The sequence below is a fragment of the Streptomyces longisporoflavus genome (assembly GCF_014649775.1).
Classification (GTDB): domain Bacteria; phylum Actinomycetota; class Actinomycetes; order Streptomycetales; family Streptomycetaceae; genus Streptomyces; species Streptomyces longisporoflavus.
In genome coordinates this window covers 166,418-277,057 of sequence record NZ_BMTR01000013.1, presented here as the reverse complement: position 1 = coordinate 277,057, position 110,640 = coordinate 166,418, and the positions used below count along the sequence as shown (strand labels likewise).

Sequence of the window (110,640 nt, the reverse complement as noted above, 5' to 3'; positions counted from 1 at the left end):
CAGCTCCAGGAAGTAGCGGTCCTTGCCGAAGATGTCCTGGTACTCACCGGCCGCCTTGCGGGCCTCGTCGAACTGGCCCAGCCGCAGACGGGTCTGGAGCTCCCCGGAAGGGCAGCCCGTGGAGGCGATGATCCCTTCCGACCACTTGGCCAGGGTCTCCTTGTCCATGCGCGGCCACTTCTGCAGCCAGCCTTCCGCGTACGCGTCCGAGGAGAGCCGGAAGAGGTTGTGCAGACCGGTGCTGTTCGCCGCCCAGAGGGTTTTGTGCGTGTAGCCGCCCGAGCCGGACACGTCGTCGCGCTTCTGGTGCGGCTGGCCCCATTTCACCTTCCGCTTGTCGCGGCGGGACTCCGGGGCGACGTACGCCTCGATGCCGATGACCGGCGTCACGCCCGCGTCCTGAGCCTGGTGGAAGAAGTCGTAGGCCCCGTGCAGATTGCCGTGGTCCGTCATCGCGATGTGCGACATGCCCAGCTCGGCGCAGGCCTTGAACAGGTCGCCGAGCCGCGCGGCACCGTCGAGAAGCGAGTACTGGGTGTGGACGTGCAGGTGGGTGAACGGCTTCGGCACTTCCGCTCCCGTCGTCAGTCGGCGGCCGGAGTGGGCCCGGCTTCCTCTTCGAGGCGCCGGGCGATGACGCGCAGACCGGCCGCCACGTCGGAGGCAGACGGCGCGTAGTCGGGGTCGATGAGCCACTGCTGGGTCAGGCCCGCGACCAGGGCCATGTGGACCGAGCCGACCGCGCGGGCCGTCTCCGGGTCGTCGTCGGCGTCGATGCCGTGCAGGCGGGCGGCCATCTCGGGGCGGGCGCGCTCGTACGCGGCGGCGATCTGCTCGCGGATCTCGGGGGCGCGCTCGGCCTGGGTGAAGGCCTCGGTGGACGCGACCAGCATGGGCCGGTCCGTGGCCGACGAGCCGATGATGCGGGCCCACATCCGCTCCAGGGGCTCCGGGCCATCGGGCCGCGCGGACTGCTCGGACTGCTCGGACTGCTCGGGCGCGTCACCCTCCGCACCCACCGGCGTGCCCATGACCGCCGTGCCCCACTCCATGAGCGTCTCCAGGAGGGCGGCGTTGAGCAGCGCCTCCTTGGACCCGTAGTGGTAGTTGATCGTCCCCACGGGCGCGTTGTTCGCGGCGGCGGCGATGTCCCGCGAGGTCGTGCGGGCGTACCCGCGCTCCTGGAGGCATCGCTTGGCGCCGGTCATCAGCTGTTCTCGGTGTCCCATGCCCTCACCGTACAACAGTCTTGAACGTTCGTTCAGAACGACCATTCAGAACAGCCGTTCAAGAGAACTCGATGGACAGCCCCGACCCCCCTCGCGGATAGTGCCGCCCATGGCATCTCTAGTGCGCCACCTCACCTTCGACTGTTCCGACGCCTACCGTCAGGGCACCTTCTGGGCCGCGATACTCGGGGGGAAGATCGCCGACGACGACTTTCCCGGTGATCCGGAGGCCCTGGTCAGCGCTGACGGCATCACCATGCTCTTCGTGACCGTGCCGGAGACGAAGACCGTCAAGAACCGCGTGCACGTCGACCTGCAACCGCAGGACCGGACCCGTGACGAAGAAGTCGAGCGGGTCGTCGCGCTCGGCGCCGAGATCGTGGGCGATCACCGCAAGCCCGACGGGCGCGGCTGGGTCACGCTCACCGATCCTGAGGGCAATGAGTTCTGCGTCGAGTGCAGTACCGCCGAGCGCGAGAAGATCAGCAACTAGCGCCGTCTGTTGCGCAGTTCGCCCTTCAGGACCTTGCCGCTCGCGTTCCTCGGCAGCTCCGTCACGAACTCGATCTCCCTGGGGACCTTGTAGTTCGCCATCTCCCGGCGTGACCACGCGATCAGGTCGTGGGAGGTGAGGACCGCCCCCGGCCGGCGCACCACGTACGCCTTGCCCACCTCGCCGAGCCGCGGGTCGGGAACGCCGATCACCGCCACGTCCGCCACCTGCGGATGCACGCCGATGAGCTGCTCTATCTCCGCGGGGTAGGCGTTGAAGCCGCCGACGATGAACATGTCCTTGATCCGGTCAGTGATGCGCAGGTTGCCCGCCTCGTCGAGGACCCCGACATCTCCCGTACGCAGCCAACCGTCCGGCGTCAGCGCCTTCTTCGTCTCCGCGGGGTCCTCGAAGTAGCCCCGCATGACGTTGTGTCCGCGGACCAGGATCTCTCCCGGGTGGCCCGGCGAGAGGGCCTCGCCGCCGGGGCTCACCACGCGTACCTCCGTGTCCGGGATGGCCCGGCCCGAGGTGGACGCGATGGTCCGCGCCGCGTCCGACTGGTGGCACATCGTCACGATGCCGCTGGCCTCCGAGAGGCCGTACGCCGTGAGGACCGTGGCGATGTGCAGTTCGGCGCGCAGGCGCTCGACCAGTTGCAGGGGGACCACCGCCGCGCCGGTCACGACCAGGCGCAGGGCCGACAGGTCGTGCTGGTCGCGGGCGGGGTGGTCGAGGAGGGACTGGTGGAGGGTGGGCGGGCCGGGGAGGACCGAGATGCGTTCCGCCGCCACGTTCGCCAGGACCGTGTCCACGTTGAAGACCGGCTGCGGGATCATCGTCGCGCCGCGCATCAGGCAGGCGATGATCCCCGCCTTGTAGCCGAAGGTGTGGAAGAAGGGGTTCACGATGAGGTAGCGGTCGCCTTCGCGCAGGCCCGCGAGGTCGCTCCAGATGCCGTAGCAGCGCAGGGTCTGGGCGTGGGTGATGACCGCGCCCTTGGGGCGGCCCGTGGTGCCGGAGGTGTAGATGATGTCCGAGGGGGACGCTCCGTCGACGCCGTCCGCGCGCGCCCGTACGTCACTGCCGCTCACCCCGTCGCCGCCGGCCAGGAAATCCTTCCAGGTGCGGAAGTCCTCCGGGGCGTCGTCGGAGAGGACCACGACCTGTTCCAGGTGCGGGAGGCCGGGCAGCGGACCGCCCCCTTCTCCGTCCGCCGCCGCGCGGCGCAGCGAGGCGACGTACGACGTGCCGAGGAACGTGCCCGTCACGAAGAGCAGCTTCGCGCGACTGCGTCGCAGGACGTAGGACGCCTCCGTGCCCTTGAAGCGGGTGTTGAGGGGGACGAGGACCGCGCCCGCCGATACCGCGCCGAGCGCGGAGACGATCCAGTCGAGGGTGTTGGGGGCCCAGACGGCCACTCTGTCCCCGGCGTCGACCCCGTTGGCGATACACGCGGCAGCGGCCCGCTCCACGCGCCGGCCGAGCTCGGCGTACGAGACGCGGGTGCGGCCCTCGACGACCGCTTCCCGGTCTCCGTACCGCTCGGCGGCCGCCCGGACCAGTCCCGGGATGCTGCCCCACTCCAGGTCGCCGCGCATCTCAAGCCCCTCCGCCGCAGTAGCTGACTATCCGTCAGATTAGCTGTAACCTGACGCGCTGTCAGCAGTCGGGACGACGTATGGCGAAGCCCCGGGGCCTCGCCACTCGCGGAGGTGCCGTTGCCCATGGCTTCACTCAAAGACGCTACAGCGATAGTCGGAATCGGGCAGACCGCGTTCGCCAAGCAACTGCCCGAGGAAGAGAAGACGTTGGCCTGCCGGGCGATCACCGCCGCGCTCGACGACGCGGGCATCGCTCCGTCGGAGGTCGACGCGTTCGCCTCGTACACGATGGAGGAGACGGACGAGGTCGAGGTCGCCAAGGCGATCGGCGCGGGCGACGTGACCTTCTTCAGCAAGGTCGGCTACGGCGGCGGCGGTTCGTGCGCCACCCTCGCGCATCTCGCGGCGGCCATCACCACCGGACAGGCGAGCGTGGGCGTCGCCTGGCGGTCCAGGAAGCGGGGCAGCGGGCCGCGCCCCTGGAAGAACACCGCGGTCCAACTCCCCACCCCCGCCCAGTGGACGCGCCCCTTCGGACTGCTGCGCCCGGCGGACGAGATCGGCATGCTGGCGCGCCGCTACATGCACGAGTACGGGGCGACCCGCGACCACCTCTTCAACGTCGCCCTCGCGTGCAGGAACCGGGCGAACCAGAACCCGGCCGCGATGATGTACGACCGCCCGCTGACCCGCGAGATGTACATGTCGTCCCGCTGGATCAGCGAGCCGCTCTGCCTCTTCGACAACTGCCTGGAGACGGACGGCGCGCTGGCCTGCGTAATCGTCTCCGCCGAGCGGGCGCGGGACTGCCGCCAGAAGCCCGTTTACGTCCACTCCGTCGCCCAGGGCCTGCCCGCGCAGCACCACGGAATGGTCAACTACTGGAACGACGACCCGCTGACCGGCCCGGCCTGGACAGCGGCCCGGCACCTGTGGAAGCAGGCGGACTTCGCCCCCCAGGACGTGGACGTGGCGCAGATCTACGACGCGTTCACCCCGCTCATCCCGCTCTCCCTGGAGGGCTACGGCTTCTGCGGCCGGGGCGAGGGCGGCGCGTTCACGGAGGGCGGCGCGCTGGAGAGCGGCGGCCGGCTGCCGATCAACACCGGGGGCGGCGGCCTGAGCGAGGCGTACGTCCACGGCTTCAACCTCATCAACGAGGGCGTGAAGCAGCTGCGGGGCACGAGTACGGCGCAGGTGCCGAATGCGGCTACTTGCCTGGTCACGGCGGGCGAGGGCGTCCCGACATCGGCGGTACTCCTGCGCGCCCCTTAAGGGGCGCGGGGAACCGCGCGATCAGCCACATCAGACCCGCACCCGGAAGAGGCCGCAACATGGCAGACGCGACGACGACCGAGCCCCTGCTGTCCCCCACCATCGATACGGACGGCGCCCCCTTCTGGGAGTACGCCGCCCGAGGCGAACTCCGCATACAAGCCTGCACCGCCTGCGACGAGCTGAGGTTCCCGCCGAGGCCCTGCTGCCCCCACTGCCAGTCCTTCGGAGCCAAGTGGCAACGCATGAGCGGCCGCGGCCGCATCTGGTCCTACGTAAGACCACACCCGCCCCTGCTCCCCGCGTACGCGGCACACGCCCCCTACAACGCGATCATCGTCGAGCTGGCCGACGCCCCCCGCATCCGCCTGGTCGGCAACCTCGTCGCGGCCCCGGACGCCCCGCTGGACTCCGTCGCCCCGGAGCGCCTGCGGATCGGCGCGAAGGTGCAGGTGGCGTTCACCGACGTGGGCGGGATCGCGATGCCGCGCTGGCTCCTGGAGCGGCCGTGAGCCTGCGTACGGCGTTCGACAAAGAGACGGGCGTCGCGGTCGTCACGCTCGACCGGCCCGCCCGGCACAACGCCATCGACCTGGAGACGGCAGGGCAACTCCGCACGACCTGGCGGGAGTTCCGCTCCGACGACTCCGTACGGGCGATCGTGCTCACCGGCGCCGGGGACAAGGCGTTCTGTACGGGCATCGACCGCGACGCCGACGTACCGCAGCCGGGCTCGCCCTACTCGATGGACGATCCGCTCCTCTCCGTGGGCCCCAAGGCGAACGACCTGTGGAAGCCGGTCATCGCCGCCGTCAACGGCATGGCGTGCGGCGGCGCTTTCTACCTCCTGGGCGAGTCGGAGTTCGTCGTCGCCGCCGAGCACGCCACGTTCTTCGACCCGCACACCACGTACGGCATGGTCAGCGCGTACGAGGCGATCCTCATGGCGCAGCGCATGCCGCTCGGCGAGGTCGCCAGGATGTCGCTGATGGGTACGGCCGAGCGGGTCTCGGCGCGGCGGGCGTACGAGACGGGGCTGGTCTCCGAACTCACCTCGTCCGAGGGCCTGTTGGTGGCGGCCACCCACGCGGCCGAGGTCATCGCCTCGTACCCCGCCGAGCCGGTCCAGGGCACCGTACGTGCGCTCTGGGCGGCGAAGGAGGCCGCCCGCACCCAGGCCCTGGCCCAGGCGCCGCACCTCATAGCCCTCGGCAACCTGTCCCCGGAGCGGCAGGCGGGGCTGTTCACGGGGCGAGGCAGCGGGTTCCGTACCAGGTGAGCAGCAGGTGAGCACCAGGTGAGCGAGGGCACTCCCCGCGCCTCGCACGCGGCCCGGAGTCCCGTCCCCCGCCTGGCAGGGTTCATGCACACGGCGTAACGTCACGAGTGGACGGCCGCCGTCCGGAGCCCCTTCCAGAACTGGTGCGACGGCCGTCACGACGCGGGGCAGAAGGGTGGCCGGGTCCGCTAGGACCGCGCGGTGCCCGTCCCCCGCTCCGCGTCCAGCGCGTACACACACCGGTCTTTGCTGCACGCGTACACGACGCCGTCCCGCACCACCGGCGCCCCGGTGATCTCGCCGCCCGTGGCCAGCTTCCAGCGCAGGCGGCCGTCGTCCGCCTTCAGGGTGTACAGCAGGTGGTCCGTCGAACCGAAGTGAATGCGCCGGTCGGCGACGACGGGCGCGCCGACGACCTCGCCACCGGCCTGGAACCGCCACTTGGGCGTCCCCGTCACCGCGTCCAGCGTGTAGAGCCCCTTGCCGCTGCCCACGTGCACATGGCCGTCGGCGACCAGGACCGGCTCGATGGACGCCCGGGACTCCGTGGCGATGCGCCAGCGGTCGCGGCCGTCCGTGGCATCGAGGGCGTACACGGTCCCGAGGTAGTCCGCGAGGTACACGCCGCCGCCGGTGACGGCGGGCCCCGGCGCGAACGCGGGCGGGCACAGGAAGGCGGCGGGCGCCTCGAAGTGCCAGCGGACATGGCCCCCGGCCACGTCGATGGCGAGGACGCGCGTCCCGGCGGACACGTACACGTACCCGTCCTGCGCGGGCGCGAGCCGCACCGGTACGCCGCCGCACGACGCCGCGTCGCCGATGGGGTACGACCAGCGCTCGTCGCCCGTACGGGCCTCCAGGGCACGCAGGCGCGCGTCCTTCCAGACGTAGACCGTGCCGTCGTGGACGACGGGTCCCGCCTCCGGGGTCTCGAAGTCGGTCTGCGCCCCGGTGATCTCCCAGAGCTTCTGCCCGTTCGCGGCCTCCCATGCCTGTACGCCGCCGCCGCGCGTGCCGGTGACGACCGTGCCGCGGTCGGCTTGGAGGGAGTACACCCAGGCGTCGGTGTTCAGGCGCCACAGGTCGGTGCCGTCGGCGCCGTCGAGGGCGTAGAGGGTGGGACCGTCCGAGGCGTGGATGCGCCCGTCGGCGACCGCCATGGACCAGGCGACGTCCCGCGTCTTGAAGCTGCGCCGGCCCGTGCCGACGTCCAGGGCGTGGACCTCGAAGGACGTGACGTAGACCAGCTTGCCCGCGACGGCGGGGGTGCCCCACACGTCGTTGGACATACGGAACCGCCAGGGCCGCCAGGCGGCGCCCGCGTCCGGCGCCGGGGCAGGGGCGGGCACCACGGGGTCGGCGCCGTTCACCGCGGCCTTGGACCGCGACCACGAAGCGGCGAGCCCGGCATCGGCGGGCGGCGCGCTCCCGGCGGCGGCGCGCGCGTCGGCCACCCGCGGCCCCGGCCCGATCGGCACCTTCGCCCCGGCGAGATGCACGGGGCCGGCGTCCGGCACGCCCCCGAAGGGCGGCGGCTGCGTCGGCGGCACCGGCGGCGCGTGCCGCGGAGGCGGCGGAGCCGCGACGGCGGGGGCACCGCCACGGCCGCCGCTGCGCCCGGAGGACGCGAGCGCGGCCCGCGCGGGCGGACGGCCGCCCCGGCGCGCCTCGATCAGCGCGACGGCACGCTCCGGCAGCCACGCGGACGCGGTGCCGCTGTCGCCGTCCTCGCTCTCCGAGGCGAAGAGGTGCGGGGCGAGCTGGGCCTGGAGGTCGGCGGGGCTGGGCCGCAGCGGCGCCTCCATCTGCATGCACGTCTCGATGAGCGGGCGCAGCTCGTCCGGCAGTCCGGCCAGGTCAGGGCCTTCGCGGAGCAGCATGAAGACGGTCTCGACGGGGTTGGCCCCGTGGAAGGGCGCGTGCCCCGTGGCGGCGAAGACGAGCATCGAGCCGAGCGAGAAGACATCGCTCGCGCCGGTCACGCTGCGTGAGTCCTTCGCCTGCTCGGGCGACATGTACGCGGGCGTGCCCACGGCGACGTTCGTCATGGTCAGCCGGGTGTTCGAGACGCCGGACGCGATGCCGAAGTCGATCACGCGCGGCCCGTCCTCCACCACGAGGACGTTCGAGGGCTTGAGGTCACGGTGGACGAGGCCCGCGCCGTGGATGGACTCCAAGGCCTCGGCGACGCCGGCCGCGAGCCAGCGCACCGCCTGGGTGGGCAGCGGCCCGTGTTCATTCACTATTTCTTCGAGCGAGGGGGCGGGTACGTACGCGGTGGCCAGCCACGGCACCGCCGCGCGCGGGTCGGCGTCCACGACGGCGGCCGTATAGAAACCGGACACGGCCCGTGCCGCCTCGACCTCGCGCGTGAAGCGGACGCGGAACAGCTGGTCCTCGGCGAGCTCGGTCCTGACCGTCTTGATCGCCACGCGCCGCCCTGACGCGGAGCGCGCGAGGTAGACAAGGCCCATGCCACCGGCTCCGAGCCGGCCGAGCACCTCGAACGGGCCGATCCGCCTCGGATCGTGCTGCGTCAGCTGATCCACCACTTGCCCTGCCACCTCCCCGTACCCGGGCGCCGTATGAGCGGCCCCGTGCAGCGTCTCACCACCGAGCCGCTCCGGCGGCACGCACCCTGATTCTTCCTGTCCGGGGCGGCGGTTGCGAACCCGGGGCGGGATCGGGGTGTTGTGGGACAAAGAAGGCGCCGAGAAGGAGGAGATATGGGAGCGAAACCTGATTCGAACACGTGACCTATTTCATCAGGACACCGGACCGGCGCGCGAGGCGGAGCGGAATACTGCCCTCAACTCCGCCCCCAACCCCATTTGCACTCGGCCGAATCGCGCTCCGATCACCCCTCGGTAAGCTGACGGCATGACAGGACAGGTACGTACCGTCGACGGCCGCGTGGCCGGTCGGCGCGGTCAGGCGACGCGTCAGAAGCTGCTCGACTGCCTCAGCGAGATGCTCAGCTCCTCGCCCTACCGGGACGTCAAAGTCATCGACGTCGCCCGGAAGGCGGGGACTTCACCCGCGACCTTCTATCAGTACTTCCCCGACGTGGAAGGCGCCGTCCTCGAGATCGCCGAGCAAATGGCCACGGAGGGCGCCGGGTTGACCCAGCTCCTCGACGGCCGCTCCTGGGTCGGCAAGGCGGGATGGCAGACCTCGCAGGAGCTGGTCGAGGGCTTCCTCGAATTCTGGCGCAAGAACGACGCGATCCTCCGGGTCGTCGATCTGGGCGCGGCGGAGGGCGACAAGCGCTTCTACAAGCTCCGTATGAAGATCCTGAACTCGGTCAACAACTCCCTTACCGACACGGTCAAGGAGCTCCAGGCCAAGGGCAAGGTCGACAAGGACGTGAACCCCGCGGCGATGGCGGGCTCCCTGGTGGCGATGCTCGCCGCGGTCGCCTCGCACCAGCGCGGTTTCCAGACGTGGGGCGTCAAGCAGGCCGAACTGAAGCCGAACCTCGCGCTGTTGGTGCATCTGGGGGTAACAGGTAAGAAGCCGACGAAGTAGGGCATTTCCCGATACGTCACTTCTGACGCTTCCTCAAGTCCTGTCACCACAACGGCGGACCACGGCGTTCCAGTGGTCCGCCGCTGTGTTCCCCGGCCGCCGAGCCGGCCGCCGCGCCGCGCGTGCCTATTCCTTACGCCGCTCCAGGCGGAACACACGGATCTCCCGCTCCACCCGTGACTGGTACGTCGCGTAGGGCGGCCAGAACTTCAGCGCCGCGTCCCATGCCGCAGCCCGCTCGTCCCCTTCCAGCAGCCGCGCCCTGACCGGTATGTCCGTGCCCCGCCAGCTGACGTCGGCGTCCGGACGGGCGATGAGGTTGCCGGTCCAGGCGGGATGCCCCGGCCGCCCGAAGTTGGAGCCGACGAGTATCCAACTCCCCGACTCCTCCGGCATGCAGGCCAGCGGCGTGCGCCGCGGCAGACCGCTCTTGGCGCCGCGGACCGTCAGGACCAGCCCCGGCAGCATCTTCGCGCTGAGCAGCACCTTGCCGCGCGTGAGGCGGTGCACCGTGCGGTCCATCGCGGGCACGACATGCGGGGCGATCTTCGCGAAGGCCCTGGTGGACGACACCTTCTGCACGAGCCGGACGCCGGGGGCCGCCGACCGGCCGCCGGGCGCCATCAGAGGGCCGCCGTCGGTTGCGCGGGGCCGGCGGGCGGGGCTGTCGCGGCGGGGGCTTTCCCGGCCGGGGCTTCCGCTGCGGGGGCTTCCGCTGCCGGGGGTTCCACTGCGGGGGCTTCCGCTGCCGGGGGTTCCACTGCGGGGGCTTCCGCTGCGGTGAACAGCTCGGCCTGTTCCGCCGCGCGCGCCCGCAGCCGGTGCACGGGCCCGAAGAGCAGCTCGTCGCTCGACGCCCGTTTGAAGTACAGATGCGCCTCGTGCTCCCACGTGAAGCCGATGCCGCCGTGCAGCTGTACGGCCTCCGACGCGGCGGTGCGCAGCGCGTCCAGCGCCTGCGCGAGCGCGAGCCCGCCCGCCTGCCCGGACCCCGCCCCGCCCGGCACGGAGCCCGCCTCCGCCGGTCCGGGGCCCGCCCCCGCTGCCCACGCCGCGTAGTACGCCGCCGACCGCGCCGCCTGCACCCGCACATACACGTCCGCGAGCCGGTGCTTCACGGCCTGGAAGGACCCGATCGCCCGCCCGAACTGCTCGCGCTGCTTCACGTACTCCACCGTGCGCTCAAGGGCCCGGTCCGCCGCGCCCACGGCCTCGGCCGCGAGCACCGTGGCCGCGGTGTCGCCGACCGCGGCGAGCGCGCCCGGCACATCGGCGTCGTCGGTGGCCCCGAGCAGTTCGGCGGCCACGTCACGCAGCTCGACGCGGGCCTGCGCCCTGGTCTCGTCGAGGGAGGTCTGCCGGGTGCGTACGAGCCCCGCCGCCCCCTCACGCACCAGATAGAGCAGCGTACGAGAACGGGCGAAGCCCCCCGTGTGCGCGGCCACGACGAGCAGCCCGGCGCTGTGCCCGTCGAGCACCTGCTCGGCCTGTCCGTAGAGCCGCCAGACCCCGTCGGAGAGCTTGGCCTGCACGCCGCCCGCACGGCCGCCGCCCGACCAGTCGCCGAGGTTGTCGCCGACGAGGCCGAGCGCGGTGGCGAGGCCGGTGCCGGGCACGGCGAGCGCGGCGGTGAGGCCGCCGGTCGCGATGCGCGGCAGCAGCTCTGACCGCTGCTCGTCGGTGCCCAGGCGCTGGAGGAGCGGGGCGGCGAGCACGGCGGTGGCGAAGAGGGGCGAGGGGGCGAGGGCCCGGCCGAGCTCCTCGCTGCCGAGGGCGAGCTCCGCCGGGCCGCAGCCCACGCCCCCGTACGACTCGGCGATGGCGAGGCCCGGCAGGCCGAGCTGTTCGGCGAGGGCGGACCAGAGGGCGGCGTCGTATCCGGCGGGGGTGCGGACCGCGGCCTTCACCTCGTCGGGGCCGCTGCGTTTGGTGACGAGCTCACGAAGGGTGCGGCGGATTTCTTCCTGCTCCGCGGTGAAGGCGGCGTCCATCGGCGGGCTCCTCCCCGGGGCGGCGGCCATGTCCGCCGACCCAGATCTGACGGGCCGTCATGCTAAGACCGCGCCGGGCAGATGCCCAGGGTCACGACGTCACGTAACGCCTCCCTGCCCGCTGCACATCTGATGTACCGTCAGATTTATGCCAACTCAGCCAACTCCCTTCTCGCACAGCGCCCCTGGGGCGCCTGCCGGCTCGGATACTGCGCCTTTCGGCACGGGCGCGGCGCCTGCCGGGACGGGCGCGGAGCCTGCCGGGACGGGTGCGGAGCCTGCCAGGACGGGCGCGGCGCCGGGCGCGGCGGCGGGCCGGCCGCGCAAGGTGGCCGTCGTCGGCATCTCCCTCTCCGACTGCGGCCGCGTCGACGAGGCCACCCCCTACGCCCTGCACGCCCAGGCGGCCCGCCGCGCCCTGGCCGACTCGGGCCTGGGCCGCGAGGTCATCGACGGCATCGCGTCGGCGGGCCTCGGCACGCTCGCCCCGGTCGAGGTCGCCGAGTATCTGGGCCTGCGACCGCGCTGGGTCGACTCCACCTCCGTCGGCGGTGCCACCTGGGAGGTCATGGCGGCCCACGCGGCGGACGCGATCGCCGCGGGCCGCGCGAACGCCGTACTCCTCGTCTACGGCTCGACGGCGCGGGCGGACATCAAGGCGGGACGCCGCACGTCGAACCTCTCCTTCGGCGCGCGCGGCCCCCTCCAGTTCGAGGTCCCCTACGGCCACTCCCTGATCTCCAAGTACGCGATGGCCGCGCGCCGCCACATGCACGAGTACGGCACGACGCTCGAACAGCTCGCCTCCGTGGCGGTCCAGGCACGGGCGAACGCGGCGACCAACCCCGACGCGATGTACCGCACCCCGATCACCGTGGACGAGGTCCTCGGCGGCCCGATGATCGCGGACCCGTTCACCAAGCTGCACTGCTGCATACGCTCCGACGGCGGCTGCGCGGTGCTCCTGGCGGCCGAGGAGTACGTGGCCGACTGCGCGTCGACCCCGGTCTGGGTGCTCGGTACCGGCGAGCACGTCTCGCACACGACTATGTCGGAGTGGGAGGACTTCACGGTCTCCCCGGCGGCGGTGAGCGGGCGCCTGGCGTTCGAGCGTGCGGGAGTGGGCCCCGGTGACGTCGACGTGGCGCAGATCTACGACGCCTTCACCTACATGACCCTGGTGACCCTTGAGGACCTGGGTTTCTGCGCGAAGGGCGAGGGCGGCGCGTTCGTGGAGAAGGGCCGCCTGCTGCGGGACGGCGAACTCCCGACGAACACGGACGGCGGCGGCTTGTCCGCCCAGCACCCGGGCATGCGCGGCCTGTTCCTCCTGGTGGAGGCGGTACGTCAACTACGGGGCGAGGCAGGCGATGGCCGCCAGGTGCGGAAGTCGGGGGGCAGGCTTCCGGAGGTGGCGGTGGCGTCGGGGACGGGCGGCTGGTTCTGCTCGTCGGGGACGGTGGTGCTGGGGCGGGGGTGAGGGGGTTAGGGGGTGAGGCGCGGGGGTGGGGAGCTTGCGGAGGCGCCCTCGCCCCGCGGGTGCGATCACTCCCGTAGATTCGCCGGATGGACGACTCCGACTCCAGGCCCGATGACGCCGCCCACGGCCGCGCACTCCTGCGCTCACTGCGCGTCTGGGACACCGAACTGCCGCCGTTCGACCCCGCGACCGCTCCCGCCGACCCGCTTGCACTGTTCTGGCAGTGGTTCGTGGACGTGGCCGAGGCGGGGCAGGTGGAGCCGCACACCATGAGCCTCGCGACGGCGGACGACGCGGGCCGCCCCGACGTACGGACGCTGATGCTGCACGACGCGGACGCGTCGGGCTGGCACTTCGGTTCGCACTCGGGCAGCGCGAAGGGCAGGCAGCTCGCTGCCCGCCCGGATGCGGCGCTCGGCTTCTACTGGCCCGCCCAGGGCCGCCAGGTCCGGGTGCGCGGCCGGGTCACGGCGGCGAGCGCCGCCGAGAGCCGCGCCGATCTCGCACGCCGGTCGCCCGGCGCGCTGGCGTCGGCCCTGGTCGGCAGACAGAGCGAGGTACTGCCGGCGTACGGGGATCTGGTGGCCGCGAGTCAGGCCGCCTGGGAACACGCCCAGGCCGAACCGGACGCCCCGGCCCCGAGCTGGACGCTGTACGTACTCGAACCGGCGGAGGTCGAGTTCTTCCAGGGCGACACCCGGCGCCGGCACGTACGGCTGCGCTACCGGAAGGGAGCGGACGGCAGCTGGGACAGGGAGCTGCTGTGGCCGTGAGGGGCGGCGGGCGTAGATGGGTGCAGGTACAGGTCAGGGCGTGAAGCTGAAGCTGTACTGCGCGAAGTCCCGCACCGGGCGGAAGCCGATCCGCTGGTAGAGCCCTGTGCTCGTGGGATTGGCGGTGTCGGCGAAGAGCAGCACCTCGTCCGCCCCTTCGGCCAGCGCGGCACGGCAGACCTCGACGGTCGCGGCTCCGGCGTAGCCACGGCCGCGATGGGCCGCGGGGGTGTAGACGGGGGCCACCCGGACCTGGCCCGCGACCAGGCGCGTGCGGCCCGACATGGCCACGGGGGTGCCGTCCGGGGTCTCCCAGAGGGTGATGCCTCCGTAGGCGATGCGGGTGTCGGCCCAGGTGCCGGAGCCCATCGACCGGGGTTCCCCCATGGCCTCGCCGAACTCCTGGTGCCAGCGCATCAGCAGCTCACGGTCCGCCTCGACGGCCACGCGTGCGGTGCCCTGCGGGGCGGGCCCGGGCGGGGTGAGGGTGCCAAGTCGGTACAGCCTGTCGTGGAAGGCGACTTCGGCACTCACCCCCGCGTGCCGCTCCCAGGCCCGCGCGAACGCCTCGGCGGTGTCCCGTTCGGCACCGACGCCGGGCAGCTTCTCGCCCGCGTCGGAGAGCAGCGCGGCGAGGTCGTCGGCGGCAGCCTTGTCGGCGAGCGGGCTCAGCGCGAGCCGGTGCGCCGGGGTCCACACGAAGACGCCCTCGACGACGCCGTCGCCTCCGGCGCGGATTCCGAAGTGGGGTTCGTCGCCGCCGTACACGTGGAGCCCGTGCGTGCGCAGGGTCTCGCAGGCGCTGAGCAGTACGGTGTGCGTGACGGGGTCGGAGTGCAGGAACTCTCCGGCGCGGCCGAGGAACTGCTCCAGATCGGGCGTCAACTGCCAGGTGGCGTAGGTGGCGTACGGGTCTGAGGAGGGCATGCTTCATCCTCCCCCGCACCACGCCGCCGCGTCACGGACACCCCCGTCCTTGCGCGACGGCGACCCCAGTTCCTCGCACCACGGCGACCCCCGTCTCACCGAACTCCCCGCGCCCGGCGAAAGACGGGCACGGTCGCCCCCGCCCCCTCACTGCCCCCCTCCCCCGCCTCGCGGAACGCGACCTCCAGTGCCATCCCGATCCGCAACTCGGCCTCCTCGCAGCCGATGACCTCCGTCATCATGCGCGGGCCTTCGGCGAGGTCGACGACCGCGGCGACGTACGGGACGCGGGAGCCGAACGGCGGCAGGTCGTTCCGGTGCACCACGGACCAGGTGTAGAGCATGGCGTGGCCACTCGCCCGCTCCCAGACGCCGTCCTCGCTCCAGCAGTACGGGCAGAACTCGCGCGGATAGTGATGCGCCTTGCCGCACCCGCCGCAGCGGCGGACCAGGAGGTGTCCCTGCGAGGCCGCGTCCCAGTAGGGGCGGGTGAAGGCGTCGGGCTCTGGCAGATCGAACCGAGGCCCCCCGGCGTTCACAGCGCTCCCTGCGCTCCCCGTGCTTCCTGTGCTTCCTGTGCTTCCTGTGCTCCCCATGCTGCGGCCAGCTCCTCCCTGACGATGCCCCGATGCCCCGATGCCCCAGGCCACTTCTGACGGGCCGTCAGTTCAGCGCACACCCGCCGCCTGCGCAAGGGGCGTACGCAAGAGGCGGTACGCGGAGTCGGCAGGCCTGCGTGCCGCGCGGTCCGCGGACATGCGCCCGCCGCGTACACCCGTGATCAATTCGCAACCGGTTTGGGGCTTGACCGTCCCCCATCAAGTGACCACGTGATTACTCTCAGGTCCATGGCCGACACCACTCCCCCACAAGCGCCACAACAAGACCGCCCCGTGTACGTCGTCGGGGGCGGGCCCGGCGGCCTCTCCGTGGCGGCCGCCCTGCGCGCACAAGGCGTGCGCGCGGTCGTGCTCGAGAAGTCCGACCGGGTGGGCGCCTCCTGGCGCAGGCACTACGACCGCCTCCGCCTGCATACGACGCGCCGCCTCTCCGCACTGCCGGGCCTCGCGATACCCCGCTCCTTCGGACGGTGGGTGTCACGTGACAACGTGGCCCGCTACCTGGAGAAGTACGCCGAGTTCCACGAGCTGGAGATCGTCACCGGCGTCGAGGTCTCCCGCGTCCAGCGCGCCGCCGACGGCCCCGGCTGGCTGCTGCACGCCACCGGCGGCCGGGAGTTGACCGGCAGCGCTGTGGTGATCGCCACCGGGTACAACCACACGCCCCACCTGCCGGACTGGCCGGGCCGCGACACGTACACGGGCGAACTCCTGCACGCGAGCGCCTACCGCGAGCCGCGCCCCTACGAAGGCAAGGACGTCCTGGTCGTGGGCGTCGGCAACACCGGCGCCGAGATCGCCGTCGACCTGATCGAGGGCGGCGCCGCGCGCGTACGCCTCGCGGTGCGCACCGCCCCGCACATCGTCCGTCGCTCCACGGCGGGGTGGCCCGCGCAGCGCACGGGCATCCTCTGCCGCAGGCTGCCCGTCTCCCTCGTCGACCGGCTCGCGGGCCCGATCGCGAAGGTGAGCGTCCCCGATCTGTCCGCGCACGGGCTGCCGCGCCCCGACACCGGCCTGTACTCGCGCGTCAACGAGGGCGCCATCCCGGTGCAGGACGTCGGCCTGATCGACGCGGTGCGCAAGGGCCGGGTGGAACCGGTCGCGGCCGTCGAGTCCTTCGAGGACGGCAAGGTCGTCCTCGCCGACGGCACGCGGATCTGCCCCGACGCGGTCATCGCCGCCACGGGATACCGCCGCGCCCTGGAGCCGCTCCTCGGCGATCTCGGCGTACTGGACGCGAAGGGCACGCCGCTCGTACGAGGCGCCCGCACCCCGAAGTCGGCCCCCGGCCTCTACTTCACCGGCTTCACGAACCCCATCAGCGGAATGCTCCGAGAGATGGCCCGGGACGCCGAGAAGATCGCAAAGGCAATAGCGAAAACCCTGCCCCCCACCCCCTGACCAACCCGCACCCACCCCCCATGGCCGGTAATCCCCCTTCCAACACCCCCGCCCCCCGGAAGGGGGAGTAGCACCCCGGGCCCCCCGGGTACTGCTAACCCGGACCGGAAGGCCCACGCACCGCCAAAGGGAAGCCCCCAACTTCTCCCGCCCTGTTCCTGACACAGCGTCAGTTCAGTAATCTGACTATGCGTCAGTTGCATTCCCTTCCACACAGGTCACACAGGAGCGGGCGGACCGATGCTTGGATCGACTTACGGCACCTTCACCACCGACCCCCGCCGCGCCCACGTCGTGGCCTGCGGCGAAGCCCCGGCACCCGCCGTCCACGGACAGGCCGCCACGGCGGACGACCTGGACGTGAGCGGCCGTCCCCTGCATGCGGACATACCGGATCTGGACCGGTTCTTCTGCCCCGAGTCGGTCGCCGTCATCGGCGCGTCCGACGCCGAAGGCCGGCCGAACACCGGCATCACCCGCCAGCTCATGGACTGGGCAGAGCGCGGCGGCACCCGGCTGTACCCGGTGCACCCCACCCGCCGGTCCGTCTTCGACTCCCCCTGTTTCCCCTCCGTCGCGGACCTGCCGGAACAGGTCGATCTGGCCGTACTCCTCGTCAGTGACCCCCTTCCCGTGATCGAGGAACTCGCCGACTCCAAGGTGAAGTTCGCCGTTGCCTTCGCCTCCGGCTTCGCCGAGACCGGCGCCGAGGGCGCTGCCGCGCAGGCCCGCCTGGCCGCCGCCGTGGAGCGCTCCGGGCTGCGACTGCTCGGGCCCAACACCAACCTCAACGCCTTCGAGATGTTCCGCGACGACCTCGAAGGACCGGCGATCGCCCTGATCACCCAGTCCGGCCACCAGGGGCGCCCCGTCTTCACGATGCAGGAGCTCGGCGTGCGCCTCTCGCACTGGGCGCCCACCGGCAACGAGGCCGACCTGGAGACCGCCGACTTCATCTCCTACTTCGCCGAGCGCCCCGAGGTCGGAGCCATCGCCTGCTACGTCGAGGGGCTCAAGGACGGCCGCTCCTTCCTGCTCGCCGCCGACCGCGCGGCCCAGCGCGGTGTGCCCGTCGTCGCGGTCAAGGTCGGCCGCACCGAGACCGGCGCCCGCATGGCCGCCTCACATACCGGCAAGCTCACCGGAGCCGACACGGTCGTCGACGCGGCGATGCGGCAGTACGGCGTGATCCGCGTGGACGGGCTCGACGAACTCCAGGACACCTCGGCCCTGTTGGCGCGGGCGCGGGCGCCGCAGGCCGAGGGCGTCGTGGTGTATTCGATCTCGGGCGGCACGGGCGCGCACTTCTCGGACCTGGCGACCGAGGCGGGCCTGCGGCTCCCCGCACTCTCCGAGGCCAAGCAGGCGGAGCTGCACCAGTGGATACCGGACTATCTGAACGTCGCCAATCCCGTCGACAACGGCGGGCACCCGGTGGGCGACTGGCGCGGCCGGAAGATCATCGACGCGATCCTGGACGATCCGGAGGTGGGGGTGCTGATCTGTCCCATCACCGGGCCCTTCCCGCCGATGAGCGACAAGCTGGCGCAGGACCTGGTGGACGCGGCGGAGCAGACGGACAAGCTGGTGTGCGTGGTGTGGGGTTCGCCCGTCGGCACCGAGGAGGCCTACCGCACGACGCTGCTCGGCTCCTCGCGCGTCGCCACCTTCCGCACCTTCGCCAACTGCATCACGGCGGTGCGCGCCTATCTGGACCACCACCGGTTCACCACCCGCTACCGCTCCCCCTTCGCCGAAGCCCCCCGCACGCCCTCGCCCTCCTTCCGCAAGGCCCAAGCCCTGATGCGGCCCGGTCAGCAGCTGAGCGAGCACGCGGCGAAGCAGTTGCTGCGCGCGTACGGGATTCGCGTACCTCGTGAGCAGTTGGTGACCAGTGCGGCGGCTGCCGTGCGGGCGGCCGGGCTCGTCGGCTACCCGGTGGTGATGAAGGCCTCCGGGGCGCGGCTCGCCCACAAGACCGAGCTCGGCCTGGTGAAGGTCGGCCTCACCTCGGCCAGTCAGGTGCGCGACGCCTATCGGGAGCTGACCGACATCGCGCGCTACGAGGGGGTCGCCCTTGACGGCGTACTCGTCTGCCAGATGGTGGAGCGGGGCGTCGAGATGGTGGTGGGCGTGACGCAGGACGAGTTGTTCGGGCCGACGGTGACGGTCGGGCTCGGCGGTGTCCTTGTCGAGGTTCTGCGGGACGTGGCCGTGCGCGTGCCGCCCTTCGGGGAGTCGCAGGCGCTTGCGATGCTCTCCGAGCTGCGCGGGAGGCCGCTGCTCGACGGGGTCCGCGGTGCGCCCCCGGCCGATGTCGACGCGCTCGTCGAGGTCGTGCTGCGGGTGCAGCGGATGGCCCTTGAGCTCGGCGACGATCTGGCGGAGCTGGACATCAACCCGCTCATGGTGCTGCCCAGGGGGCAGGGGGCGGTCGCCCTTGACGCTCTCGCCGTCTGCCGCTGAGCGGTCGGGACCCGGCCCGCCGCCTGCCGGCGGAGGCTTCCCGCCCGCCCGCACGGTCATCCAGCAGCGCGACATGAACGAACGGAGCCGTTCCCCCATGACAAGCACCTCCCCCGAAGCCGGAACTGCACCAACCGATCCCCACGACTCATTGGTACTCCACACCACTGACAACGCGGTCTCGTGGATCACCCTCAACCGGCCCGAAGCGATGAACGCCGTCACCCGGGACCAGCGCGAACGCGTCATCTCGCTGCTCGCCGACGCCTCCGCCGACCCCGCCGTCCGCGCCGTCGTGATCACCGCGACCGGCAAGGGATTCTGCGCGGGCGCCGACCTTCGCGGAACCCCCGCGTCCGCCACCGCCGCCACCAGCGCCACCGCCCCCACCGAGCGCGTGCCGGGCGACGTGGCCCGCACGATCAGGCTGGGCGCCCAGCGCCTCATCGCCGCCGTCCTCGACTGCGAGAAGCCGGTGATCGCCGCGGTGAACGGGACCGCGGCCGGGATCGGCGCTCATCTCGCGTTCGCCTGCGATCTCGTCATCGCCGCCGAACAGGCCAAGTTCATCGAGGTGTTCGTGCGCCGCGGACTGGTACCCGACGGCGGCGGCGCCTATCTGCTGCCGCGTCTCGTCGGGCCCCAGCGCGCGAAGGAGCTGATGTTCTTCGGGGACTCGGTACCGGCCTCGGACGCCGAACGCCTCGGCCTCGTCAACCGCGTCGTCCCCGCCGCCGACCTGGAGAAGACGGCCCGCGCCTGGGCGGAACGCCTCGCCACGGGACCGACCCGCGCCATCGCCATGACAAAGCAGCTGGTCAACGCGTCCCTCGAATCGGACCGCGCCACCGCCTTTGCGGCGGAGGCGGCGGCCCAGGAGATCAACATGACGACGGCGGACGCGAACGAGGGCGTCGCAAGCTTCGTGGAGAGACGTTCACCGTCATACAAGGGCCGCTGACCGCCGTACGCAAGCAGCCGCCCGCCGTATGCGGGCCGCTGCCCGCCGTACGCGGGCCACCGCCGCACGCCCCGCATGCCCCGCCCACCCCACGCACCCTAAGAACGCCGCCGTCGATGCGGGCCTCCGCGCCCTTCCAATCTGACGGCCCGTCAGCTTCAATGGTCAGTGTGATGGGACATGCAGGGATGGCGGCCACCGCCGTCCGATATCTCAGGTCGGTCGGAGCACCGACCGCCACCGGGCCGGTCGAAGTCCTCCCGCGTCCGCGTCCGCAGCTGCGGGCGGTCGGTGACGACGAGCGGGCGCCGCTCGACGCGCGTGAATTCCGGCGTGTCCTCGGGAACTTCGCGACCGGCGTGACCGTTGTCACGGCACCGGCAGCCGAAGGCGAGCCGGGCTCGGCCCCGGCCGGATTCGCCTGTCAGTCCTTCTCCTCGCTCTCCCTCGACCCGCCCCTCGTCTCGTTCATGGTCGCGCGTACGTCGACGACATGGCCCCGCATCGCCCGCGCGGGCGTCTTCTGCGTCAACGTCCTGGGCGCCGACCAGGGCGCACTGTGCCGCGCCTTCGCGGTGAGCGGTGCCGACAAGTTCGCCGGCGTCGTCCACGACCCCGCGCCCGTCACCGGCTCGCCCCGCCTGGCCGGCGTACCGGCCTGGATCGACTGCACGATCCAGGCGGTGCACACCGGGGGCGACCACCTGATCGTGGTCGGCCGCGTCGACGCCCTCGGTGCCACCGACGACGACGCCCCGCTCCTGTTCCACCGGGGAAAGTTCGGCACGTTCGCTACGTGAGTGCGGCTGGCCGCGCGGCCGTCACCTCGTCGCCGCGGACCCTCCGGATGACCAGGGCCATCAGCGCCGCCGCCGCGCACAGTGCCCCCGAGGCGATCCACATCACGTCGTACGACCCGAAGGCGTCCCGCACCACGCCGCCGATGACGGCCACGAGCGCGGCACCCACCTGGTGCGAGGCGAGCACCCAGCCGAAGACGATGGCACTGTCGTCGCCGTACTGCTCGCGGCACAGGGCCAGGGTGGGCGGCACGGTCGCCACCCAGTCGAGGCCGTAGAAGACGATGAAGAAGATCATCGGCGGGTGGACGGTCGCGTCGAGCAGCAGCGGCAGGAAGAGCAGCGAGATGCCCCGCAGCGCGTAGTACACGGCGAGCAGCCGACGTGCGTCGAAGCGGTCCGTGAACCAGCCGGACGCGATCGTGCCCACGACGTCGAAGACGCCGATGACGGCGAGGAGCGAGGCGGCGGCCGTGATGGGCATGCCGTGGTCGTGCGCGGCGGGCACGAAGTGTGTCTGGATGAGCCCGTTCGTCGAGGCGCCGCAGATGGCGAAGGTCCCGGCGAGCAGCCAGAACGGGCCGGTACGGGCCGCCTTGAACAGCACGGTCACCGCACGCCGCGCGGCCCCCGTGGCGGGCGGCGGCTTCTCCACGAACTCCTCGGAGCCGTACGGCTTCAGGCCCACGTCCGCCGGGTGGTCGCGCAGCAGCAGCCATACGAAGGGGACGACGGCGAGCGCGGCAAGGGCGACCGTCACCGCGGCCGGCCGCCAGTCGTGCGTCTTCACGATCCAGGAGAGCAGCGGCAGGAAGATCAGCTGCCCGGAGGCGGACGCGGCCGTCAGGATGCCGGTGACGAGTCCGCGCCGCGTGGTGAACCACCGGTTGGTGACGGTGGCGGCGAACGCGAGCGCCATGGACCCCGAGCCGAGCCCGACGAGCAGCCCCCAGCACAGCAGCAGCTGCCAGGCGTGCTGCATCCATACGGTGGCGCCGGCGCCGACCGCGATCACGACGAGCGCGACCGCCACCACCCTGCGGATACCGAAACGGTCCATGAGCGCGGCGGCGAACGGCGCGGTGAGGCCGTACAGCGCGAGGTTGATGGAGACGGCGAGGCCGATCGTGCCGCGCGACCAGTGGAACTCGTCGTGCAGCGGGCCGATGAGGAGCCCCGGCAGGGACCGGAACGCCGCGGCGCCGATGATCGTCACGAAGGTCACGGCGGCGACGAACCACGCACGATGGATACGACGCCGCCGCGCCGCCTCCACGACCGGCGCCGGCACCGACTCACCCGTCGGCGTCGGCTCCCCCGGCGTCGGCTCGACCGGCTGATTCACGTCTGTCTGGGTCACGGCAACAGCATCCGGATTCCCGCTTGCCCGGACGAGTGGCCGAGAGGACAGCATTGGCTAGGATCGGGCCATGCCCTCAGCCGCTTCAGCCGCCTCAGCTACCGGCAGCGCCCCGCACCGCGTGGTGGTCCTGGCCATGGACGGCGTCATCCCTTTCGAGCTCGGCATCCCGCAGCGGATCTTCGGCCGCGCGCGGACCGCCGACGGCGAGCGGCTGTACGAGACCGTGACGGCCTCGGTCCGCCCGCCGGGCCCGGTGCGTTCGGACGCCGACTTCTCGATCCTCGTGGAGAACGGCCCGGAGTCTCTGGCGACCGCCGACACGGTCGTGATCCCGGCCTCGTACGAACTCGGTCCGGTCTACGAGGAAGGCCGCCTGACCGACGAACTGGCGGCGGCCCTGGCCCACATCGAGCCGGGCACGCGCCTCATCTCCATCTGCACGGGCGGTTACGTCCTCGCCGCCGCGGGCTATCTCGACGGCCGCGCGGCGACGACGCACTGGGCGTCGGCCGAGCACTTCCAGCGCCTTTTCCCGCAGGTCAAGGTGGACGCGGAGGTGCTGTTCATCGACGACGGGGACGTACTGACGTCGGCCGGGGTGGCGGCGGGGATCGACCTTTGCGTACACGTCGTACGCAGCGACCACGGATCGGCGGTCGCCAACGACGTCGCCCGCCGTACGGTGGTGCCTCCGCACCGGGACGGGGGGCAGGCCCAGTACATCCAACGCCCCGTCCCTGAACCGCAATTGGCCACCACGGCCTCGGCTCGGGCGTGGGCGCTCGCCCGCCTCCACGAGCCGATCCAGCTCCGTGACATGGCGGAACAGGAGTCCATGTCCGTGCGCACCTTCACGCGCCGGTTCCGCGAGGAGGTGGGCATCAGTCCCGGGCAGTGGCTCGCGCAGCAGCGGGTGGAGCGGGCCCGGCATCTCCTGGAGTCCAGCGACCTCTCCGTCGACCAGGTCGCCCGGGGGTCGGGCTTCGGCACCCCGCAGTCCATGCGGCAGCACCTGCAGACGGCCCTGGGCGTCACCCCCACGGCGTACCGCCGCACGTTCGCACGCCGGACCCTTTGACCACTCCCCCTGCGAGGCCCCTGAGAATGTGAGTCCCCCGCTCAGAACGTAAGTACCCCCCGCGCCACCCGCCCCGCCTCCGCGTCGCCCACCGCCTTGGCGAAGTCCTCCACCGGGTACGTCTCCGTCACCAGCTCGTCGAGGAGGAGGCGGCCTTCCCGGTACAGCTCCGCGTACAGCGCGAAGTCGCGTTGCGGTCGTGCGGACCCGTAACGGCAGCCGAGTATGGACTTGTCCAGGAACAGCGACGAGACCAGGAACGACGCCTCGGCCGTGGCCGGCGGCACCCCCAGGAGGATCGCCTGGCCGTGGCGGTCGAGGAGGTCTACCGCCCGGCGGATCAGCTCGACCCGCCCCACGCACTCGAAGACATGGTCCGCCCCCGTCGGCAGCACCTCCCGCACCCCCTCCGCCTCCACCGATGAGAAGAAGTGCGTCGCGCCGAACTGCCGCGCGACCCCCTCCTTCCCGGGGTTGGCGTCGACCGCAACGATCCGCGTGGCCCCGGCGATCCTCGCCCCTTGCAGCACGTTCAGCCCGATGCCCCCCGTACCGATCACCACCACGCTGTCCCCGCGGTCCACCTTCGCGCGATTCAGGGCAGCACCGACCCCCGTCACCACCCCGCATCCGATCAGAGCCGCCGACGTCAGCGGAATGTCCTGCGGGATCTTCACGGCCTGCACGGCCTTGACCACCGTGCGTTCCGCGAAGGCGGAGTTCGCGGCGAACTGGTAGACCGGCTCGCCGCCCCGCGAGAACGGCTGGTCCGGCATCCCGATGGCCCGCCGGCACATCGTCGGCCGCCCCCGGTTGCACTCCCCGCACGTACCGCAGCTGGCGATGGTCGAAAGGGCGACGTGATCACCCGCGCCCACATGCGTCACGCCCGCACCGACCGTCTCCACCACCCCCGCCCCCTCATGCCCGAGCACCACCGGCGAGGGAAACGGAATGGTCCCGTCGATCACCGACAGGTCGCTGTGGCACAGGCCCGCGGCCGCGATGGCCACCAACACCTCCCCCGGCCCCGGATCCCGTACCTCCAGGTCATCGACGACCTCGGCCCCGCCACCCCCGATACCCCCGGCCCTGCTCCTGTCGAAAACGACACCCCTCATCGCGCCTCCCTCGGCAGGCCGAGCACGCGCTCGGCGATGATGTTCCGCTGAATCTCGTCCGAGCCGCCGTAGATGGTGTCGGCCCGCGTGAAGAGGAAAAGCCGCTGAAGTGCGTCCAGTTCGTACGGGGAGCCCTCGCTCCAGTCCGCGGGCCCGACCGCCGCCGCGGCCCCCCGCACCCCCATGGCCAGCTCCCCCAGCCGCTGATGCCAGCGGCCCCACAGCAACTTGGCCACGCTCGGCGCCCCCGCGTCCGCGCCGCCCCCCGAACTGCCCAACGTACGCAGCGCGTTCCACCGCATGACCCGCAACTCCGCCCACTGCCGTACGAGCCGGTCCCGCAGCACGGGGTCGTCGGCGGCCCCGCTGTCGACGGCCTCCCGGACCACGCCCTCAAGCTCCTGCGCGAACCCGATCTGCTGCACGAGCGTGGAGACCCCGCGCTCGAATCCGAGCAGCCCCATGGCGACACGCCACCCGTTGCCGACGCCCCCCACGACGTGCGACGCCCGCGCGATCGCGCCGTCGAAGAAGACCTCGTTGAACTCGCTCGTCCCCGTCAACTGCCTTATGGGCCGCACCTCGATACGCCCCGGCTGATCCATCGGCACCAGCAGAAAGGAAATCCCCCGGTGACCGCGGGACCCCGCCTCCGTACGCGCGAGCACGAAGCACCAGTCGGCCTCGTGCGCGAGCGAGGTCCAGATCTTCTGCCCGGTGACGCGGTAGGCGTCGCCGTCCCGTACCGCCGCCGTCCGCAGCCCCGCGAGATCCGACCCGGCGCCGGGCTCGCTGTACCCCTGGCACCACAGCGCGTCGCCGCGCGCGATCGGCGGCAGAAACTCGTCCTGCTGCTCCCGCGTGCCGTGCGCGAGGAGCGTCGGGGCCAGCAGGTTCTCACCGATGTGCCCGTACCGTCCGGGCGCCCGGGCCCGCGCGTACTCCTCCGCCCAGACGACCTGCTGGGTCAGCGTCGCCCGCCGATTCCCGTACGGCCCCACTCCCGGCCCCGCGTCAGAACCCGCACCCAGCCCCGCACCGGGGCCGGCCCTCACACCCCCCGGTCCCTCCCCCGACCCCCACCCCAAGCCGATCCATCCGCCCCGCCCCAACTCCCGCTCCCAGGCACGGCGTTGCGCCGCCCCCTCGTGCTCGCTGCCGGGCCCGCCCCGCCCCACGGCCTCCGCGAACGCCGCCCCCCTCAGATGCTCGCCGAGCCACGCCCGCGCCTCCGCGCGGAACTCCTCGTCCCCGGGGCCGAAGCCGAATTCCACCGCCGCCCCCGGCCTACGCGTTCGGCCGGTCTTTGGCGGCAGCCGCCTTCGCCATCGACTCCAGCTGCGCCAGCATCGGCATCGGGTCGACCCCCACCGTCCCCGGCAGGAAGTCGGCGATCTTCTCCGGGGTCCAGCCGCCCTCGACGTACCCGGCCCGCAGCTCACGCGGCTGCGCCCACACGGCGATCTTCGGCCCGGCGACCGTGTAGACCTGCCCGGTGATCTTCTCCGCCCTGGCCCGCTCGCTCAGCAGATAGACGACGAGCGCGGCCACGTCCTCCGGCTCCCCGATCTCCTTCAGCTCCATGGGCACGTTGGCGGACATCCGGGTCCGCGCGACCGGCGCGACCGCGTTGGCGGTCACCCCGTACTTGTGCAGGCCGAGGGCCGCGCTGCGCACGAGGGAGATGATCCCGCCCTTGGCCGCGCTGTAGTTGGCCTGCGCCACCGAACCCTGGTGGTTGCCGCTGGTGAAGCCGATCAGCGTGCCCGTCCCCTGCTTGCGCATGACCGCCGACGCGGCCCGGAAGACGGTGAACGTGCCCTTCAGATGCGTGGCGACCACCGGGTCCCACTCTTCCTCGGACATGTTGAAGAGCATCCGCTCGCGCAGGATCCCGGCGACGCAGACCACACCGTCGATCCGTCCGAACTCGGCGAGCGCGATGTCCACGATCCGCTGCCCGCCCGCCATGGTCGAGATGTCGTCGGCGACGGCGACGGCCTCCCCGCCCGCGGCCTGGATCTCCTTGACCACGGCGTCGGCTATCTCGCTGGTCGGTTCGGCGCCCTCCATGGAGACGCCGTAGTCGTTCACGACGACCTTCGCGCCCTCGGCCGCCGCGGCGAGCGCGACCGCCCTGCCGATGCCCCGCCCGGCGCCGGTGACGGCCACCACCTTGCCTGCCAAGAAGTTCCCCACGTCCGGCCCCTTCCCGCGGTTTCTGACGGACCGTTAGATTTTATGGCCCGGCAGACACCAGAAGACAAGCCCCGCGGAGGACCCATGTCAGACTCGGTATCCACAGGCAGCGCCGGATCAGCCCTTCCGCCCGAGTTCCACGACATCGCCAAGCGCGTCAACAACTGGGGCCGTTGGGGCGCGGAGGACGAGATCGGCACCCTCAACCTCATCACCGACGAGATCGTGCGCGAGGCCGCCGCCACCATCCGCACCGGCCGCCGCGTCCCGCTCGCGCTGCCCCTCAAGGAGGACGGCGTCCAGACGGGGCTGATACCGGGCCGGATCAATCCGCTGCACACGATGGTGCAGATCAATCAGGAGCTTTTCGGCCCCGGCACGGTCGCCACCAGCGACGACGCGGTCACGATGGGTCTACAGGCGGCCACCCACTGGGACGCCCTCACCCACGCGTCACACTCGGGGAAGATCTACAACGGCCGCCCCGCCGACACCATCACCGCCCACACCGGCGCCCGGTTCAGCGGCATCGACAAGGTCGCGCACCTCGTCTCGCGCGGCGTCCTGCTCGACGTCGCCCGCGCCAAGGGCGTCGACCGACTGCCCGGCGATCACGCGGTCACCCCCGAAGACCTGGAACAGGCCGAGGAGTTCGCGGGGGCCACCGTCCGCGCAGGCGACATCGTCCTCGTACGGACCGGGCAGATCCAGACCTACCTCGCCTGCGACAAACACGCGTACGCATACCCGTCACCCGGCCTCTCGATCCGCACCCCGGAGTGGTTCCACGCGCGGGATGTCGCGGCGGTCGCCAACGACACGCTGACCTTCGAGATCTTCCCGCCCGAGACGGAGAACCTCTGGCTGCCCGTGCACGCGCTCCACCTGGTCGAGATGGGCATGTTGCAGGGCCAGAACTGGAATCTGGAAAAGTTGTCCACAGCCTGTGCAGAAGTTTCCCGCTACAGCTTCCTGCTCTCCGCGACGCCGGAGCCGTTCATCGGCGGCACGGGAACACCTGTGGCCCCGGTCGCGGTGCTGTGAATTCGGCAGCGAATTTCCCTCGGGAGCCTTCGGATGGCGGCGCCACGGCACACGAGCCCGCCCGAGCACGTTGCCGCGCGCCGCCATCCGGCTCCGGCGCGCGAGTCCTGCCTCCCGAGGCCACGAAGGGACCGGCGCCGTCGGCGACCCACATCTCGTCAAGGTCGGGCCACAGGCCACTGTCCCTCGACGTCCCCTCGCGGCGAATCGCTGCACATAAGCGTGATCAATCGGACACGGTACGTCAACACCCGTCTGGCGATTAAGGAATTATGCCGCTTTTGTACCGACCGCGCACGGCCGCGCATCGGGGCACGCAGCGGCGCATGCGGGCGCCCGGCACCGACATCCGGGAGCCGCGTGGCCCGCGCAACCTGAGCGACCCGCGCAACCTGCGTGACCTGCGCGACCTGCGCGCCCCGCGGAGGTCAGACGGCCTCGTACGCCACGTCCTCGTACGTCGTCCCGTCGAACGCGACCGCCTCGACGCCGGACTCGCACCGGTCCACCTCGCACCAGATGCTCTTGCCCGCGCCTTCGGTCTGCCAGCCCCAGCGGTCGGCGAGGCCGTCGACGAGTTCCAGGCCACGGCCGTTGGTCGCGTCGCCGTCCGCGTGCCGCGGCCTCGGCGGCCGTGCGCTGGCGTCCGCGACCTCGACCCGGACCGTCCCTGGCCCCGCCTGCGCGGTCCCGGCGGCGCCCGCGTCCCCCGCCGCTTCCCCGGCGTCGGGGGCGGCCGGCGCGTCGGGAAGCCGCATGCGCAGTACGGCCGGGCAGCCCGTATGCACCACCGCGTTGGTGACCAGCTCCGAGATCAGCAGGATCAGCGTCTCGGCCAGTGGCTCATCGACCTGTATCCCGGAACCCGCGAGCCGAGAACGCGCCCACCTCCTGGCCCGTCCCACCTCTGCGGGGTCGGGCCTGACTTCCAGCTGAACATGAAGCACCTGCACCGCTCACACCATCCGAACCGGCGGACACATCGCCTCGCGACTCCAAGGGGTCACGGAACGTGATCCCCTTGAGAGACAGCATGGTTGACGTTCAGTCACCCCAACAAGCGCTTCAGGCATATTCCAGCGCGAAGGAGTACGCGTGCGGCATACTGTGCGACGCGCGCTGTGGGGGGTCGAACAGGCGGGCATATGGCCCCTTCCTGCACTGCGAGCGGTACGCATCGCCGGACCCGGCGCCGCCTCAGTGGCAACACCGGCATGGCTCGACCTCAGAACCACTCGCATCTCACACAAGGTACCGGAGCGGAAGCCCGACTCCATGCCGTGACGAGTCACGCATAGGACACAACCCGATATCGACGCTCAGTAGCCTCCTCCCGCTCCGGGAATCCCACAAGTCGATCACTCTCCGTATGGCAGCCGCCACCCGGTCGCCCCATGGGCCCCGCAGGCCTCACGGAGGCGCAGGCCTCACAGAGCCGCCGCGAGCTCCTCCTCCGCCTCCGCCGCCGACTGCCCGAGGCCGGCCCGCACCCAGGCCCGCTTCAGATGCAGATGCACGTCGGCTTCCCAGGTGAACCCCATCCCGCCGTGCACCTGCAGGCAATCCCGCGCGCCCCGCACCGCCGCCTCGTCGGCGAGCAGCTTGGCGCCCGCGATCTCCGGTGCGTCACCGGTGACGGCCGCGGCGTACACGGCCGCGCGGGCGATCTCGGTACGGACGAGCATCTGCGCGCAGAGATGCTTGACGGCCTGGAAAGCCCCGATGGCTTGCCCGAATTGGGTACGTTCTCGGGCATACCGGACGGCCATCTCGCAGGTCTTCCCGGCGCTTCCCAACTGCTCGGCGGCGATCAGGAGGTCCGCTTCGGGCTGCCGCGGGGTCGCCGCCCCTCCGCCGCCGGGCACCCGGTGCAGCGGCGTCAGCGGATCGACGGAGCGCAGGGGGACGGCGCCGGAGACGTCCCCCCGGGCCACGTCCGCTTCGTCGAGCCAGGGCACGAGCCCGCCGGAGTCGGCGGTCGTCAGCACCGACGTCACCACGACCGCCCCCCGCGCCGCCCCCTCGACATCGCGCGCCGCGAGGAACGTCGCCACCAGCGGCCCCGGAAGCAGCGCACGGCCCGCCTCCTCGAAGATCAACACGGCCTCCGGAAGCCCGAGTCCGACCCCGCCCTCCTCCTCCGGCACCCGCAGCGCGAAGAACCCGGCGTCCCCGAGCTCCCGCCACAGGGCCCGGTCCAGCGAGGGAGCCCCGGAGTCCACGGCGGCCCGCAGGGCAGTCCCGTCGAACCGCCCCGCGAGGAGGTCCCGGAAGCCGTCCCGCAAGGCCCGCTGGTCCTCGCTCAGTTGGAAGTCCACCCGGCCCCTCACCGCCCCTTCGGCAGGCCGAGTATCCGCTCGGCCACGATGTTCTGCTGGATCTGCGAGGTCCCGGCGGCGATCGTGTACGAGAGGGAGGAGAGCCGGTCCAGGGTCCACTCGTGGCCCAGGTCGAGCGCGCCGGGCCCGAGGACCTCGCCCGCGGCCTCGTACAGTTCCTGGCGGGCGTGCGAGTACCGCAGCTTGAAGACGGAGCCGCCCACCCCCGGCACCCCGGTCCCCGCCCGCTGCGACTCGCTCACGTTCCACTGCGTGAGCCGCCACAGCGCCCCGAACTCCGCGCTCAGCCTGCCGAGCCTGCGACGGAGGACCGCGTCGTCCCAGCGGCCGTTCTTGCGGGCCTCGCGGGCGAGATCGGCGAGGACGCGGCGGCAGGCGACGACCTCGCCCACGAAGGCCGTCCCGCGCTCGTACGACAGCGTCACCATCGTCACGCGCCAGCCGTCGTTCTCCGCGCCGACCCGGTTGGCGACCGGCACCCGCACCTCGTCGAGGAACACCTCGGCGAACTCGGTCGAGCCCGCGAGCGTGCGCAGGGGGCGGACCGTGATGCCGGGGGCGTCCATCGGCATGGCGAGCCAGGAGATGCCGCGGTGCTTGGGCACGTCCTCGCTGACCGGTGCCGTCCGCACGAGGAGCTCGCACCAGTCGGCGACCTCCGCGTGCGAGGTCCAGATCTTGGAACCGCTCACCACGTAGTCGTCGCCGTCCCGCCACGCGCGCGTGCGCAGCGACGCGAGGTCCGAGCCCGCGTCCGGCTCGCTGAACCCCTGGCACCAGACCTCGTCGCCGCGCAGCACGGGCGGCAGCCACCGGGCCCGCTGCTCCGGGGTCCCTTCGGAGGCGATGGTGGGCCCGGCGTGCAGCAGGCCGACGAAGTTCGCCCCTACGTAGGGCGCGCCCGCCTTCTCCGTCTCCTCCAGGAAGATGAGGTGCTGGGTGGGCGTGGCACCCCGGCCGCCCGCGTCGAGGGGCCAGTGCAGTCCCGCGTAGCCGGCGTCGTACAGCCTGCGCTGCCATCCCGTGTCGTACGCGCGCCGCCCCGGCCAGTTTGTCGGGTCGGGGCGCGGCGGCAGCCCGGGGAGCGTCCGGGCCAGCCACTCGCGAAGGCCGGCCCGGAAGGACTCCTCCTCCTCGGTGCAGGTGAGGTCCACGTCAGGTCCGCTCGTCCGTCATGGTGTTCCCTCCGGTCATCCCTGCGGCCCCACCGGCCTATCTGATGGCCCGTCAGAACGCAGGCTAGCTCCGCACCCCTGGACCGACAAGGCGGTGAGCCTTACGCTCTCGGCACGATCTGACCGCCCGTCAGTTACGTTGGTCCGTACGCCGGACTCCGGTCGCGAGGGGATCACATGAGGACCCATGAGAGCGCGGGGAACGAGACCGCGCACGCACTCGGCGCCTCCCGCACCCTCTGGGAGCTCATCGAACGCCGCGCCGCCCTCACGCCCGACGCCCCCGTCCTGATCCAGGCCGCCGCCGATGCGTCGGACGACCGGACGCTGACCTTCGGCGAACTGCGCGACCGCTGCGAACGCGTGGCCGCGGGCCTCTACGAGATGGGCGTGCGCCCCGGCACCGTCGTGGCCTGGCAACTGCCCACCCGTATCGAGACCGCCCTGCTCTCCTTCGCGCTCGCCCGCGTCGGCGCGGTCCAGTCGCCGGTCATCCCCTTCTACCGCGACCGCGAAGTCGGCTTCGCCCTGCGGGAGTCGAAGGCCGAGTTCTTCGCCGTGCCGGGGGTGTGGCGCGGCTTCGACCACACGGAGATGGCGCACCGGCTCGGCGCACGGGGCGTCTTCCAGGCGTACGCGTACGAGGACCTGCCGGACGGCGACCCATCCGTGCTGCCCGCACCGCCCTCCGACGGCACATCGGTGCGCTGGATCTACTGGACCTCGGGCACGACGTCCGACCCCAAGGGCGTGCTGCACACCGACCGTTCACTGATAGCGGGCGGTTCCTGCCTCGCGCACGCCCTGCACCTGTCGGCTGACGACGTGGGCTCGATGGCGTTCCCCTTCGCGCACATCGCGGGCCCCGACTACACGGTGATGCTGCTCCTGTACGGCTTCCCCGCGGTGATGTTCGAGCTCTTCGCGCTGCCGGACGCCCTCGACGGCTACCGGCGGCACGGCGTGACGGTGGCGGGCGGTTCCACCGCGTTCTACTCGATGTTCCTCGCCGAGCAGCGCAAGCTCGCGCCGGGCGAGAAGCTCATCCCGACCCTGCGCCTCCTCGCGGGCGGCGGGGCGCCGAAACCGCCGGAGATCTATCACGCGGTCGTACGGGAGATGGGCTGTCAGCTCACCCACGGGTACGGCATGACCGAGGTGCCGATGATCACCATGGGGGCGCCGGACGACACCGCCGGGAACCTGGCGACGACGGAAGGGCTGCCGCCGGACGGGATGCAGATCCGGATCACGGACGCCGACGGCAAGGAGGTGCCCGCCGGGGTCGACGGGGACGTGCGGCTGCGCGGGGAAGCGGTGTGCCGGGGCTACCTCGACCCCGAGCAGAACACGGGGGTCTTCGACGCGGACGGCTTCCTGATCACGGGCGACCTGGGGCACGTACGGCCGACGGGCCATCTGGTCCTGACCGGGCGGGCCAAGGACATCATCATCCGCAAGGGCGAGAACATCTCCGCGAAGGAGATCGAGGACCTGCTCCACCGGCATCCGGCAGTGGGGGACGCGGCCGTCATCGGGCTCCCGGACCCCGAACGGGGCGAGCGGGTCTGCGCGGTGATCGAACGGCGACCTGGGGACGAGGACACCGGCGAGGACACCGGCGGCCTGACGCTGGAGTCCGTGACCGCGTATCTGCGCGGGGAAGGGCTCTCCCCGTACAAGCTGCCGGAGCAACTGGAGGTGGTGGAGGCCCTTCCCCGCAACGAGACGCTGCGCAAGGTGCTCAAGTACAAGCTGCGGGAGCGGTTCGCGCGCGGCTGACGGCCGGCCGGATCACTCGGGAACGGTGAAGTACGCCGCGAAAGCCGCGACGATGTCCTCCTCCGTCACCCGTCCGTCCCCGTCGGTGTCGAGCGAGCCGCCCGCGGCGCTCGCGACGTCCGCGGGGACGCCGAGGGCCTTCAGCGCGCGCTCGACCTCCTCGGGGCTGACCGATCCGTCCCCGTCGCCGTCCGCGAGGGCGATCGTGGCGTCCAGGAACGGGCGCGCGATCTCGGCGAACCGGGCCGGGTTGTCGCGCAGGCGCTTCACGGCGCCGCCCACGAACTCCGGCTTGGTGATCCGCTGGTCGCCGTCGCGGTCGGCGATCCCGGCCATGCCCTGCCAGAAGGCCTCGGCCCCGATATAGAGCGCCTGGCCCTTCTCGGAGCGCGCCGTGGCGCCGAACTCGCTGAGCAGGGCGACAGCCGCCGTGCTGAAGTCCTCACGGGAGATGTAGCCGTTGCCATCCTGGTCGAAGGTGGTGAAACGGGCCGCGATCTTACGCTCGTACTCGGCACTGTCCATGGTGTTCGGGCCGCCTCACTTCTGCGGTTGGGTGCGTGTGCACGGGGGGTTCCCCGGGTGTCTCTGGCAGCGAGCGTACGTCGTCGGCGATCGCCCGGAGACGGGAAGCCGATGCTTGTGCCAAGACCGGGACAAGAGAGGTTGTACCAGGAGCCGGCCCTTGATGATCTTTTGGGTCTCTCTTGACCTTCCCTCACTCCCCGTCGATGTCAGCGCTTCCACGCGGCGACTCTCCGCGTTTCAAACCTCCCGAGCGTCATGATCAAACCAAAGATCATTTACGTACGCGCAAAGCGAACGCACAGTGATCCGCGCCGGACGGACCGTGCGCGGCAAATCTCAACTGCTCGTGTCACAGCCGGGTGTTACGTTCCTGAACCCCTTGATCAAACAAGGGGCGACCAACAAAAACGGGAGAACACAAATGAATCGGAAGCTGGCCGTCGGCGCCCTCGCAGCGGGGCTCTTCCTGACGGGCGCGGGGACCGCTTTCGCTACCGCGAACGGGGGTAGCGGGGATGTCGAGGCGACTGCCTCGTGGCACAAGATTCCGACGCTCTCCAGCGGCGGCGTCAAGTTCAAGAACGGCTACTACAAGTTCGAGGCGCCGGGCGCCAAGCACGGTGCCTTCCACTGGAAGGGCGACCTTCAGGACACCTCGGCCGGCGACGGCCACAATGTCTACGTGCAGGTGAAGGTCGAGGGTTACGACTGGAACCGGTTCAACGGCAAGCAGAAGAAGACGGTCCACAAGGACCAGCTCGTGTACGACGGCGCCGCTCGCTACACCAGCGACGCCTGGATACGCGCCTGCCGCGACCGGGGCTCCTTCCACCCGGACAACTGCTCGGTGACCAAGCACTACAAGCGGTAGTCACCAAAGGCACCAAGCGGCAGCACTGACCAGCTGCCACGCACGCACACCGGGCCCGGGCCCCCGCCCCGGGCCCTTCGCCTTCTTGGGGGAAGCGATCAGTACGCCGACCAATACGCCGGGTACGCCCGGTACCTCAGAAGTCCTCAGCGCCACGGGAGTCGACCTCTCCTACGGCTCCACGCCCGCCGTCCGTGACGCCCATCTGACCCTGGCGCGCGGGGAGATCGCGGCGATCACCGGAGCGAGCGGCTCCGGCAAGTCATCGCTCCTGTACTGCCTCGCGGGCGTACTGCCGCCCGCGCGCGGCGAGGTGCGGTTCGAGGGCCGCGCGTACGGCGAGCTCGACGACGAGGACATCAGCGCGCTGCGCCGCGAGCGCTTCGGCTTCGTCTTCCAGTACGGCGAGCTGCTCCCCGAGCTGACCATCGAGGAGAACACCGCCCTGCCGCTTCGCCTGGCCGGCACCCGCAAGCGCCCCGCGCTCAAGGCCGCCGCCGAGGTGCTCGACCGCCTCGGGATCGCCGACCTGCGCGAGCGGCGTCCTTCCCAGGTGTCCGGCGGGCAGAGCCAGCGCGTCGCCGTGGCGCGGGCGCTCGTGCACCAGCCGGCCGTGGTCTTCGCCGACGAGCCGACCGGCTCCCTCGACAGCGCCAACGCCGCCACCGTCCTCAAGGAGTTCCTCGGTCTCGCCCGCTCGCAGGACACCGCCGTCCTGCTCGTCACGCACGACGCGAACGTCGCCGCGCAGGCCGACCGCAACTACACGATGGCCGACGGTGTCCTCGCCGCGAAGGGCGCTTCGGCATGAGCGAGTTCCTGCTCGGCCTGCGGCTCCTGTTCGGCTCCGGGCGCGGCACCCGCGTACGTTTCCTGCTCATGACCCTCGGCGGCTCGCTGGGGGTGTGCTGCCTCGCGCTCGTCCTGACGATCCCCTCGATCCTGGGCGCCCACGACGGGCGGGCCGCCGACCGTGACCCGCAGGTCTACGCGGGCAAGAAGTCCGGCCGGCACACGCTCGTCCTGGAGCGCTCCGACCCGCACGGCTCGAAGCCCTTCAGCCGCGTCTTCCTCGCCCGCGGCAAGGACGGCGCCGCGGTGCAGCCACCGCCGGGCCTCGACGAACTGCCCGCCCCCGGCGAGGTGTTCGTCTCCCCCGCGCTGCACGACCAGCTCCGTCACGAGCCCGGCCTCAAGGGGCTGCTTCCCGGCGAGGAGAAGGGCCTGATCGGCCCCTCCGGCCTGACGGACCCGAACGAGCTGTACGCCTACGTGGGCACCACCAAGGACGAACTCGGCGACGACGCGCGCGCGTTGAAGAGCTTCGGTTCCGAGCACCCGCCCACCACGGCCGTCGAGAAGTCCACCCTCGACATCCTGCGCTTCACCCTCGCCGCCCTCGTGCTGCTTCCGCTCGGCGTCTTCCTCTCGGTCTGCGCCAAGCTCTCCGCCGCCAGCCGCAACCGCCGCCTCGCGGCCCTGCGGCTGCTCGGTCTGAGCGCCAGGGGCACGCAGCGCGTGAACGCCGCGGAGACCGTCGTCGCCGCCTTCCTGGGGGCGCTGCTCGGCCTCGGCGAGTTCTGGCTCCTGAACCAGATCATGGCGAGGACCGGACTTCCGGGCCTGAAGTGGTACCCCGCCGACGGCGCGCTCTCCGCGTCCACCATCGCCATCTGCCTGATCGGCTGCACGGCGCTCTCCTGGTTCGTGGGCCGGGCGAGCGCGCGGGCCGCGGCCACCAACCCGCTGAGCACCCGGCGCACCGCGGCCCCGCGGGCCCCCCGCGTCTGGGGCGGCCTGATGCTGGTCACCGGGCTCGGCATCGTCACCGGCTACTGCGCGACCGGCCTCACCGCCAACCCCGCGCAGAGCACCGGCATCAACTCCCTGCTGGTGCCCGGCGGCGTGCTGCTCACCGGGCTCGGTCTGGTGACGGTCATGCCGCTGCTCTCGTACGGCATCGCCAGGCGTCTGGCCCGCTCCGGCAATCTCGCCCTGAGCCTGGCCATGCGGCGCAACGAGGTCGAGCCGGGCAGCGCGATGCGCGTGGTCACCGGGCTCGTCCTGCTCGTGTTCTCCGCGTCGCTCGCGCAGGGCGTCCTGGTGGAGGAGCAGCAGATCACCCGCTCCGACTCGCCCGTGCAGGAGTACGGCCTGCGGCTCTCGCAGCTCAGCGAGGAGCAGCAGGACAGGCTGCGGGACATTCCGGCGGTGCGGGCCGACGCGATCGTGATGGACCCGCACACCGACCCCACCAAGGAGGGCGGCGACTGGCAGGCTCCGGCCCTGGTCGCCACCTGCGCCCAGTTCGCCAGGCTGACGGAGCACGCGGCGGGCTGCGAGGAGGGCAAGGTGCTCAGGCTCCAGGACCCGAACGTGGCCGAGTCCCCGGTCAAGACCTCCACGTACGCGCTGGAGCGGGACGGCAAGCGCACCTCGATGAAGGTCAAGGTGCCCGAGGCCCCCGAGGACACCGTCCTGTTCGACGGGTACGACGTCACCAACCTGCCGAGCCCCGGCCTCCTGGTGCCGCCCTCCGAGCTCCCGGCGCACGCCCTGCCCACCGCGGCCACGCTCGTCCTCATGAGCGGCTCGGACCCCGGCACCGTACGGGACGTCCTCGACCGCATCGGCGCCATCGCGCCCACGGCGGACGTCGACCCGGCGGGCATCAACATCGACGGACTCCAGCAGATCACCGTCATCGAGACGCTGCTCGCGCTCGGCATGGTGATGGGCCTGGTCATCGGCGTCGCGGCGTTCCTCGTCTCCGTCACCGACCGGGCGGTGGAGCGCCGTCCCCAGGTCACGGCGCTCTCCCTGATCGGCGCGCGGGCCCGCACGCTGCGGCTCGTGCAGTGCACGCAGGTCGTGCTTCCGCTGGCGGTGGGTCTGGTGCTCGCGCTGGTCGCGGGGAAGCTGGCCGAGTCCGCCTATCTGGTCACCGGCGGCGGCGAGATCTTCTGGGACGGGGCCGGGGTTCCGCTCCTGGTCGCGGCCATGGCCGGGGTGCTCGTCCTGGCGGTCGCGGGGACGCTGCCGCTGGTGGGGCGGCGCATCGACCCGGAGCTGATCCGGCGGGACTGAGGCGCCGGTTACGCGGTGTGCGGGGGCGGCGTCACGCGGACAGTGGCGTCGCTCCGTCGTCCACGGCGGCGGCCACGTCCGGGAAGACCTCGAAGAGGCGGCGTACGCCGAGGGCGGCGAGGACGCGGTTCACGTGGGAGCCGTCCTCGGCGCCCTGCGCGGGCAGTATCAGGCGCAGGCGTCCCTGGCAGGAGCGGAAGAGGCGGCGGGTGGCGATGAGCACGCCGACGCCGCTGGAGTCGCAGAAGAGGACGTCGGACAGGTCGAGGACGAGGCTGTGCCGGCCGTCGGCCACCGCGTCGTGCACGCGCTGGCGCACGACGGGCGAGGTCACCAGGTCCATCTCGCCGGACACCCGCAGGACGGCCCAGCCGTCCTGCTCGTCCACGGCCACCTGCAGCGTCACTCGCACGCCTCTCGCTCGCTGATACCGCTCGTCCGTCTCGTCCGTAGCTCGCCTCGTCGATGCGGAAGCACTCCCTACGCTTCCTGCGTACCTCGCGGCTGCCCCACCTCTCTTCCATGAAACACCAGGAACGCCGGTCTCTATCATCCGAGGCCGGGCGCCGGTGCACTTTGCCACAAAGGGAGTGCGTTGTCGGTGGTGGCGACTACATTCGATGGATAGTCGCCACGGGCGATTGACAGCTGCCACGAGCAGGGCAAGGCACGGGCAGGACACGGCAAGGCACGGCACGCGCAGAGGGGGCCGCATGGCGAAGGACGCGCCGCGTCGCTGGGACCGCCGCATGCAGCAGCGCCTCGCACACGGAGAGGCCGCCGCACTCGGGGAGCTGTACGACCGCTTCGCCTCCCTCGTGCACGGCCTCGCCCACCGCGTGCTCGGGGACGAGGACGCCGCCGACCGGCTCACCCGCGAGGTCTTCGCCCACGTCTGGGAGAACCCCGACGCGTACGACCCCAAGCAGGGTTCCCTGCGCTCCTGGGTCGCCACGCTCACCCACCAGCGTGCCGTCCGCCGGCTGCGCCAGACCGAGTCCGCGGCCCTGGCCCGCGGCGGGGAAGGCACCGCGGAGGACCTGGAGCGCAAGGTGCGCCGCGCGTCGGCGGCCGCCCGCGCGGACTACATCGTCACGGCCATGCCAGCCCCGCTGCGCGCCGCCCTGGAGCTCGCCTACTTCCAGCGGCGCGACTACCGCCAGACGGCCGCCGACCTCGGCGTGACGGAGGACGAGGCGCGCCGCCGCCTCCGCCTGGGGCTGCAACTGCTCTCCACCGCCAACGACGCCGCCGGACCCGCGGAGCCGCACCCCGCGCAGGGGCCGCCTCCCGGTTACGGGAGAGCGCTGTGAGCGGGCCCGACCGGCAGGAACCGTTCGAAGAACCGAGCGGTCCGGGGAGCGGCGACGGCGACGGCTGCGGCGCAAAGGGCCGGGACGAGCAGAGCGGCGCCCGCAGGCCGCCGCGCATACCGCTGCCGCGCACCTCCATAGAGGACACCGGAAACCCCCTGCCCGACCCGCCCCTCGCCCCCGTCGACCTCGACCACCAGGTCCTGCGGTCTCTCCTCGGGGCCTGGGCGCTCGCCGCCTGCTCCGTCGAGGAGGCCATCGCCGTGGAGGAACACCTGGGCCACTGCGGCCCCTGCGCGGAAGAGGCGCTGCGGCTGCGCGACGCGGTGGGCCTGCTGCACCAGGAGGAGAGCCTCGACCTCGATCCCGGCCTGCGCAACCGCGTCATCGAGAGCTGCCTCGGGCGGCGCCCGCCCCGCATCCCGGTGCCCGACTGGGCCGTGCCGTACGACGCGGAGACCGCCCGCCTCGACGCCCTCCTGCGGGACATCGGCGACTCGGAGTGGAACGCTCCGGTGCGCCTGCGGTGGTTCGACGACGACAGCCCCGTCAGTCGCAAGACGACGGTGGCCGGGGTGATCGCGCACCTCCTCGCCGTCGACGGCCTGGTCGCCCTCGCCCTCGGCCTCGACGACCCGCTGGGCAGCGACGCGGCGCCGCCCGCCGACCCCAGCGGCCGCACCGAGTCGTACTGGCGCGCTTCGTACTTCCCGCCCACGCGCGGCGTGCGCGGCCCCTGGCGCGCACAGACCCACGAGCTGATCCGCACGGTGTCCTTCACGGCAGGCGGTGCGTACGGCGCCGGGTCCGGCCGCCTCACCGTGCCGTACAGCGCCCCGGACGACGAGGGCCGCCGCGTCGAACTGCCGCTGCGGGACTCGATGCTGGAGCGCGCCTTCGAGTGCTGGATCCACGCGGAGGACATCGCGGAGGCGGTCGACTATCCCTACGAGCCGCCGTCCCCGCGCCATCTGCACCACATGATCGACCTCGCCGCCCGGCTGCTCCCCGGCACCCTCGCCGAACGGCGCCGCTCCGGCCTCGCGCCCCCGCCGCACGGCTTGGTGGCGGCGGGCGCTTCCGGCCGCAGCCTGCGCCTGGAGATCGAGGGGATGGGCGGCGGCGAATGGTTCATCCCTCTCGACTCCCCCGGCGCCGACGCGTCCGCGGACCGTGAGGTGGCCCATGTCGCGCTGGACGGCGTCGAATTCTGCCGCCTGGCCGCGGGCCACGTCTCGCCGGAGGAAGCGGCGGCCGGACAGGACGGCGACCGCCGCGCGATCAGGGACGTCCTGTTCGCTGCGGCGTCACTGAGCCGCATGTAGAGCAGTACGGGCTACGGCTTACGGCTTACAGGGCGAACGGACTAGGCGAAGACGACCGTGCGGTGGCCGTTGAGGAGGATCCGCCGCTCGGCGTGCCACTTCACGGCGCGCGCCAGTGCCTGGCACTCGACGTCACGGCCGATCGCGACCAGCTGGTTCGGCGTGACGTCGTGGCCGACCCGCTCGACCTCCTGCTCGATGATCGGGCCCTCGTCGAGGTCGGCCGTCACATAGTGCGCGGTGGCGCCGATCAGCTTCACACCGCGCGCGTGCGCCTGGTGGTAGGGCTTGGCTCCCTTGAAGCTCGGCAGGAAGGAGTGGTGGATGTTGATGATCCGGCCGCTGAGCTGCTTGCAGAAGTCGTCCGAGAGCACCTGCATGTAGCGGGCCAGGACGACGAGCTCCACGTTCTCGGCGCGCACGAGCTCCAGGATCTGCGCCTCGGCCTGCGCCTTGGTCTCCTTGGTCACCGGGACGTGGTGGAAGGGGATGTCGTACGACGCGGCGAGCTCGGCGAAGTCCGTGTGGTTGGACACGACCGCCGCGATCTCGACCGGCAGCGCCCCGATCCGCGAGCGGAACAGCAGGTCGTTCAGGCAGTGCCCGAACTTCGATACGAGCAGGACGACGCGCATCTTCTCGTCGGCGCGGCCCAGCTGCCAGTCCATGTGGAAGGAGTCGCCGACCGCCGCGAAGCTCGCCCGCAGCTTCTCCAGCGTCACCGGCGCCTCCGCCGAGAAGTGGACGCGCATGAAGAAGAGACCGGTGTCATGGTCGCCGAACTGCTGACTGTCCTCGATGTTGCACCCGGTCATGAAGAGGTAACTCGACACGGCGTGCACGATGCCCTGCTTGTCCGGGCAGGAGAGGGTCAGGACGTACTGCTCAGCGGGGTCGGCGGACGCGGCGACGGACGGCTCATTCATGCGCCCAAGGTTCCCACAATCGAGCCGGGTCGCGGTCCGCAGCGCCTCTTCTAGCTCGCGGAACGAGTCAGAATCCGCAGAACCTCAAGCGTCCGTGGGGCTTCGTCGGGGTTCTCCCCGTCACTGACGGCAAGCCGCACATGGGCATCCCTGGCGGCGCGTACGGCCTCCGGCCACCCCGGGTGGTCGAGATAGGCGGACACCAGCGCGTCCGGCCCCACCTCGTGCATGATCCGCAGAACCCGCAGCACCGCGGCGTCGACGAGGGCCGCCTCCTCCGCGTCACGGAAGATCGTCCCCACATACTTGTCGGCGGACCAGTTGTCGAGCCACGTGTCCTCGACAAGGCGGTACACGGCGTCGGTCACGTCCCCGTACTCCTCGCGCCCGGCGAGCCAGCAGTCACGCTGGAACCCCGGGTCGGAGAGCATGTGCAGCGCCGAGCGCACGTTGCTGCGCCAGCGCCACCACGGCATGTCGTTCGTTGGCATGCCGCCCATGGTGCTTGAGCGACGGCCGCGACGGGAAGAGTTCTCCGAACCTTGCACGGTCATCGATCGTACGTTCCCCCTCCGGGCAGTCGAATCGGCCCCTGCCATTCACCTTCTTGTCACCATGCGTTGAGAGCACGTCACACCATGGTTGGCGCCGCGGCGGAATCGTGCATGACCATGCCCGTCTCGCGACGCACCTTGCTCCTCCGCCCCTCCAGCCCCTCCGGCCTGTCGAGCACCTCTGGCCCCTCTGGCCCCTCCGGTCGCACCGGCCCCTCCGGCTCCGCCCGCCTCCCCCGCAGGACCACAGCGCTCACCGCGACCGCCCTGGTGGCTGTGTGCGCGTCCCTGGCCACCTCGTGCGGGGTCATACCCGGTTCGGCGGCGGGTGCCGGGGACGACCCCGTCACCGTCATGACCTGGGCCCCCGAGAACACCAAGGCGACCAACAAACCCGGCATCCCCGCGATGGCACAGGCCTACGCGCGCTGGGTCAACGCGAACGGCGGGCTCGACGGCCGCAAACTCAAGGTCATCACCTGCAACGACCACAACGACCCCGTGGGCGCCGCGGACTGCGCCCGCAAGGCGGTCGACAAGGAGGTCGCGGCCGTCGTCGGCTCCTACAGCCAGCACGGCCAGTCCTTCCTCTCCCCCCTCGAAGTCGCCGGTATCCCCTATATCGGCGGATACGGCGTCACCGACGAGGAGTTCAGCAGCCCCCTGTCGTACCCCGTCAACGGCGGCGAACCCGCCCTCATGGCAGGCAACGGCCGTCAGCTCGCCGCCCGCTGCGAGCGGGTCGCCCTCGTACGCCCCGACACGATCGCCGGTGACGACCTGCCGGGACTCCTGGACGCGGGCCTCACCGAGGGCCACCGGAGGTCCTCCGCCGACATCCGGGCGCCCGAGGACGGCACGGACTTCTCGGCCCAGGCCGAGCAGGCGCTGGAGCGCGCCGGCACGGACGGATGCGTGACGGCGGCGCTCGGCGCCCGCACGGACACGTTCTACGACTCCTACCGCCGCACCGAGAGCGCGTACCCGGCCGCGAAGATCTCCTCCGTGCTCGGCAGCGTCGACCAGTCCCTCATCGACCGCACGGGCGGCGGCAACGGCCCGTACGAAGGCGCCTACGTCACCGGCTGGTACCCGGTGGCCGGCGACGCCCGCTGGAACGAGATGCGCGAGGTCATCCGCCGGCAGGCGTTCGGCGACAACCGGGTCGACCCGACCGACGCGGGCGTGCAGACGACGTGGATCGCGTACACCGTCCTGAAGCACGCCGTCGAGTCGCTCGACGGCGGCGAGGTCTCGGCGCGGACGCTGCGGCGGGCCCTGGACAAGGGACTCAAGGTCGAGACGGGCGGTCTCACGCCCACGCTTCGGTGGCGGTTCAAGGACATGCTCGCGGCGAGCGACTTCCCGCGCCTGGTCAACGCGGACGTGACGTTCCAGGTGGTGCGGGACGGCCGCCTCGTGCCGGCGCAGAAGGGCTTCGTGAACGTCTCGAAGACCCTGGAACGGGTGCCGTAACCCGCTCCGGGACCGTGCGCCGGCCGCGTCCCGCAGCCGTCTCGTCTCTTACAGCTGTGACTTGTCGCGCGTGGTGAGGCCGTACTTCTGGGCGATGGCGTTCCACAGCCCGGCCGCTTCCTGCTTGGCCGTGGTCGCCTCGCCGCTCGACTTGTTCGCGGCGACCGCCTGCGGCGTCGTGCGGGCGTGGCCCTTCTGGCAGCCCTTCTTGCCCGAGACCTGGCCCGCCCACGCGGCGTAGTGGTTGTCGGCCGCGGCGGACGCCTTCCATGCCTTGGTGAGGGACGCCGTCAGCTGGGCGTTGGCCGGGAGCTTGTCCACGGAGAGCGTCGAGAGGCGCGTGACCAGGCCGTTGCGCTGCTTGGCCGCGTTGCGCAGGTCGGTGGCCGACTGGCTGAGGTCGGCGCACTTTCCTACGTTGCGTACGGCGGCGATCACCGAGTCACGGCTGTTGTTGCTGTCGGCGAGGAGCTTGTCCAGGGCGATGGCCTGCTGCTCGGCCGGGTCGACCGAGGGCGAGGGTTTCTCGTCGGACGGCGCGGCGTCGGAGACGGTCTTGGGGGCGGCCTTCTCCTCGTCGCCGCCTCCGCCGCTGAGCAGTGCGCCCGCACCGACGCCGATCACCGCGATGGCTACGCCGATGGCCACGAAGAGCGGCACCTTCGACCCCGTGCGGCCACCCTCGCCGCGCGGGGCGGGAGCGGCGGCGGCTGCGCGGCGTGCGGCACGGCCTCCGCCGTCGCCGCCGGGGTGCTCTGGATCGAAGCGGGGCATCTGCTGGGTCGACGCGGGGCCTTCGGGCTCCGCGTCCTGCGTACGGAAGAGGCTGTCGAACTCGGCGGGCGGCTGCCGGTCGCCGGGGGCGCCGGGCCGTATCCCGAAGGGCGCCTTGCCGGGCTCGGCGGGCACGGGGGCGATGTACTGCGTGGGCTCGCTGTCGGAGCCGGCCGCCGGGGGCATGGGCGAGCGGCCGAGGAACTGCGTGGCGTCGCCCGTGGGTGCCTCGGGCGGCAGGGCGCCGGGGGCCACCGGGGGTATGTACTGCGTCGCGCCCTCGTCGAACCCGGCTCCGCCGCCGCCTCCGGAAGTCACCGGGGGTATGTACTGCGTCGCGTCCGCGTCACCCGCGGCGGCGGGCGTCAGCGGCGCGAGGCCCCCTGCGACGGGCGGCAGCGGCGCGCTCCCGCCGGAACCGGCGGGGGGCAACTGGCCCGCCTGCACGGCGGGAGGAAGCTGCCCGGCCTGCCCGGCCGGGGGAAGAGACTGCTGCCCCGCCTGCCCCGAATACGAGGCATCCCCAACCTGCCCACCACGGCCCCCACCCCCCGCATGCCTGGCGTGCGCACCGCCAGAGCCCTGCGTGGCCTGCGCGGCGTGGCCACCGCCCGAGGGCTGCCCCGCATGAGTCCCGGCCGAGGGCTGCCCGGCGTGACCACCGAGGGAGGGCTGCCCGGCATGGGACCCGCCCGACGGCTGACCCGCATGGGCGCCACCCGAAGGCTGCCCGGCATGCGTACCACCCAAAGGCTGGCCCGCGTGCGCACCGCCCGCGCCAGGCCCCGCGTAGGCCCCACCCGCGCCGGCCCCCGTGTAAGACTCTCCGGCCGGCTGACCCGCGTACTGCCCGCCCCGGCTGCCATCCGCGTACTGGCCGCCCTGCGGCTGTGCCCCGTACTGGCCGCCGCCCTGCTGCTGGCCCGCGTAAGGCGCACCCGCGCCCTGCTGCTGCCCCGCATAAGGCGCACCCGCGTCCTGCTGCTGGCCCGCATAAGGCGCGCCCGCGCCCTGCTGCCCGTAGGGGGCGCCGTGTGTGCCCTGGGGCTGGGCGTCGGCGTACGGAGCGTCGGGAGTCGGCTGGGTGGGGTAGGTCTGGCCTCCGTACGGCGCGTCCGTGTGCGGGGCCCCGTACGTGGCGCCCTGTGCATAGCCCTGCTGCTGCGTGCCCTCCGCGGGCAGCGGGGCGCCGGCGCCGTACGACTGCTGTTGGCCGGGAGCCGCGTCCCACGGCTGGCCGGCGGCGGGCGGCGGGTCCGCCGGGGACGGGCCCCACGGCTGGCCCCAGGGGCTGCCGCCCGTCGGCGCCACACGGTCGCCGGTGGTGCCGGGCATCAAAGGCTCGCTTCCGTCGGCAGGCAGCACGATGCCTTCGTGCGCGTGCCGGTCCGCGGAATGCGGATCGGAGGAAGCGGCGCCCTGCCCGCTCTGCTGCGTCACCGGGACTCCTACGAATGGGGGACCTACGGAACCGTCGGCTCACGCTACCGGGTCCCCACAGGCCTCTGCCACGCAGCTCAAACCTCCGTGACCGGTTCAATCGCAGAAGTAACAAAAGCTCTCCGCGAAACGCTGTTTACGTCACGGGGCAGTCTCGAACGCGGACGGGAGCGGGCCGTTCACCGTGCGGAAAGGGCGGGGACGAGCCGAGTTCACGAGGGCGCGACACACGTCACACATTCTTCACGCACCCGCATCCCGCACCCGAACCCCGAACCCCGCCCGAACCCCGCCCGAATCCGTACCGTTCACGCCGCCTGGACGTCCATCCGCGCCCCGAACTCCCTTACCACCGGCTCCTCCCGGTACGGCGCGAGCCGCTCCTGGAAGTCCTCCAGATACTCGGCGCCGCGGTTCGACCGCAGCGTGCCGAGGAGTTCGACCGCCTTCGTGCCCGTGTGGCACGCCTGCTCGACGTCCCGCCGCTGCACCTGCGCCGTGGCGAGCAGCACGAGGCCGATCGCCCGCCGCCGCGCCCGCGTCTCGGGATGCCCGGAAAGGGCCTCCTCCGCGCTGCGCGCCGCCGCGTCCGCCTGCCCCAAGTCCCGGTGGCAGTGCGCCAGTTCATCGGCCAGATACGCGTGGTCGAAGTGCCGGATCCACACGGGGTCGTCCCCCGAGTCCGCCTCCCCGGACGCCCGGTCCATCGCCTCGACCGCATGGCCCGCGACGACCTGCGTCGAGCGGCCGTCCCCGAGCAGCGCGTGCCCCCTCGCCTCGGCGGCGTAGAACATGGCCTCCGCGCGCGGGGTGACCCGCCCGCGCGTCCCCTCCTGGGCCGCCCGCGCCAACTGCGCGATCTCCCGCGGGTTTCCGAGCTGCGCCGCGAGGTGGCTCATGGACGCGGCGAGGACGTAACCGCCGTAGCCCCGGTCGCCCGCCGCCTGCGCGAGCCGCAGCGCCTGGATGTAGTACCGCTGGGCGAGACCCGGCTGGCCCGTGTCCACCGCCATGTACCCGGCGAGTTCCGTCAACCGGGCGACGGCGGAGAACAGTTCGCGTCCCACCGCCTCGCGGTACGAACCGGCGAGCAGCCCCGACACCACGCTGTTGAGGTAGTGCACGACGACCGGCCGGACATGCCCGCTGCCGTACTGGTGGTCCAGCGTCGTGAGCGCCTCCGTCATGGCCCGCACCGCCGCCACGTCGGAGAGCCCGACCCGCGGCCCGGCCATCCGGCCGACCTGCGCGTCCGGCGACGAGATCAGCCAGTCGCGGCTCGGCTCGACGAGCGCGGACGCGGCGACGGACGACCCCGACAGGAAGTCCCGCCGACCCACGTCGCTGCGCCACAGCTCGCAGACCTGCTCGATGGCGCCGAGCACGGTGGGCGAGAACTGCAGACCGACTCCGGAGGCGAGATTCTTGCCGTTCGCCATGCCGATCTCGTCGATCGTGACGGTCCGGCCCAGCTTGCGGCCGAGCGCCTCGGCGATGATTCCCGGCGCCCTGCCGCGCGGTTGCTGACCGCGCAGCCACCGGGCGACCGACGTCTTGTCGTAGCGCAGGTCGAGACCGTGCTCCGCGCCGCACATGTTGACCCGGCGGGCCAGGCCCGCGTTCGAGCAACCCGCTTCCTGAATGAGTGCCTGCAGCCTTTCGTTGGGCTGCCGCGCGACGAGCGGCCTTGCGGCCATGGCGTACCCCCTGATGTGCACCGTGGTTCATCTGGACGGACCGGACAGAGGGGCCGGAATCAGCCACCCCAGATGATCAATGCCCTTGGAACAAACGGAAGATGCACCACAAACGGACGATAAGTCGGTAACTGGGCTTCTTCGGAGTGCCCCAGTCTTGGCTACCCGCACATGGAACCCATTCCCCATGCGCGCCCCCGCCCGTGCACCCATGCGCCCCACATGCAGGATCGATGCTCCGCCCCCGCGCACGCGCCAGCCGTAACCGTAGGTGTCGGGCGGAGTTGAGAAGTCCGTGGAAGAGACCATGGGAGTCACGTCAGCCGCGCACATCCCGAAGCAGCGCGGAGAATCCTTGCTGGACACGGCCGTGCGATACGCGGAAGAGCGCCACTGGGACGTGTTCCCGGGGACGTGGCTCGAGTCCGTCGAGGGGGCCGAAATCTGCTCGTGCGGTGACACCGCGTGCACGACACCCGGCTCGCACCCGGCGCGCGAGGACTGGGCCACGCTGGCGACGGGCAGCGCGACCGGCGCCAGGCGCCTTTGGACCAAGCAGCCGAAGTCGTCGATCCTGCTGCCCACGGGCCGTACGTTCGACGCGATCGACGTCCCCGAGACGGCCGGGTTCCTCGCGCTCGCCCGCATGAAGCGCATGGAGCTGACACTCGGCCCCGTGACCTGCACGCCCGACCGCCGCATGCAGTTCTTCGTCCTGCCCGGCGCCACGGCCAAGGTCCCTGACCTGGTACGCAAGCTGGGGTGGCCGCCGGCCGCGATCGACCTGGTCGCCCTCGGCGAAGGTTCGTACGTCGCGGCGCCGCCCACGCGCTTCGGGGCCACCGGCGCCGTGCAGTGGGCGTGCCGCCCCACCGCGGCGAACCGGTGGCTGCCCGACGCCGAGGAGATCATCTCGCCGCTGGCGTACGCGTGTGGGCGTGAGGCGCGGCGGTAGGGGCTCCGGGGCGCACGGACGCCGGACGGGCCGGTTTTCCGGCTCCCGTCCGGCGTTCGTGCTTCCCCCCGACGTATCGTGCGGAAACGGCGACGAAAGGCGGACACGGTGACCGAGGCAGTACCGCCCGCGGCGGTCAGAGTGCAGGGGCTGTGGAAGGCCTTCGGCCCGCACGTCGCGGTCGCCGGGATCGACCTGGCCCTCCCCGCGGGCAAGTTCATCGGCCTCGTCGGCCCGAACGGCGCCGGGAAGACCACCACGCTCTCCATGGTGACCGGCCTCCTGCGGCCGGACCGGGGCACGGTGGAGGTCGTCGGCCACGACGTATGGTCCGACCCCGTCCAGGTCAAGGCGCGCATCGGCGTCCTCCCCGAGGGGCTGCGGCTCTTCGAGCGGCTCTCGGGGCGCGAACTCCTCGCGTACACCGGAAGGCTCCGCGGACTGCCGGGCGACGAGGTCGACAAGAGAGCGACCCAGCTCCTCGACGTACTCGACCTCGCGGGCGCCCAGCACAAACTGGTCGTCGACTACTCGACCGGCATGCGGAAGAAGATCGGCCTCGCGGCGGCCCTGCTGCACAACCCCGAGGTCCTCTTCCTCGACGAGCCCTTCGAAGGCGTCGACCCGGTGTCCGCGCAGATCATCCGCGGCGTCCTGGAGCGCTACACCGCGTCCGGGGCGACCGTCGTCTTCTCGTCGCACGTCATGGAGCTGGTCGAATCGCTCTGCGACTGGGTCGCCGTGATGGCGGCGGGACGCATCCGCGCGCAAGGCACCCTCGCCGAGGTGCGGGGCGGCGCCCCCTCCCTCCAGGAAGCGTTCCTCGAGCTGGTCGGCGCGGGCGGCCGTGACAACGGCTCGCACCTCGACTGGCTCGGCGGCGGCGCCCGATGAGCGCGCCGGCGGCGGCGCCCACGCCCTCCGGCACCCCCGGCGCCCCCGCCACCCCCGTCACCTCCGTCTTCGTACGACTGAAGCTCTCGCTCCTGCGCAACGGCCTGCACCAGTCGTCGGGCCGCCGCGCCGCCTACATCGCCTCCGTCGTCGCGGCGCTCCTCGTCGCCGCCCTCCAGCTCCTCGGCCTGATCGCCCTGCGCGGCAACGAACACGCCGCCACCGTCTCCGTCCTGCTCACCGCCGTGCTCGCGCTCGGCTGGGCGGTGATGCCGCTGTTCTTCCCCAGCGGCGACGAGACCCTCGACCCCACCCGCCTGGTGATGCTGCCGCTGCGCCCGCGTCAGCTGGTGCGCGCGCTGCTCGTGGCGTCCCTGGTGGGCATCGGGCCGCTCTTCACGCTCTGCCTCGCGCTCGGCGCCGTGATCTCCCTCGCGCACGGCGCGGCGGCGGCCGTCACCGGCGTCCCGGCGATCGCGCTCACCCTGCTCGTCTGCGTGGCCCTCGCCCGCACCGTCGCCGCCGCCAACATCCGGCTCCTGACCAGCCGCAAGGGGCGGGATCTGGCCGTACTGAGCGGTCTGGTCATCGCGGTCGGCGCGCAGGTCGTCAACTTCGGGGCACAGCGGCTCGGTTCCTCCGGGCTCTCGCAACTCGACCCGACGGCGGACGTCGTGCGCTGGATCCCGCCCGCGTCGGCGATCGGCGCCGTCGACTCGGTGAGCGAGGGCTCGTACGCGACCGGCATCGCACAACTCGCCCTCGCCGCCGCCGCGCTCGCCGCCCTCCTCGCCCTCTGGCAACGCAGCCTCACCCACCTCATGACGACCCCCGACGGCTCGACGCTCGCGGCGTCGGGCCCCGCCAAGGCCCGCTCGACACGCGGCCCGGGGCGCCTGCTCCCCGGCGGACGCACCGGCCCGGTCATGGAGCGCAGCCTGCGCTACGTGTGGCGCGACCCGAAGACCAAGGCCGCCTGGGTGACGTCCCTGGCCATCGGCCTCATCGTGCCGCTCTTCAACGCCCTGCAAGGCACCGGCTCCATCTACTTCGCGTGCTTCGCGGCCGGGATGCTCGGCGTCCTCATGTACAACCAGTTCGGCCAGGACACCTCGGCGTTCTGGATGGTCGCGATGACGATCTCCTCTACGTACGACGCGTACATCGAACTCCGCGCCCGCGCGCTGGCACTCCTGGTGATCACCCTCCCGTACGCGGCCCTGGTGACGGTCATCACGGCGGCCGTACTCGGCGACTGGAGCGGCCTGGCGGAAGCGCTCGGCCTCTCCTTCGCGCTGCTGGGCGCGATGCTGGCGACGGGCGCCTGGTCCTCGGCCCGCTTCCCCTACTCGATCCCGCAGGAGGGCTACAAGAACGTGGCCCCGGGGCAGGCCGGTCTGGCCTGGATCTCGATCTTCGGCGGAATGGTCGCGGCGGCCCTGCTCTGCGCCCCGGTGCTCGCCTTCACCATCTGGCTGCACGTCTCGGGCGCGGCGTCCTGGTCCTGGGTCCTGCTGCCGCTCGGCGGGGCCTACGGAGCGGTGATCACATACTTCGGCCTGCGCCTCGCGGCGCCGAGGGTGGCGCGCCGGCTGCCGGAGATCCTGCTGGCGGTCAGCAAGGGCTGAGGCCGGGGTCCGCAGCCCGTACACGCAGACGACCCGCGAGCCGTGGTCCCCGCCGTACGGAACGGCGGGGAGCCGGCCGGACTCACCGGCGGCTCGCGGGTCGGGTGACTGCTTGGGATTGGGCCGGCTGCACGCACATCACACGTGCTGGTCCGGCGCCGAAATCGAGTTGCGACGACGGGCCACTAGCCCGCAGTCACCTCACGCGTCCGGTTTCCATACATCTGCCGAACCACCTCCCTTCGTGTGTACTGCCACCCTAGGAACGGCCTTGTCCGACGCACAAGCGATTTTCTGAGGGCTTTGCCCGGGGCTTCGGGGGCAAGATGTGGGGCAACGATTTCGTCGAACTTCTGGGAAGTACCTGTGGGCTGCGTCACGTTCGAGTTCAATGATCTGACGTGCGGTACATGCGGAACTCGCAGAACATGCAGCTCATGAGGACACGGCCTGCAGGGGGTGCCAGGTGAGTGCTTCCCGGCGTAGCGGAACCACCGACGAGTTGGGGCCTGACGGGCCCGAGCCCGGTGGGGCCGAATTGCTTGCGGCATTGCTGGACGGGATGGACGCCGCGTTGTGTGCGTTCGACGCCGACGGCGTGGTGACGCACTGGAATCGTGAGGCCGAGCGAATTCTGGGGTGGTCGGCGGCGGAGGCCGTCGGGCGGCGCGGGTTCGCGGGGTGGGCGGTGCGGACCGCCGATGCCGAGGAGGTCGAGTCGCGGCTCCTGTCGGCCATGGAGGCGCAGGGGCGTCAGGTGCACGAGTTCGCGCTCCTGACGAAGGACGGCGGACGGGTGCTCGTGCGGACCCAGTCCGCGGCGGTACGGGGCGGGGACGGAAAGCCCGCCGGGTTGTACTGCGCGTTCAGCGAGGTGCACGCGCAGATCGACCTGGAGCGGTCCATCGCGCTGAGCGAGGCACTGTTCGAGAACGCGTCGTGGGGCGTGGTGCTCGTCGACGCCGATCTGCGTCCCGCGGTGGCCAACGAGCATGCCGCGCGAGCCCTGGGCATGGGGCGTACGGCTCTGCTGGGACGGCCGCTCGGGGAGTTGCTCGGGCAGGGCGTGGAGGAGCTGGAGAGCGCGCTGAGCCATGTGCTCGCCGAGGGTGCGCCGCCCGCGCCCGCCGAGATGTGGCTTTCCGTGCAGGCTTCGGAGAGCGGTGAGCCGGAGCGGCGCTGCTGGCGCAGCGGCTTTCTGCGGCTGGCGTCGCCGCTGGCGGAGGAGCCTGTTCCGCTGGGGGTCGCCTGGCTCTTCCTGGATGTGACGGAGGCCAAGCAGACCGAGCAGGAGGCGGCGCAACTGCGCTTCCGTTCCCAGCAGTTGCACCGTGCGGCGCGGGCCGCGGGCGAGTGCGAGGATCCGATCGAGGCGGCCACGGTCCAGCTGGACTTCGCCCTCGCGGGGTTCGCCGACCACGCGCTGATCGACTTGGTGGCGGGGGGCGCCGGGGCCGCGGCGGGCGAGGAGGGGCCGGTGCGGCTGATCCGCGTCGCCGCGACGCCCGCGGGTGCGCCCGGTCCGTGCTTGCCGGTGGCCAAGGCGGGCCTGCCGGTCCGCTATCTGGAGGGCCACCCGGCCCCGCAGTGCGTGGACCGGGTGGGTTCCGTACGGACCAGCGCCGGCACCGCTCCTCCCGAGCGCGCCCGGGAGTGGGCTGCGGCCAGGCAGTGGCCGGAGGACTCCGTGCACGCGTTGTGCGCGGTGCTGCGCAGTCGGGGGCGGACGCTGGGCGTCGTGACGTTCTTGCGGAGCGCCAGCCGCACACAGTTCGAGCGGGCGGACGCGGCGTACGCGGAGAGCGTCGCGGCCAGGGTTGCGTCCTCGCTCGATCTGGCGGAGGCGCTGGGCGCGGAGTGAGGGTCCGCTGCGCGGGGCTGGGCGCGGGTCGGGGGTGGTGCTGGTGCTCTGCGGGGGCGCTGCTGAGGCTTCCGGGCCGCCCGCCTCGCGGCTGATCGCCGTGGACTACGACGTCAAGGGCGGCCGGTGGAGGTGCGCGCGGGGGCGGACGGCGTCGAGGTCACCGATACCGGGCCGTCCATCGCCGCCGCGACCGCCCGCGCCCACGGGGCGCGGACGACCGCCAGGGCCGACCGGGCAGGTGACTCAGCGGCGGTAGAAGATCCGGTCGCCGTACTCGGCGAAGACACGGCCGTTCCACTCGTGCCCGCCGTCCACGTTCCCCGACCGCAGCAGCGGCGGCTGGACGCCCCGTTCGGCGAGCTGCTCGACGGCCGTGGCCATCACCGCCTGCATGATCGCGTTGGCGACCACGCTGGACGCGGGCCCGAACGGCGCCTCGACCGTGTCGAGACTGAGCTCCGCGTCACCGAGGGCGATCTTTGAGTCGATCACCACGTCGCAGTGGTCCTTGAGGAAGGTGCCGGAGACGTGCCGCGACTTCGTCTCCGTCGCGTACGCCACCGACGTCACCCCGATGACCTTCAGGCCGAGCGCGCGGGCGTTCATCGCCATCTCCACGGGCAGCGAGTTCCGCCCGGAGAGCGAGATGATCACGAGTACGTCGCCGGGGCGGGCCGGTGAGGAGTCGAGGACGGCGCCCGCGAGGCCGTAGACCCGCTCCAGGGCGGAGCCGAGCGTGGCGGGCATGACGTCGACGCCGACGACACCGGGGACGGCCAGGAGGTTCATCAGGGCGAGGCCGCCCGCGCGGTAGACGACGTCCTGGGCGGCGAGCGAGGAGTGCCCGGCACCGAAGGCGAAGAGGCTGCCGCCGGCCTCGACCGCGTCGGCGAGCAGCGTGCCCGCCGCGTCGACGTTGGCGCTCTCCTCGTCGCGGATCCGGCCGAGCAGTCCGATCGCGGCGTCGATGTACTGACCGGCCAGCTTGCTCTCGCTCTTCGAGCCCATGCGCCGAGGAACCTTTCCGGGTACGTATGTGTTCTGTACGTAAGTCCTGCACGTATTTCCTGCACGCTTTTCCCGTGTGCCGCGGATCACGTTGCGGTCTGGACCAGTGCCCTGTCAATACGGCCCGAGCACGCCGTCGAGGCCGTCAGGACCGGGTTTTCCCCTGGCGCGACCCGGTTGTCAGCGGTATGCGTCAGACTTGATGCCAGGGCCGGCCGCACGAGCGAGATCTGAGGGGCACCCATGTCGGGGCTTATTGACACCACTGAGATGTATTTGCGCACCATCCTCGAGCTGGAGGAGGAAGGTGTGGTCCCCATGCGCGCCCGGATCGCCGAGCGGCTCGATCAGAGCGGGCCGACGGTGAGCCAGACGGTCGCGCGCATGGAGCGCGACGGCCTGGTGGCCGTCGCGAGCGACCGCCATCTGGAGCTGACGGAGGAGGGCCGCAGGCTCGCCACCCGCGTGATGCGCAAGCACCGCCTGGCGGAGTGCCTGCTCGTCGACGTGATCGGCCTGGAGTGGGAGCAGGTCCACGCCGAGGCGTGTCGCTGGGAGCACGTGATGAGTGAGGCGGTGGAGCGCCGCGTCCTGGAGCTCCTGCGCCACCCCACCGAGTCTCCGTACGGCAACCCGATCCCGGGCCTGGAGGAGCTGGGCGAGAAGGACGGGGCCGATCCGTTCCTGGACGAGGGCATGGTCTCCCTCGTGGACCTCGACCCCGGCGCCGACGGAGCGACGGTGGTGGTGCGCCGGATCGGCGAGCCCATCCAGACGGACGCGCAGCTGATGTACACACTGCGGCGCGCGGGTGTGCAGCCCGGTTCCGTGGTGAGCGTGACGGAGTCGGCGGGCGGGGTGCTCGTGGGCAGCAGCGGCGAGGCCGCGGAGCTGGACGCCGAGGTGGCCTCGCACGTCTTCGTCGCCAAGCGCTGAAGCCTGCGGGCCGCGGAGTTCCGTTACCGGGGGTAGGTGGCAACTGTCGGTGCGCGTCGGGCAGTTGTGAAGATCCCGCGATTGCATGGGGTCCAAGATTCAGTGTGCGGAATCGCAGCGCCGGGCCGTTTTGCGTGCAAGGCTGTCGCGAGAGGCATATGACTTAAGGGCTCTTGCCGCGGCGCCGGGTCCGGCCGCCGCGGCCGTGGGAGGGGGCAGAAGGATGTGCCCATTCGGTGAGCGGGAGCGCGTACGCAAAAGGCACGGACCAGCACGTCAAGCACGTCCGGCAGACCTTGCGCGCCCGGCGGGTCTCGCGCGCTCAGCGGGTCCCGCACGTGCCGCGCGCCCGGCAGATCCCGCACGTGCCGCGCACGCAGAGGGCCCCGGCGCCCTTAGGCGCCGGGGCCTGTCCTCCCCTGTTCCGACCCGGAGCCCCGAGCTCCCGGGGTCGACCCCCTCGGACCGTTTTCCCCGAGCGGTCCGCCTCCCGCTGAAGATCTCCCCTCGGCGACGGCCGCCAATCCTTGAGCGTGGTCACTCGAACGAGGGGTGTTACCGGCGAACCGGCCGCTTTCGAAAGAGAGTTCGATAGCGTGCGGGGGTGCGTGACAGAGCCAGGCGTTCAGCCCGAGAGGATTCAAGGGGGGTGCCAGGAACCATGGTGCGGCGCATCGACGTGACAGGCGCGGACGGCGTACGCCTCGCTGCCTGGGAGTTCGCCGATCCTCCCAAGTCCACGGAGAGGGACGGGCCGACGGGAGGCGTGCTGTTATTGCACGGCCTGATGGGCCGTGCGTCGCACTGGGCGGGCACCGCCCGCTGGCTCGCCGAGCGGCATCGCGCGGTCGCACTCGACCAGCGCGGCCACGGGCAGAGCGAGAAGCCCGCCGAGGGCCCCTTCACCCGCGAGGCCTACGTGGACGACGCCGAGGCCGCGCTCGTCCAGCTCGGCCTCGCCCCCGCCGTGCTCATCGGCCACTCCATGGGCGCGCTCACCGCCTGGCAGCTCGCCGCGAAGCGCCCCGATCTCGTCCGCGCCCTGATCATCTGCGACATGCGGGCCTCCGCTCTCGGCGCCGCGTCGCAGCGCGAGTGGGAGGACTGGTTCAAGGCCTGGCCCGTCCCCTTCGCCACACTCGCCGACGTACGGAAGTGGTTCGGCGAGGACGACCCCTGGGTCGAGCGGCCGAACCCCTCACGCGGCGAGTTCTTCGCCGAGGTGATGACCGAGGGGCCCGACGGCTGGCGCCCCGTCTTCGACCGCGACCAGATGCTGAAGTCCCGCGAGACCTGGGTGTACGACGCGCACTGGGAGGGCCTGACCCAGGTCCAGTGCCCCGCCCTGGTCGTCCGGGGCCTGGACGGCGAGCTGGGCCGTGCCGAGTCCCAGGAAATGGTCCGCGTGCTGCCGCGCGGGGCGTATGCGGAGGTGGCCGACGCGGGCCACCTCGTGCACTACGACCAGCCGGAGGCGTGGCGCGAGGCGATCCAGCCGTTTCTGGACGGCGTCCTGACGGGGTAGTGCCCCGGCGGTCTCACGGGCTGAGGCGCTCCACCGTCCAGCCGGGAGCGGCCGCCGAGGCGGCGTCCGGCCCGCTCCGTTCGTAGCGCAGCCGGTCGTGCAGGCGGTTGGCCCTGCCCTGCCAGAACTCCACGGACCGCGGCTCGACGCGGAAGCCGCCCCAGTGCGCGGGCGCGGGCACCTGCTCGCCCTCCGGATAGCGCGCCGCCAGATCCTCGTACGCGCGATCCAGCTCGTCCCGCGTGGCGATGACCGAGGACTGGGCGCTGGCCCAGGCGCCGAGCTGGGAGCCGTGCGGGCGGGTGCGGAAGTACGCCACGGTCTCCTCGCGGGCCACGCGTTCCGCCGTTCCGGTGACGATGACCTGGCGGGCCATCGGGTGCCAGGGGAAGAGCAGCGCGATGTTGGGGTTCGCGGCCAGTTCGCGGGCCTTGCGGGACTCGTAGTTGGTGAAGAAGACGAAGCCGCGCTCGTCGTAGCCCTTCAGCAGGACGGTGCGTGAACTGGGGCGGCCCTCGGGGTCCACCGTCGAGACGATCATCGCGTTCGGCTCGTGGAGCACGCCCTCGCCGGCCGCGGCGAGCGCCTGTGTGAACCAGAGCGCGAACAGTTCGACGGGCGTGGCGGGCAGCTCGGCCTCGTCGAGGCCGTCGATGCCGTAGTGGGCACGAATGGCGGCGGGGTCGGCCAGGGCGGGGACAGAGGCAGCGGCTCGATCGGTCACGCGGTCATACTGCCGCATACGAAGGGCCTGGCGAGGGGCGGTCGCGCCCCGCGGGGAGGTGACGTGTGGCACTGAGTGCCGCATACCATCGCCAAGGGTGGCACCAAGAGATATCGTCCCGCTACCGATTCGGTTGGGTGACCACCAGCCGCACGGGGCATCACCCGGGTGACTGATCCGGAACGCGAGTCGACGACCGGAAGCCATGGACGTACCGGCTGACCGCGGAACCGGACCGGAAATGCCCACTTCTGACACATGGTCACGAGCTGTCTGTCACACCATCTGTCGCATCCATCACGAGGAGCCGCCTGATGTCCGACTTCGTACCCGGACTTGAGGGAGTCATTGCGTTCGAGACGGAGATCGCCGAACCGGACAAGGAAGGCGGCGCGCTTCGTTATCGCGGCGTCGACATCGAGGACCTGGTCGGCCATGTCTCCTTCGGCAACGTCTGGGGCCTGCTGGTCGACGGTGCGTTCAATCCGGGTCTGCCGCCCGCCGAGCCGTTCCCGATCCCGGTGCACTCCGGTGACATCCGCGTCGACGTCCAGTCCGCGCTCGCGATGCTCGCCCCCGTGTGGGGCCTGAAACCGCTCCTGGACATCAGCGAGCAGGAAGCCCGGGACGACCTCGCGCGGGCCGCCGTCATGGCGCTCTCGTACGTCGCACAGTCCGCGCGCGGCCAGGGCCTGCCGATGGTGCCGCAGCGCGAGATCGACAAGGCCGACACGGTCGTCGAGCGGTTCATGAAGCGCTGGCGCGGCGAGCCGGACCCCAAGCACGTCCAGGCCGTCGACGCGTACTGGACGTCGGCCGCCGAGCACGGCATGAACGCGTCCACGTTCACGGCGCGGGTCATCGCGTCGACCGGCTCCGACGTGGCGGCGGCGCTCTCGGGCGCCGTGGGTGCCATGTCCGGGCCCCTGCACGGCGGCGCCCCCTCCAGGGTCCTCGGCATGATCGAGGAGATCGAGCGGACGGGGGACGCGGTCGCGTACGTCAAGCAGGCGCTGGACAAGGGCGAACGGCTGATGGGCTTCGGCCACCGGGTGTACCGGGCCGAGGACCCCCGTGCGCGGGTCCTGCGCCGTACGGCGCGTGAGCTGGGCGCTCCTCGCTTCGAGGTGGCGGAGGCGCTGGAGAAGGCCGCGCTGGACGAGTTGCACGCCCGCAGGCCCGACCGCGTCCTCGCGACGAACGTCGAGTTCTGGGCCGCGATCGTCCTCGACTTCGCCGAGGTGCCGGCGCACATGTTCACGTCGATGTTCACGTGCGCGCGGACTGCCGGGTGGTCGGCGCACATTCTCGAGCAGAAGCGGACGGGGCGTCTTGTGCGGCCCTCCGCGCGGTACGTGGGGCCCGGTACGCGGGATCCGCGTGCGGTGGAGGGGTACGGGGACATCGCCAGGTAGGGGCCTTTTCCCCGGCCCCGCCCCTTCCCGAGCCAGATGCGGAGCCCCTTGGTTTCGGGAAGGGGCGGGATGAGGGAAGGCTCAGCGCAGCGCGCCCTCCACCAGCACCGTCCACTGCGCCACCACCCGATCCCTGCGCGCCCCGTCATCCGTCAGGAGATTGGCGAGGCCGAGGCCCCGGGCCATGTCCAGGAGGCCCTGGATGGTCTCCCGGACCCCGGGGCGTGACTCGTCCGCCCCAAGGAGCCGCACCGCGATCCGGTGCGTCTCCCGCCCCACCCGCGCCTCGAGCTCCGTCACCCGCGATCCCAGTTGGGGCTCGTTCGACGCCGCCACCCACAGATGCAGCGCCGCCCGGAACAAGGGCCCCGTGTACAGATCGACCAGGGCGGCCACCACCGACGCCCTGTCCTGCGCCGGAAGCTCGTTCAGGGCCGTGGAGCGCTGCTCGGCCACGTACTCCACCGCCGCCGTGAAGAGGTCCTCCCGCGTCGGGAAGTGATGCTGGGCCGCGCCTCGCGAGACTCCCGCGCGCTCGGCCACCACGGACACCGTGGAGCCCGCCCAGCCGCTCTCGGCGAGGCACGCCACCGCGGCCTCCAGGAGCCGCTGGCGCGTGGCCCGGCTGCGGTCCTGCTTGGGCGAGCGATCGGCACGGTCGCCGCGATCGCCGCGATCGGCACGATCAGCCGCTGTCACAGCACCCATGGGCACTCCCGTCGTTCAAGGAACGCCCCCATCCCCTCCCGCGCCTCCGCCGAGGCGAAGAGCCGCGCGGACAGGGTGACGAGGGAGTCCGTGTGGTGGTCGAATGCGTCGAGCACCCTAGCCGTGAGCAGCTTCTTCGTCTCGGCCAGGGCTACGGGCGCCGCCTTCCGCAGCCCTTCGAGGAGAGGCCCGAGCTCCGCGTCCACATCCTCCCCCGCCACCGTCACCAGGCCCGCCCGCGCCGCCTCCGCCCCGCCGAACCGCTCCCCGGTGAGGAAGTAGCGGGCCGCCGCACCCGGGTCCATCCGGGCGAGCAGCGGCATGGAGATGACCGCGGGCGCCACCCCGATCCGTACCTCCGTCAGCGCGAACGACGCCCCCGGCCCCGCCGCGGCCATGTCGCACACGCCGAGCAGCCCGAGCCCGCCCGCCCGCACATGCCCGTCCACCCGCGCCACCACCGGCTTCGGCAGCTCCACGACCTGCCGGAGCAGCCCCACGAAGACGGCCGGGTCCGGCGGCTCGCGCAGATCGGCGCCCGAACAGAACGTCGAGCCGGTGTGCGTGAGGACGACCGCGCGTACGTCGGGGTCCTTGCCGCAGTCGGCGAGCGCCTCCGCGAGGCCGCCCACGAGTCCCGCCGAGAGGGCGTTGCGGTTGGCGGGGTTGTCCAGGGTGAACGTGACGATGCCGCGCTGCGGGGAGGAGCAGACAAGTCCCACGGGAACTCCCTCTGATCGAGACCTACGAGGCCGGTGGCTCAGTACGACTTGGGCAGGCCGAGGGTCTGGTGCGACACGTAGTTGAGGATCATTTCCCTGCTCACGGGGGCGATCCGCGCCACCCGTGACGCCACGATCAGCGAGGCGAGACCGAACTCCTTGGTCAGGCCGTTGCCGCCGAGCGTGTGCACCGACTGGTCGACGGCCTTCACGCAGGCGTCGGCGGCGGCGAGCTTGGCCATGTTGGCGGCCTCGCCCGCGCCCATGTCGTCGCCCTCGTCGTAGAGCCGGGCGGCTTTCTGCATCATCAGGCGGGCCAGTTCGATGTCGATGTGGGCCTGCGCGAGAGGGTGCGCGATCGCCTGGTGGGCGCCGATCGGGCTCTTCCAGACGCTGCGCTCCTTGGCGTATCCGACGGCGCGGGAGAGGGCGTACCGTGCCATGCCCAGCGAGAACGCCGCCGTCATGATCCGCTCGGGGTTGAGGCCGGCGAAGAGCTGGAGCAGTCCGGCGTCCTCGTCGCCCACCAGCGCGTCCGCGGGCAGCCGTACGTCGTCCAGGGTCAGCTCGAACTGCTTCTCCGGCGCCTGGAGTTCCATCTCGATCCGCCGCCGGTGGAATCCCTCGGTCTCGCGCGGCACGATGAAGAGGCAGGGCTTGAGGTTGCCGGTGCGCGCGTCTTCCGTACGGCCCACGATCAGCGTCGCGTCGGCGATGTCGACGCCCGAGATGAAGACCTTGCGGCCGGTGAGCAGCCAGTCGCCGCTCGCTTCGTCCTTGCGGGCGGTCGTCGTGATCCGGTGGGAGTTGGAGCCCGCGTCGGGCTCGGTGATGCCGAACGCCATGGTGCGGGTGCCGTCCGCGAGTCCGGGCAGCCAGGTCTGCTTCTGCTCGTCGGTGCCGAAGCGGGCGATGACGGTGCCGCAGATCGCGGGCGAGACGACCATCATCAGGAGGGGACAGCCCGCGGCGCCCAACTCCTCCAGGACGATGGAGAGTTCCGCAATGCCGCCGCCCCCGCCGCCGTACTCCTCGGGCAGGTTCACGCCCAGGTAGCCGAGCTTGGCGGCGTCGGCCCAGAGTTCGTCCGGGTGGCCTTCGCCCGCCACGACGCCGGTCATGTAGTCGCGCCCGTAGCGCTTGCCCAGGGCGGCGACGGCCGCGCGCAGGGCCTGGTGCTCCTGTGTTTCGAGGACAGTGCTCATACGGATTGCTCCTCCTGTACGACATCTGCGGCGTTCGGGTCATCTGCGGCGTTCGCGACGTCTACGACTGCGAGCAGCGCGCCGACCTCGACCTGGCGGCCGGGTTCGGCGTGCAGGGCGGTGAGCGTGCCGGAGGCGGGAGCGGTGATGCGGTGCTCCATCTTCATGGCCTCCAGCCAGACGAGGGGCTGCCCGGCGGTGACCCGCGCCCCCTCCGCGAGCCCCTCGGCCAGGCGTACGACGGTGCCCGGCATCGGGGCGAGCAGGGAGCCGGGCTGCTGCCGGGTGGTGGGTTCGGGGAGCAGCGGGAGCGGGGTGAGGGCGGTGTTGCCGACGTACACCCGGTCCTCGCCGTAACGGCTGACGGCGAACCGCCGTCGCACGCCGTCGACTTCGAGCTCGACCGCCTCACCGGACACGGAGAGCACGCGCACGCCTTCCGCGCTGAACCCGTCCCGCGTGTGCCGGTAGCGCACCTCGTGCTCGGTGCCGTCCGGCTCGCTCCGGAAGCGCTTGACCTGCGGCTGCGACGCCAGGTTGCGCCAGCCGCCGAACCGGGAGCGCCCGTGGGCGTCGGCGAGCGCGGCGGCCAGCGGGGCGTGCGGGTCCGGCGCGGGGGCGGCGAGTTGGGCGAGATGCCGGTCGTAGAAGCCCGTGTCCATGCGGGCTTCCACGAACTCCGGGTGCCGCAGGGACCGTACGAGCAACTCCCTGTTGGTGACCGGCCCGTGGACGTCCGCGCGGTCAAGGGCGCCCGCGAGGCCGCGCAGGGCCTGTGCGCGCGTGGGGGCGTACGCGATGGCCTTGGCCAGCATCGGGTCGTAGTGCACGCCGATCGTGTCGCCGTCCGCGTACCCCGTGTCGAGCCGCACCCCCGGCACGGCGAGCCGGTGCAGGGTGCCGGTCTGCGGGGCCCACTCCGCTGCCGGATCTTCGGCGTAGAGGCGGGCCTCGACGGCGTGTCCGCGCGCGGCGGGCGGCTCTTCCGCGAGGCGTCCGCCCTCCGCGACCTGGATCTGCAACGCCACGAGATCGACCCCGAACACGGCCTCGGTCACCGGGTGTTCGACCTGGAGCCGGGTGTTCATCTCCAGGAAGTGCGCCCGCTCCCCCGCGACCAGGAACTCCACCGTGCCCGCCCCGCGATAACCGGTCACGCGCGCCGCACGCAGGGCCTGCGCGTGCAGCTCCTCCACGAGACCGGCGGTCAGGCCGGGCGCCGGGGACTCCTCGATGACCTTCTGGTGCCTGCGCTGCAACGTGCAGTCCCGTGTGCCGAGCGCCCACACGGTGTCGTACGCGTCGGCCATGATCTGCACCTCGACGTGCCGGCCGCCCTCCAGGTACGGCTCGACGAAGACCTCGCCGTCCCCGAAGGCACTGGCGGCCTCCGCACGCGCGCCCTCCAGCTCGCCTTTCAGCGCACTCATCTCCCGCACGACGCGCATGCCGCGCCCGCCGCCCCCGGCCGCCGCCTTCACCAGGACCGGCAGATCGCTCTCGGTGACGTCGTCGAGGCCCAGCGGGGCAATGCCCATGAGTTCCTTGGCGCGCGTCTTGGAGGCCATGGATTCGATGGCCCCGGGCGGCGGTCCGATCCACGTAAGACCGGCGTCGATGACGGCGCGCGCGAAGTCCGCGTTCTCGGAGAGGAAGCCGTAGCCGGGGTGGACGGCGTCCGCGCCGGCCGCCTGCGCGGCCTTCACGACGAGATCGCCGCGCAGATACGTGTCGGCGGGGGCCGCGCCCGGCAGCCGTACGGCGGAGTCGGCCTCGCGCACGTGCAGGGCGTCCGCGTCGGCGTCGGAGTACACCGCCACGGTGGAGATGCCCAGGTCGCGGCAGGTACGGAAGACGCGGCACGCGATCTCGCCGCGGTTGGCCACAAGGATGGAGCTGATCATGGTGAGTTCCTCACATCCGGAAGACGCCGAAGCCACCGCGCGCCCCCTCGTAGGGGGCGGTGTGGATCGCGGACAGGCACAGGCCGAGCACCGTGCGGGTGTCACGGGGGTCGATGACCCCGTCGTCGTAGAGCCGGCCGGAAAGGAACATCGGCAGGGACTCCGCCTCGATCTGCTGCTCCACCATGGCGCGCAGCCCCGCGTCGGCGTCGTCGTCGTAGGGCTGCCCCTTGGCGGCGGCGGAGGCCCGCGCCACGATCGACAGGACGCCCGCGAGCTGCTGCGGTCCCATGACGGCGGACTTGGCGCTGGGCCAGGCGAAGAGGAAGCGCGGGTCGTAGGCGCGCCCGCACATGCCGTAGTGCCCGGCGCCGTACGAAGCACCCATCAGCACACTCAGGTGCGGGACACGCGAATTCGACACGGCGTTGATCATCATCGCGCCGTGTTTGATGATGCCGCCCTGCTCGTACTCCTTGCCGACCATGTAGCCGGTGGTGTTGTGCAGGAAGAGCAGCGGAATGTCCCGCTGGTTGGCCAGCTGGATGAACTGGGCGGCCTTCTGCGACTCCTCGCTGAAGAGGACGCCCTGCGCGTTGGCGAGGATTCCGACGGGGTAGCCGTGCAGCGAGGCCCACCCGGTGGTGAGGCTCGGCCCGTAGAGCGGCTTGAACTCGTCGAAGTCGGAGCCGTCGACGATGCGGGCGATGACCTCGCGGGGGTCGAAGGGCACCTTGAGGTCGCCGGGCACGATGCCGAGCAGCTCGTCCTCGTCGTACTTCGGGGGCTCGACGACGCCGGCCGGATCGGCGTACGCCTTGCGCCAGTTGAGCCGCTTGACCACCCGCCGCGTCTGCCGGAGGGCGTCCCGCTCGTCCTCGGCGAGATAGTCCGCGAGGCCGGACGTACGGGCGTGCATCTCGGCGCCGCCAAGGGACTCGTCGTCGCTCTCCTCGCCGGTGGCCATCTTCACCAGCGGTGGCCCGCCGAGGAAGACCTTGGCGCGCTCCTTGACCATGATCACGTGGTCGCTCATGCCGGGGACGTAGGCGCCGCCCGCCGTGGAGTTGCCGAAGACGACGGCGACGGTCGGAATCCCGGCGGCCGACGACTGGGTGAGGTGCTTGAAGAGCGCACCGCCCGGAATGAAGATCTCCTTCTGGGACGGCAGATCGGCGCCACCCGACTCCACGAGATGGATGGAAGGCAGCCGGTTGGCGTGCCCGATCTCATGTGCCCGGAATGCCTTCTTCAGGGTCCACGGATTGCTGGCCCCGCCGCGTACGGTCGGGTCGTTGGCGGTGATCAGGCACTCCACGCCCTCGACGACACCGATGCCGGTGACCATCGAGCCGCCGACCGGATAGTCGCTCCCCCAGGCGGCGAGCGGCGACAGTTCGAGGAACGGCGTGTCCGGGTCGAGGAGCAGCTCGATCCGCTCCCGGACGAGCAGCTTGCCGCGCTTGCGATGCCGCGCGACGTACTTCTCGCCGCCGCCCTCAAGGGCCTTGGCCTGCTCGGCGTCGAGTTCGGCGAGCTTGCCGAGCATGGCCTCGCGGTGCTCGGCGTACTCGGCGCTCGCGGGGTCGAGCGCGGACGCGAGGACGGTCACGGGAGTACCTCCGTCGGTTCGTTCGGTTCAACCGCTTCGAGGAGCACGGCCGGAATGTCGAGATGGCGGGCACGCAGCCACTCGCCGAGGCCCTTGGCCTGCGGATCGAAACGGGCCTGCGAGGCGACTCCCGCGCCGAGGATTCCCTCGACGACGAAGTTCAGGGCCCGCAGATTGGGCAGTACGTGCCGCAGCACGCCCAACCCGGCTGCCTCCGGGATCAGTTCGCGGAACCGCTCGACGGTCAGCTCATGGGCGAGCCACCGCCAGGCGTCGTCCGTTCGCACCCACACGCCGACGTTCGCGTCCCCGCCCTTGTCCCCGCTGCGGGCCCCGGCGACGAGACCGAGGGGCGCGCGGCGGGTGGGGCCGTCCGGCAGGGGTGCGGGCAGGGGCGGCGGGTCGAGCTCTTCGAGTACGAGGGTGTCCCCGGCGTCCCTGACGGGGCGCCGCTCGCCGCCGGGCAGGACGGCGACGTGATCGACGGTGCCGCGCTCGACGTAGGCGGCTTCGAAGACTCCGTAGGGCGATCCCTTGCCGGGCGGCGCCGTGACGTGGAATCCGGGGTAGCTGCCGAGGGCGAGCTCGATCGCGGCGCCGCTCAGGGCGCGACCGACGGGTTCCTGCTCCGGGTCGCGCACGACGAGCCGGAGCAGGGCGGAGGCGCCCTCTTCGCTCGGCGCGTCGGACCGATCGGTACGAGCAAGCTCCCACCGCACTTCTTCCGGCCGGGATTTCGTGCGCCCGAAGGCATCCTCGACCTGAGCCCGCACAAGCGCGGCCTTGGCCTCGACATCAAGGCCGGTGAGGACGAAGACGACTTCGTTGCGGAACCCGCCGAGCCGGTTGAGTCCCACCTTCAAAACCGGCGGCGGAGCTTCACCCCGCACTCCGGAGACCCGTACCCGGTCGGGCCCTTCCTGCGCGAGAGCGACCGTGTCGAGCCGGGCGGTGACGTCGGGCCCGGCGTAACGGGCGCCGGAGGTCTCGTACAGGAGTTGTGCGGTGACCGTACCGATGTCGACGAATCCGCCCGTGCCGTCGTGCTTGGTGATGACGGCGGACCCGTCCTCATGGATCTCGGCGAGCGGAAAGCCGGGCCGGAGAACCTCGATCCCCGAGCGCTCTCCCTCGCTGAAGAAGGCGTAGTTGCCGCCGGTGGCCTGTGTCCCGCATTCGAGGATGTGCCCGGCGACGACGGCGCCGGCGAGCCGGTCGTGGTCGCCGTCCCCCCAGCCGAAGTGCGCGACGGCGGGCCCGGTGACGAGCGCGGCGTCGGTCACGCGCCCGGTGACGACGATGTCGGCCCCACCCCGCAGACAGGCGGCGATACCGGCGCCGCCGAGGTAGGCGTTGGCGGTCAGCGCGTCGGGAAAGCGGCTCCCGAGATCATCACCCTCCACATGCGCGACCCGTACGCCGATCCCGAGCCGCCCCGCCAACTCCCGTACGGAGTCGGCGAGCCCGCCGGGATTCAAGCCGCCCGCATTGGCGACGATCTTCACGCCCCGCTCCTGCGCAAGCCCCAGACACTCCTCCAACTGCCGCAGGAAGGTCTTCGCGTAGCCGCGCGCGGGATCTTTCAGCCGGTCGCGCCCGAGGATCAGCATGGTCAGCTCGGCGAGATAGTCGCCGGTGAGGACGTCGAGGGGGCCGCCGGTGAGCATGTCGCGCATGGCGTCGAAGCGGTCGCCGTAGAACCCGGAGGCGTTCCCGATCCGCAGCGGCGGGGTCACAGCCCGCGCTCCCCGGCGGCTCGCTCCCCGGCGGCTCGCGGGGGCCGCCCGGCGCCCGGCGGCCCCGCGAAGGCCTGCGCGATGTCCAGCCACCGCTCGGCGTCGGCGCCCTCGGCACGTACGCCGAGGTCGGCGCGGTGGGCGCGCTGCGTGACGAGAAGACAGAAGTCGAGAGCGGGCCCGGTCACGCGCTGTTCGGCATCCTCAGGCCCGCTGACCCACAACTCCCCTGACGGCAGCCGCAGTTCGACCCGGAAGGCGGTTTCCGGGACTGTCGCCCCTCGCACCCCGAAGGAGAAGTCCCGGGCCCGGACTCCGATATGGGCGACGTGCCGCAGCCGATCCGTCGGCACCCGCGCCACGCCCAGCGCGTCGGCGACGTCCTGGCCGTGGGCCCAGGTCTCCATCAGCCGGGCGGTGGCCATGGAGGTGGCCGACATAGGCGGCCCGTACCAGGGAAAGCGGGTCCCGCGAGGGGCCGCGGCCAGAGCCTTCAGCAGCCCGTCGCGCCCGGCACGCCACCGCGAGAGCAACTCATCGGGCGGCAGCCCGGCCCCCTCCTCGGCCCCGTCGTCAACGAAGGTCTCGGGAGCGGCGAGAGCCTCCTCGACGAGCCGGCCGAACCCGTCCCCGTCGGTGACGGCGATCAGCGCGGCACGGTCGGTCCAGGCGAGATGGGCGATCTGATGGGCGACGGTCCACCCCGCGGCGGGAGTGGGCAGCGCCCACCCCTCATCCCCCAACCCGACCACGAGCTGGTCGAGTTCCTCGCTCTCACGGCGCAGATCATCGAGTACGGGCACAGCTTCGGACACGGAGCGCTCCCCTCGGGGCACGACGGTGTGCCCCGGAGCATGGCAGCGTCCACAGAAACAAGCAAGCGTGCTTGCATTACTTTCCGGACGGCTCCGGCACGTTTTCCCCCGCCTCGACGAGTACGGCTTCCGGCGCGGACCCCGACACGACACCCCCGGCCCTACGCCCCTTCCCTCGCCCGACCTGGGTCCGCACGGCCCCCATGCTGGCGGCGATGACCAAGGAGATGGCCAGAGCCTCATTCACGGACAGAGCCTGCTCGAGAACGAGGAACCCGGCGACGGCGGCGATGGCCGGTTCCAGACTCATCATGATCGCGAAAGTGGAGGCGGGCAGCCGCCGCAGGGCGAGCAACTCAAGCGTGTACGGCAGCACGGACGACATCACGGCAACGGCGGCTCCGAGCCCGAGCACCTCGGGCCGGACAAGCTTCTCCCCGGACTCGACAAGCCCGAGCGGCAGGAAGAGCAGCGCAGCAACAACCATCGCAAGCGCAAGCCCGTCGGCCTGCGGAAAGCGCCGCCCCGTACGAGCGCTGAAGACGATGTAGCCGGCCCACATCACCCCGGCACCAAGCGCGAACGCAACACCCAAAGGATCAAGCCCGGCAAACCCGCCTCCGCCCCCCAACAGGAAGACGCCGCACAGGGCAAGCCCGGCCCACACAAGATTGACGGCACGCCGCGAAGCGAAAACAGACAGAGCAAGCGGCCCGAGCACCTCAAGCGTGACGGCAGGCCCCATGGGAATCCGGGCAACGGACTGATAGAACAACCCATTCATCCCGGCCATGGCCACGCCAAAGGCGACAACGGTCCCCCAGTCGGCCTTGCCGTACCCCCGCACCCGAGGCCGGCAGACGACCATCAGCACGAGCGCGGCGAAGGCGAGCCGCAGGGTCACGATGCCGAGCGCGCCGGCCTTCGGCATGACGCTGACGGCAATGGCCCCGCCGAACTGAACGGAAACCCCACCGGCAAGCACAAGCCCGACGGGCCCGAGCGCACCAAACCCCCCACCGCCGGCCGCCCCCCGACCACCACTAGAAGCGTCCACAACCAACCTTCCACGCCACCAACGTGACCCAGTCCACTCACCTGAACTACCCCGTCCAAGATAGTAGACCAAGTAAGGATCACAAAACCCTTTCACTGCTGTACGCAATCCCACCCGCTCCACGGGCTGCACCAACCCCCACCCACCCCCACCGCACCGCAAAAAAGTCCCGCCCCCACCACCCCCCCCCACATGGCGCGTCGCGGGACTTTCCTGCAATCCACGCCGCTCACGAGGCGGTGAGGGCGTCTCGCCAGACGGGGCTGTCGACGTAGTGGTTGTCGTACCGCTCCGAGGACTCGGCGATCTTCTTCGGGTCGGCCTCGCCGCGCATCACGCTGCCGAGGAGGCGCAGGTAGTCGAAGCGGGCCATGCCGGGCGTGAAAACGAACAGGACGTCAGCGGTGCAGCCGGGGGCGGCGGCGAAGGCGTGCGGGGTGTGCGGGGGCACGGCGAGGAAGTCACCCCCGTTCAGGACGACGACTTCCTCCCCCACGAGCACCCGCAGCGAGCCACCGACGACGAAGAACAGCTCCGTGGCCTTGGTGTGGAAGTGAGCCGGAGCCCCGACGGCGCCTTCGGCGAAGGTGGAGCGGTAAGCGGTGTACCCACCCCTGGGCCCGTCAGTGTCGGCGAGCAGGGTCATCACGCTGCTCGGATCGGCGCTGGTCTCGGCGTCCGAGGCGCGGGTGAGGAGGCCGACGAAGTCGGAGTTCGTGCTGCTCATGCTGGTGTCCCTTTCGGTTTTACGGCGATCTCCGGCCGCCGTTTCCTCAACCCTAGGAACCTGAAAGACCCCCCAAGGAGTGCAATCGCGCACCAAAAATCGAGGTCAATTCGCGCAACCCGGCACGGACCTCAGAGGGTCCGGCACCCACCCCCACCAAGGGCGCATTCCGCAACGCGTGCGCCCCCCAACTCCACGAACACAACTTTGCAAAGTAGGTCCCACCCCCACCCCCAACTCCCGCCCACCTCGCCCTCTGACAGCGGCCACCCCCAACGAACAAGTCCGCACCCGCTTGACGAGACCCGCACTCCGAACCAACCTGCTGCGCAGCTCACCATCTGCCGGTCGCCCCCGACGAACCAGTCCGCACCCGGCAGGAACACAGTCGATCCCACGGCGCCTGGTCGAGAGTCCCGCCCCCGGGCCGTCCGGTCGTCTTCCCTCGCGCGGTGGAGGGACGGGAGTCAAGGGTGGCCCGAAGGGCCATCGGCGCAGCCGACGCGCAGCGCAGCGGAGCGCCCTTTACGCCCGGCCCGGAACCGCCAAACTCGGGAGAACCGGACGGCCCCGGCAACCGACACCAACGCCGGGCCACCGAAGCTCCGGGTCGAGGGCGCGCAGCGGAACGGGGATAGGAAACGGACTGCCTGGCTTGGTGGGGGCGGGTGGGTGGGGACGAGGCGACACCGCACGACACCGGGGCACCGAAACAGCGCCCCCAAAGCGGCCTTGACCCCGGTCACGACGACGACACCCCGCGTCCACGCGTAGCCCCCGGCCCGCCCCGCCCCGCGACCCCCTCAGCCAACACCTCAGCCAAATGCCGCCCCCGAACCCCGCCCCCCACCTGCAAAAGCTGCGTCCGGCACGAGAAGCCGTCCGCAAGGACCACCGCCCCGCCATCAGCCTCCGGCACCGCCCCCCGAACCGCAGGCAGCAACTGCTCCTCCGCGCACGCCACCGAGACCTCATAATGCCCCGCCTCGAAGCCGAAGTTCCCCGCGAGGCCGCAGCAGCCGCCGCTCAACTCCCCCTCCAGGCCCGCCTTCTCCCGCAGCCGGCGCTCGGCGCCGTCCCCAAGGACCGCGTGCTGATGGCAATGGGTCTGGCCCACCACCGGCCGTTCGATCCGCGGCGGCGACCACTCCGGGGCCAGTTCCTCCAGGGCCTCGGCGAACGTCCGTACCCGCGAGGCAAGTTCCGCCGCCCGTGCGTCATCCCCGAGCAGTTCCACCAGGTCAGTCTTGAGCGCCGCCGCACAGCTGGGTTCGAGGACCACCAGCGGCGCCTCCGAGTCAAGAAGCGGCCCCATCCGATCCAGCGTGCGCCGCATCACCGTGCGAGCCCGGTCCAGTTGCCCCGTCGACACGTACGTCAGACCGCAGCACACTTCCCCCGGCGGCACCACCACCCGCAGCCCCGCGTCCTCGAGGACCCGCACCGCCGCCCGGCCCACCGCCGGTGACAGGTGATCCGTGAACGTGTCCGGCCAGAGCACGACCGTCGGCCCTCCGGGGGCCCCGGGGCCCCCGGAGGTCTCGGAGGTCTCGGAGGCCTCGGAAGCCCCCCTCCCCCCGAACCACCGCCGAAAGCTCTCCCCCGCCACCCGCGGGATCTCCCTCTCCGGAGCGATCCCGCCCACCCGCTTGGCCAGCGACGCAAGGACCCCCACCCGCATCAGCGCATTGGCCACTCCCGCCGTACGCGTCCGGTCGGCGAGGCGCAGCCACACCGGCAGCCAGCCCATGGCGTAATGCGCCGCCGGCCGCCTGCGTCCCTCGTAGTGGTGGTGCAGGAACTCCGCCTTGTACGTGGCCATGTCCACGCCCACCGGGCAGTCGGACCGGCAGCCCTTGCAGGACAGGCACAGGTCGAGCGCGTCCCGTACCTCCTCCGAGCGCCAGCCGTCCGTGACGACCTCCCCCGCGAGCATCTCGTGCAGCAGCCGGGCCCGCCCCCGCGTCGAGTGCTCCTCCTCGCCCGTCGCCCGGAAGGACGGGCACATCACCCCGCCACCCGAACCAGCCGAACCACCCGAACCAGCCGACGAGGTACGGCACTTCGCCACCCCCACACACCGCCGCACCGCCGCCGAGAAGTCCCCGCCGTCATGGGGGTAGCCGAAGGCCACGTCCACCGGCTCCCTCGGCAGCGGGGCGAACCGCAGGTTCGAGTCCAGCGGCGCGGGCCGCACCAGCATCCCCGGATTCAGCAGGTCCGCCGGGTCCCACACCCCCTTCACCCGCTCGAAGAAGCGCACCAAGTCAGCCCCGTACATCTTCGGAAGGAGCTCCGCCCGCGCCTGCCCGTCCCCGTGCTCGCCGGACAGCGAACCCCCGTGCGCCACCACGACCTCCGCCAGGTCCTCCGAGAAGCGCCTGAAGCGCCGCACGCCGTCGTCGCTCATCAGGTCGAAGTCGATGCGTACGTGAATGCAGCCGTCCCCGAAGTGCCCGTACGGAGTCCCGCGCAGGCCGTGCTCGGCGAGCAGCCCCCTGAAGTCCCGCAGATACGCCCCGAGCCGGGCCGGCGGCACCGCGCAGTCCTCCCAGCCCGGCCACGCCTCGCTGCCGTCCGGCATCCGCGTCGCCGTACCGCTGGCGTCCTCACGCACCCGCCACAGGACGCGCTGTCCGGCCGGGTCGGTCACCACCACCGAATCCACGACACCCCCGGCGGCGGCCCCCTTCACGATCGACTCGGCACGCGCCCGCGCCTCGCCCGCGCTCTCGCCGCCCGTCTCCACGAACAGCCAGGCCCCGCCCCGGGGCAGACCTCTCGCTCCCCGTACGAGGTCCGCGGCCATCCCCTCCACCGTCAGCGGCCCGTACGGCAGCAGCCCCGCCGCGGCCTCCGCCGCCGCGCTCTCGTCGGCGTAACCGAGGACGGCGAGCGCACGCGCGCGTGGCGCGTCGACGAGGCGTACGACCGCCTCCGTCACCAGGCCGAGCGTGCCCTCCGAGCCACAGAAGGCGCGGGCCAGATCCACGCCCCGCTCGGGGAGCAGGGCATCGAGCGCGTAGCCGGAGATCCGGCGCGGAAGCTCCGGGAAGCCGGTGCGCAGCAGCTCCAGGCCGCCCTCCACCAGCGGGCGCAGGCCGTCCGGCGCGCCCGCCCACCCCCGGCCGAGTGCGAGCTTCACGCCCGCGCCGCTCACGACCGAGAGGGACGAGACGTTGTCGGCGGTGGTGCCCCAGGCGACCGAGTGGGACCCGCAGGAGTTGTTGCCGATCATGCCGCCGAGGGTGCAGCGGTTGTGGGTGGAGGGGTCGGGGCCGAAGGTCAGGCCGTGCGGGGCCGCGGCCGTCCGCAGCTGGTCGCAGATCACCCCGGGCTGTACGACCGCGGTCCGCGACTCCGCGTCGACGGACACGATGCGGTTCATGTGCCGGGTGAAGTCGAGGACGAGCCCCGTGCCGGTGGCCTGCCCCGCGATGGACGTACCGGCACCGCGGGCGACGACGGGCACCCCGCGCTCCCGGCACACGGCGAGCGCCGCGGTCACGTCGTCCGCGTCGCGCGGGGCGAGGACCCCGAGCGGCACCCGGCGGTAGTTGGACGCGTCCATGGTGTTCAGGGCCCGCGCGGTGACGGAGAAATCCACCTCCCCCCGTACGGCCGCCCGCAGTTCCTCTTCCACTCCTCCGAGATCACTCATGCCCACATTCATGCCCACAGAATGCATCCGCGAAGGCCCTCACCGACTGCGGCCGAACGCCCGCCGCGCACCGATTCGGGAGCGGGTCCGGGGCGGCACCCCGCGGCGTCCACCCTGTGGGTCGGCACGATCTCAGCCGCCGGACGCCTCCCGTTCACCGCCAGAGAAGCCGTTAGGCTCACCCCGTGGCTGAGATCCAGATTCCCGCTGACATCAAGCCCGCCGACGGACGTTTCGGCGCGGGCCCCTCCAAGGTGCGCACGGAGGCGCTGGACGCGCTCGCCGCCACCGGTACCTCTCTGCTCGGCACCTCCCACCGCCAGGCCCCGGTCAAGAACCTGGTCGGCAAGGTGCGCGAAGGCGTGCGCGACCTCTTCTCCCTCCCCGAGGGTTACGAGGTGATCCTGGGCAACGGCGGTTCCACCGCCTTCTGGGACGTCGCGACGCACGGCCTCATCGAGAACAAGTCGCAGCACCTCACGTTCGGTGAGTTCTCCTCCAAGTTCGCCAAGGCATCGAAGCTCGCCCCGTGGCTCGCGGAGCCCACGGTGATTTCGAGCGAGCCGGGCACGCACCCGGAGCCGCAGGCCGAGGCGGGCGTGGACGTCTACGCCTTCACGCACAACGAGACCTCGACCGGCGTCGCGGCCCCCGTCAAGCGGGTGAACGGCGCGGACGAGGGTTCCCTCGTCCTGGTGGACGCCACCTCCGGCGCGGGCGGCCTGCCGGTCGACATCGCCGAGACGGACGTCTACTACTTCGCCCCGCAGAAGTCCTTCGCGTCGGACGGCGGCCTGTGGATCGGCGTCTTCTCCCCCGCCGCCATCGAGCGCGCCGAGCGGATCCACGCCTCCGGCCGCCACGTCCCGGAGTTCTTCAGCCTCCCGACGGCGATCGACAACTCCCGCAAGAACCAGACGTACAACACCCCGGCGCTCGCCACGCTCTTCCTGCTCGGTGAGCAGCTGGACTGGATGAACGGCCAGGGCGGCCTGGAGTTCACGACCGGCCGCACGGCCGCGTCCTCGCGCACCCTGTACGGGTGGGCCGAGGAGTCGAAGTACGCGACGCCGTTCGTCACGGACCCGGCCAAGCGCTCGCAGGTCATCGGCACGATCGACTTCGCGGACGAGATCGACGCCGCCGCGGTGGCGAAGGCTCTGCGCGCCAACGGCATCGTGGACACGGAGCCGTACCGCAAGCTCGGCCGCAACCAGCTGCGCGTGGCGATGTTCCCGGCGATCGACCCGGCGGACGTCGAGGCGCTCACGAAGTGCGTCGACTACGTGACCGACAAGCTGTAGAGACTGTCCTACGCAGATGAGGGCGCCCGGCAGGTACCACCTGCCGGGCGCCCTCACTGCGTCGACAAAGCTGCCCCCGCCTCAGCCTTCACCTACCGGTCCGTCGTGGCCGGCCGCGTACAGAGAAAGACTCACCTGCTCAGCTGCTTGAACTTCCGTACCGCCAGCGGCAGGAACAGGAGTGAGATCGCAAGGGGCCACACCACCGCCATCAGGACCGCGTTCTGTTCCACCCAGCTCGACCCGCCCGCGCCGGGGTTGCCGAACAGTTCGCGTGCCGCCGTGCCGGTGGAGGACACCGGGTTCCAGGCCGCGACCGGAGCCAGCCAGTCGGGCATGAGGGACGGTGCGACGAAGACGCTGGAGATCATGGTGAGCGGGAAGGCGACCGCGTAGAGGCCGCCCGCCGCCTCCGGGGTCGGCACCACGAGGCCCAGGAACACGCCGACCCAGATCAGGCTGAACCGCAGGAGCAGCAGCAGGCCGAAGGCCGCCAGGGTCTGCGGCAGTCCGGCGCTCGACCGCCAGCCGATGGCGAGCGCGGTCAGCGCGAGGATCGCCAGCTCGGCGCAGGCGACGATCAGGTCGGCGAGCCCGCGTCCGGCCGCCACCGCCGAAGGCGCCATCGGCATCGAGCGGAAGCGGTCGATGACGCCCTTGGTGGAGTCCGTGACGACCGCCATCGCGGTGTTCATGAAGCCGAAGGCCATGGTCATCACGAACATGCCGGGCATCAGGAACTGCTTGTAGTCGCCGTCGTCGCCACCGCCGGGCACCTTCATCGCCTCGCCGAAGACAAATCCGTACAGGAGTACGGAGATGATCGGGAAGCCCAGTTGCCAGGCGATGTTGACGGGCTGGCGCTGGAAGTGCGTGAGGTAGCGCCGGGTGACGTTCCAGGTGTCGGCCAGCGCCCAGTAGAGGCGGCCCCGCGAGGGGTCGGCGGACAACGCGTCCGTGGTGTCCGTGGTGTCCGTGGGCAGTACGGTGCTCATGCCGCGACCTCCGTCTTCTCGTCGATCCCGGCGGCCGTCCCGGCGGCCTTCCCTTCGGCCTTCCCGGTGGTCTTCCCCGCTGCCTCGTCGGTTTCCGTCCGGTGCCCCGTGAGGCGCAGGAACACGTCGTCGAGGCTCGGCCTGCGCAGCCCGATGTCCTCCACCGCGACGCCCTGGTCCTGCAAGGTCCGGGCCACGTCCGTCAGCGCGCCGACCCGGTCGGTCACGGCCGCCTGGACGCGCCGCTCCAGGTCAATGGCCTCGGGCACGCCCTCGGCGACCCGGGCGACCGCCGCCACGGCTGCGGGCAGGTCGGCGGTCTCGCGGACCACGACTTCCAGGTAGCTGCCGCCCACCGTGTTCTTCAGGCCGTCCGGGGTGTCGTCGGCGATGGCGCGGCCCTGGTCGATGACGGTGACGCGGGAGGCCAGCTTGTCGGCCTCCTCCAGATACTGCGTGGTCAGGAGCACCGTCGTTCCGTCCGCGACCAACTTCCTTACGGTGTCCCAGACTTCGAGGCGGCTGCGCGGGTCGAGCCCGGTGGTCGGCTCGTCCAGGAAGAGGACGGCGGGCGCGAGGATCATCGACGCGGCGAGGTCGAGCCTGCGCCGCATGCCGCCGCTGTACTGGCCCGCGCCCTTGCCTGCCGCGTCCACCAGGTCGAACTGTTCGAGGAGTTCCTGTGCGCGCCGCGCCGCCCTCTTGCCGCCGAGGTGGAAGAGGCGGCCGAACATCTCCAGGTTCTGCCGGCCGGTGAGGACCTCGTCGACCGCCGCGTACTGGCCGGTCAGGCCGATGCTGCGGCGCACGAGGTCGGGCCGGCGCACCACGTCGGCGCCCGCGACCTCGGCTCGGCCCGCGTCGAGCCGTACCAACGTCGAGAGGATGCGTACGGCGGTGGTCTTGCCCGCGCCGTTCGGGCCGAGCAGTCCGTGCACCGTGCCGCGCTCCACGCGCAGATCGAATGCGTCCAGAGCCTTCTTCTCGCCGTAGCGCTTGTCGAGCCCCTCGGCCCGGACCGCGTATGCGTTCCCGTTCACTGCTGCCCCTCCACCCTTCGAGCCTCCAGCATCTGGGTACAGCGTACCCAATAGCGGGTACAGCGTACCCAATTTCGCGAGTACGCCGTACTCAATTACCGGACCAGGCGATTAGGCTGAGCCCCATGACGAGCACGAACGGCGGCGACGACAGCGGCACCCAGCGCACCGGCACCGAGATCACCCGCAGCCTGGAACTGCTCTGGGGCGAGGGCGAGCGCCCCACGCGCGGCCCCAAGCCCGGCCTCACCCTGGACCGGATCGTCACCGAGGCGGTACGCCTCGCGGACGCCGAAGGGCTCACGGCGGTCTCGATGCGCCGCCTGTCCACGGAGCTCGGCACCGGCACGATGTCCCTGTACCGCTACGTCCCCGGCAAGAGCGAGCTGCTCGACCTGATGCTGGACCGCGTCTTCACGCCGGCCGGCGAGGCCGGGCCCCCGGGCGGCGGCTGGCGCGCGGCCGTCGAGGCGTACGCCCGCGAGACGCTCGTCCTCTACCGCGAACACCCCTGGCTGCTCCACGTCAACCAGGCCCGCCCGGTGCTCGGACCCGGCTCGGTCGGCGGCCTGGAGCGCACCCTGTCCGGCATCAAGTCGATGGGCCTGACCGACCCCGAGCTGATCGGCGTGATCGTCATGGTCGAGGGCTACGTCACCGGGGTCGCCCGCACCCAGGTGCAGGAGATGGAGGCGGTGAAGAAGAGCGGCCTGACGGACAAGGCGTTCTGGGAGGCGCAGTACCCGACCCTGGAGCGGATCATGAACAGCGGCCGCTACCCGCTCCTCGCGGGACTCTCCGACGACGCGTTCGGCTCGGAGTTCGACCATTTCGAGTTCGGCCTGCGACGGCTGCTCGACGGTCTCGATGTCCTGGTGGCGGCCCGGCGCGAGGCCGACGCGGCGCCCTAGCCACTAGCCCCGCGGGAGACACATCCGGGCCGCCAGGAGACTTCTACTTCCGGCGGAAAAGCCGCTTCAGCCCGAAGAACGCGACGAGCACGACGGCGAGAGTCAGCGCGCCCACCTTGAGGTCGCCGTCTATCCCCGCGCCCCCCTCGCCCGCCGCGTCACCCGAACTCCCGCCGCTGCCCCGCGAGTCGTCCCCGCCCGCCCCTTCGACCTCGACGGGCTCGACCTGGCTCTGCGAGCCCTCGCTGCCGTACAGGAGGGTCGTACCGTCCAGGGTGTACGTCGCGGACTCGCCCTGGCGCTGGAGCGGAACGCTCAGCCGCCCCTCCCGCTTCGGCATCTTCCCCTCGCCCTGCCAGGCGTACGAGACTCCACCGAGGTAGCCGCGCAGCGCGAGCTGCTTCCCGTCGGGCGAGAAGGCGCCGTCCGTGGTCCAGAGCCCGGTGTCGCCGAGCCGCTTGAAGACGTTGGTCCCGGAGGCGGACATCCGCGCGGGCCCTTCGTACAGGCCGCCGCCCTCCTCCTTCTTGTCGGCTATGTAGATCCGGCCGGTCTTGGGGTGCACCATCAGCGCCTCGGCGTCGCGCGCCCCGTCCTCGTACTTCACCGTGTACTGCGTGGCGCGCACGGTCCGGTCGCCCAGTTTCTCCGGCTCGGGGAGCTTGTAGATCCATACGTGGGACCAGGTGCCGCCGAGGTTGTCGCCGATGTCGCCGACGTAGATGTTGCCGTCACTGCCGACGGACACGGCCTCCACGTCGCGGGGCTTCCCGACGCCGGTCATGGTGAGGGTGGCGACGGTCTTGCCGGTCTTGCCGTCCACCGCGTAGAGCAGCGCGCCGTTCTTGTCCTGGTCGTTGTGCGTCCAGTAGACGCCGGGGTGGGCGCGGGACGCGGCGAGGCCGCTGGACTCGATGACGCGGGGGTCCTCGATGGTGAACCCGTCGCGGCCGTCGTCGTCGGCGGCGACGGCAGGGCCTGCGGCGGCAGCGAGCAGAAGCAGGCAGCCGGCACTGATGGCACCCACGGCACCTACGGTGCCTGCGGCACCCGGGGCACCCGTCGAAGAACGCAGTGAACGCATGGGCCAAGCCTGCCACCCCGTCGGCGGCGGGCGGACCTCCGGCGGGTGTTCAGCCTCACATCGCAGGCCGGGGCCTTGATCCGGGATGATGAGCGGATGCTCAGGTTCATGTTCGTCGGCGACTCGATGACGATCGGCAGCGCGGGGGAGCACACCTGGCGCCACCGCATGTGGCAGCACCTGCGGGCCTCGATCGGCGACGCGGCCTTCGCCGTGGTGGGTCCGCGCAGCGCCCTGCACGACAAGGTCTCCGGCGAGCCCGTCTCGTACGCCTACGCCTGCGACGACCCGGACTTCCCGCGCCACCACTTCGCGGGCTGGGGCGAGGGCTGGCTGCACATGGCGCCGCGGATGGCGGAGGTGGTGCGGCTTGAGCGCCCCGACGTCCTGCTCGTCTCGCTCGGCCTGATCGACCTGGGGTTCTACACGAACGCGGAACAGACGGCGGAGAACGCGCGCCGTTGCATCGCGGAGGCGCGGTCGGCGAACCCGGGCATACGCCTCGTCCTGCTCCCGGTGATACCGAACATCCGGGCCCGGACGGACGCCCCGTTCGCGGCGGAGGTGGCGCGCTTCAACGTGCTGCTCGCGAAGGTGGTGGCGGAGCTGGACACCGGCGCCTCGCCGCTGCTCCTGGCCTCGACACCGCCGTCGTACGACATCGACGTCGACACGTACGACGGGACGCATCCCAACGAGAGCGGCGAGCACAAGCTGGCGGCGGCGTTCGCGGACGCGATGCATCAGGCGTGGGGGCTGGGGACGCCGTACGAAACGGCGCCCCCGCCCCTGCCCCTGCCCTTGCCCGAACTTCAGTCGGCCAACTGAGCGGCTACCGGCTGTAGTTGGCCTTGAGGGCCTTCAGCCCGGCGATGTCCCACTTCGTGTACACCCCGGCGTACTTCTCGGCGCGGGCGTCGGTGCCGCCCTTGGCCCTGGCGTGGCCGCCGTTGGGCGAGCACATGACCGGCAGGTCCTTGGTGCTGTTGGAGACGCACTCGAAGTTGTCGGCGGTGCGGTTGGCGTCCGGGCCGTCCACGTTGGCGTGGTCGAGCCCGATCGCGTGCCCGATCTCGTGGCTCAACATGTTCGATATGAGGGTCGGGGAGAGCTTGTAGTCACCCGGCTTCCAGTACTCGCTGTCGACCCATATCCAGCCGCCCCACGCGCTGTGGTTGCCGGTCGCGTAGCACGGGTGCGCCTGCGAGAAGCCCGGCTTGTTGCCCGGCATGAAGGGGCGGTACTTCAGGCCCACGGTGATGACGTGGCGCTCGGCGGTGTTACAGGCGTTCTGCTCCTTGTGATAGCCGCCGGCCAGCGTGAACTTGGTCCCCGTGACCGAGGTGAGCTGGGCGGCGGTCTTCTTCGCCTGCGCCCGCAGATCCTTCTCCGCCTTCTTGGTCTGCGCGGCGGTGAGCTTGGTGGCGGAGGCCTTGGGCTTGACGAGGTGGATCACGTACGGGTCGGGGCTGAGCGACTCGATCCCCTGGCCCTTCAGAATCCGCCACCCGGTGCCCTTGTACACGTCCCCCGCGGCATAAGCCGGATTGCTGAGCGCGACGAGCCCGACGGCGGCGGCGAGCACGCCCGCAGAGCGAACGATCTTCTTCGTAACGGTCATGCCCCGCATCCTCACCCACCCCACCAACAACTCCCCAACCACCCCCGGCGTCTCGTTCGGGGTGCTGGTGTGGGTGTCGACGATCGCGGGGGCGTACGCACTGGAGCGGCGGGTCGGGGCGGTCCGGTGGAGGTGAGCGCTGCGGAGGGTCACGCACCGGAGGTGAGAGCGTGAGGGTCGGCACCGCCGCCCCGCCTCACACCGCGCGCGTCAGTCGGTTCGCGAGGGTCGACATCGTGTACGTGCCGATGCCCATCACCACCTCAAGGGCGTTCCGCTCCGTGTAGCCCGCCGCGAGGAACTTCTTCAGCTCCTCGTCGCCGACCCCGCCAGCGGTGGCGAGGACCTCAAGAGTGAACTGCCGTACGGCTTCGAGCCGTTCGTCGCGGTCCAGTGCCCTCCCCTCGCGCAACGCGGCGATCAGCTCGGCATCCGCGCCCAGCTTGCGCAGCTTGCCGGTGTGCATGGCCACGCAGATGTGGCAGTCGTTGCGTACCGCGACGGTCATGACGACGACTTCCCGCGCCACCGGCTCCAGCGTCGTCCGCTCGAAGGCCGCACTCAACTCCAGGAAACCGTTGAGCAGTTCGGGCGACTCGGCAAGGCGGGCCACCGCGCTCGGCGTCTTGCCGAAGGCCGCGGCCGTACGTTCCATCGCCGCGCGGGACTCGGCGGGCGCGGTCTCGACGGTGTGCTCGGCAAACAAGAGGGGCCCCCTACGATGGACAACGTGGTTGACGAAAAAAAGGTAAATCAGGTTGTCGATTCCCGCAAGGAACCCCGCGAGGGACTCCGCAAGGAACCCCGCACGGAGACCGGCAAGGAACCCCGCAAGGACAGCGAGCCGCCCGAGGACGGCGACGTCCGCGGCTTCGAGCTGCCCCTCCTCCTCTTCGCCGGGTTCCGCACCCTCATCGACCGGCTCCACGCCGAGCTGGCCCGCCAGGGCCACCCGGACGCACGCCCCGCCCACGGCTTCGCCATGCAGGCCATCGGCGTACGGGGCGCGAGCGCCAGCGAGATGGGCCGCAGGCTCGGCGTCTCCAAGCAGGCCGCGGGCAAGACCGTCGACCGCCTCATCGCCCTCGGCTACGCGGAACGCACCGATGACCCGGCCGACGCCCGCCGCAAACTGGTCCGCCTCACCCCGCACGGCATCGACGCACTGCGCCGCTCGGCGGCGATCTTCGACGAGCTGCACGCGGAATGGGCGGACCAGCTGGGCGCACGCCGCCTGCGCACGCTGGAGAACGACCTGCGCACGGTCGTACCGCCGGACGCGTTCCGCCTCGACGCGGCGGGCTGGCTCGGCGGCTCGTGACCTCGTCTCGGTGCGTAACGTTGCACGACCTGACCTGCACGCCAGCCGACCTCATCCTCAAGACCGGCGATTTCCCCCGCGACTGACCAAAGCCACCCCGGCCCCCTTGCCTGGAGCCCACTCCAAGTCGTTGGCTGAGTTCCCATGAAGTACACGCAGCTGGGACGCACAGGGCTCAAGGTCAGCCGGCTCACGCTCGGGACCATGAACTTCGGGCCGCTCACGAACGAGCCGGACAGTCACGCGATCATGGACGCCGCGCTCGACGCGGGCATCAACTACTTCGATACCGCCAATGTCTACGGGTGGGACGAGAACAAGGGCCGTACCGAGGAGATCCTCGGCACCTGGTTCACGAAAGGCGGCGAGCGGCGCGACAAGGTCGTGCTCGCCACCAAGGTGTACGGGAACATGGCCACCGACGGTAAGCCGGCGTGGCCCAACCACGACCTGCTCTCCGCGGTCAACATCCGCAGGTCCGTGGAGGCTTCGCTCAAGCGCCTGCAGACCGATTACATCGACATCTACCAGTTCCACCACATCGACCGCCGCACGCCGTTCGACGAGATCTGGCAGGCGATCGACACCCTCGTGACGCAGGGCAAGATCCTGTACGCCGGGTCATCCAACTTCCCCGGATACAAGATCGCCCAGGCCAACGAGGTCGCCGCCCGGCGCGGCAGCTACGGCCTCGTCAGCGAGCAGTGCCTCTACAACCTCGCCGAGCGCAGCGCCGAGATGGAGGTCATTCCGGCCGCGCAGGACTACGGCCTCGGCGTCATTCCGTGGTCGCCGCTGCACAGCGGACTGCTCGGCGGCGTGCTGAAGAAGGAGGGCGAGGGCAAGCGGCGTACCGGCGGACGGGCCGCCGAGGAGCTGGCGAAGCCCGAAAAGCGCGCGCGGGTCCAGGCGTACGAGGACCTGCTCGACAAGCACGGCCTCGCGCCGGGCGAAGTGGCACTCGCCTGGCTGCTCACCCGGCCCGGCATCACCGGCCCGATCGTCGGGCCGCGTACGCCGGAGCAGCTCACCAGCGCACTGCGCGCGGTCGATCTGGACCTCTCGGACGAGCTGCTCGAATCCCTGGACGAGATCTTCCCGGGGCCGGGGCCGTCTCCGGAGTCCTTCGCCTGGTAGCGAGCCAGGCCGGGACCGGCTGAACTACGCGGTCACGGCCGCGGCCGCGGTCATCGCCTCACTGGCCGACCGCGGCCGCCACCGCCACGACGACGAACATCAGCACGAGTACACCGGCCATGATCCGGTTCCTGGTTTTCGGGTCCACGTAGTCGAGGTTAACCGGCCCCGTCCGGCGGCCGTCGACCGACCACCGAACCGGCCGGATATCCGGGCGCGGATCGGGGGAGAGAAAGCCGCATGGACAGCCACATAGCCATTCGTCCCGCCGGCACCGACGACATCCCCACCGTCCTCGCCCTCTTCGACGAAGCCGTCGCCTGGCTCGTGTCACAGGGGCGCACCGGGCAGTGGGGCGACACACCCTGGTCGACCAACCCGAAGACGATCGCCCTGGTCGAGAAGTATCTGACCACCGGCTCCGCCTGGATCGCCGAGATCGGCGGACTGCCGGTCGGCACGCTCACCCTGACCGATGGGCCGGGGCCGTACATCGCCCCCGTGGAGGAGCCGGAGCGGTACATCCACCTGCTCGCCTCCCGGCACGGGACGGGCGCGGGCGCCGCCCTCCTCGCGCACGCGGCGGAGGAAACCCGGAGCCAGGGCATCTCCCTGCTCCGGGTCGACTGCTACGCGGGCGGTGACGGCAAGCTCGTCGCGTTCTACGAGCGCAACGGCTTCACGCGGACCGAGGCCTTCGTCGAGCAGAACGGCACCTGGCCGGGCCAGATCCTGGCCCGGCGCGTCTAGCCGCGGAGAACGCCCTACGCCGCCGTCGCCAGCTGCTCACGCGGCACGAACTGCACGTGCTGGCGACCGCGCCGCAGATCCACCTTCAGCCGCAGGTTCGCGGCGCGGGCCAGCATCAGGCCGACGCCGACCGCGGCGACGGCGCAGATGAGACCGCCGGCGGCCATGCTGACGCGCACTCCGTACGCGTCGGCGAGCCAGCCGAAGAGCGGACCGCCCAGCGGCGTACCGCCGGTGAAGACCATCATGAAGAGCGACATGACCCGGCCCCGCATCTCCGGGTCCGTGGCCATCTGGACCGAGGAGTTGGCGGTGACGTTCACCGTCAGGCCCAGGATGCCGATCGGCACGATCAGCGCGACGAACATCCACAGCTCGGGCGCGAACGCGGCCACGATCTGCAGGACGCCGAAGGCGATGGCGGCCCCGGCGAGCAGCCTCAGGCGTGAGGTGCCGCGGCGGGCAGCGAGCAGCGCGCCCGCCAGCGAGCCGATCGCCATCAGCGTGTTGAAGAGCCCGTACATCCCCACGCCGCCGTGGAAAATGTCGTCCGCGAAGGCGCTCAGCCAGATCGGGAAGTTGAATCCGAAGGTGCCGACGAAGCCGACGAGGACGATCGGCCAGATCAGCTCGGGGTGCTTGGAGACGTAGTTCAGGCCTTCCCTCAGCTGTCCCTTGCCGCGCGGCTTGCGCGGGGTGGGGTGCAGCTCGCGGGTGCGCATCAGCATCAGGCCGGTGAGCGGCGCGAGGAAGGACAGGCCGTTGGCGAGGAACGCCCAGCCGGGGCCGACCGCGGCGGTGAGGCCGCTCGCCACGGCGGGGCCGACGAGGCGCGCGGACTGGAAGTTCGCCGAGTTCAGCGAGACGGCGTTGCGGACCTGGTCGGGTCCCACCATCTCGGACACGAAGGACTGCCGGGTCGGGTTGTCGACGACCGTGACGAGGCCGGTGAAGAAGGCCGCGAGGTAGACGTGCCAGACCTGGACGTTGCCGCTCAGGGTGAGCGCCGCCAGGAACAGACCGCTGATGCTCATCGCACCCTGGGTGCAGAAGAGCAGCTTGCGCTTGGCGAACCGGTCGGCGATGACGCCGCCGTACAGGCCGAACAGGAGCATCGGCAGGAACTGCATCGCGGTGGTGATACCGACCGCCGCCGAGGAGCCCGTGAGGCTCAGGACCAGCCAGTCCTGGGTGATGCGCGCCATCCACGTGCCGGTGTTGGAGACAACGGCGCCGGAGGCGAAGAGCCGGTAGTTGCGGATCTTCAGCGAGCTGAACATCGACGTCTTGGCGGCAGGGGACTTGTCGAGGGTGGTTGGTGCGGGGGCGGAGTCTGCTCCGGATCCCGTACTCAAAGTGCGTTCGCCTCCTTGGCGTCGTACGGCACGTGGCGCGTGGGCCGCCGCCGCGTGCACTGCTTACAGGTGCGCGAGCTTCTCCAGGACGGGGGCGGCGGCGCGCAGTCGTGCCCACTCGTCCTCGTCGAGATGCTCGGTCAGGCCGGCCAGCCAGGCGTTCCGCTTGCGGCGGCTCTCCTCGAGCATGGCCTCGGCCGTCTCCGTCTGGGTCACCACCTTCTGGCGGCGGTCCTCCGGATGCGGTTCGAGCCGGACGAGACCCTTGGCTTCGAGCAGCGCGACGATGCGGGTCATCGACGGCGGCTGCACGTGCTCCTTGCGGGCCAGCTCACCGGGGGTGGCGTGGCCGCAGCGGGCGAGGGTGCCGAGCACCGACATCTCGGTGGGGCTCAGCGACTCGTCGACCCGCTGGTGCTTGAGTCGACGGGACAGGCGCATCACGGCGGAGCGCAGGGAGTTCACGGCGGCGGCGTCGTCACCATGGGAGAGGTCCGGCATGTTCGTTAGAGTAACTCATTACTCTAGCTAAAGACCACCTGGTTCCCGCGACGAGAGTCACGGAACCCTTTCGTCACCCATATGAGTGAGGTGGCCGCGGAAAGCGAGACACGGTCCGCGCAGCGGCAGGGACCCTGGCACGCATGGGATCGACAGTGCTCAGCCTGCGAATAGACGGTGAGCTGCTCGACCGGCTCAAGCAGCACGCCGCCAAGAGGGGCATGAGCGTCCAGGACTACGTGGTCGGGACGCTCGTCCGCGGTGACTTCGACGAGCGCTTCCAGAGCGCCGTCGAGGAGACGGAAAAGTTCTACGGGGCGGCCTGATGGCCGCCCCGCAGTCACTCACGCCGTACCGGTCGCTCAGGTCAGACCGAGCGCCGGCATCAGGTAGTAGAAGGCGAAGACGGCCGACACGACGTACATCGCGGCCGGCACCTCACGGCCGCGGCCCGACGCGAGGCGCAGCACGGTGAAGGTGATGAAGCCGATGCCGATGCCGTTCGTGATCGAGTACGTGAACGGCATCATCATCATCGTCAGGAACGCGGGGATCGCGATGGTGAAGTCGGCCCAGTCGATCTGGCCGATCGAGCCGGACAGGATCAGGAAGCCGACCGCGAGCAGCGCGGGCGTGGCCGCCTGGGACGGAACCATCGTGGCGATGGGCGTGAGGAACAGCGCAAGCGCGAAGAGGCCGCCGGTGACGATGTTGGCGAAGCCCGTACGCGCGCCCTCGCCGACGCCCGCCGTGGACTCCACGAAGCAGGTGGTGGCCGAGGCGGAGGAGGCGCCGCCCGCGGCGACCGCGATGCCGTCGACGAACAGGACCTTGTTCATGCCCGGCATGTTGCCGTTGGCGTCGGTCAGCTTGGCCTCGTCGCCGATGCCCATGATCGTGCCCATGGCGTCGAAGAAGCAGGACAGCAGCACGGTGAAGACGAAGAGGATGCCGGTGAGCAGACCGACCTTCCCGAAGCCGCCGAACAGGCTGATCTGACCGACGAGCCCGAAGTCCGGCGTGCTGACCGGGTTGCCCGGCCACTCCGGCGTCGTCAGGCCCCAGGAGGGGACATCCGCGATCGCGTTGATGATCATTGCCACGATCGTCATGACGACGATGCTGATGAGGATGGCGCCGGGCACCTTGCGCACGATCAGGCAGAGCGTGAGCAGCGTGCCGAGCACGAAGATCAGTACGGGCCAGCCGTTGAGGTGGCCGTCTCCGCCCAGCTGGAGCGGGACCGTGGTCTCCGCGACGTCCGGGATGCGCGAAACGAAGCCGGAGTCGACGAGACCGATCAGCATGATGAAGAGGCCGATGCCGATCGCGATGCCCTTGCGCAGACCCAGCGGCACGGCGCTCATCACGCGCTCCCGCAGACCGGTCGCCACGAGCAGCATCACGACGAAGCCCGCGAGGACGACCATGCCCATCGCGTCGGGCCACGACATGCGCGGCGCGAGCTGGAGGGCGACCACGGTGTTCACGCCGAGGCCCGCGGCGAGCGCGATCGGGACGTTGCCGATGACGCCCATCAGGAGCGTGGTGAAGGCGGCGACCAGGGCGGTCGCGGTGACCAGCTGGGCGTTGTCGAGCTGATGCCCGTACATGTCCTTCGCGCCGCCCAGGATGATCGGGTTGAGCACGATGATGTACGCCATCGCGAAGAACGTGGCGAAGCCGCCGCGCACTTCCCTGACCAGGGTCGATCCCCGCTCTGTGATCTTGAAATACCGATCGAGGCCCCCTTGCGGGGAATTCGGGTGCGGCGTTTTGTCGACCGGGGCAGTGGCCGAGGGGGACATGGGGGACCTCATGACCTGTGATTAGGGTGTTGGGCCGACGCAGACAAACTCGCCGAATTTAGATCTTCGTACGAAAACAATCGGCCATTAACGAGCCGTTTCAGTATGAATACATGAAGGCAAAATCGCTATCTCCGCGCGTAGACCCTTGCGGTACTTGCCGGGACCGGCCCCGGCGGAGCGCTGTTCCGGCCCCGCGGAGGGCTGTTCCGGCCCCGGCGGAGGGCTGTTCCGGCGCCTCGTAAGCTGTGCGCATGGAGAAGTGGACCCCCAAGCACGAGGCGCCCGAGCCCCTGGAGGGCCCCGTCGTCGCCACCATCGTCGGCGGCACGATCCTCTGGTTCGTCCTCTTCCTGGTGCAGCTGCCGTTCTACGGCTGGTTCGACGACCGCGACGCGACCTGGTGGGTGTGGACCTGCCTGGCGGGCGCGGGCCTCGGCCTGATCGGCATCTGGTACGTGCGGGGCCGCGAAGCGGCGATCAAGCGGGAAGCCGAGCGCAAGGCGGCGACCGCGGCGGATCAATCGGCGGAGTAAGCAGCGGGGCAATCGGCAGAGCAAGCGGCGGAGTAGTCCGTTCCGCCCGGGCCGGGCGAGGGCCCGTACAACCACGGGAGTGTCCCTGTCCTACCGTGGTCGGATCTTTGGGGCACTCAAGGGGTGAAGCCCCCGTCCCGCCCGTACCGTCGATGCCATGACGCATATCGACGCGGGCGCCGAGCTCGACCCGGTCCACCCGGTGGAACTGCCCGCCGGACGCGCGACGGGCCTCACCGCGGCCGAGGTCGCCGAGCGGGTCGAACGCGGCGAGGTCAACGACGTACCCGTCCGCAGCTCCCGGTCCACCACCGAGATCATCCGGGCGAACGTCTTCACCCGCTTCAACGCGATCATCGGCGTGCTCTGGGTGATCATGCTCTTCGTCGCGCCGATCCAGGACAGCCTCTTCGGCTTCGTGATCATCGCCAACACCGGCATCGGCATCATCCAGGAGCTGCGGGCCAAGAAGACCCTGGACGGACTCGCGGTCATCGGCGAGTCCAAGCCCACCGTGCGGCGCGACGGCAGAGCGGCCGAGATCTCCACCTCCGAGATCGTCCTCGGCGACCTGGTGGAGCTGGGCCCCGGCGACAAGATCGTCGTGGACGGCGAGGCGGTCGAGACCGACAGCCTGGAGGTCGACGAGTCACTCCTGACCGGTGAGGCCGACCCGGTCGTCAAGAAGCCCGGCGACAAGATGATGTCGGGCTCGTTCGTGGTCGCGGGCGGCGGCGCGTTCACCGCGACGAGGGTGGGCCGCGAGGCGTACGCGGCGCAGCTCGCCGAGGAGGCGAGCCGCTTCACGCTCGTCCACTCCGAGCTGCGCAACGGCATCTCCACGATCCTCAAGTACGTGACCTGGCTGATGGTCCCGACCTCGATCGGCCTCGTCATCAGCCAGCTCGTCGTCAAGGACGACGACTTCAAGGAGTCCATCGCCTACACCGTCGGCGGGATCGTGCCCATGATCCCGGAGGGGCTCGTGCTCCTCACGTCGGTCGCCTTCGCGATCGGCGTGATCCGCCTCGGCCGCCAGCAGTGCCTCGTCCAGGAACTCCCCGCGATCGAGGGTCTGGCCCGCGTCGACACCGTCTGCCTCGACAAGACCGGCACCCTCACCGAGGGCGGCATGGACGTCACCGAGCTGCGTCCGCTGAACGGCTCGGACGAGGCATACGTACGCAAAGTCCTCGGCGCCCTGGGCGAGTCCGACCCGCGCCCGAACGCGTCGCTCCAGGCGATCATCGACGCGTACCCCGACAGCGAGGAGTGGCGCTGCACCGAGTCGCTGCCCTTCTCCTCGGCCCGCAAGTACAGCGGCGCCTCCTTCAGCGAAGGCGACGGCAACACCTCGGCGTGGCTGCTCGGCGCCCCCGACGTGCTCCTCCCCGAGGGCGACCCGTCCCTCTCCGAGATCGAGGACCTCAACCAGCAGGGCCTGCGCGTACTGCTCCTCGCCCGCGCGGCCGGTGAACTCGACGACCCGGACGTGGCCGCCGGGGCGGATGCCACCGCCCTGGTCGTCCTGGAGCAGCGCCTTCGCCCGGACGCCGGCGACACCTTGCGGTACTTCGAGGAGCAGGACGTCAGCGCCAAGGTCATCTCCGGCGACAACGCGGTCTCGGTGGGCGCGGTCGCCGGGAAGCTGGGCCTGCCTGGCGCGGAGAACACCGTGGACGCCCGCCGGCTGCCCACGGAGCAGGGCGAGATGGCCGAGGCCCTGGACGCCAACTCCGTCTTCGGGCGCGTCACCCCGCAGCAGAAGCGGGACATGGTGGGCGCGCTCCAGTCACGCGGGCACACGGTCGCGATGACGGGCGACGGCGTGAACGACGTCCTCGCCCTGAAGGACGCCGACATCGGCGTATCGATGGGCTCGGGCTCGGAGGCGACGCGGGCGGTGGCCCAGATCGTGCTCCTGAACAACAGCTTCGCGACGCTGCCCTCGGTGGTCGCGGAGGGCCGCCGGGTCATCGGCAACATCACGCGGGTGGCGACGCTGTTCCTGGTGAAGACCGTCTACTCGGTGATGATCGCGCTGCTGGTGGTGTGCACGCAGGTGGAGTACCTCTTCCTGCCTCGCCACCTGACGCTGCTCTCGACCCTGACGATCGGCGTCCCGGCCTTCTTCCTCGCCCTCGCCCCCAACAAGGAGCGGGCCAAGCCCCACTTCGTACGAAGGGTCATGCGGTACGCGATCCCGGGCGGGGTCGTCGCGGGCGCGGCGACGTTCTGCACGTACCTCCTGGCGCGCAGCCACTACTCGGGCGCGGGAGCGCGGGAAGCCGAGACCAGCGCGGCCACCCTTGCGCTGTTCCTGATCGCCATGTGGGTCCTCGCCATCATCGCCCGCCCCTACACGTGGTGGCGGCTCTGCCTGATCGGCGCGATGGGTCTCGGCTTCCTGCTGGTGCTCACCGTGCCGTGGCTCCAGGACTTCTTCCAGCTGAAGCTGGTCGGCACGACGATGCCGTGGGCGGCGGTCGCGATCGCGGCGACGGCCTCACTGGTGATCGAGGTCGTCTTCCGCTGGGTGGACCGCCGCTTTCCGGCTTAGTCGGTACTAGTTGACGTCCACGAAGTCGCTGGTCGACGTCACAGCCGGGGTCGTGGAGGTACCGGCGAAGACGTAGCGGTAGTAGCCGTCCGCGGAGGCCGTCACGGTCGTCTTCAGGTTGCCCTTGGAGTCGGACGTGATGGTCTTCAGGGTGGAGTAGGAGGCCGCACCCTTCTTCTTGTACTGGAGCTTCACGGACTGCTTGGTGTAGCCCGCGTACTTCAGGGTGTCCCAGTTGGCACGGGTCAGGGCGCCGGTGACCGTGAGGGTCTTGCCCTTCTTGACGGGCTCGGGGGAGGCGTTGGTGGTGAGGCGGGCGTTGCGCTGGATGCGGGCGTCCGACTTGTACGCCTCGGTCTCGGCGCCGTCGCCGTCGTTCGCACCGGCGGCCGCGTAGACCTTCCAGCCCGACCCGGCCAGGTCGTTGTAGAGGTCGACCTTCGGGTCGGCGATGACAGTGACGGTGCAGGTCGAGGTGGTGGCGTTGACGACCTTGCACGTGCCGTCGAAGTCGTCCGGGGTCAGGACGCCGTCGGCGGTGTCGACGCTGCTGCCGTGGTAGAGAAAGGCGCTGCCGGCCGCTATGCCTTCCGGGTCGGTGGCAGTGACGGCGACGGAGAACTTCACCTTGTTGGTGGTGCCGACGACGACGTCCTTGCCGCCGTTGACGGTGACCTTCGTGATCTTGGTGTCACCCTCGTTGGCGCCCTGCACGGCCTTCGCGGCAAGACGGGGGGCGGACGAGGGGTCATCGGCGGCCTGAGCGGCCGGGACGACGAGAGCGGACAGAGCCAGGGTGCCGGTCAGTGCGGCCACGGTGGCACGGATTCGCATGTGTTCCCCAGTTGGGAAGGGGCTCCGCGGTGCGTGGGGGCTGTCACGCGGGGCCCGGTGATCTAGGAGTCTGTTGACTCGCAAGATCAGACCTTCGACCAGGGGCCCGGGTTGTACGGCAAGTGAAGATTTCGTGACCGAGTTCTGGACGGGCCCCGAAGGAGCGCGGGGAACTGCGCGGCCAGCCACGACACACCCGCAGCCGAATCAACCGGCCGGCGGCCCGGGCCCCGCAAGGGGCGCGGGGAACTGCGCGACCAGCCACGACACACCCGCACACGCAACAGCCGCCCAGCATCCCGGACCCCGCATCCGGCCACGCACCCGCGGACGGCCGCCTCAGTCGAACCAGCGGTCCCGCTCCAGCTCGTCCGTCCGCGAGGGGTCCTCAAGCAGCGCCGCCACCTCGAACCGCCGAGGCCACTGCCCCGCCGCCCAGGCGAGCCCCGCGGCCACGCCCTCCAGCGTTGCGGCGTGGACCGTGCCGTCCGGCGTCCGGCGCCAGTCCAGTTCGACGCCGCCCGCGTCGAGGGCGTCATGCTCGACGTACGTCTCCGGCGTGGCCGGCCCCAGCAGGACCCGCACCGAATCCGGCACCGGATGCTCGACCCCCTCCCCCGAGGGCTCCACCGCCGCCGTCTCGCTCAGCCTCCGCACCTGGAACAGCTCCGCCAGGTCCCCCGCCTTACGGGGCGCCACCGGCAACAGCGCCACTCCCCCGGCGACCGGCAGCAGATCCGGGGCGTCGGCGACCACCGCGTCCGCCACGTCGACCACCACCACCTCACCGTCCACCACGGCCCGCACCTCGTCCGGCAACGTCACCTGCTCGGGGTCCAGATCGGCCAGAGCGCCGTACAGCGCGTGCAGCTGGGCCGCCGAAACGGTCCTCTCCGGGTCCGCGAGCCGGTCGAGCAGTTCGGCCGCTCCGCCCGGCTCCTCAAGGAGCGCGGCGACCGACGTACGGACGCCGAGCGCGCGAAGCACCTGCTCGTCCTCGAAACCGGCGGCATCAGCGGCGTCGTAGAGCCCTTCGAGCAGCGGATCGCCGCCCGAGGCCCGCAGACCGGCCGGACGACGGCCGCCGAGGACCGGATTCCCGCGCAGCCACCACGCCGTGTACGAACGGACCGTCTCCGTCGTGCCGTCCGGCAGCAGGACCCGCAGCGGCTGCGTGAGCGCGTCCCGCAGCGGGGGCCGCGAGAGCATCGCCAGGGCCTGCGGCCAGCAGTCGTCGTCGACCAGGTCCAGATCCCGTACGGCGATGATCTCGGTGGCGACCGGCGGGACCGGAGTCTCCGGCAGCCGGTCGAGGGTGTCCTCGCACCACACGTCGACCGCGTCGAGCAGCCCCGCGTCGTCGGGCTCGGCGAAGTCGCCCTCGCGGGGATCGAGCTCATCGGGGTCGAGTACGACGTCCGTGGCGCGGACAAGGGCGAAGGTGGCGAGCACACCGCACGCTGCGAGCGGCTGCTCGCCCCAGCGCTCGGCGAGATCGGCGTCCACCGTGGCGAGCTCGTCCTCGCGCATGACCTGCGCGAAGGGGCTGCCGGGGAAGACCAGTTCGCCGGCGGGGGCGAGGTCGCCGTCCTCGTCGTCGGGGAGGGCGAGCGCGCCGAGCCAGGGCTCGTCGCCGGGCGCGAGGTTCGCGTCTCGTACGAGCGAGAGCACGATGTCCGCGAGCTCGTCGGCGTCCGGCGCGTCCTCGTCCCACGTGTCGTCGTCGAGGGACGCGGCGACGGCGGCGCGGACCTGCGGGGTCGTCAGGACGGCACGGGGCGTGGCGGGCAGGGCGCCGAGCTTCTCCAGGAGAGGGTGCACGGCGTCGGGGTGCGCGACCTTCAGGCCCAGGCGTACGAGCGCGGCCGGGTCGCTGTCGTCGCCGATGACGGGGAGCAGGACCTGCCGGGGGCCGATGGTGGTGCGCCCGTCGGCAAGGGGAACGGGCAGCCCGGTGAGCCGGTCCGGGTCCACCCCGGCGAGGGTGTCGTAGAGGCGCCGCCACCAGTCCGCGTCGCGCTCCAGACCGGCGAGGCGGTCGATCGCCTCGGTGAGCGGTACGCGGGCGACACCGAGGGTGCGCAGCTCGGCGCGCCGTTCCAGGCCCGCGGGCAGCAGGCTGGGCAGTACGTCGGCCAGCACCCGTACGGTGTCGGCCCCCGCGCCCTCCACGACCTCCGCGTCACGCGGCCGCAGCGCGACGGGGACCTCCCACTCGGGTACGCCGGGATCCTCCTGCGGGACGGCTTCCACCGCGGGCGGCAGGAAGGCGGTGCGGGGCAGCCGGTCGAGGATGGCCTGGCGCAGGGCGCCGTCGAGCTCGCTCTTGCCGAGCGGGCCGGGGACGAGGCTGATGATGCCTTCGCCGACGGGCCGCCACGCCGCGAGCAGTTCGGCGTACGCGTCGGCCGCGCGCTGCACGAGGAAGTCGGTGAGGGGCCCGGGCGCCGCGTGCCGCCGGGTGGTGTCGAGCGGGAACGAGGCGATGAGCAGGGCGGGCACGCCGAGGGGCTCGTCGCTCGGGGTGGGCGCGTGCAGGACGGGGGCGCTGCGGGGCGGCGTGGGGGCGCCTTCGCGATCGGTGGGGACGGCCCAGGTCACGGACCAGTGGGGCCGCAGCCGTTCTTCTACGGGGCGGTCGGCGAGGAGGTCGGGCTCCAGGGGCCCTTGGCGGCTGACGAGGCGCCAGCGGGTGGCGCCGTCGCGGCTGTCCTCGACGTCCACGTGGGCGTGGTCGGGTGCGGCGGTACGGCGGAGGGTGCGGACGGGCTGGTCGCCGACCTGGACGACGACTTCTTCGAGGCCGGGGAGGGCGAGAAGGAGGGCGTCGTCGATGCCCTCCAGGAGCCGTACGACGAGGTCCTCGGCGGCGGCGTCGCGCAGGGGCAGGATGACGACGGTGTCGTACCCCTCCGGGGCGGTTCCCTCGGCGGCGAAGGGGAGACGGAGCAGGGGCACGTGGCCCTCGCGCCTGCGGATCTCGTCGCCGAGGCCGGGGCTGAAGCGGGCGGTGTCGGCGGCGAGTTCGCGCGCCTCGCCCAGGGACCAGCGGACGCCGCCGGTACGCCCCACGAGGGCGGGCTCGTCGGAGACGGCGAGTACGGCGGCGAAGCCGACGCCGAAGCGGCCGACCGCGCCGTTGTTCTGCTCCTCGCGCTTGGCGGAGGCGCGGAGGGTGGAGAGGGATTCGACGCCGGTGGCGTCCAGGGGGGTGCCGTTGTTGGCGGCGGCGAGGACTCCGTCCCGGAGGGTGAGGGAGAGCCGTCCGGGGGCGCCGGACCTCGCTGCCGCGTCGGCGGCGTTCTGGGCGAGTTCGACGATGAGGCGGTCGCGGTAGCCGCCGAGGGCGAGGTCTTCCTCGGCGTTGGCGTCCTCCCGGAAGCGGGCGGGGCTCGCCGCCCAGGCGTCGAGGACTCCCCGGCGGAGCCGTGCCGTGCCGAACGGGTCAGTGCCCTCGGCCGCCGGCCGCACGGTCTTGCTCACGGTGTCGTCTCCCTCGCTCGGTTCGCGGGCCGAACGGTATCGCGTCCCGCGCCGCCCCTGACGAGCGGCAACCCCCGACTGGCCGGGGGTCACCTACGTCCTGACGCTCTACGGGGCGGCCTCGCGCTCCGCGGGGGGTCTCCCACCCACCCGCCCGATTACCCCGCGAACCGGCGGGCGGAGCCGCCTTGGACGCGGGCATGCCGTCTGCGGCCCGGCGGGCCATTCCCGCGCTCCGCGCGGATATCTCCCACCCACCCACCCGATTACCCCGCGCAACGGGCGGGCGGGCGGGGAAAACCCGCGCGAAGCGCGGAAAGACCGGCCAGCCGGCCCGCAGCCGGCGACAGGACCGACCGTCAAGCCCACCCACCGGCGGGGCGGGCGGAACCGTCATGGCCGCGGGCATGCCGCCTGCGGCCCGGTGGAACATTCCCGCGCGCAGCGCGAAAAGACCGCCCAGCCCACCCCCGAAAGGCCCAGCCCCGCCAAGGGGCCCCGCATCAGCCCCCGCACCCCCCAGCGGGAGCTAGGAGTGGCCGAGGTCTTCTGGCTCCGCCTCCAGCGGGACCGAGCCCGAGTCGGGGGCCGGGCGCAGGGGGAGGGCGTCGACGCGGGTCTCGTCGAGGACCGGCGCGGCAGGCCGCGGAGGAGTCGGCATCACGGCAGCCTCCGAGTGCCCCCCGCAGCCGTACGCGAGCGACACGACATGCCCGTCCGCAGGCCCGAACTCATTCGCACACACACCGAACGCCTGCCCGAGCGATCCGCCGATCGGGGCAAGGAAGCCACAACTGACGCAGGACGCGGGCGCCGCCTGCGCCATCGCCGTCTTCGCGCCGTGCGACTCCTCCCAGCGGTCGGCCGCGGCATGCAGGCCGTACCGGGAAAGGACACGCGCCCGGCGCATGCCGAGCTCGTCGGCGAGCGCCGCGATCGAGCCGCGCGCCGGCGCGGACGGCAGATCGGCCGGCGCCCCCGCCGTGATCTCGGCGTCCTCCGCCTCGGCAAGCTCCGCCATCTCCTCCGAGAACACGGAGTTCGGCGGCGGCTCCTCCTCGCCCGAGAAGCCGGGCTCCAGGCGCAAATCCTCGGCATCGGTCGGCAGCAGGTCGCCGGGGCCCATGTCTCCGGGACGGAGCCGCTCGCTCCACGGCACCCACTCGGGGGCGAGCAGCGCGTCCGGCCCCGGCAGCAGCACCGTCTCGTCGAGTGTGACGACCTTTCCGCGCGAGGCACGGGCCACCGTCACGGCCCAGCGCCAGCCCCGGTAGCCGAACTCCTTGCACTCGAACAGGTGCGTGACGACGCGGTCGCCCTCGACCACGACCTCCACGTGCTCGCCGACCACACCGGGCGCGGCGGCCTCCTCGGCCGCTTCCCTGGCCAGTCCCACCGCCTCGGCGCACAGACGGTCGGGAGTACGCGGGGTACGCGGGGTACGGCTTCGCGTTGTCGCTGCGCTCACAGGTATCGCTTCTCCATTACGCCGTCTCACGAGTGCGCCACCCATACGCGGGAGTGCGGACGGAGCGGACCAAAGGGCCGCGTCGACGTCCGCGCCCGAACGTCCTCGGGCGCACCTACGTCATCCATTCTGCGGGATGACCGAGAGGCGCGCGGCCAAGAACAACCGCCGCAGGCGCGCTACGCACGCTACCTTCTCCCGGCCCCGGGGCCTACACCGGCGTGCGGCAGCCCTCCCCCGCCGGGCCGAGCGTTTCGCCGCTTCGCGGCGTTTCTCCCACGCACCCACCCGTACATCGCGCCTTTAGGGGGCACTATGACGAGGTGACTGCCGCAAGGTCGTCGTCCTACAGAGGCGGACGCGGCCCGGTGCTGAGCCGGGCCGTCCGCCGGGTCGGCCGCGCCCTGCGCCTGCCCTTCACGGGCACGGCCCGCGGCATCCGCAAGGCCACGCACGCGCACGGCGCGGGCGAATCGGGGCTCGGCAAGCTCATCGAACTGCACGCCGTGAACGGCGCGGGCGACGTCATGATCACCATCGCGCTCGCCTCGACGGTGTTCTTCTCCGTCCCCACGGACGAGGCCCGCGGCCGTGTCGCCCTCTATCTCGCCATCACCATGGCGCCCTTCACTCTCCTCGCCCCCGTCATCGGCCCCCTCCTCGACCGCCTCCCGCACGGCCGCCGCTACGCCATGGCCGCCGCGATGCTGGCCCGCGCCCTGCTCGCCCTGCTCCTCTCCGAGGCGGTGATCACCGGGAGTCTGGAGCTCTATCCGGCCGCGCTCGGCGTCCTGGTCGCGTCCAAGGCGTACGGAGTCGTGCGCAGCGCCGTGGTGCCCCGGCTGCTGCCGAGAGCGTTCTCCCTGGTCAAAGCCAACTCCAGAGTCACGCTCGGCGGGCTGCTCGCCACCGGGATCGCGGCCCCGATCGGCGCGGGGCTCCAGGCCCTCGGACCGCGTTGGCCGCTCTACGGCGCCTTTGTGATCTTCATGGCCGGGATGTTCCTCTCCCTCTCGCTGCCGCCCAAGGTCGACTCGGCGAAGGGCGAGCACAAGGCGCTGCTCGCGGCCGACGAGGAACACCTGCATCTGCACGCCCGCGCCGAGGCCGCGTCGGACACGTACAAGAAGCGGCGTCTCGGACTGCGTACGGTCGGGCCCGCCGTCACGCACGCCCTCGCCGCGAACGCGGCACTGCGCTGTCTCTCCGGCTTCCTCATCTTCTTCCTCGCCTTCCTCCTTCGCGAGGAACCGCTCGGCGGGCAGAGCGCCGCGGTGTCCCTGGGGATAGTGGGAGTCGCCGCCGGTACGGGCAACGCGCTGGGCACCGCGGTCGGCGCCGGCCTCAGATCCCGGGCGCCGGAGATCATCATCGTGACCGTCGTCGGCATCGTGCTCGGCGTGGCGATCACCGCGGCGGTGTTCTTCGGGGCGGTGGGCGTCGCCTGCCTGGGCGCGGTGGCGGGCTTCGCGCAGGCCATGTCGAAGCTGTCCCTGGACGCGCTGATCCAGCGGGACGTCCCGGAAGAGGTACGCACCTCCGCCTTCGCCCGCTCGGAGACCATCCTCCAGGTGGCGTGGGTGGTGGGCGGCGGCATCGGCATGGCCCTGCCGCTGAACGGCGCACTCGGGTTCTCGGTGGCCGCGGCGATCGTCGCCACGGGCTGGCTCTCGACCACGCGGAGCCTGCTCTCGGCAGCCCGCCACGGCAGCAAGCGCCGCCCGCGGGTGGCGTAAGTCGTGGCGTCAGTCGTGGCCCAAGTCGTGGCGTGAGCCCGTCGGACCACCGCCTGCGGCGGCACGCCGCGACCCCCACGTGGCGGGTCGGCACGGGGTGCCCGATAGCCTTCGCCCATGACCTCCCTGCTCCGCGGCGGAGCCGCACACGTCCTCAGCTCGGCGCGCCGCCGCCGTACCGTGGCCGCCCTTGGCGCTGTCTCCGCCGGACTCCTCGTCCTGTCGGCCTGCGACAAGCCGACGCCGCTCGCCACCGTGACGGTCGGCAAGGACTCGGTGAACTCCGATGCCACCTGCTACGGCGACGGCGACGACATCGGCCGCACGAAGGCCGCCAAGTGCGCCCTGAAGAAGGCCTCGAAGTCGATCTCCGTGGGCCAGGGCGAGACGCTGCGCATCGGCGTCGACCCCGAGGTGGCCGAGACCGGCTGGGCCCTGTGGGTCAACGGCCAGCAGGTCACCAACCCCTCCAAGAAGACGTACTACGCCTTCGAGGGCATCGACCTCTTCGCCCCGCAGCAGGGCCAGCCCGCGCCGGACAAGCTCTACATCAGCATCGTGGAGCAGGACAAGGCCGGCAAGGAGTTCAAGGGCGTCTGGAACTTCCAGCTCAAGAACGGCGACGCCTGACATCTCCGCGCCGTTGATCTCCGCAGGACCGCGGATCCTGGTGGCCACCGCCGTCCCCGCCGAACGGGACGCGGTGGCCGGCTCGCTGCCCCCGTACGCCGACGCCGTGGCCGTCGGTGTCGGCCCCGCTGCCGCCGCCGCGCACACGGCCGCGGCCCTCGCGCGCACCCCGTACGACCTGGTGATCTCCGCCGGAATCGGCGGCGGCTTCCACCCCGACGCGCCGCTCGGCTCCCTCGTGCTCGCCGACGAGATCACCGCGGCCGATCTGGGCGCCGAGACGCCCGACGGGTTCCTGCCCGTCACCGAACTGGGGTTCGGCGCCGTCACACACCGGCCGCCCCTTTCCCTCGTACGAGAACTGGCCGGGGCCTGCGGCGCCCTGACCGGCACCGTCCTGACCGTCTCCACCGTGACCGGCTCCGCCGAGCGCGCCGCCGGGCTGCGGCGCCGCCACCCGCGCGCGCTCGCCGAGGCGATGGAGGGCTTCGGCGTCGCCGAGGCCGCCGCCGCGTACGCACTGCCCGTCCTGGAGATACGCGCGGTCTCCAACGCCGTCGGCCCCCGGGACCGCGCTGCCTGGCGGATCGGCGAGGCGCTCGGCGCGCTGGGAAGCGCGTTCGGGAAATTCGCGCCCGTACTGGAGAGTTGGAAACGGCATGACTGAATCGCCCGCACACGACGCGAACCCGGACCTGAGCACGGCCCCGGACTCCCCGGACTCCCTGCAGATCGCTTTCTCGCCCTGCCCGAACGACACCTTCGTCTTCGACGCCTGGGCCCACGGCCGGGTGCCCGGCGCGCCCGCACTCGACGTCACGTTCGCGGACATCGACATCACCAACGGCATGGCCGAGCGCGGCTCGGGCGAATTCGACGTACTGAAGGTCTCGTACGCCGTGCTGCCCTACGTCCTCGACGAGTACGCGCTGCTGCCCTGCGGCGGGGCGCTCGGGCGTGGCTGCGGGCCGCTGGTCCTCACCCGCGAGGCGGGCGTCGACCTCACCGGCAAGACGGTCGCGGTGCCGAGCGAGAAGTCGACGGCGTACCTGCTGTTCCGGCTCTGGGCCGCGGACACGCTGACGGGCGGCGGCGTGGGCGAGGTCGTCGTCCTGCCCTTCGACCAGATCATGCCCGCGGTACGGGACGGCAAGGTCGACGCGGGACTCGTCATCCACGAGGCGCGCTTCACCTACCAGAACTACGGGCTGCACTGCCTCGCCGACATGGGCGAGCACTGGGAGCGGACCACGGGCCTGCCCATCCCGCTGGGCGCGATCATCGCCAAGCGGTCCCTGGGCGAGGAGCGTCTGCGGCAGCTCGCGGACAGCGTCCGTACGTCGGTACGGATGGCGTGGGACGACCCCGAGGCCTCGCGTCCCTACGTCCGGGAGCACGCGCAGGAAATGGACCCGGCCGTCGCCGACCAGCACATCGGCCTGTACGTGAACGAGTTCACGGCGGACCTGGGCGAGGACGGTTACGCGGCCATCCGCGGGCTCCTCACGCGAGCCGCGGCGGAGGGGCTCGTACCGCCCCTCGCGCCCGACGCACTCGCCTTCGGCCGATAAATCGGCCGATAAGTCGGCTGAATAAGTCCAACCGGACCGGTATCCGGCCGGTGACTACACGTCCAGCTGGTCCGCGACCGCGCGCAGCAGGCCCGCGATCTTCGCTCCGGACGCCTTGTCGGGGTAGCGGCCCTTCTCCAGCATCGGTGTGATGTTCTCCAGGAGGGTCGTCAAATCCTGGACGATGGACGCCAGTTCGTCGGGCTTGCGCCGCTGGGCCGCCGCCACCGACGGCGTCGGGTCGAGGATCGCCACGGACAGGGCCTGGTCACCGCGCTGGCCTGCTACGACGCCGAACTCGACGCGCTGGCCGGGCTTGAGTGTGTCAACACCTGCGGGCAGTACGGAGGAGTGCACGAAGACGTCGCCGCCGTCATCGCGGGAGAGAAAGCCGAAGCCCTTCTCGCTGTTGAACCACTTGACCTTGCCGGTAGGCACCTGAAGTCCTCGTCCTCGTACTTGTCGTCGTACGCGTCTATGCCGCGGAAAACGGCTCTGGATAGCACTACAGCGGGTCGCCCGACCCGCCGGCACCAAGACTATTGGTCCGGGGGCCGGTGACAAGACGTCCCCGGATTCTTCCTTCGTCCCGGGAACTACCCTGGTGGGGTGCGTGACAAAACCCAAGCGAATTCCGCCGGACCGGGCGACGGTCTGGTCCGGACCGGAGCAATCATTTTCTTCGTCGGAGCCGTGGCCACTCTGGTCACGGTGGCCCCGCTGTTCCTCGGCACCGACCCCTTCCCGTCCATCGCCTACGCGGTGTGCATGCTGATGGGCGTCGGATTCGTCGTCGCCGTGGCGGGAGTGCTGCGCGGTATCGCCGTGCAGCGCCGCCAGGCCAAGTCCGCGGCCACTTAACCGCGGTCGTCCGCGCCCGCGACATACGCGTCGAGCCAGGCCGGGAACTCCGTGAGATCGGCGAGGACGGTGTCCGCGCCCGCCGATCGCAGTTCCGCTGCGTCGCACGGCCCGGTGGCCACCGCGACGGAGAGCGCGCCCGCCGTACGCGCGCCGCGTACATCGCCGGTGTGGTCACCGACGTACACCGCCGCGTCGTGCTCGCGCAGTGCCTCCGCCTTCGCCTCGGCCCACAGCCAGCCGATCACCGCGTCCGCCTCGATGCCGAGGTGCGCCAGGTGGAGCTTCGCGTTCGGCTCGTGCTTGGCGGTCACCACGATCGCCCGGCCGCCGTGCGCGCGCACGGCCTCGACCGCCTCGCGGGCGCCGGGCATGGCGAGCGTGGGGGCGATGGCGTATGTGGGGTAGATCTCACGGTAACGGTCGCCCATCTCCTCGATCTGCTCCGCCGGGAACCAGTTGCGCAGCTCCTCCTCCAGCGGCGGACCCAGCCGGGTGACGGCGAGATCGGCGTCGATGTACGTGCCTGTCTCGGCGGACAGGGCCCGGTAGGCCTCCCTGATGCCGGGCCGGGAGTCGATCAGGGTCATGTCGAGGTCGAAGCCGACCGTGAGCACGCGTGAGGTCATGGGCCCATTGTGCCGAGCCGTGACGGCCGGGAACGCGGGCGGGCGCCGCGGTGGCTACTGCCGCCGCTGGGATCTCCACAGGAGGAAGAGCGCGGAGGCGATGGCCGCGCCGCGCACGACCCACGGCCAGGTCTCGGCCATCGCGTCGCTCATGTGACCGTCGTCGATGTGATCGCCCCAGCGGCCTTCGCTCCTGCCCCACAGCCAGGTGATCCCGGCCGCCACGGAGAGACCGGGCAGCCCCATGACGGCCCATTTCGCCTCGGTGCGGCTCAGCCTTCGCGAGGCGTACGCGAGAAGCCAGCCGCCGCCGAGGGCGAGCCAGTTGCCGAGGATGGCGCCGACGGTGAGGAGAGCCGCGGCGAGCAGGAGGAGGGGGTTGGTGAAGCGCGGGGCGGAAGGGGCGACGGCGGCGGCTGCGGGGCGGGGGATGCGGAGGCGGCGGCGCCGCGGGGGCTCCGGCTCCTCGGCCTCCTCCCACTCCTCTTCCTCGTCGTCAGCTTCATCTGTTTCATCCGCTTCGTCCCCGGCCTCCCCTCCCGACGCCTCTTTTTTCACGGGGCGCTTCTTGGGCGGGGGCTTGAGGAGTTCGGGGATTTCCACGCCGCCGGTGAAGCCGGGCACGCTGTCGCCGAGGCCGAAGGGGCTGCTGTCCGTGCGCCACCAGTCGGGCTCGGAGCCGCTCGGGCCGAGTTCGTCCGTGCCGGCGAGGTGCGGCGGGGACGGTCCGGGGTCTTCTACGGGGAGTTCTGGTTCCTCGGCGGCGGGGCGGGGGCGGGGCCGGGGCCTGGGTCGGGGGACCACTCGGCGCAGGCGCTTGGGGCGTTCTCCGGGTTCGCGGCCTGGCTCGGGGGCAGGTTCGGAGACGGGGGCGGGCCGGGGGGCAGCAGTCTTCGGCGTGTCACTGCTGCCGGTGCCTTCGGCTGCGGCCGCGCCCGGGCCCGCGGCTTCGACGAGGTCCTCGGGGGCGCCGAGGCGGTCGAGGATGCGGCGTATGGCGGCGGGGCTGTCGGCCGCGGACTTCGCTCTGGTCCGGTCGATCTCGTTGCGGAGCTGGGAGACCAGACGCATACGGGTGGCCGACGGCAGCTGTTGCTGCTGGGCCAGATCGCCGACGCGGCTCAGATAGTCGTAGACGAGCTGATCGCTCTCGATCCCCACGAAGTCCCCTCCGAAGCGGCCCCGTTGCCGGCCCGCCCAATGCACCCGGTCCGACGACCGTACCGCGTTCCCCGGACGCCGGGGCCTCACCCGGGGCAGCCCGCCCCCGACGAACGAACCGCGGGGGTAATCGGGTGGGCGGGGGCCAGGACGTGGCAGGCCCACGGCCAGTACACGCCCCGGCCCCGCACCCCAACCCGCTACCGTGAGCCTGATGAGCACCGACGAGCAGGCCCAGCGTTCAGCGGACACCCCCCGGTCCCTCGCCGAGGCGCTGCGCTCCCGTGATGACGCGTCCCTGGGTGCGCTGCTCCGCGCCCGGCCTGATCTGCTCACGCCCGTTCCGAACGATCTGACGCAGCTCGCCACCCGCGCCGCGACACGCGCCTCCGTGGTCCGCGCCCTGGAGCGGCTCGACCGGTTCGCCCAGCAGGTCGCCGAGGCGCTCGCCGTGGCCCCGGAGCCGGCGACGTACGAAGAGCTGCACGCGCTCGTGGCCGGAGACGAGGGGGAAGAAGGCGACAGCGCCGTCACTGCGGCGCTCGTCCGCGCTCTCGCCACCCTCCGCGAGCAAGCCATCGTCTGGGGCCCCGACGACCGCCTCCGCCTCGTCCGCACCGCACGCGAACTCCTCGCCCCGGCCCCCCAGTACCCCTCCCCCACCGGCCTCGGCCCCACCGTCGCCGAGGCCACCGCGGGCATGTCGCCGAACCGGATGCAGGACATCGTGACGACGGCCGGGCTTCCCTCCACGCACGACGCGGTCTCCGCGGTGCGCTCGCTCACCGAACTCTTCACGGACCGCACCCGGATGTCCGCGCTCCTCGACGAAGCCCCCGCCGAGTCCGTCGAGGTCCTGTCGCGGCTCGTCTGGGGCCCGCCCTACGGCCAGGTGACCGCCGACCCGGCGCGTCACCTGCGCTGGCTCCTGGACCGGGGCCTGCTCCTGCCGACCGCGCCCGGCACCGTCGTACTCCCGAGGGAAGCTGCCCTCCACCTGCGCGCCGGCCGTGCGCACCGCGTACTCCAACCCGCGCCCCCGGCCGTCGAAGCGCTGCGCGAACACCGTCCACAGGCTGTGGACGCCGCGGCGGCGAGCCAGGCCTACATGGCGCTCGACACCGTCGAGGAGCTCCTGAAGGAGTGGGACGAGGGCGGCCCCGCCGTGCTCCGCGCGGGCGGTCTCAGCGTGCGCGATCTGAAGCGGACGGCCGTGGCGCTCGACGTGCCGGAACCGGTGGCCGCCTTCTGGGTCGAGCTGGCCTACGCGGCGGGCCTCGTGGCGTCGGACGGCGAGGCGGACGAGCGGTACGCGGCGACACCCGCGTACGACGACTGGCAGGAGCTGCCCGCCGCCGAGCGCTGGTCGGTCCTTGCCACGGCCTGGCTGACGGCGACCCGCACGGCGGGCCTGATCGGCGGCCGGGACGGCAAGGACCGCACCCTGTCGGCGCTCGGCCCGCACCTGGACCGCTCGTCGGCGCCGGAGATCCGGCACCGGGTGCTCACGCTCCTCACCACGCTGCCGGACGGCGCGAGCCCCACCCCCGAATCGCTCATCGCCCGGCTGCGGTGGGAGCGACCGCCGCGGGGCGCCGCGGCCGGGGGCAGCACCACGCCCGGCACGGCGGGCGGCAGCGCCCCCATGGAGCTGCGGGCCCGCATCGCGCAGTGGACCCTGAACGAAGCGGAGCTGCTCGGCATCACGGGCCGCGGAGCGCTCTCCGCGCACGGCCGGGCGCTGCTCGGCTCCGAGAGCGAGGAGAGCCCCGCGGGGCCGGGGACCCACCCCACGCCCGCCTCCCCCGCCGAACTGGCCGCCTACGGAGCCCGCGCGGCCCGCCTCCTCGCCCCGCTCCTCCCCGAGCCCCTCGACCACGTCCTGCTCCAGGCCGACCTCACCGCGGTGGCGCCCGGCCCGCTGGAGCGGCCCCTGGCCGAGACGCTCTCGGTGCTCGCCGACGTGGAGTCCAAGGGCGGGGCGACCGTGTACCGGTTCACGCCGGGCTCGGTGCGGCGGGCGCTCGACGCCGGGAAGTCCGCGTCCGACCTGCACGCCTTCCTCGCCGCGCACTCCCGTACGCCGGTGCCGCAGCCCCTGGCGTACCTCATCGACGACGTCGCCCGTAAACACGGCCACCTGCGGATCGGCGCCGCGTCCGCGTACGTGCGCTGCGACGACGAGGCGCTCCTCAACGAGATCCTCGCCGACAAGCGCTCCCAGAGCCTGCGCCTGCGCCGCCTCGCGCCGACCGTGCTCGCCGCGCAGGCCGACCCCGGAGCGCTCCTCGAAGGCCTGCGCCAGATGGGCTTCGCGCCAGCTGCCGAGAGCGCCGAGGGCGACGTACTGATCACCCGCGCGCACGCCCACCGCACGCCGCCCCGCACCGCGCCCGAGCCGGTCCACGACGGCCCGCCGCTCGCCGACGCCACGCTGACCGGCGCGGCGGTACGCGCCATCCGCGCCGGCGACCTGGCATCGACGGCCCCGCGCAGGGCGACCCCGGACGCCGGCGACGCGCTGCCCCGTACGACGGCGGCGGAGACCCTGGCCACGATGCAGGCCGCCGTCCTGACCGGCGAGGCGGTGTGGATCGGCTACGTCAACGCGGAGGGCGCGGCGAGCCAGCGCGTGATCGCCCCGATCCGGGTCGAGGGCGGTTTCGTGACGGCGTACGACCACACGGCGGACGAGGTCAGGACGTACCCCCTGCACCGGGTGACGGGCGTCGCCGAGCTGGCGGACGACTGAGCCCGGACCGTATGCGCGCGCCATGCGGCACACTGGACGTTTGGCTTACCGAAAGGGTGCGCGCGTGAATGGTCCCCTGATCGTCCAGTCGGACAAGACTCTCCTGCTCGAGGTCGACCACGAGCAGGCGGAGGCCTGCCGCCGTGTCATCGCGCCCTTCGCGGAGCTGGAGCGTGCTCCCGAGCACATCCACACCTACCGCGTGACGCCGCTGGGCCTGTGGAACGCCCGCGCGGCGGGACACGACGCCGAGCAGGTCGTGGACGCCCTCGTGGAGTTCTCCCGCTACCCCGTGCCGCACGCGCTGCTCGTGGACATCGCCGAGACGATGGCGCGCTACGGCCGGCTCACGCTCTCCAAGCACCCCACGCACGGCCTCGTCCTGACCACCAACGACCGGCCGGTCCTGGAAGAGATCCTGCGCTCCAAGAAGGTGCAGCCGCTCGTCGGTGACCGGGTCGACGCGGACACCGTCGTCGTCCACCCCTCCGAGCGCGGCCAGATCAAGCAGACGCTCCTGAAGCTGGGCTGGCCCGCCGAAGACCTCGCCGGGTACGTCGACGGCGAGGCGCACCGGATCGACCTCGCGGAGGACGGCTGGAGCTTGCGGCCGTACCAGAAGCAGGCGGTCGAGGGGTTCTGGCACGGCGGCAGCGGTGTGGTCGTGCTGCCCTGCGGCGCGGGGAAGACGCTGGTCGGCGCGGGCGCCATGGCGGAGGCCAAGGCGACGACGCTGATCCTGGTGACCAACACGGTCTCGGCCAGGCAGTGGAAGCACGAACTGATCAAGCGGACCTCGCTGACCGAGGACGAGATCGGCGAGTACAGCGGGACCCGCAAGGAGATCCGTCCGGTCACCATCGCCACGTACCAGGTCCTGACGACGAAGCGGAAGGGTGTCTACCCGCACCTCGAACTCTTCGACTCCAGGGACTGGGGCCTTGTCGTCTACGACGAGGTGCACCTGCTCCCCGCCCCCGTCTTCAAGTTCACCGCCGACCTCCAGGCCCGTCGGCGCCTGGGCCTGACGGCGACCCTCGTGCGGGAGGACGGCCGCGAGTCGGACGTGTTCTCCCTCATCGGCCCCAAGCGGTTCGACGCTCCGTGGAAGGAGATCGAGGCGCAGGGTTACATCGCGCCCGCGGACTGTGTCGAGGTGCGGGTCAATCTGACGGACTCGGAGCGGCTCGCGTACGCGACGGCCGAGGCCGAGGAGAAGTACCGCTTCTGCGCCACCACCGCCACGAAGCGGAAGGTGACGGAGGCGCTGGTCAGGAAGCATGCCGGTGAGCAGACCCTGGTCATCGGCCAGTACATCGACCAGCTCGACGAGCTCGGCGAGCATCTGGACGCGCCGGTCATCAAGGGCGAGACGACGAACGCGCAGCGCGAGAAGCTGTTCGACGCGTTCCGGCAGGGCGAGATCTCCGTCCTCGTCGTCTCGAAGGTCGCCAACTTCTCGATCGACCTGCCCGAGGCTACGGTCGCCATTCAGGTGTCCGGGACGTTCGGCTCCCGGCAGGAGGAGGCGCAGCGGCTCGGTCGCGTGCTGCGTCCGAAGGCCGACGGTCACGAGGCCCGCTTCTACTCCGTGGTGGCCCGGGACACCATCGACCAGGACTTCGCGGCGCATCGGCAGCGGTTCCTTGCTGAGCAGGGATACGCGTACCGGATCGTGGACGCGGACGAGCTGCTCGCCGACAACTGAGCAGCAGGGCCAGGGCCAGGGTCAGCAGGGGGTAGGGCGAGGCGAGCGGCTGCTGCAAAGCCGGAAGGCGAAGGTCCAGATCGCCCTGGTGCGGGACCAGCCACAGGGTGCGGGCCGTGAAGAGGGCCGCCACCGCCGCGGTCAGGCGGGTGCGGCCCTCTGCCATGAGCACGATCAGGAGCGGTACGCACCAGACCCAGTGGTGGGACCAGCTGATGGGCGAGACGAGGAGCGCGGTGGCGGCCGTCAGGAGGACGCCGCGGGCCTCGTGACGGGGCTGGTCACGGGATTCGCCGCGGGTGCGGCTCGCGAGCCACAGCCCCGCGGTGGCGACGAGAACGGCGGGTACGCCCCACACGAGCCCCGGATGCGGGTCATGCGTCGCCCTGGCCACCAGCCCCTGGAGGGACTGGTTGTCGACGATCCACGCCTTGCCGACGCGGCCCGTCTCGAAGATCCGGTGGGTCCAGAAGTCGACGCTGGCGGCAGGCAGCGCGAGCGCGCCGAGTGCGACGGTGCCTGCGAGGGAGGCCACGGCGGTCGCCCCTTCGCGTACGCGCCCGGTGAGGAACAGATACGCGATGAAGATCGCCGGAGTGAGCTTGATCCCGGCGGCGACGCCGATCGCGAAGCCTTTGCCGACGGCGCCGGGGGGCCTGGTCAGATCCCAGAGGATCAGGCAGGCCAGAGCGAGATTGATCTGCCCGAACACGACCGTCTGGAAGACGGGTTCGAGCCAGAGGGCGAGGGCGGTCCCGGCGATGAGGGGCGCGAGGCGGGTGGGAAGCCCGGCGAGGCGGCAGGAGAGATGGACGAGAACCGCGAGCAGCCCGACGTTCCCCACGACGAAGGCGAGCTTGAGCGCGGGGAGGGGAAGCCAGGTGGTCGGTACGAAGAGGATGGCGGCGAACGGCGGATACGTGGCCGGAAGATCCCACTCCGTCACGGTGAACCCGTAGAGATCCCGCCCGTCGACCACGGCGGCGCCTTCGGCCCGGTAGACGAGGGTGTCGGCCATGGGGATGCGCTGAGCGAGACAGAGGACGGCGAACGCGGCGAGCGAAACGAGAAGAAGAGCGCAGGCAGCCGCAGACACCGGCACGCACCGTGACCATGCACTCACCCTAAGTCGCTCCACGCCGGTGACCTTAGTGGATCTAGACGCGGGCCAATCGGGCGGGTGGGCGGGAGAGCCTGTTCGGCACGAACAAAGCGCGGGGCACCCCCACCCACCCCCACCCGGAGGGGATATTCAGTGGCCGCCCCGAGAAGCGGGGCATAAGATGCCCGGTCTGCCCCCATCCCGCACCCCCGCCGGAGGCAACCCGTGCACGGCCGCCCCGACCCCCTCGCCCCCCTCGATCCCCTCTCCCGAGAGCGGACCCACCTCGCCGCATCCCGCTCGGCCCTCCGAGCCATGCGCGAGGACGCCGAGGCGCTCGACATCCGCGATGTCACCGCGAACTGGGTCAACGCCGCCGTTCTGCAGAGCCAGATCGACGAGCGGATCAAGTCCCTCGCCGACCTCTCCCACACCCCCCTCTTCTTCGGCCGCCTCGACTACCTCCACGCCCCCGGCGCCGACCGGGCGGAAGGCGCGGAGGGCGAGCAGTTCTACATCGGGCGGCGGCACGTCCACGACGCCGACGGCGACCCGATGGTCATCGACTGGCGCGCCCCGGTCTCGCAGCCCTTCTACCGGGCCTCCAAGAAGGCCCCGATGGACATCGCCCTGCGGCGGCGCTTCGGGTACACCGGCGGCGACCTCACGGCGTACGAGGACGAGCACCTCAGCGACGCCGACGAGGCCGAGCGGACGAGCAAGCTGCTCCAGCAGGAGATCGAGCGGCCCCGCGTCGGCCCCATGCGCGACATCGTTGCCACGATCCAGCCCGAGCAGGACGAGATCGTCCGCAGCGACCTCGGCGGCTCGGTCTGCGTACAAGGCGGCCCCGGCACCGGAAAGACCGCCGTCGGCCTGCACCGCGTCGCCTACCTCCTCTACGCCCACCGCGAGCGCCTGGCCAGGACCGGCACCCTGGTCATCGGGCCCAACAAGTCCTTCCTGCACTACATCGAGCAGGTCCTGCCGGCGCTGGGCGAGCTTGAGGTCAAGCAGGCGACGGTCGGCGATCTCGTGGCGCACGTGGAGGTGCGGGGGACGGACGACGCGGCCGCCGCCGTCGTCAAGGGCGACGCCCGGATGGCCGCCGTACTGCGCAAGGCCCTGCGCTCGCACGTGACCATGCCGGTCGAGTCCGTCGTGGTGGTGCGCGGTTCGCGGCGCTGGCGGGTTCCCGCGTACGAACTGGAAGAGATCGTCGGTGAGTTGCTGGCCCGGGACATCCGGTACGGGGCCGCCCGTGACGCGCTGCCGCAGCGCATCGCGCACGCCGTGCTCGTACAGATGGAGCGGGCGGGCGAGGCCCCGGACGACCGTGTGCAGGACGCGGTGGCCCGTAACCCCGCGGTGAAGGCGGCCGTCAAGGCGGTGTGGCCGCCCGTCGATCCCGCCAAGCTCGTGCTGCGGCTGCTCTCCGACGCCGAATTCCTCGCCGTACACGCGGAGGGGATTCTCGACGAGGACGAGCAGAAGCTGATCCTCTGGAGCAAGCCGGTGCGCGGGGTCAAGGCGGCCAAGTGGTCGGCCGCCGACGCCGTGCTGATCGACGAGGCGAACGACCTCGTGGCGCGGACCCACTCGCTCGGCCATGTGGTGCTCGACGAGGCGCAGGACCTCTCGCCCATGCAGTACCGGGCGGTGGGGCGCCGTTGCACGACCGGCTCCGCCACGATCCTCGGCGACCTCGCGCAGGGCACGACGCCCTGGGCCACCCGTAGCTGGGAGCAGGCCCTCGCGCACCTGGGGAAGGAGGACGCCGTCGTGGAGGAGCTCACGGCGGGTTTCCGTGTGCCGCGTGAGGTCATCGCCTACGCCTCCCGCCTGCTGCCGTCCATCGCGCCGGGCCTCGCCGAGGTCAAGTCGGTGCGTGAGTCGGCCGGTTCGCTGGTGGTGCGGCAGGTGGAGGACCTGGACGCCGCTTCCCTCGAAGCCTGCCTGGAGTCGCTGCGGCACGAGGGCTCGATCGGCCTCATCGCCGCCGACGCCCGCGTTCCCGCACTGGCAAAGATCCTGGAGGCGGCCGGGATGACGTACCTCTCGCCCGGCGAGGAAACCACCCCGGACACCCGTCTCACGCTCGTCCCGGCCTCCCTCGCCAAGGGACTTGAGTACGACTACGTGGTCCTCGACGAGCCCGCCGCCGTGGTGGACGGCGAGCCCGACGAACGGACGGGACTGCGACGGCTGTACGTCGCCCTGACCCGCGCGGTGTCGGGACTCACCGTCGTGCACTCGGCCGGGCTGCCGGAGCAGCTGGGCTGAGGTGTCCGAGCAGCTGGGCTGAGGTGTCCGAGCAGCTGGGCTGAGGTGTCCGGCGGGGCGCGGCCCTACGGAGTCGCGAGCGCCTCGGTCGGCGGCAGCCGCGAGGCGCGGATGGCCGGGTAGAGGCCCGCGAGGGCGCCGATGCCGAGCGTCGCCACCGCGCCGCCCGCCACCGCCCACGCCGGGACGACCGTGGGCCAGCCCTGATAGATCGCGTACCCGTACGTGACCGCGGTGCCGATCACCGCCCCGCCGAGGCCGCCGAGCGCGGACAGGAGCAGGGACTCCGCCAGGAACTGGGTGCGGATCTGGCCCCGCGTCGCGCCGAGCGACCGGCGCAGGCCGATCTCCGGGCGCCGTTCGAGGACCGAGATGACCATGGTGTTGGCCACCCCGACACCGCCGACGAGCAGCGCCACCGCGCCCAGGCCGAGCAGCAGCCCGGTGAAGGCCTTGCCCGCGGCCTGCTGGGCGGCGAGCGCGTCCGAGGGGCGCGACACCTCCGTCTCGTTGGGCGCCTCGGGGTTCGCCGTGGCGCCGAGCACCGAGCTGACCTGCTCGACGCTCGCGTCCTCGGAGCGGGTGTAGACGGTGGTCGGACGGCCGTCGAAGCCCAGCTCGGTGCCGGCCGCGGGCCAGCCGATCAGCGCCGCGTTGTCCAGCTCCGGGGCGAGGGCGGCCGGTTGGAGGATGCCCACGACGGTGAACCTCTCGCCGCCGATGACCACTTGGGTGTCCGGGCTCGCGTGGCTCACGCCCAGGTGTTGCGCCGCGGTCGCGCCGAGGACGGTGGCCGGGTAGGCGGCGGTGGCCGCGTTGAGCCAGGAACCGCTGCCGACGCGTGCCCCGATGGCCGGGCGCAGGTCGGTGCGGGCGGCGTAGGCGACGATTCCGTTGGTCTCCGTCTCGGGGATGCGGTCGGTGCGGTAGACCTTCGCGTCGTCCACGCGGCCGATGGCGGACACCGTCTCGACCGGGGTGATGCGACCGACCATGTCCTCGGCTCGCACCGGCAGTTGGGCCTCCTCGCCGGTCAGTGTGTTGCCGGGCGAGACGGTGAGCAGGTTCGTGCCGAGCGAGGCGAGGGTGCGGTCGAGGTCGGCGCGCGACGACGAGGAGATGCCGACGACCGCGACCATCGCCGCGATACCGATGGCGATGCCGAGCGCGGAGAGGAAGGCGCGCAGCGGGCGGGTGCGCAGGCCGACCGCGCCGACCTTGAGCACGTCGCGGGGGCGCAGGCGGGCGGGCCTGAGCCGGGCGGGCGTGTGTTCTGCGGCCGCGTCGAACGGGGCCGTCCGGCCCGTGTGCGCCCCCGTGTGCGACGCGTCCCCGTCCGTCTCTACGTCGATGAGGTCGCCGTTCATCGCGCCACCCCCGTCAGGGCGTGGTGGCCCTGGTCCAGGTCTTCGGTGATCCTGCCGTCCCGCATGCGCACCTGTCTGGGCAGCCCCTCGGCGATCTCCCTGTCGTGCGTGATG

The 110,640-nt window shown here is 71.7% G+C and carries 94 protein-coding genes and 1 pseudogene (1 of these 95 running past the window's edge); 45 read left to right on the top strand and 50 right to left on the bottom strand.

The features are described 5' to 3' along the window. Both IE226_RS26595 and IE226_RS26590 read right to left on the bottom strand, forming a co-directional pair. Positions 1 to 570, bottom strand: a 570-nt coding sequence (locus IE226_RS26595) for a PHP domain-containing protein (RefSeq protein WP_190083896.1), incomplete at its 3' end; no start/stop codon positions are given. Positions 571 to 584: 14 nt separating this feature from the next. Next, positions 585 to 1,229 (bottom strand): TetR/AcrR family transcriptional regulator, encoded by a 645-nt coding sequence (locus tag IE226_RS26590; protein ID WP_190083895.1) that lies wholly within the window; start codon positions 1,227 to 1,229, stop codon positions 585 to 587. 109 nt (positions 1,230 to 1,338) lie between these two features. Between IE226_RS26590 and IE226_RS26585 the strand changes: the two genes are divergently transcribed. Beyond that, positions 1,339 to 1,722 carry a VOC family protein gene (locus IE226_RS26585; protein WP_190083894.1) on the top strand — a complete coding sequence of 128 codons (384 nt, stop codon included), beginning with the start codon at positions 1,339 to 1,341 and terminating at the stop codon, positions 1,720 to 1,722. Here IE226_RS26585 and IE226_RS26580 read toward each other — a convergent pair. Beyond that, on the bottom strand, positions 1,719 to 3,323 hold the full coding sequence (locus IE226_RS26580) for a FadD3 family acyl-CoA ligase (RefSeq protein WP_190083893.1): 1,605 nt from the start codon (positions 3,321 to 3,323) through the stop codon (positions 1,719 to 1,721). The genes IE226_RS26585 and IE226_RS26580 overlap by 4 nt on opposite strands. A 126-nt stretch (positions 3,324 to 3,449) precedes the next feature. Here IE226_RS26580 and IE226_RS26575 point away from each other — a divergent pair, with 126 nt between their 5' ends. Genes IE226_RS26575 through IE226_RS44225 form a run of 3 tightly spaced genes read left to right on the top strand, consistent with a single transcriptional unit; the run spans position 3,450 to position 5,880 of the window. After that, on the top strand, positions 3,450 to 4,601 hold the full coding sequence (locus IE226_RS26575) for a lipid-transfer protein (protein ID WP_190083892.1): 1,152 nt from the start codon (positions 3,450 to 3,452) through the stop codon (positions 4,599 to 4,601). A 59-nt stretch (positions 4,602 to 4,660) separates the two neighbouring features. Next, the gene (locus tag IE226_RS44230; protein WP_229871555.1) at positions 4,661 to 5,113 is read left to right on the top strand and encodes a Zn-ribbon domain-containing OB-fold protein; all 453 of its coding nucleotides are present in this window, start codon (positions 4,661 to 4,663) and stop codon (positions 5,111 to 5,113) included. Continuing rightward, positions 5,110 to 5,880 carry an enoyl-CoA hydratase/isomerase family protein gene (locus IE226_RS44225; protein WP_229871554.1) on the top strand — a complete coding sequence of 257 codons (771 nt, stop codon included), beginning with the start codon at positions 5,110 to 5,112 and terminating at the stop codon, positions 5,878 to 5,880. Before IE226_RS44230 ends, IE226_RS44225 begins: the two co-directional genes overlap by 4 nt. A gap of 188 nt (positions 5,881 to 6,068) precedes the next feature. Here the strand turns inward: IE226_RS44225 and afsK are convergent, their stop codons facing one another. Then, a complete protein-coding gene (afsK, locus tag IE226_RS26565) occupies positions 6,069 to 8,432 on the bottom strand; it encodes a protein serine/threonine kinase AfsK (RefSeq protein WP_373307034.1) in 2,364 nt (787 codons plus the stop codon). Positions 8,433 to 8,760: 328 nt separating this feature from the next. Here afsK and IE226_RS26560 point away from each other — a divergent pair, with 328 nt between their 5' ends. Continuing rightward, complete coding sequence (locus tag IE226_RS26560; RefSeq protein ID WP_190083889.1) at positions 8,761 to 9,408, top strand: TetR family transcriptional regulator; 648 nt, start codon at positions 8,761 to 8,763, stop codon at positions 9,406 to 9,408. Between the two features lie 126 nt (positions 9,409 to 9,534). Here IE226_RS26560 and IE226_RS26555 read toward each other — a convergent pair whose 3' ends face one another. Together IE226_RS26555 and IE226_RS26550 are read right to left on the bottom strand one after the other, a co-directional pair. Then, positions 9,535 to 10,032, bottom strand: coding sequence for a nitroreductase family deazaflavin-dependent oxidoreductase (locus IE226_RS26555; protein ID WP_190083888.1), 498 nt, complete (start codon positions 10,030 to 10,032; stop codon positions 9,535 to 9,537). Further along, positions 10,032 to 11,399 carry an acyl-CoA dehydrogenase family protein gene (locus IE226_RS26550; protein WP_190083887.1) on the bottom strand — a complete coding sequence of 456 codons (1,368 nt, stop codon included), beginning with the start codon at positions 11,397 to 11,399 and terminating at the stop codon, positions 10,032 to 10,034. Before IE226_RS26550 ends, IE226_RS26555 begins: the two co-directional genes overlap by 1 nt. A 148-nt stretch (positions 11,400 to 11,547) precedes the next feature. Here IE226_RS26550 and IE226_RS26545 point away from each other — a divergent pair, with 148 nt between their 5' ends. Both IE226_RS26545 and IE226_RS26540 read left to right on the top strand, forming a co-directional pair. Then, positions 11,548 to 12,879, top strand: coding sequence for a thiolase C-terminal domain-containing protein (locus IE226_RS26545; RefSeq protein ID WP_229871552.1), 1,332 nt, complete (start codon positions 11,548 to 11,550; stop codon positions 12,877 to 12,879). Positions 12,880 to 12,965: 86 nt separating this feature from the next. Continuing rightward, positions 12,966 to 13,652: a pyridoxine/pyridoxamine 5'-phosphate oxidase gene (locus IE226_RS26540; protein ID WP_190083886.1), complete on the top strand. Its 687-nt coding sequence runs from the start codon at positions 12,966 to 12,968 to the stop codon at positions 13,650 to 13,652. A 33-nt stretch (positions 13,653 to 13,685) separates the two neighbouring features. Here IE226_RS26540 and IE226_RS26535 read toward each other — a convergent pair whose 3' ends face one another. Both IE226_RS26535 and IE226_RS26530 read right to left on the bottom strand, forming a co-directional pair. Further along, positions 13,686 to 14,579, bottom strand: a complete 894-nt coding sequence (locus IE226_RS26535; RefSeq protein ID WP_190083885.1) for a GNAT family N-acetyltransferase — start codon at positions 14,577 to 14,579, stop codon at positions 13,686 to 13,688. A gap of 95 nt (positions 14,580 to 14,674) precedes the next feature. Further along, positions 14,675 to 15,175 carry a Zn-ribbon domain-containing OB-fold protein gene (locus IE226_RS26530; protein ID WP_190083884.1) on the bottom strand — a complete coding sequence of 167 codons (501 nt, stop codon included), beginning with the start codon at positions 15,173 to 15,175 and terminating at the stop codon, positions 14,675 to 14,677. Positions 15,176 to 15,427: 252 nt separating this feature from the next. Here IE226_RS26530 and IE226_RS26525 point away from each other — a divergent pair, with 252 nt between their 5' ends. The 4 genes from IE226_RS26525 to IE226_RS26510 all read left to right on the top strand — a co-directional run bounded on the left by IE226_RS26525 (position 15,428) and on the right by IE226_RS26510 (position 20,830). After that, entirely contained in the window at positions 15,428 to 16,603 is a 1,176-nt protein-coding gene (locus IE226_RS26525) for a flavin-containing monooxygenase (RefSeq protein WP_190083883.1), read from the top strand. A 240-nt stretch (positions 16,604 to 16,843) separates the two neighbouring features. Continuing rightward, positions 16,844 to 19,069, top strand: a complete 2,226-nt coding sequence (locus IE226_RS26520; protein WP_190083882.1) for an acetate--CoA ligase family protein — start codon at positions 16,844 to 16,846, stop codon at positions 19,067 to 19,069. A 97-nt stretch (positions 19,070 to 19,166) separates the two neighbouring features. Then, on the top strand, positions 19,167 to 20,030 hold the full coding sequence (locus IE226_RS26515) for an enoyl-CoA hydratase/isomerase family protein (RefSeq protein ID WP_190083881.1): 864 nt from the start codon (positions 19,167 to 19,169) through the stop codon (positions 20,028 to 20,030). A 173-nt stretch (positions 20,031 to 20,203) separates the two neighbouring features. Further along, the gene (locus IE226_RS26510; protein WP_229871550.1) at positions 20,204 to 20,830 is read left to right on the top strand and encodes a flavin reductase family protein; all 627 of its coding nucleotides are present in this window, start codon (positions 20,204 to 20,206) and stop codon (positions 20,828 to 20,830) included. Here IE226_RS26510 and IE226_RS26505 read toward each other — a convergent pair. Beyond that, positions 20,823 to 22,244 (bottom strand): MFS transporter, encoded by a 1,422-nt coding sequence (locus IE226_RS26505; RefSeq protein WP_373307033.1) that lies wholly within the window; start codon positions 22,242 to 22,244, stop codon positions 20,823 to 20,825. The genes IE226_RS26510 and IE226_RS26505 overlap by 8 nt on opposite strands. 16 nt (positions 22,245 to 22,260) lie before the next feature. Here IE226_RS26505 and IE226_RS26500 point away from each other — a divergent pair, with 16 nt between their 5' ends. Continuing rightward, positions 22,261 to 23,271, top strand: a complete 1,011-nt coding sequence (locus tag IE226_RS26500) for a GlxA family transcriptional regulator (RefSeq protein ID WP_190083879.1) — start codon at positions 22,261 to 22,263, stop codon at positions 23,269 to 23,271. 41 nt (positions 23,272 to 23,312) lie between these two features. Here the strand turns inward: IE226_RS26500 and IE226_RS26495 are convergent, their stop codons facing one another. From IE226_RS26495 to IE226_RS26485, 3 genes are read right to left on the bottom strand one after another with little or no spacing between them, the layout of a single operon-like run. Next, positions 23,313 to 24,392 carry a Zn-dependent alcohol dehydrogenase gene (locus IE226_RS26495; RefSeq protein ID WP_190083878.1) on the bottom strand — a complete coding sequence of 360 codons (1,080 nt, stop codon included), beginning with the start codon at positions 24,390 to 24,392 and terminating at the stop codon, positions 23,313 to 23,315. Continuing rightward, entirely contained in the window at positions 24,389 to 25,666 is a 1,278-nt protein-coding gene (locus IE226_RS26490; RefSeq protein ID WP_190083877.1) for an acyl-CoA dehydrogenase family protein, read from the bottom strand. The genes IE226_RS26495 and IE226_RS26490 overlap by 4 nt, the downstream gene beginning before the upstream one ends. 13 nt (positions 25,667 to 25,679) lie before the next feature. Next, complete coding sequence (locus IE226_RS26485; RefSeq protein WP_190083876.1) at positions 25,680 to 26,591, bottom strand: SDR family oxidoreductase; 912 nt, start codon at positions 26,589 to 26,591, stop codon at positions 25,680 to 25,682. An 84-nt stretch (positions 26,592 to 26,675) separates the two neighbouring features. On the opposite strand from IE226_RS26485, the gene IE226_RS26480 reads away from it, so the two are divergent. Next, complete coding sequence (locus IE226_RS26480) at positions 26,676 to 27,635, top strand: cyclase family protein (protein WP_190083875.1); 960 nt, start codon at positions 26,676 to 26,678, stop codon at positions 27,633 to 27,635. A gap of 428 nt (positions 27,636 to 28,063) precedes the next feature. Here the strand turns inward: IE226_RS26480 and IE226_RS26475 are convergent, their stop codons facing one another. The 3 genes from IE226_RS26475 to IE226_RS26465 all read right to left on the bottom strand — a co-directional run bounded on the left by IE226_RS26475 (position 28,064) and on the right by IE226_RS26465 (position 31,128). Then, positions 28,064 to 28,588, bottom strand: coding sequence for an ATP-binding protein (locus IE226_RS26475; protein WP_190083874.1), 525 nt, complete (start codon positions 28,586 to 28,588; stop codon positions 28,064 to 28,066). A 474-nt stretch (positions 28,589 to 29,062) separates the two neighbouring features. Further along, on the bottom strand, positions 29,063 to 29,953 hold the full coding sequence (locus tag IE226_RS26470; protein ID WP_190083873.1) for an acyl-CoA dehydrogenase family protein: 891 nt from the start codon (positions 29,951 to 29,953) through the stop codon (positions 29,063 to 29,065). An 8-nt stretch (positions 29,954 to 29,961) separates the two neighbouring features. Continuing rightward, complete coding sequence (locus IE226_RS26465) at positions 29,962 to 31,128, bottom strand: acyl-CoA dehydrogenase (RefSeq protein ID WP_190083872.1); 1,167 nt, start codon at positions 31,126 to 31,128, stop codon at positions 29,962 to 29,964. Between the two features lie 198 nt (positions 31,129 to 31,326). On the opposite strand from IE226_RS26465, the gene IE226_RS26460 reads away from it, so the two are divergent. Then, positions 31,327 to 32,931, top strand: a complete 1,605-nt coding sequence (locus IE226_RS26460; protein WP_190083871.1) for a class I adenylate-forming enzyme family protein — start codon at positions 31,327 to 31,329, stop codon at positions 32,929 to 32,931. A 12-nt stretch (positions 32,932 to 32,943) separates the two neighbouring features. Here the strand turns inward: IE226_RS26460 and IE226_RS26455 are convergent, their stop codons facing one another. Beyond that, positions 32,944 to 33,456 carry an EF-hand domain-containing protein gene (locus tag IE226_RS26455; protein ID WP_190083870.1) on the bottom strand — a complete coding sequence of 171 codons (513 nt, stop codon included), beginning with the start codon at positions 33,454 to 33,456 and terminating at the stop codon, positions 32,944 to 32,946. Between the two features lie 424 nt (positions 33,457 to 33,880). On the opposite strand from IE226_RS26455, the gene IE226_RS26450 reads away from it, so the two are divergent. The 3 genes from IE226_RS26450 (at position 33,881) to IE226_RS26440 (ending at position 37,417) form a co-directional block, all read left to right on the top strand. Beyond that, complete coding sequence (locus tag IE226_RS26450; RefSeq protein ID WP_190083869.1) at positions 33,881 to 34,330, top strand: hypothetical protein; 450 nt, start codon at positions 33,881 to 33,883, stop codon at positions 34,328 to 34,330. Positions 34,331 to 34,415: 85 nt separating this feature from the next. Further along, the gene (locus IE226_RS26445; protein WP_229871549.1) at positions 34,416 to 35,141 is read left to right on the top strand and encodes an ABC transporter ATP-binding protein; all 726 of its coding nucleotides are present in this window, start codon (positions 34,416 to 34,418) and stop codon (positions 35,139 to 35,141) included. Continuing rightward, a complete protein-coding gene (locus IE226_RS26440) occupies positions 35,138 to 37,417 on the top strand; it encodes an ABC transporter permease family protein (protein ID WP_190083868.1) in 2,280 nt (759 codons plus the stop codon). Before IE226_RS26445 ends, IE226_RS26440 begins: the two co-directional genes overlap by 4 nt. 31 nt (positions 37,418 to 37,448) lie before the next feature. On the opposite strand, the gene IE226_RS26435 is transcribed toward IE226_RS26440, so the two are convergent. Then, the gene (locus IE226_RS26435; protein ID WP_190083867.1) at positions 37,449 to 37,823 is read right to left on the bottom strand and encodes an STAS domain-containing protein; all 375 of its coding nucleotides are present in this window, start codon (positions 37,821 to 37,823) and stop codon (positions 37,449 to 37,451) included. 307 nt (positions 37,824 to 38,130) lie between these two features. On the opposite strand from IE226_RS26435, the gene IE226_RS26430 reads away from it, so the two are divergent. Together IE226_RS26430 and IE226_RS26425 are read left to right on the top strand one after the other, a co-directional pair. Then, positions 38,131 to 38,730, top strand: coding sequence for a sigma-70 family RNA polymerase sigma factor (locus IE226_RS26430; RefSeq protein ID WP_190083866.1), 600 nt, complete (start codon positions 38,131 to 38,133; stop codon positions 38,728 to 38,730). Then, positions 38,727 to 40,055, top strand: a complete 1,329-nt coding sequence (locus tag IE226_RS26425) for a zf-HC2 domain-containing protein (RefSeq protein ID WP_190083865.1) — start codon at positions 38,727 to 38,729, stop codon at positions 40,053 to 40,055. The genes IE226_RS26430 and IE226_RS26425 overlap by 4 nt, the downstream gene beginning before the upstream one ends. 41 nt (positions 40,056 to 40,096) lie before the next feature. Here the strand turns inward: IE226_RS26425 and purU are convergent, their stop codons facing one another. Beyond that, complete coding sequence (gene purU, locus IE226_RS26420; RefSeq protein ID WP_190083864.1) at positions 40,097 to 40,981, bottom strand: formyltetrahydrofolate deformylase; 885 nt, start codon at positions 40,979 to 40,981, stop codon at positions 40,097 to 40,099. A 50-nt stretch (positions 40,982 to 41,031) separates the two neighbouring features. After that, positions 41,032 to 41,535, bottom strand: a complete 504-nt coding sequence (locus tag IE226_RS26415; RefSeq protein ID WP_190083863.1) for an SCO4402 family protein — start codon at positions 41,533 to 41,535, stop codon at positions 41,032 to 41,034. Between the two features lie 117 nt (positions 41,536 to 41,652). Here IE226_RS26415 and IE226_RS26410 point away from each other — a divergent pair, with 117 nt between their 5' ends. After that, entirely contained in the window at positions 41,653 to 43,011 is a 1,359-nt protein-coding gene (locus IE226_RS26410) for an ABC transporter substrate-binding protein (protein WP_190083916.1), read from the top strand. 48 nt (positions 43,012 to 43,059) lie between these two features. Here IE226_RS26410 and IE226_RS26405 read toward each other — a convergent pair whose 3' ends face one another. Beyond that, positions 43,060 to 45,225 carry a hypothetical protein gene (locus tag IE226_RS26405; protein ID WP_229871547.1) on the bottom strand — a complete coding sequence of 722 codons (2,166 nt, stop codon included), beginning with the start codon at positions 45,223 to 45,225 and terminating at the stop codon, positions 43,060 to 43,062. 308 nt (positions 45,226 to 45,533) lie between these two features. Then, entirely contained in the window at positions 45,534 to 46,922 is a 1,389-nt protein-coding gene (locus IE226_RS26400) for an NsdA family TPR-like regulatory protein (protein WP_190083862.1), read from the bottom strand. A gap of 307 nt (positions 46,923 to 47,229) precedes the next feature. Between IE226_RS26400 and IE226_RS26395 the strand changes: the two genes are divergently transcribed. The 4 genes from IE226_RS26395 to IE226_RS26380 all read left to right on the top strand — a co-directional run bounded on the left by IE226_RS26395 (position 47,230) and on the right by IE226_RS26380 (position 52,260). Then, positions 47,230 to 47,877, top strand: coding sequence for a bifunctional DNA primase/polymerase (locus IE226_RS26395; protein WP_190083861.1), 648 nt, complete (start codon positions 47,230 to 47,232; stop codon positions 47,875 to 47,877). Between the two features lie 108 nt (positions 47,878 to 47,985). Further along, entirely contained in the window at positions 47,986 to 48,771 is a 786-nt protein-coding gene (locus tag IE226_RS26390; RefSeq protein WP_190083860.1) for an ABC transporter ATP-binding protein, read from the top strand. Further along, entirely contained in the window at positions 48,768 to 50,399 is a 1,632-nt protein-coding gene (locus tag IE226_RS26385; RefSeq protein WP_190083859.1) for a transporter, read from the top strand. The genes IE226_RS26390 and IE226_RS26385 overlap by 4 nt, the downstream gene beginning before the upstream one ends. Before the next feature lie 466 nt (positions 50,400 to 50,865). Then, the gene (locus IE226_RS26380; protein ID WP_190083858.1) at positions 50,866 to 52,260 is read left to right on the top strand and encodes a PAS domain-containing protein; all 1,395 of its coding nucleotides are present in this window, start codon (positions 50,866 to 50,868) and stop codon (positions 52,258 to 52,260) included. A gap of 246 nt (positions 52,261 to 52,506) precedes the next feature. On the opposite strand, the gene IE226_RS26375 is transcribed toward IE226_RS26380, so the two are convergent. After that, complete coding sequence (locus tag IE226_RS26375) at positions 52,507 to 53,271, bottom strand: SIS domain-containing protein (RefSeq protein ID WP_190083857.1); 765 nt, start codon at positions 53,269 to 53,271, stop codon at positions 52,507 to 52,509. A 243-nt stretch (positions 53,272 to 53,514) separates the two neighbouring features. Here IE226_RS26375 and IE226_RS26370 point away from each other — a divergent pair, with 243 nt between their 5' ends. Then, positions 53,515 to 54,207, top strand: a complete 693-nt coding sequence (locus IE226_RS26370; RefSeq protein WP_190083856.1) for an iron-dependent transcriptional repressor DtxR — start codon at positions 53,515 to 53,517, stop codon at positions 54,205 to 54,207. 661 nt (positions 54,208 to 54,868) lie between these two features. Next, positions 54,869 to 55,732, top strand: a complete 864-nt coding sequence (locus IE226_RS26365) for an alpha/beta fold hydrolase (RefSeq protein ID WP_190083914.1) — start codon at positions 54,869 to 54,871, stop codon at positions 55,730 to 55,732. A 13-nt stretch (positions 55,733 to 55,745) separates the two neighbouring features. On the opposite strand, the gene pdxH is transcribed toward IE226_RS26365, so the two are convergent. Continuing rightward, the gene (gene pdxH, locus IE226_RS26360) at positions 55,746 to 56,474 is read right to left on the bottom strand and encodes a pyridoxamine 5'-phosphate oxidase (protein WP_190083855.1); all 729 of its coding nucleotides are present in this window, start codon (positions 56,472 to 56,474) and stop codon (positions 55,746 to 55,748) included. A gap of 296 nt (positions 56,475 to 56,770) precedes the next feature. Between pdxH and IE226_RS26355 the strand changes: the two genes are divergently transcribed. Further along, the gene (locus tag IE226_RS26355; protein WP_190083854.1) at positions 56,771 to 57,871 is read left to right on the top strand and encodes a citrate synthase 2; all 1,101 of its coding nucleotides are present in this window, start codon (positions 56,771 to 56,773) and stop codon (positions 57,869 to 57,871) included. An 81-nt stretch (positions 57,872 to 57,952) separates the two neighbouring features. Here IE226_RS26355 and IE226_RS26350 read toward each other — a convergent pair whose 3' ends face one another. From IE226_RS26350 to IE226_RS26305, 10 genes are all read right to left on the bottom strand, one after another. Continuing rightward, the gene (locus IE226_RS26350; RefSeq protein WP_190083853.1) at positions 57,953 to 58,579 is read right to left on the bottom strand and encodes a TetR/AcrR family transcriptional regulator; all 627 of its coding nucleotides are present in this window, start codon (positions 58,577 to 58,579) and stop codon (positions 57,953 to 57,955) included. Beyond that, a complete protein-coding gene (locus tag IE226_RS26345; protein WP_190083852.1) occupies positions 58,567 to 59,301 on the bottom strand; it encodes an enoyl-CoA hydratase family protein in 735 nt (244 codons plus the stop codon). The genes IE226_RS26350 and IE226_RS26345 overlap by 13 nt, the downstream gene beginning before the upstream one ends. Positions 59,302 to 59,339: 38 nt before the next feature. Next, positions 59,340 to 60,506, bottom strand: a complete 1,167-nt coding sequence (locus IE226_RS26340) for an acyl-CoA dehydrogenase family protein (RefSeq protein ID WP_190083851.1) — start codon at positions 60,504 to 60,506, stop codon at positions 59,340 to 59,342. Continuing rightward, positions 60,503 to 62,410, bottom strand: a complete 1,908-nt coding sequence (locus tag IE226_RS26335; protein ID WP_190083850.1) for an acetyl/propionyl/methylcrotonyl-CoA carboxylase subunit alpha — start codon at positions 62,408 to 62,410, stop codon at positions 60,503 to 60,505. Before IE226_RS26335 ends, IE226_RS26340 begins: the two co-directional genes overlap by 4 nt. Before the next feature lie 10 nt (positions 62,411 to 62,420). Further along, positions 62,421 to 64,022, bottom strand: a complete 1,602-nt coding sequence (locus IE226_RS26330) for an acyl-CoA carboxylase subunit beta (RefSeq protein WP_190083849.1) — start codon at positions 64,020 to 64,022, stop codon at positions 62,421 to 62,423. Further along, a complete protein-coding gene (locus IE226_RS26325; RefSeq protein ID WP_268251293.1) occupies positions 64,019 to 65,758 on the bottom strand; it encodes an acyclic terpene utilization AtuA family protein in 1,740 nt (579 codons plus the stop codon). The genes IE226_RS26330 and IE226_RS26325 overlap by 4 nt, the downstream gene beginning before the upstream one ends. After that, on the bottom strand, positions 65,755 to 66,573 hold the full coding sequence (locus IE226_RS26320; RefSeq protein WP_190083847.1) for a TIGR03084 family metal-binding protein: 819 nt from the start codon (positions 66,571 to 66,573) through the stop codon (positions 65,755 to 65,757). The genes IE226_RS26325 and IE226_RS26320 overlap by 4 nt, the downstream gene beginning before the upstream one ends. Before the next feature lie 76 nt (positions 66,574 to 66,649). Beyond that, positions 66,650 to 67,636: an EamA family transporter gene (locus IE226_RS26315; protein ID WP_190083846.1), complete on the bottom strand. Its 987-nt coding sequence runs from the start codon at positions 67,634 to 67,636 to the stop codon at positions 66,650 to 66,652. A gap of 223 nt (positions 67,637 to 67,859) precedes the next feature. Further along, on the bottom strand, positions 67,860 to 68,357 hold the full coding sequence (locus IE226_RS26310) for a cupin domain-containing protein (protein WP_190083845.1): 498 nt from the start codon (positions 68,355 to 68,357) through the stop codon (positions 67,860 to 67,862). 742 nt (positions 68,358 to 69,099) lie between these two features. Then, the gene (locus IE226_RS26305) at positions 69,100 to 72,018 is read right to left on the bottom strand and encodes an FAD-binding and (Fe-S)-binding domain-containing protein (protein WP_190083844.1); all 2,919 of its coding nucleotides are present in this window, start codon (positions 72,016 to 72,018) and stop codon (positions 69,100 to 69,102) included. A gap of 185 nt (positions 72,019 to 72,203) precedes the next feature. Between IE226_RS26305 and serC the strand changes: the two genes are divergently transcribed. Continuing rightward, positions 72,204 to 73,322 carry a phosphoserine transaminase gene (gene serC, locus IE226_RS26300; protein ID WP_190083843.1) on the top strand — a complete coding sequence of 373 codons (1,119 nt, stop codon included), beginning with the start codon at positions 72,204 to 72,206 and terminating at the stop codon, positions 73,320 to 73,322. Positions 73,323 to 73,453: 131 nt separating this feature from the next. Here the strand turns inward: serC and IE226_RS26295 are convergent, their stop codons facing one another. Together IE226_RS26295 and IE226_RS26290 are read right to left on the bottom strand one after the other, a co-directional pair. Next, positions 73,454 to 74,317 carry an ABC transporter permease gene (locus IE226_RS26295; RefSeq protein ID WP_190083842.1) on the bottom strand — a complete coding sequence of 288 codons (864 nt, stop codon included), beginning with the start codon at positions 74,315 to 74,317 and terminating at the stop codon, positions 73,454 to 73,456. Further along, positions 74,314 to 75,357, bottom strand: coding sequence for an ATP-binding cassette domain-containing protein (locus tag IE226_RS26290; protein ID WP_190083841.1), 1,044 nt, complete (start codon positions 75,355 to 75,357; stop codon positions 74,314 to 74,316). The genes IE226_RS26295 and IE226_RS26290 overlap by 4 nt, the downstream gene beginning before the upstream one ends. 125 nt (positions 75,358 to 75,482) lie before the next feature. Between IE226_RS26290 and IE226_RS26285 the strand changes: the two genes are divergently transcribed. Further along, positions 75,483 to 76,268: a TetR/AcrR family transcriptional regulator gene (locus IE226_RS26285; protein ID WP_190083840.1), complete on the top strand. Its 786-nt coding sequence runs from the start codon at positions 75,483 to 75,485 to the stop codon at positions 76,266 to 76,268. Positions 76,269 to 76,311: 43 nt separating this feature from the next. Here the strand turns inward: IE226_RS26285 and IE226_RS26280 are convergent, their stop codons facing one another. Continuing rightward, positions 76,312 to 77,352: a TolB-like translocation protein gene (locus IE226_RS26280; RefSeq protein WP_373307031.1), complete on the bottom strand. Its 1,041-nt coding sequence runs from the start codon at positions 77,350 to 77,352 to the stop codon at positions 76,312 to 76,314. Positions 77,353 to 77,448: 96 nt separating this feature from the next. Between IE226_RS26280 and IE226_RS26275 the strand changes: the two genes are divergently transcribed. Next, the gene (locus IE226_RS26275; protein ID WP_190083838.1) at positions 77,449 to 78,180 is read left to right on the top strand and encodes an SGNH/GDSL hydrolase family protein; all 732 of its coding nucleotides are present in this window, start codon (positions 77,449 to 77,451) and stop codon (positions 78,178 to 78,180) included. Between the two features lie 4 nt (positions 78,181 to 78,184). On the opposite strand, the gene IE226_RS26270 is transcribed toward IE226_RS26275, so the two are convergent. Next, positions 78,185 to 78,973 (bottom strand): zinc metalloprotease, encoded by a 789-nt coding sequence (locus IE226_RS26270; RefSeq protein WP_190083837.1) that lies wholly within the window; start codon positions 78,971 to 78,973, stop codon positions 78,185 to 78,187. On the opposite strand from IE226_RS26270, the gene IE226_RS26265 reads away from it, so the two are divergent. After that, on the top strand, positions 78,972 to 79,109 hold the full coding sequence (locus IE226_RS26265) for a hypothetical protein (protein WP_190083836.1): 138 nt from the start codon (positions 78,972 to 78,974) through the stop codon (positions 79,107 to 79,109). The genes IE226_RS26270 and IE226_RS26265 overlap by 2 nt on opposite strands. Positions 79,110 to 79,169: 60 nt before the next feature. Here IE226_RS26265 and IE226_RS26260 read toward each other — a convergent pair whose 3' ends face one another. Next, a complete protein-coding gene (locus IE226_RS26260; RefSeq protein ID WP_229871557.1) occupies positions 79,170 to 79,628 on the bottom strand; it encodes a carboxymuconolactone decarboxylase family protein in 459 nt (152 codons plus the stop codon). A gap of 66 nt (positions 79,629 to 79,694) precedes the next feature. On the opposite strand from IE226_RS26260, the gene IE226_RS26255 reads away from it, so the two are divergent. The 3 genes from IE226_RS26255 to IE226_RS26245 all read left to right on the top strand — a co-directional run bounded on the left by IE226_RS26255 (position 79,695) and on the right by IE226_RS26245 (position 82,181). After that, positions 79,695 to 80,294 carry a MarR family winged helix-turn-helix transcriptional regulator gene (locus tag IE226_RS26255; RefSeq protein ID WP_190083834.1) on the top strand — a complete coding sequence of 200 codons (600 nt, stop codon included), beginning with the start codon at positions 79,695 to 79,697 and terminating at the stop codon, positions 80,292 to 80,294. Between the two features lie 144 nt (positions 80,295 to 80,438). After that, on the top strand, positions 80,439 to 81,431 hold the full coding sequence (locus IE226_RS26250) for an aldo/keto reductase (RefSeq protein ID WP_190083833.1): 993 nt from the start codon (positions 80,439 to 80,441) through the stop codon (positions 81,429 to 81,431). Positions 81,432 to 81,671: 240 nt separating this feature from the next. After that, positions 81,672 to 82,181 (top strand): GNAT family N-acetyltransferase, encoded by a 510-nt coding sequence (locus IE226_RS26245; RefSeq protein WP_190083832.1) that lies wholly within the window; start codon positions 81,672 to 81,674, stop codon positions 82,179 to 82,181. A 14-nt stretch (positions 82,182 to 82,195) separates the two neighbouring features. Here the strand turns inward: IE226_RS26245 and IE226_RS26240 are convergent, their stop codons facing one another. Together IE226_RS26240 and IE226_RS26235 are read right to left on the bottom strand one after the other, a co-directional pair. Next, positions 82,196 to 83,536, bottom strand: a complete 1,341-nt coding sequence (locus IE226_RS26240; protein ID WP_190083831.1) for an MFS transporter — start codon at positions 83,534 to 83,536, stop codon at positions 82,196 to 82,198. A 63-nt stretch (positions 83,537 to 83,599) separates the two neighbouring features. Next, entirely contained in the window at positions 83,600 to 84,037 is a 438-nt protein-coding gene (locus IE226_RS26235) for a MarR family winged helix-turn-helix transcriptional regulator (protein WP_190083830.1), read from the bottom strand. Positions 84,038 to 84,180: 143 nt separating this feature from the next. On the opposite strand from IE226_RS26235, the gene IE226_RS26230 reads away from it, so the two are divergent. Continuing rightward, complete coding sequence (locus tag IE226_RS26230) at positions 84,181 to 84,363, top strand: ribbon-helix-helix protein, CopG family (protein ID WP_190083829.1); 183 nt, start codon at positions 84,181 to 84,183, stop codon at positions 84,361 to 84,363. A 36-nt stretch (positions 84,364 to 84,399) separates the two neighbouring features. Here the strand turns inward: IE226_RS26230 and IE226_RS26225 are convergent, their stop codons facing one another. Next, positions 84,400 to 85,845 (bottom strand): NCS2 family permease, encoded by a 1,446-nt coding sequence (locus tag IE226_RS26225; RefSeq protein ID WP_190083913.1) that lies wholly within the window; start codon positions 85,843 to 85,845, stop codon positions 84,400 to 84,402. A 254-nt stretch (positions 85,846 to 86,099) separates the two neighbouring features. Here IE226_RS26225 and IE226_RS26220 point away from each other — a divergent pair, with 254 nt between their 5' ends. Next, the gene (locus tag IE226_RS26220) at positions 86,100 to 86,381 is read left to right on the top strand and encodes a DUF2530 domain-containing protein (protein WP_190083828.1); all 282 of its coding nucleotides are present in this window, start codon (positions 86,100 to 86,102) and stop codon (positions 86,379 to 86,381) included. A gap of 157 nt (positions 86,382 to 86,538) precedes the next feature. Next, a complete protein-coding gene (locus tag IE226_RS26215) occupies positions 86,539 to 88,941 on the top strand; it encodes a cation-translocating P-type ATPase (protein ID WP_190083827.1) in 2,403 nt (800 codons plus the stop codon). Between the two features lie 6 nt (positions 88,942 to 88,947). On the opposite strand, the gene IE226_RS26210 is transcribed toward IE226_RS26215, so the two are convergent. The 3 genes from IE226_RS26210 to IE226_RS26200 form a co-directional block, all read right to left on the bottom strand. Continuing rightward, positions 88,948 to 89,775, bottom strand: a complete 828-nt coding sequence (locus IE226_RS26210; protein WP_190083826.1) for a calcium-binding protein — start codon at positions 89,773 to 89,775, stop codon at positions 88,948 to 88,950. A gap of 339 nt (positions 89,776 to 90,114) precedes the next feature. Further along, positions 90,115 to 93,258, bottom strand: coding sequence for a sacsin N-terminal ATP-binding-like domain-containing protein (locus tag IE226_RS26205; RefSeq protein ID WP_190083825.1), 3,144 nt, complete (start codon positions 93,256 to 93,258; stop codon positions 90,115 to 90,117). 529 nt (positions 93,259 to 93,787) lie between these two features. Continuing rightward, positions 93,788 to 94,726, bottom strand: a complete 939-nt coding sequence (locus IE226_RS26200) for a DUF3027 domain-containing protein (RefSeq protein ID WP_190083824.1) — start codon at positions 94,724 to 94,726, stop codon at positions 93,788 to 93,790. A gap of 323 nt (positions 94,727 to 95,049) precedes the next feature. Between IE226_RS26200 and IE226_RS26195 the strand changes: the two genes are divergently transcribed. The 4 genes from IE226_RS26195 to IE226_RS26180 all read left to right on the top strand — a co-directional run bounded on the left by IE226_RS26195 (position 95,050) and on the right by IE226_RS26180 (position 98,663). Next, on the top strand, positions 95,050 to 96,462 hold the full coding sequence (locus IE226_RS26195; protein WP_373307030.1) for an MFS transporter: 1,413 nt from the start codon (positions 95,050 to 95,052) through the stop codon (positions 96,460 to 96,462). Positions 96,463 to 96,579: 117 nt separating this feature from the next. Then, positions 96,580 to 97,092 (top strand): hypothetical protein, encoded by a 513-nt coding sequence (locus tag IE226_RS26190; RefSeq protein ID WP_190083823.1) that lies wholly within the window; start codon positions 96,580 to 96,582, stop codon positions 97,090 to 97,092. A 40-nt stretch (positions 97,093 to 97,132) separates the two neighbouring features. Further along, positions 97,133 to 97,759 carry a futalosine hydrolase gene (locus tag IE226_RS26185; protein WP_190083822.1) on the top strand — a complete coding sequence of 209 codons (627 nt, stop codon included), beginning with the start codon at positions 97,133 to 97,135 and terminating at the stop codon, positions 97,757 to 97,759. Continuing rightward, positions 97,752 to 98,663, top strand: a complete 912-nt coding sequence (locus tag IE226_RS26180; protein WP_190083821.1) for a 1,4-dihydroxy-6-naphtoate synthase — start codon at positions 97,752 to 97,754, stop codon at positions 98,661 to 98,663. Before IE226_RS26185 ends, IE226_RS26180 begins: the two co-directional genes overlap by 8 nt. A 54-nt stretch (positions 98,664 to 98,717) precedes the next feature. On the opposite strand, the gene IE226_RS45105 is transcribed toward IE226_RS26180, so the two are convergent. Further along, entirely contained in the window at positions 98,718 to 99,101 is a 384-nt protein-coding gene (locus IE226_RS45105) for a cold-shock protein (protein ID WP_076685560.1), read from the bottom strand. A 171-nt stretch (positions 99,102 to 99,272) separates the two neighbouring features. Here IE226_RS45105 and IE226_RS26170 point away from each other — a divergent pair, with 171 nt between their 5' ends. Further along, on the top strand, positions 99,273 to 99,524 hold the full coding sequence (locus IE226_RS26170; protein WP_190083820.1) for a hypothetical protein: 252 nt from the start codon (positions 99,273 to 99,275) through the stop codon (positions 99,522 to 99,524). Here the strand turns inward: IE226_RS26170 and IE226_RS26165 are convergent. After that, entirely contained in the window at positions 99,521 to 100,153 is a 633-nt protein-coding gene (locus IE226_RS26165) for an HAD family hydrolase (RefSeq protein ID WP_190083819.1), read from the bottom strand. The genes IE226_RS26170 and IE226_RS26165 overlap by 4 nt on opposite strands. A gap of 54 nt (positions 100,154 to 100,207) precedes the next feature. After that, a complete protein-coding gene (locus tag IE226_RS26160) occupies positions 100,208 to 101,314 on the bottom strand; it encodes a hypothetical protein (RefSeq protein ID WP_190083818.1) in 1,107 nt (368 codons plus the stop codon). A gap of 214 nt (positions 101,315 to 101,528) precedes the next feature. Between IE226_RS26160 and IE226_RS26155 the strand changes: the two genes are divergently transcribed. Together IE226_RS26155 and IE226_RS26150 are read left to right on the top strand one after the other, a co-directional pair. Then, positions 101,529 to 104,066 (top strand): helicase-associated domain-containing protein, encoded by a 2,538-nt coding sequence (locus tag IE226_RS26155; RefSeq protein ID WP_190083817.1) that lies wholly within the window; start codon positions 101,529 to 101,531, stop codon positions 104,064 to 104,066. Between the two features lie 64 nt (positions 104,067 to 104,130). After that, entirely contained in the window at positions 104,131 to 105,774 is a 1,644-nt protein-coding gene (locus IE226_RS26150) for a DNA repair helicase XPB (RefSeq protein ID WP_190083816.1), read from the top strand. Here the strand turns inward: IE226_RS26150 and IE226_RS26145 are convergent. Then, a pseudogene (locus IE226_RS26145) lies at positions 105,716 to 106,792 on the bottom strand (glycosyltransferase 87 family protein); the annotation flags it as partial. The gene IE226_RS26150 and the pseudogene IE226_RS26145 overlap by 59 nt on opposite strands. Positions 106,793 to 107,101: 309 nt before the next feature. Here IE226_RS26145 and IE226_RS26140 point away from each other — a divergent pair. Then, positions 107,102 to 109,159: a HelD family protein gene (locus IE226_RS26140; protein ID WP_308429535.1), complete on the top strand. Its 2,058-nt coding sequence runs from the start codon at positions 107,102 to 107,104 to the stop codon at positions 109,157 to 109,159. 65 nt (positions 109,160 to 109,224) lie between these two features. On the opposite strand, the gene IE226_RS26135 is transcribed toward IE226_RS26140, so the two are convergent. Both IE226_RS26135 and IE226_RS26130 read right to left on the bottom strand, forming a co-directional pair. Continuing rightward, entirely contained in the window at positions 109,225 to 110,526 is a 1,302-nt protein-coding gene (locus IE226_RS26135; protein WP_190083814.1) for an ABC transporter permease, read from the bottom strand. Further along, positions 110,523 to 110,640: the final stretch of an ABC transporter ATP-binding protein gene (locus IE226_RS26130; protein ID WP_190083911.1), read on the bottom strand. It continues 578 nt past the right edge of the window; only the last 118 of its 696 coding nucleotides appear in the window; the start codon falls outside the window, past its right edge; the stop codon is at positions 110,523 to 110,525. The genes IE226_RS26135 and IE226_RS26130 overlap by 4 nt, the downstream gene beginning before the upstream one ends.

What these genes read in the sequence shown, in the direction of transcription:
- IE226_RS26590 (WP_190083895.1), bottom strand. Translation starts at nt 1,229, where the DNA reads ATGGGACACCGAGAACAGCTGATGACCGGCGCCAAGCGATGCCTCCAG.
- IE226_RS26585 (WP_190083894.1), top strand. Translation starts at nt 1,339, where the DNA reads ATGGCATCTCTAGTGCGCCACCTCACCTTCGACTGTTCCGACGCCTAC.
- IE226_RS26580 (WP_190083893.1), bottom strand. Translation starts at nt 3,323, where the DNA reads ATGCGCGGCGACCTGGAGTGGGGCAGCATCCCGGGACTGGTCCGGGCG.
- IE226_RS26575 (WP_190083892.1), top strand. Translation starts at nt 3,450, where the DNA reads ATGGCTTCACTCAAAGACGCTACAGCGATAGTCGGAATCGGGCAGACC.
- IE226_RS44230 (WP_229871555.1), top strand. Translation starts at nt 4,661, where the DNA reads ATGGCAGACGCGACGACGACCGAGCCCCTGCTGTCCCCCACCATCGAT.
- IE226_RS26560 (WP_190083889.1), top strand. Translation starts at nt 8,761, where the DNA reads ATGACAGGACAGGTACGTACCGTCGACGGCCGCGTGGCCGGTCGGCGC.
- IE226_RS26555 (WP_190083888.1), bottom strand. Translation starts at nt 10,032, where the DNA reads ATGGCGCCCGGCGGCCGGTCGGCGGCCCCCGGCGTCCGGCTCGTGCAG.
- IE226_RS26550 (WP_190083887.1), bottom strand. Translation starts at nt 11,399, where the DNA reads ATGGACGCCGCCTTCACCGCGGAGCAGGAAGAAATCCGCCGCACCCTT.
- IE226_RS26545 (WP_229871552.1), top strand. Translation starts at nt 11,548, where the DNA reads ATGCCAACTCAGCCAACTCCCTTCTCGCACAGCGCCCCTGGGGCGCCT.
- IE226_RS26540 (WP_190083886.1), top strand. Translation starts at nt 12,966, where the DNA reads ATGGACGACTCCGACTCCAGGCCCGATGACGCCGCCCACGGCCGCGCA.
- IE226_RS26535 (WP_190083885.1), bottom strand. Translation starts at nt 14,579, where the DNA reads ATGCCCTCCTCAGACCCGTACGCCACCTACGCCACCTGGCAGTTGACG.
- IE226_RS26530 (WP_190083884.1), bottom strand. Translation starts at nt 15,175, where the DNA reads ATGGGGAGCACAGGAAGCACAGGAAGCACAGGAAGCACGGGGAGCGCA.
- IE226_RS26525 (WP_190083883.1), top strand. Translation starts at nt 15,428, where the DNA reads ATGGCCGACACCACTCCCCCACAAGCGCCACAACAAGACCGCCCCGTG.
- IE226_RS26520 (WP_190083882.1), top strand. Translation starts at nt 16,844, where the DNA reads ATGCTTGGATCGACTTACGGCACCTTCACCACCGACCCCCGCCGCGCC.
- IE226_RS26515 (WP_190083881.1), top strand. Translation starts at nt 19,167, where the DNA reads ATGACAAGCACCTCCCCCGAAGCCGGAACTGCACCAACCGATCCCCAC.
- IE226_RS26510 (WP_229871550.1), top strand. Translation starts at nt 20,204, where the DNA reads ATGGGACATGCAGGGATGGCGGCCACCGCCGTCCGATATCTCAGGTCG.
- IE226_RS26505 (WP_373307033.1), bottom strand. Translation starts at nt 22,244, where the DNA reads ATGCTGTCCTCTCGGCCACTCGTCCGGGCAAGCGGGAATCCGGATGCT.
- IE226_RS26500 (WP_190083879.1), top strand. Translation starts at nt 22,261, where the DNA reads ATGCCCTCAGCCGCTTCAGCCGCCTCAGCTACCGGCAGCGCCCCGCAC.
- IE226_RS26495 (WP_190083878.1), bottom strand. Translation starts at nt 24,392, where the DNA reads ATGAGGGGTGTCGTTTTCGACAGGAGCAGGGCCGGGGGTATCGGGGGT.
- IE226_RS26480 (WP_190083875.1), top strand. Translation starts at nt 26,676, where the DNA reads ATGTCAGACTCGGTATCCACAGGCAGCGCCGGATCAGCCCTTCCGCCC.
- IE226_RS26460 (WP_190083871.1), top strand. Translation starts at nt 31,327, where the DNA reads ATGAGGACCCATGAGAGCGCGGGGAACGAGACCGCGCACGCACTCGGC.
- IE226_RS26455 (WP_190083870.1), bottom strand. Translation starts at nt 33,456, where the DNA reads ATGGACAGTGCCGAGTACGAGCGTAAGATCGCGGCCCGTTTCACCACC.
- IE226_RS26450 (WP_190083869.1), top strand. Translation starts at nt 33,881, where the DNA reads ATGAATCGGAAGCTGGCCGTCGGCGCCCTCGCAGCGGGGCTCTTCCTG.
- IE226_RS26440 (WP_190083868.1), top strand. Translation starts at nt 35,138, where the DNA reads ATGAGCGAGTTCCTGCTCGGCCTGCGGCTCCTGTTCGGCTCCGGGCGC.
- IE226_RS26430 (WP_190083866.1), top strand. Translation starts at nt 38,131, where the DNA reads ATGGCGAAGGACGCGCCGCGTCGCTGGGACCGCCGCATGCAGCAGCGC.
- purU (WP_190083864.1), bottom strand. Translation starts at nt 40,981, where the DNA reads ATGAATGAGCCGTCCGTCGCCGCGTCCGCCGACCCCGCTGAGCAGTAC.
- IE226_RS26415 (WP_190083863.1), bottom strand. Translation starts at nt 41,535, where the DNA reads ATGACCGTGCAAGGTTCGGAGAACTCTTCCCGTCGCGGCCGTCGCTCA.
- IE226_RS26410 (WP_190083916.1), top strand. Translation starts at nt 41,653, where the DNA reads ATGCCCGTCTCGCGACGCACCTTGCTCCTCCGCCCCTCCAGCCCCTCC.
- IE226_RS26400 (WP_190083862.1), bottom strand. Translation starts at nt 46,922, where the DNA reads ATGGCCGCAAGGCCGCTCGTCGCGCGGCAGCCCAACGAAAGGCTGCAG.
- IE226_RS26395 (WP_190083861.1), top strand. Translation starts at nt 47,230, where the DNA reads ATGGGAGTCACGTCAGCCGCGCACATCCCGAAGCAGCGCGGAGAATCC.
- IE226_RS26385 (WP_190083859.1), top strand. Translation starts at nt 48,768, where the DNA reads ATGAGCGCGCCGGCGGCGGCGCCCACGCCCTCCGGCACCCCCGGCGCC.
- IE226_RS26375 (WP_190083857.1), bottom strand. Translation starts at nt 53,271, where the DNA reads ATGGGCTCGAAGAGCGAGAGCAAGCTGGCCGGTCAGTACATCGACGCC.
- IE226_RS26370 (WP_190083856.1), top strand. Translation starts at nt 53,515, where the DNA reads ATGTCGGGGCTTATTGACACCACTGAGATGTATTTGCGCACCATCCTC.
- IE226_RS26365 (WP_190083914.1), top strand. Translation starts at nt 54,869, where the DNA reads ATGGTGCGGCGCATCGACGTGACAGGCGCGGACGGCGTACGCCTCGCT.
- pdxH (WP_190083855.1), bottom strand. Translation starts at nt 56,474, where the DNA reads ATGCGGCAGTATGACCGCGTGACCGATCGAGCCGCTGCCTCTGTCCCC.
- IE226_RS26355 (WP_190083854.1), top strand. Translation starts at nt 56,771, where the DNA reads ATGTCCGACTTCGTACCCGGACTTGAGGGAGTCATTGCGTTCGAGACG.
- IE226_RS26350 (WP_190083853.1), bottom strand. Translation starts at nt 58,579, where the DNA reads ATGGGTGCTGTGACAGCGGCTGATCGTGCCGATCGCGGCGATCGCGGC.
- IE226_RS26340 (WP_190083851.1), bottom strand. Translation starts at nt 60,506, where the DNA reads ATGAGCACTGTCCTCGAAACACAGGAGCACCAGGCCCTGCGCGCGGCC.
- IE226_RS26335 (WP_190083850.1), bottom strand. Translation starts at nt 62,410, where the DNA reads ATGATCAGCTCCATCCTTGTGGCCAACCGCGGCGAGATCGCGTGCCGC.
- IE226_RS26310 (WP_190083845.1), bottom strand. Translation starts at nt 68,357, where the DNA reads ATGAGCAGCACGAACTCCGACTTCGTCGGCCTCCTCACCCGCGCCTCG.
- IE226_RS26305 (WP_190083844.1), bottom strand. Translation starts at nt 72,018, where the DNA reads ATGAGTGATCTCGGAGGAGTGGAAGAGGAACTGCGGGCGGCCGTACGG.
- IE226_RS26295 (WP_190083842.1), bottom strand. Translation starts at nt 74,317, where the DNA reads ATGAGCACCGTACTGCCCACGGACACCACGGACACCACGGACGCGTTG.
- IE226_RS26285 (WP_190083840.1), top strand. Translation starts at nt 75,483, where the DNA reads ATGACGAGCACGAACGGCGGCGACGACAGCGGCACCCAGCGCACCGGC.
- IE226_RS26280 (WP_373307031.1), bottom strand. Translation starts at nt 77,352, where the DNA reads ATGCGTTCACTGCGTTCTTCGACGGGTGCCCCGGGTGCCGCAGGCACC.
- IE226_RS26275 (WP_190083838.1), top strand. Translation starts at nt 77,449, where the DNA reads ATGCTCAGGTTCATGTTCGTCGGCGACTCGATGACGATCGGCAGCGCG.
- IE226_RS26265 (WP_190083836.1), top strand. Translation starts at nt 78,972, where the DNA reads ATGCCCCGCATCCTCACCCACCCCACCAACAACTCCCCAACCACCCCC.
- IE226_RS26270 (WP_190083837.1), bottom strand. Translation starts at nt 78,973, where the DNA reads ATGACCGTTACGAAGAAGATCGTTCGCTCTGCGGGCGTGCTCGCCGCC.
- IE226_RS26260 (WP_229871557.1), bottom strand. Translation starts at nt 79,628, where the DNA reads ATGGAACGTACGGCCGCGGCCTTCGGCAAGACGCCGAGCGCGGTGGCC.
- IE226_RS26255 (WP_190083834.1), top strand. Translation starts at nt 79,695, where the DNA reads ATGGACAACGTGGTTGACGAAAAAAAGGTAAATCAGGTTGTCGATTCC.
- IE226_RS26250 (WP_190083833.1), top strand. Translation starts at nt 80,439, where the DNA reads ATGAAGTACACGCAGCTGGGACGCACAGGGCTCAAGGTCAGCCGGCTC.
- IE226_RS26245 (WP_190083832.1), top strand. Translation starts at nt 81,672, where the DNA reads ATGGACAGCCACATAGCCATTCGTCCCGCCGGCACCGACGACATCCCC.
- IE226_RS26235 (WP_190083830.1), bottom strand. Translation starts at nt 84,037, where the DNA reads ATGCCGGACCTCTCCCATGGTGACGACGCCGCCGCCGTGAACTCCCTG.
- IE226_RS26230 (WP_190083829.1), top strand. Translation starts at nt 84,181, where the DNA reads ATGGGATCGACAGTGCTCAGCCTGCGAATAGACGGTGAGCTGCTCGAC.
- IE226_RS26225 (WP_190083913.1), bottom strand. Translation starts at nt 85,845, where the DNA reads ATGTCCCCCTCGGCCACTGCCCCGGTCGACAAAACGCCGCACCCGAAT.
- IE226_RS26220 (WP_190083828.1), top strand. Translation starts at nt 86,100, where the DNA reads ATGGAGAAGTGGACCCCCAAGCACGAGGCGCCCGAGCCCCTGGAGGGC.
- IE226_RS26215 (WP_190083827.1), top strand. Translation starts at nt 86,539, where the DNA reads ATGACGCATATCGACGCGGGCGCCGAGCTCGACCCGGTCCACCCGGTG.
- IE226_RS26210 (WP_190083826.1), bottom strand. Translation starts at nt 89,775, where the DNA reads ATGCGAATCCGTGCCACCGTGGCCGCACTGACCGGCACCCTGGCTCTG.
- IE226_RS26190 (WP_190083823.1), top strand. Translation starts at nt 96,580, where the DNA reads ATGACCTCCCTGCTCCGCGGCGGAGCCGCACACGTCCTCAGCTCGGCG.
- IE226_RS26180 (WP_190083821.1), top strand. Translation starts at nt 97,752, where the DNA reads ATGACTGAATCGCCCGCACACGACGCGAACCCGGACCTGAGCACGGCC.
- IE226_RS26165 (WP_190083819.1), bottom strand. Translation starts at nt 100,153, where the DNA reads ATGACCTCACGCGTGCTCACGGTCGGCTTCGACCTCGACATGACCCTG.
- IE226_RS26155 (WP_190083817.1), top strand. Translation starts at nt 101,529, where the DNA reads ATGAGCACCGACGAGCAGGCCCAGCGTTCAGCGGACACCCCCCGGTCC.
- IE226_RS26135 (WP_190083814.1), bottom strand. Translation starts at nt 110,526, where the DNA reads ATGAACGGCGACCTCATCGACGTAGAGACGGACGGGGACGCGTCGCAC.